This is a genomic window from Rhodospirillales bacterium, assembly GCA_014323865.1.
Classification (GTDB): Bacteria; Pseudomonadota; Alphaproteobacteria; order SP197; family SP197; genus SP197.
In genome coordinates this window covers 302269-414566 of record JACONG010000016.1, presented here as the reverse complement: position 1 = coordinate 414566, position 112298 = coordinate 302269, and the positions used below count along the sequence as shown (strand labels likewise).

Annotated in this window: 116 protein-coding genes, 1 tRNA gene and 5 pseudogenes (2 of these 122 only partly in view); 58 read left to right on the top strand and 64 right to left on the bottom strand. The window is 63.2% G+C overall.

Annotated elements, in window-relative coordinates:
* The 7 genes from GDA49_10965 to GDA49_10935 all read left to right on the top strand — a co-directional run.
* Positions 1 to 136: the end of a DUF1285 domain-containing protein gene (locus tag GDA49_10965; protein MBC6440903.1), read on the top strand. The gene continues 413 nt to the left of window position 1, outside the view; the window shows 136 of its 549 coding nt (coding positions 414-549); its start codon lies off the left edge, out of view; it ends in the stop codon at positions 134 to 136.
* Positions 137 to 161: 25 nt separating this feature from the next.
* Complete coding sequence (locus tag GDA49_10960) at positions 162 to 710, top strand: CoA pyrophosphatase (GenBank protein ID MBC6440902.1); 549 nt, start codon at positions 162 to 164, stop codon at positions 708 to 710.
* A complete protein-coding gene (locus GDA49_10955; protein ID MBC6440901.1) occupies positions 710 to 985 on the top strand; it encodes a hypothetical protein in 276 nt (91 codons plus the stop codon). Before GDA49_10960 ends, GDA49_10955 begins: the two co-directional genes overlap by 1 nt.
* Positions 972 to 2201: a CCA tRNA nucleotidyltransferase gene (locus tag GDA49_10950; GenBank protein MBC6440900.1), complete on the top strand. Its 1230-nt coding sequence runs from the start codon at positions 972 to 974 to the stop codon at positions 2199 to 2201. The genes GDA49_10955 and GDA49_10950 overlap by 14 nt, the downstream gene beginning before the upstream one ends.
* 45 nt (positions 2202 to 2246) lie before the next feature.
* Positions 2247 to 2612: a hypothetical protein gene (locus GDA49_10945; GenBank protein MBC6440899.1), complete on the top strand. Its 366-nt coding sequence runs from the start codon at positions 2247 to 2249 to the stop codon at positions 2610 to 2612.
* 73 nt (positions 2613 to 2685) lie between these two features.
* Positions 2686 to 3183, top strand: coding sequence for a copper chaperone PCu(A)C (locus tag GDA49_10940; protein ID MBC6440898.1), 498 nt, complete (start codon positions 2686 to 2688; stop codon positions 3181 to 3183).
* 50 nt (positions 3184 to 3233) lie between these two features.
* A complete protein-coding gene (locus GDA49_10935) occupies positions 3234 to 3836 on the top strand; it encodes an SCO family protein (GenBank protein MBC6440897.1) in 603 nt (200 codons plus the stop codon).
* Here the strand turns inward: GDA49_10935 and GDA49_10930 are convergent.
* The 5 genes and pseudogenes from GDA49_10930 to GDA49_10910 form a co-directional block, all read right to left on the bottom strand.
* Positions 3820 to 4122: a hypothetical protein gene (locus GDA49_10930; GenBank protein ID MBC6440896.1), complete on the bottom strand. Its 303-nt coding sequence runs from the start codon at positions 4120 to 4122 to the stop codon at positions 3820 to 3822. The genes GDA49_10935 and GDA49_10930 overlap by 17 nt on opposite strands.
* Positions 4123 to 4360: 238 nt before the next feature.
* Positions 4361 to 4594, bottom strand: a complete 234-nt coding sequence (locus tag GDA49_10925; GenBank protein MBC6440895.1) for a hypothetical protein — start codon at positions 4592 to 4594, stop codon at positions 4361 to 4363.
* 24 nt (positions 4595 to 4618) lie between these two features.
* A complete protein-coding gene (locus GDA49_10920; GenBank protein MBC6440894.1) occupies positions 4619 to 4882 on the bottom strand; it encodes a hypothetical protein in 264 nt (87 codons plus the stop codon).
* Positions 4883 to 5085: 203 nt separating this feature from the next.
* The gene (gene hemF, locus GDA49_10915) at positions 5086 to 5946 is read right to left on the bottom strand and encodes an oxygen-dependent coproporphyrinogen oxidase (GenBank protein MBC6440893.1); all 861 of its coding nucleotides are present in this window, start codon (positions 5944 to 5946) and stop codon (positions 5086 to 5088) included.
* A 7-nt stretch (positions 5947 to 5953) separates the two neighbouring features.
* Positions 5954 to 6428: pseudogene (locus tag GDA49_10910) on the bottom strand (hypothetical protein).
* Between the two features lie 164 nt (positions 6429 to 6592).
* Between GDA49_10910 and petA the strand changes: the two are divergent.
* The 7 genes from petA to GDA49_10875 all read left to right on the top strand — a co-directional run bounded on the left by petA (position 6593) and on the right by GDA49_10875 (position 12942).
* Positions 6593 to 7117, top strand: coding sequence for a ubiquinol-cytochrome c reductase iron-sulfur subunit (petA, locus tag GDA49_10905; protein ID MBC6440892.1), 525 nt, complete (start codon positions 6593 to 6595; stop codon positions 7115 to 7117).
* A gap of 17 nt (positions 7118 to 7134) precedes the next feature.
* Entirely contained in the window at positions 7135 to 8400 is a 1266-nt protein-coding gene (locus GDA49_10900) for a cytochrome b N-terminal domain-containing protein (GenBank protein ID MBC6440891.1), read from the top strand.
* An 11-nt stretch (positions 8401 to 8411) separates the two neighbouring features.
* Entirely contained in the window at positions 8412 to 9158 is a 747-nt protein-coding gene (locus tag GDA49_10895; GenBank protein ID MBC6440890.1) for a cytochrome c1, read from the top strand.
* 36 nt (positions 9159 to 9194) lie between these two features.
* A complete protein-coding gene (locus GDA49_10890; protein MBC6440889.1) occupies positions 9195 to 10067 on the top strand; it encodes an S-methyl-5'-thioadenosine phosphorylase in 873 nt (290 codons plus the stop codon).
* Between the two features lie 3 nt (positions 10068 to 10070).
* Entirely contained in the window at positions 10071 to 10598 is a 528-nt protein-coding gene (locus GDA49_10885) for an adenine phosphoribosyltransferase (GenBank protein MBC6440888.1), read from the top strand.
* A gap of 1 nt (position 10599) precedes the next feature.
* The gene (locus GDA49_10880) at positions 10600 to 11448 is read left to right on the top strand and encodes a VOC family protein (GenBank protein MBC6440887.1); all 849 of its coding nucleotides are present in this window, start codon (positions 10600 to 10602) and stop codon (positions 11446 to 11448) included.
* 918 nt (positions 11449 to 12366) lie between these two features.
* Complete coding sequence (locus tag GDA49_10875; GenBank protein MBC6440886.1) at positions 12367 to 12942, top strand: septation protein IspZ; 576 nt, start codon at positions 12367 to 12369, stop codon at positions 12940 to 12942.
* 5 nt (positions 12943 to 12947) lie between these two features.
* Here GDA49_10875 and GDA49_10870 read toward each other — a convergent pair whose 3' ends face one another.
* From GDA49_10870 to GDA49_10815, 12 genes are all read right to left on the bottom strand, one after another.
* Positions 12948 to 14012 carry a M48 family metallopeptidase gene (locus tag GDA49_10870; GenBank protein ID MBC6440885.1) on the bottom strand — a complete coding sequence of 355 codons (1065 nt, stop codon included), beginning with the start codon at positions 14010 to 14012 and terminating at the stop codon, positions 12948 to 12950.
* Between the two features lie 28 nt (positions 14013 to 14040).
* Positions 14041 to 15315 carry a TerB family tellurite resistance protein gene (locus tag GDA49_10865; protein MBC6440884.1) on the bottom strand — a complete coding sequence of 425 codons (1275 nt, stop codon included), beginning with the start codon at positions 15313 to 15315 and terminating at the stop codon, positions 14041 to 14043.
* A gap of 3 nt (positions 15316 to 15318) precedes the next feature.
* Positions 15319 to 16833 carry an Hsp70 family protein gene (locus GDA49_10860; protein MBC6440883.1) on the bottom strand — a complete coding sequence of 505 codons (1515 nt, stop codon included), beginning with the start codon at positions 16831 to 16833 and terminating at the stop codon, positions 15319 to 15321.
* Between the two features lie 2 nt (positions 16834 to 16835).
* Positions 16836 to 17636: a hypothetical protein gene (locus GDA49_10855; protein MBC6440882.1), complete on the bottom strand. Its 801-nt coding sequence runs from the start codon at positions 17634 to 17636 to the stop codon at positions 16836 to 16838.
* A gap of 94 nt (positions 17637 to 17730) precedes the next feature.
* The gene (locus GDA49_10850) at positions 17731 to 17970 is read right to left on the bottom strand and encodes a dienelactone hydrolase family protein (GenBank protein MBC6440881.1); all 240 of its coding nucleotides are present in this window, start codon (positions 17968 to 17970) and stop codon (positions 17731 to 17733) included.
* Between the two features lie 183 nt (positions 17971 to 18153).
* Positions 18154 to 19254 (bottom strand): redox-regulated ATPase YchF, encoded by a 1101-nt coding sequence (ychF, locus tag GDA49_10845; GenBank protein ID MBC6440880.1) that lies wholly within the window; start codon positions 19252 to 19254, stop codon positions 18154 to 18156.
* Between the two features lie 4 nt (positions 19255 to 19258).
* The gene (locus tag GDA49_10840) at positions 19259 to 19858 is read right to left on the bottom strand and encodes an aminoacyl-tRNA hydrolase (GenBank protein ID MBC6440879.1); all 600 of its coding nucleotides are present in this window, start codon (positions 19856 to 19858) and stop codon (positions 19259 to 19261) included.
* A gap of 30 nt (positions 19859 to 19888) precedes the next feature.
* On the bottom strand, positions 19889 to 20542 hold the full coding sequence (locus GDA49_10835; protein MBC6440878.1) for a 50S ribosomal protein L25/general stress protein Ctc: 654 nt from the start codon (positions 20540 to 20542) through the stop codon (positions 19889 to 19891).
* A 31-nt stretch (positions 20543 to 20573) separates the two neighbouring features.
* On the bottom strand, positions 20574 to 21506 hold the full coding sequence (locus GDA49_10830) for a ribose-phosphate pyrophosphokinase (protein MBC6440877.1): 933 nt from the start codon (positions 21504 to 21506) through the stop codon (positions 20574 to 20576).
* A gap of 640 nt (positions 21507 to 22146) precedes the next feature.
* The gene (locus GDA49_10825; protein ID MBC6440876.1) at positions 22147 to 22722 is read right to left on the bottom strand and encodes an MFS transporter; all 576 of its coding nucleotides are present in this window, start codon (positions 22720 to 22722) and stop codon (positions 22147 to 22149) included.
* Between the two features lie 144 nt (positions 22723 to 22866).
* The gene (locus GDA49_10820) at positions 22867 to 24018 is read right to left on the bottom strand and encodes an aminopeptidase P family protein (protein MBC6440875.1); all 1152 of its coding nucleotides are present in this window, start codon (positions 24016 to 24018) and stop codon (positions 22867 to 22869) included.
* Positions 24019 to 24085: 67 nt separating this feature from the next.
* Positions 24086 to 25009 (bottom strand): sodium:calcium antiporter, encoded by a 924-nt coding sequence (locus GDA49_10815; GenBank protein ID MBC6440874.1) that lies wholly within the window; start codon positions 25007 to 25009, stop codon positions 24086 to 24088.
* A gap of 104 nt (positions 25010 to 25113) precedes the next feature.
* Between GDA49_10815 and GDA49_10810 the strand changes: the two are divergent.
* A pseudogene (locus tag GDA49_10810) lies at positions 25114 to 25359 on the top strand (Na+/H+ antiporter NhaA).
* A 31-nt stretch (positions 25360 to 25390) separates the two neighbouring features.
* Here GDA49_10810 and pgeF read toward each other — a convergent pair.
* The 3 genes from pgeF to GDA49_10795 all read right to left on the bottom strand — a co-directional run bounded on the left by pgeF (position 25391) and on the right by GDA49_10795 (position 28067).
* A complete protein-coding gene (pgeF, locus tag GDA49_10805) occupies positions 25391 to 26161 on the bottom strand; it encodes a peptidoglycan editing factor PgeF (GenBank protein MBC6440873.1) in 771 nt (256 codons plus the stop codon).
* Positions 26158 to 27174: an SAM-dependent methyltransferase gene (locus GDA49_10800; protein MBC6440872.1), complete on the bottom strand. Its 1017-nt coding sequence runs from the start codon at positions 27172 to 27174 to the stop codon at positions 26158 to 26160. The genes pgeF and GDA49_10800 overlap by 4 nt, the downstream gene beginning before the upstream one ends.
* Positions 27175 to 27239: 65 nt before the next feature.
* Positions 27240 to 28067, bottom strand: a complete 828-nt coding sequence (locus tag GDA49_10795) for a prolipoprotein diacylglyceryl transferase (protein MBC6440871.1) — start codon at positions 28065 to 28067, stop codon at positions 27240 to 27242.
* A gap of 128 nt (positions 28068 to 28195) precedes the next feature.
* On the opposite strand from GDA49_10795, the gene GDA49_10790 reads away from it, so the two are divergent.
* From GDA49_10790 to GDA49_10760, 7 genes are all read left to right on the top strand, one after another.
* Positions 28196 to 28612, top strand: coding sequence for an accessory factor UbiK family protein (locus tag GDA49_10790; GenBank protein ID MBC6440870.1), 417 nt, complete (start codon positions 28196 to 28198; stop codon positions 28610 to 28612).
* Between the two features lie 139 nt (positions 28613 to 28751).
* Complete coding sequence (locus GDA49_10785) at positions 28752 to 29252, top strand: YbjN domain-containing protein (GenBank protein ID MBC6440869.1); 501 nt, start codon at positions 28752 to 28754, stop codon at positions 29250 to 29252.
* A 3-nt stretch (positions 29253 to 29255) separates the two neighbouring features.
* Positions 29256 to 30077 carry a pyrroline-5-carboxylate reductase gene (locus GDA49_10780; GenBank protein MBC6440868.1) on the top strand — a complete coding sequence of 274 codons (822 nt, stop codon included), beginning with the start codon at positions 29256 to 29258 and terminating at the stop codon, positions 30075 to 30077.
* Between the two features lie 73 nt (positions 30078 to 30150).
* Complete coding sequence (locus GDA49_10775) at positions 30151 to 30762, top strand: TetR family transcriptional regulator (GenBank protein ID MBC6440867.1); 612 nt, start codon at positions 30151 to 30153, stop codon at positions 30760 to 30762.
* Entirely contained in the window at positions 30759 to 31112 is a 354-nt protein-coding gene (locus GDA49_10770; protein MBC6440866.1) for a tRNA-binding protein, read from the top strand. The genes GDA49_10775 and GDA49_10770 overlap by 4 nt, the downstream gene beginning before the upstream one ends.
* A 191-nt stretch (positions 31113 to 31303) precedes the next feature.
* Complete coding sequence (locus GDA49_10765) at positions 31304 to 31543, top strand: hypothetical protein (GenBank protein MBC6440865.1); 240 nt, start codon at positions 31304 to 31306, stop codon at positions 31541 to 31543.
* A gap of 276 nt (positions 31544 to 31819) precedes the next feature.
* A complete protein-coding gene (locus tag GDA49_10760) occupies positions 31820 to 32074 on the top strand; it encodes a hypothetical protein (protein MBC6440864.1) in 255 nt (84 codons plus the stop codon).
* Between the two features lie 82 nt (positions 32075 to 32156).
* Here the strand turns inward: GDA49_10760 and GDA49_10755 are convergent, their stop codons facing one another.
* From GDA49_10755 to GDA49_10740, 4 genes and pseudogenes are all read right to left on the bottom strand, one after another.
* Complete coding sequence (locus tag GDA49_10755; protein MBC6440863.1) at positions 32157 to 33461, bottom strand: HAMP domain-containing protein; 1305 nt, start codon at positions 33459 to 33461, stop codon at positions 32157 to 32159.
* An 8-nt stretch (positions 33462 to 33469) separates the two neighbouring features.
* Complete coding sequence (locus tag GDA49_10750) at positions 33470 to 34198, bottom strand: class I SAM-dependent methyltransferase (GenBank protein MBC6440862.1); 729 nt, start codon at positions 34196 to 34198, stop codon at positions 33470 to 33472.
* Positions 34198 to 34863 (bottom strand): annotated as a pseudogene (locus tag GDA49_10745) (response regulator). The gene GDA49_10750 and the pseudogene GDA49_10745 overlap by 1 nt, the downstream one beginning before the upstream one ends.
* A gap of 14 nt (positions 34864 to 34877) precedes the next feature.
* The gene (locus GDA49_10740) at positions 34878 to 35372 is read right to left on the bottom strand and encodes a MarR family transcriptional regulator (protein MBC6440861.1); all 495 of its coding nucleotides are present in this window, start codon (positions 35370 to 35372) and stop codon (positions 34878 to 34880) included.
* Positions 35373 to 35456: 84 nt separating this feature from the next.
* Between GDA49_10740 and GDA49_10735 the strand changes: the two genes are divergently transcribed.
* Complete coding sequence (locus GDA49_10735) at positions 35457 to 36335, top strand: branched-chain amino acid aminotransferase (protein MBC6440860.1); 879 nt, start codon at positions 35457 to 35459, stop codon at positions 36333 to 36335.
* Between the two features lie 130 nt (positions 36336 to 36465).
* On the opposite strand, the gene GDA49_10730 is transcribed toward GDA49_10735, so the two are convergent.
* The 12 genes from GDA49_10730 to GDA49_10675 form a co-directional block, all read right to left on the bottom strand.
* Complete coding sequence (locus GDA49_10730; GenBank protein MBC6440859.1) at positions 36466 to 36933, bottom strand: molybdenum cofactor biosynthesis protein MoaE; 468 nt, start codon at positions 36931 to 36933, stop codon at positions 36466 to 36468.
* Between the two features lie 5 nt (positions 36934 to 36938).
* Positions 36939 to 37190, bottom strand: coding sequence for a molybdopterin converting factor subunit 1 (gene moaD / locus GDA49_10725; protein MBC6440858.1), 252 nt, complete (start codon positions 37188 to 37190; stop codon positions 36939 to 36941).
* Positions 37187 to 38443 (bottom strand): molybdopterin molybdotransferase MoeA, encoded by a 1257-nt coding sequence (locus GDA49_10720; protein ID MBC6440857.1) that lies wholly within the window; start codon positions 38441 to 38443, stop codon positions 37187 to 37189. Before GDA49_10720 ends, moaD begins: the two co-directional genes overlap by 4 nt.
* A gap of 51 nt (positions 38444 to 38494) precedes the next feature.
* Complete coding sequence (locus GDA49_10715; protein MBC6440856.1) at positions 38495 to 39271, bottom strand: HAD-IIB family hydrolase; 777 nt, start codon at positions 39269 to 39271, stop codon at positions 38495 to 38497.
* 158 nt (positions 39272 to 39429) lie between these two features.
* Positions 39430 to 39837, bottom strand: a complete 408-nt coding sequence (locus tag GDA49_10710) for a hypothetical protein (protein ID MBC6440855.1) — start codon at positions 39835 to 39837, stop codon at positions 39430 to 39432.
* Positions 39746 to 40057 (bottom strand): hypothetical protein, encoded by a 312-nt coding sequence (locus GDA49_10705; protein ID MBC6440854.1) that lies wholly within the window; start codon positions 40055 to 40057, stop codon positions 39746 to 39748. The genes GDA49_10710 and GDA49_10705 overlap by 92 nt, the downstream gene beginning before the upstream one ends.
* On the bottom strand, positions 40047 to 40631 hold the full coding sequence (gene pgsA, locus GDA49_10700) for a CDP-diacylglycerol--glycerol-3-phosphate 3-phosphatidyltransferase (protein ID MBC6440853.1): 585 nt from the start codon (positions 40629 to 40631) through the stop codon (positions 40047 to 40049). Before pgsA ends, GDA49_10705 begins: the two co-directional genes overlap by 11 nt.
* 214 nt (positions 40632 to 40845) lie before the next feature.
* Complete coding sequence (uvrC, locus tag GDA49_10695; GenBank protein MBC6440852.1) at positions 40846 to 42780, bottom strand: excinuclease ABC subunit UvrC; 1935 nt, start codon at positions 42778 to 42780, stop codon at positions 40846 to 40848.
* 86 nt (positions 42781 to 42866) lie between these two features.
* Complete coding sequence (locus GDA49_10690) at positions 42867 to 43373, bottom strand: redoxin domain-containing protein (GenBank protein MBC6440851.1); 507 nt, start codon at positions 43371 to 43373, stop codon at positions 42867 to 42869.
* Positions 43374 to 43703: 330 nt separating this feature from the next.
* Complete coding sequence (locus GDA49_10685; GenBank protein MBC6440850.1) at positions 43704 to 45386, bottom strand: formate--tetrahydrofolate ligase; 1683 nt, start codon at positions 45384 to 45386, stop codon at positions 43704 to 43706.
* Between the two features lie 234 nt (positions 45387 to 45620).
* Positions 45621 to 45863: a hypothetical protein gene (locus GDA49_10680; GenBank protein ID MBC6440849.1), complete on the bottom strand. Its 243-nt coding sequence runs from the start codon at positions 45861 to 45863 to the stop codon at positions 45621 to 45623.
* 28 nt (positions 45864 to 45891) lie between these two features.
* Entirely contained in the window at positions 45892 to 47313 is a 1422-nt protein-coding gene (locus GDA49_10675; protein ID MBC6440848.1) for an ammonium transporter, read from the bottom strand.
* 175 nt (positions 47314 to 47488) lie between these two features.
* Between GDA49_10675 and GDA49_10670 the strand changes: the two genes are divergently transcribed.
* Complete coding sequence (locus tag GDA49_10670) at positions 47489 to 48061, top strand: hypothetical protein (GenBank protein ID MBC6440847.1); 573 nt, start codon at positions 47489 to 47491, stop codon at positions 48059 to 48061.
* Here GDA49_10670 and GDA49_10665 read toward each other — a convergent pair.
* Positions 48058 to 48947 (bottom strand): annotated as a pseudogene (locus tag GDA49_10665) (mandelate racemase). The gene GDA49_10670 and the pseudogene GDA49_10665 sit on opposite strands and share 4 nt — an antisense overlap.
* Here GDA49_10665 and GDA49_10660 point away from each other — a divergent pair.
* The 3 genes from GDA49_10660 to GDA49_10650 are packed head-to-tail and all read left to right on the top strand — an operon-like array spanning position 48918 to position 51869.
* The gene (locus GDA49_10660; protein ID MBC6440846.1) at positions 48918 to 49811 is read left to right on the top strand and encodes a DUF935 family protein; all 894 of its coding nucleotides are present in this window, start codon (positions 48918 to 48920) and stop codon (positions 49809 to 49811) included. The pseudogene GDA49_10665 and the gene GDA49_10660 sit on opposite strands and share 30 nt — an antisense overlap.
* Entirely contained in the window at positions 49808 to 51355 is a 1548-nt protein-coding gene (locus tag GDA49_10655; protein MBC6440845.1) for a minor capsid protein, read from the top strand. The genes GDA49_10660 and GDA49_10655 overlap by 4 nt, the downstream gene beginning before the upstream one ends.
* Before the next feature lies 1 nt (position 51356).
* Positions 51357 to 51869 carry a hypothetical protein gene (locus GDA49_10650; protein MBC6440844.1) on the top strand — a complete coding sequence of 171 codons (513 nt, stop codon included), beginning with the start codon at positions 51357 to 51359 and terminating at the stop codon, positions 51867 to 51869.
* 308 nt (positions 51870 to 52177) lie between these two features.
* On the opposite strand, the pseudogene GDA49_10645 reads toward GDA49_10650, so the two are convergent.
* The 7 genes and pseudogenes from GDA49_10645 to GDA49_10615 all read right to left on the bottom strand — a co-directional run bounded on the left by GDA49_10645 (position 52178) and on the right by GDA49_10615 (position 59185).
* Positions 52178 to 52402: pseudogene (locus tag GDA49_10645) on the bottom strand (mandelate racemase).
* Between the two features lie 71 nt (positions 52403 to 52473).
* Positions 52474 to 52992, bottom strand: coding sequence for a hypothetical protein (locus GDA49_10640; protein MBC6440843.1), 519 nt, complete (start codon positions 52990 to 52992; stop codon positions 52474 to 52476).
* A 14-nt stretch (positions 52993 to 53006) separates the two neighbouring features.
* The gene (locus GDA49_10635; GenBank protein MBC6440842.1) at positions 53007 to 54377 is read right to left on the bottom strand and encodes an FMN-binding glutamate synthase family protein; all 1371 of its coding nucleotides are present in this window, start codon (positions 54375 to 54377) and stop codon (positions 53007 to 53009) included.
* A 23-nt stretch (positions 54378 to 54400) separates the two neighbouring features.
* A complete protein-coding gene (locus tag GDA49_10630; protein ID MBC6440841.1) occupies positions 54401 to 55246 on the bottom strand; it encodes a GXGXG motif-containing protein in 846 nt (281 codons plus the stop codon).
* Positions 55234 to 56169, bottom strand: a complete 936-nt coding sequence (locus GDA49_10625; GenBank protein ID MBC6440840.1) for a class II glutamine amidotransferase — start codon at positions 56167 to 56169, stop codon at positions 55234 to 55236. The genes GDA49_10630 and GDA49_10625 overlap by 13 nt, the downstream gene beginning before the upstream one ends.
* 79 nt (positions 56170 to 56248) lie before the next feature.
* Positions 56249 to 57715 carry a glutamine synthetase gene (locus tag GDA49_10620; protein MBC6440839.1) on the bottom strand — a complete coding sequence of 489 codons (1467 nt, stop codon included), beginning with the start codon at positions 57713 to 57715 and terminating at the stop codon, positions 56249 to 56251.
* A gap of 132 nt (positions 57716 to 57847) precedes the next feature.
* Entirely contained in the window at positions 57848 to 59185 is a 1338-nt protein-coding gene (locus tag GDA49_10615) for an FAD-binding oxidoreductase (protein ID MBC6440838.1), read from the bottom strand.
* 212 nt (positions 59186 to 59397) lie between these two features.
* Here GDA49_10615 and GDA49_10610 point away from each other — a divergent pair, with 212 nt between their 5' ends.
* Positions 59398 to 60111, top strand: coding sequence for a FadR family transcriptional regulator (locus GDA49_10610; GenBank protein MBC6440837.1), 714 nt, complete (start codon positions 59398 to 59400; stop codon positions 60109 to 60111).
* Between the two features lie 354 nt (positions 60112 to 60465).
* Here the strand turns inward: GDA49_10610 and folB are convergent, their stop codons facing one another.
* From folB to uvrB, 3 genes are read right to left on the bottom strand one after another with little or no spacing between them, the layout of a single operon-like run.
* Entirely contained in the window at positions 60466 to 60828 is a 363-nt protein-coding gene (gene folB / locus GDA49_10605) for a dihydroneopterin aldolase (protein MBC6440836.1), read from the bottom strand.
* Positions 60825 to 61601 (bottom strand): SDR family oxidoreductase, encoded by a 777-nt coding sequence (locus tag GDA49_10600; protein ID MBC6440835.1) that lies wholly within the window; start codon positions 61599 to 61601, stop codon positions 60825 to 60827. Before GDA49_10600 ends, folB begins: the two co-directional genes overlap by 4 nt.
* Positions 61598 to 63703 carry an excinuclease ABC subunit UvrB gene (uvrB, locus tag GDA49_10595; protein ID MBC6440834.1) on the bottom strand — a complete coding sequence of 702 codons (2106 nt, stop codon included), beginning with the start codon at positions 63701 to 63703 and terminating at the stop codon, positions 61598 to 61600. The genes GDA49_10600 and uvrB overlap by 4 nt, the downstream gene beginning before the upstream one ends.
* A gap of 269 nt (positions 63704 to 63972) precedes the next feature.
* On the opposite strand from uvrB, the gene GDA49_10590 reads away from it, so the two are divergent.
* The 3 genes from GDA49_10590 to caiD all read left to right on the top strand — a co-directional run bounded on the left by GDA49_10590 (position 63973) and on the right by caiD (position 66553).
* Positions 63973 to 64446 (top strand): hypothetical protein, encoded by a 474-nt coding sequence (locus tag GDA49_10590; GenBank protein ID MBC6440833.1) that lies wholly within the window; start codon positions 63973 to 63975, stop codon positions 64444 to 64446.
* A gap of 80 nt (positions 64447 to 64526) precedes the next feature.
* Positions 64527 to 65687 (top strand): acyl-CoA/acyl-ACP dehydrogenase, encoded by a 1161-nt coding sequence (locus GDA49_10585; protein MBC6440832.1) that lies wholly within the window; start codon positions 64527 to 64529, stop codon positions 65685 to 65687.
* Positions 65688 to 65761: 74 nt separating this feature from the next.
* Positions 65762 to 66553 carry a crotonobetainyl-CoA hydratase gene (gene caiD, locus GDA49_10580; protein MBC6440831.1) on the top strand — a complete coding sequence of 264 codons (792 nt, stop codon included), beginning with the start codon at positions 65762 to 65764 and terminating at the stop codon, positions 66551 to 66553.
* Here the strand turns inward: caiD and GDA49_10575 are convergent.
* Complete coding sequence (locus tag GDA49_10575) at positions 66550 to 67098, bottom strand: GNAT family N-acetyltransferase (protein ID MBC6440830.1); 549 nt, start codon at positions 67096 to 67098, stop codon at positions 66550 to 66552. The genes caiD and GDA49_10575 overlap by 4 nt on opposite strands.
* A 137-nt stretch (positions 67099 to 67235) precedes the next feature.
* On the opposite strand from GDA49_10575, the gene GDA49_10570 reads away from it, so the two are divergent.
* Together GDA49_10570 and msrP are read left to right on the top strand one after the other, a co-directional pair.
* Complete coding sequence (locus GDA49_10570; protein MBC6440829.1) at positions 67236 to 68438, top strand: pyridoxal phosphate-dependent aminotransferase; 1203 nt, start codon at positions 67236 to 67238, stop codon at positions 68436 to 68438.
* Positions 68439 to 68525: 87 nt separating this feature from the next.
* Positions 68526 to 69530 (top strand): protein-methionine-sulfoxide reductase catalytic subunit MsrP, encoded by a 1005-nt coding sequence (msrP, locus tag GDA49_10565; protein MBC6440828.1) that lies wholly within the window; start codon positions 68526 to 68528, stop codon positions 69528 to 69530.
* Positions 69531 to 69823: 293 nt separating this feature from the next.
* Here the strand turns inward: msrP and GDA49_10560 are convergent, their stop codons facing one another.
* The 3 genes from GDA49_10560 to GDA49_10550 form a co-directional block, all read right to left on the bottom strand.
* A complete protein-coding gene (locus tag GDA49_10560) occupies positions 69824 to 70714 on the bottom strand; it encodes a LysR family transcriptional regulator (protein MBC6440827.1) in 891 nt (296 codons plus the stop codon).
* Positions 70715 to 70738: 24 nt separating this feature from the next.
* Positions 70739 to 71707 (bottom strand): thioredoxin-disulfide reductase, encoded by a 969-nt coding sequence (gene trxB, locus GDA49_10555; protein ID MBC6440826.1) that lies wholly within the window; start codon positions 71705 to 71707, stop codon positions 70739 to 70741.
* A 156-nt stretch (positions 71708 to 71863) separates the two neighbouring features.
* Positions 71864 to 72142, bottom strand: a complete 279-nt coding sequence (locus GDA49_10550) for a hypothetical protein (protein MBC6440825.1) — start codon at positions 72140 to 72142, stop codon at positions 71864 to 71866.
* Positions 72143 to 72775: 633 nt separating this feature from the next.
* On the opposite strand from GDA49_10550, the gene GDA49_10545 reads away from it, so the two are divergent.
* Positions 72776 to 73081 (top strand): hypothetical protein, encoded by a 306-nt coding sequence (locus GDA49_10545; GenBank protein MBC6440824.1) that lies wholly within the window; start codon positions 72776 to 72778, stop codon positions 73079 to 73081.
* Between the two features lie 509 nt (positions 73082 to 73590).
* On the top strand, positions 73591 to 73947 hold the full coding sequence (hspQ, locus tag GDA49_10540) for a heat shock protein HspQ (protein ID MBC6440823.1): 357 nt from the start codon (positions 73591 to 73593) through the stop codon (positions 73945 to 73947).
* Here the strand turns inward: hspQ and GDA49_10535 are convergent.
* From GDA49_10535 to carA, 3 genes are read right to left on the bottom strand one after another with little or no spacing between them, the layout of a single operon-like run.
* Entirely contained in the window at positions 73928 to 74902 is a 975-nt protein-coding gene (locus tag GDA49_10535; protein MBC6440822.1) for a mitochondrial fission ELM1 family protein, read from the bottom strand. The genes hspQ and GDA49_10535 overlap by 20 nt on opposite strands.
* 31 nt (positions 74903 to 74933) lie before the next feature.
* The gene (gene carB, locus GDA49_10530; GenBank protein MBC6440821.1) at positions 74934 to 78173 is read right to left on the bottom strand and encodes a carbamoyl-phosphate synthase large subunit; all 3240 of its coding nucleotides are present in this window, start codon (positions 78171 to 78173) and stop codon (positions 74934 to 74936) included.
* 2 nt (positions 78174 to 78175) lie between these two features.
* Entirely contained in the window at positions 78176 to 79327 is a 1152-nt protein-coding gene (gene carA / locus GDA49_10525; GenBank protein ID MBC6440820.1) for a glutamine-hydrolyzing carbamoyl-phosphate synthase small subunit, read from the bottom strand.
* A gap of 219 nt (positions 79328 to 79546) precedes the next feature.
* Between carA and GDA49_10520 the strand changes: the two genes are divergently transcribed.
* The 3 genes from GDA49_10520 (at position 79547) to rpoD (ending at position 83927) form a co-directional block, all read left to right on the top strand.
* On the top strand, positions 79547 to 80008 hold the full coding sequence (locus tag GDA49_10520; GenBank protein MBC6440819.1) for a GatB/YqeY domain-containing protein: 462 nt from the start codon (positions 79547 to 79549) through the stop codon (positions 80006 to 80008).
* 23 nt (positions 80009 to 80031) lie between these two features.
* Positions 80032 to 81876: a DNA primase gene (locus GDA49_10515; protein MBC6440818.1), complete on the top strand. Its 1845-nt coding sequence runs from the start codon at positions 80032 to 80034 to the stop codon at positions 81874 to 81876.
* 80 nt (positions 81877 to 81956) lie between these two features.
* Positions 81957 to 83927, top strand: coding sequence for an RNA polymerase sigma factor RpoD (rpoD, locus tag GDA49_10510; GenBank protein ID MBC6440817.1), 1971 nt, complete (start codon positions 81957 to 81959; stop codon positions 83925 to 83927).
* A 324-nt stretch (positions 83928 to 84251) separates the two neighbouring features.
* Here rpoD and GDA49_10505 read toward each other — a convergent pair whose 3' ends face one another.
* Entirely contained in the window at positions 84252 to 84455 is a 204-nt protein-coding gene (locus tag GDA49_10505) for a hypothetical protein (protein MBC6440816.1), read from the bottom strand.
* Between the two features lie 38 nt (positions 84456 to 84493).
* Between GDA49_10505 and GDA49_10500 the strand changes: the two genes are divergently transcribed.
* From GDA49_10500 to GDA49_10480, 5 genes are all read left to right on the top strand, one after another.
* Positions 84494 to 85477, top strand: a complete 984-nt coding sequence (locus GDA49_10500) for a PD-(D/E)XK nuclease family protein (GenBank protein MBC6440815.1) — start codon at positions 84494 to 84496, stop codon at positions 85475 to 85477.
* Positions 85478 to 85795: 318 nt separating this feature from the next.
* Positions 85796 to 85999, top strand: a complete 204-nt coding sequence (locus GDA49_10495; protein ID MBC6440814.1) for a hypothetical protein — start codon at positions 85796 to 85798, stop codon at positions 85997 to 85999.
* A 6-nt stretch (positions 86000 to 86005) separates the two neighbouring features.
* On the top strand, positions 86006 to 86365 hold the full coding sequence (locus GDA49_10490; protein ID MBC6440813.1) for a hypothetical protein: 360 nt from the start codon (positions 86006 to 86008) through the stop codon (positions 86363 to 86365).
* Positions 86352 to 86654, top strand: a complete 303-nt coding sequence (locus GDA49_10485; protein MBC6440812.1) for an SDR family oxidoreductase — start codon at positions 86352 to 86354, stop codon at positions 86652 to 86654. Before GDA49_10490 ends, GDA49_10485 begins: the two co-directional genes overlap by 14 nt.
* On the top strand, positions 86567 to 86863 hold the full coding sequence (locus GDA49_10480) for an SDR family oxidoreductase (GenBank protein ID MBC6440811.1): 297 nt from the start codon (positions 86567 to 86569) through the stop codon (positions 86861 to 86863). Before GDA49_10485 ends, GDA49_10480 begins: the two co-directional genes overlap by 88 nt.
* A gap of 41 nt (positions 86864 to 86904) precedes the next feature.
* Here GDA49_10480 and GDA49_10475 read toward each other — a convergent pair.
* Together GDA49_10475 and GDA49_10470 are read right to left on the bottom strand one after the other, a co-directional pair.
* Positions 86905 to 86980, bottom strand: a tRNA-Ala gene (locus tag GDA49_10475).
* A gap of 88 nt (positions 86981 to 87068) precedes the next feature.
* Positions 87069 to 87395: an FYDLN acid domain-containing protein gene (locus tag GDA49_10470; GenBank protein MBC6440810.1), complete on the bottom strand. Its 327-nt coding sequence runs from the start codon at positions 87393 to 87395 to the stop codon at positions 87069 to 87071.
* A gap of 146 nt (positions 87396 to 87541) precedes the next feature.
* On the opposite strand from GDA49_10470, the gene aroA reads away from it, so the two are divergent.
* The 13 genes from aroA (at position 87542) to GDA49_10405 (ending at position 99826) form a co-directional block, all read left to right on the top strand.
* On the top strand, positions 87542 to 88891 hold the full coding sequence (gene aroA / locus GDA49_10465; GenBank protein ID MBC6440809.1) for a 3-phosphoshikimate 1-carboxyvinyltransferase: 1350 nt from the start codon (positions 87542 to 87544) through the stop codon (positions 88889 to 88891).
* Entirely contained in the window at positions 88888 to 89544 is a 657-nt protein-coding gene (locus GDA49_10460) for a (d)CMP kinase (protein MBC6440808.1), read from the top strand. The genes aroA and GDA49_10460 overlap by 4 nt, the downstream gene beginning before the upstream one ends.
* Before the next feature lie 126 nt (positions 89545 to 89670).
* Positions 89671 to 91470, top strand: coding sequence for a 30S ribosomal protein S1 (gene rpsA, locus GDA49_10455; GenBank protein ID MBC6440807.1), 1800 nt, complete (start codon positions 89671 to 89673; stop codon positions 91468 to 91470).
* 30 nt (positions 91471 to 91500) lie between these two features.
* Entirely contained in the window at positions 91501 to 92412 is a 912-nt protein-coding gene (sppA, locus tag GDA49_10450; GenBank protein ID MBC6440806.1) for a signal peptide peptidase SppA, read from the top strand.
* A gap of 59 nt (positions 92413 to 92471) precedes the next feature.
* Entirely contained in the window at positions 92472 to 92765 is a 294-nt protein-coding gene (ihfB, locus tag GDA49_10445; protein ID MBC6440805.1) for an integration host factor subunit beta, read from the top strand.
* Positions 92766 to 92769: 4 nt separating this feature from the next.
* Entirely contained in the window at positions 92770 to 93102 is a 333-nt protein-coding gene (locus GDA49_10440) for a LapA family protein (protein MBC6440804.1), read from the top strand.
* Between the two features lie 37 nt (positions 93103 to 93139).
* Positions 93140 to 94105 (top strand): ornithine cyclodeaminase family protein, encoded by a 966-nt coding sequence (locus GDA49_10435; protein ID MBC6440803.1) that lies wholly within the window; start codon positions 93140 to 93142, stop codon positions 94103 to 94105.
* Positions 94106 to 94159: 54 nt separating this feature from the next.
* A complete protein-coding gene (gene pyrF, locus GDA49_10430) occupies positions 94160 to 94870 on the top strand; it encodes an orotidine-5'-phosphate decarboxylase (protein MBC6440802.1) in 711 nt (236 codons plus the stop codon).
* Position 94871: 1 nt separating this feature from the next.
* Entirely contained in the window at positions 94872 to 95513 is a 642-nt protein-coding gene (locus tag GDA49_10425) for a phosphoribosylanthranilate isomerase (protein ID MBC6440801.1), read from the top strand.
* Positions 95514 to 95587: 74 nt separating this feature from the next.
* Complete coding sequence (trpB, locus tag GDA49_10420; GenBank protein ID MBC6440800.1) at positions 95588 to 96799, top strand: tryptophan synthase subunit beta; 1212 nt, start codon at positions 95588 to 95590, stop codon at positions 96797 to 96799.
* On the top strand, positions 96796 to 97626 hold the full coding sequence (locus tag GDA49_10415) for a tryptophan synthase subunit alpha (protein ID MBC6440799.1): 831 nt from the start codon (positions 96796 to 96798) through the stop codon (positions 97624 to 97626). The genes trpB and GDA49_10415 overlap by 4 nt, the downstream gene beginning before the upstream one ends.
* Entirely contained in the window at positions 97623 to 98534 is a 912-nt protein-coding gene (locus GDA49_10410; GenBank protein MBC6440798.1) for an acetyl-CoA carboxylase carboxyltransferase subunit beta, read from the top strand. The genes GDA49_10415 and GDA49_10410 overlap by 4 nt, the downstream gene beginning before the upstream one ends.
* Positions 98531 to 99826, top strand: coding sequence for a bifunctional folylpolyglutamate synthase/dihydrofolate synthase (locus GDA49_10405; protein MBC6440797.1), 1296 nt, complete (start codon positions 98531 to 98533; stop codon positions 99824 to 99826). Before GDA49_10410 ends, GDA49_10405 begins: the two co-directional genes overlap by 4 nt.
* On the opposite strand, the gene GDA49_10400 is transcribed toward GDA49_10405, so the two are convergent.
* From GDA49_10400 to GDA49_10375, 6 genes are all read right to left on the bottom strand, one after another.
* On the bottom strand, positions 99823 to 101208 hold the full coding sequence (locus tag GDA49_10400) for a glutamine synthetase (protein MBC6440796.1): 1386 nt from the start codon (positions 101206 to 101208) through the stop codon (positions 99823 to 99825). The two genes, GDA49_10405 and GDA49_10400, sit on opposite strands and share 4 nt — an antisense overlap.
* Positions 101209 to 101263: 55 nt before the next feature.
* Entirely contained in the window at positions 101264 to 101437 is a 174-nt protein-coding gene (locus GDA49_10395) for a helix-turn-helix transcriptional regulator (GenBank protein MBC6440795.1), read from the bottom strand.
* A gap of 109 nt (positions 101438 to 101546) precedes the next feature.
* A complete protein-coding gene (gene trxA / locus GDA49_10390) occupies positions 101547 to 101867 on the bottom strand; it encodes a thioredoxin TrxA (GenBank protein ID MBC6440794.1) in 321 nt (106 codons plus the stop codon).
* Positions 101868 to 101963: 96 nt separating this feature from the next.
* On the bottom strand, positions 101964 to 108407 hold the full coding sequence (gene addA, locus GDA49_10385; protein ID MBC6440793.1) for a double-strand break repair helicase AddA: 6444 nt from the start codon (positions 108405 to 108407) through the stop codon (positions 101964 to 101966).
* Positions 108404 to 109111 carry a nucleotidyltransferase family protein gene (locus GDA49_10380; GenBank protein MBC6440792.1) on the bottom strand — a complete coding sequence of 236 codons (708 nt, stop codon included), beginning with the start codon at positions 109109 to 109111 and terminating at the stop codon, positions 108404 to 108406. The genes addA and GDA49_10380 overlap by 4 nt, the downstream gene beginning before the upstream one ends.
* A complete protein-coding gene (locus GDA49_10375; protein ID MBC6440791.1) occupies positions 109108 to 110109 on the bottom strand; it encodes a phosphotransferase in 1002 nt (333 codons plus the stop codon). Before GDA49_10375 ends, GDA49_10380 begins: the two co-directional genes overlap by 4 nt.
* Before the next feature lie 77 nt (positions 110110 to 110186).
* Between GDA49_10375 and GDA49_10370 the strand changes: the two genes are divergently transcribed.
* Together GDA49_10370 and GDA49_10365 are read left to right on the top strand one after the other, a co-directional pair.
* Complete coding sequence (locus GDA49_10370; protein MBC6440790.1) at positions 110187 to 111203, top strand: NAD(P)/FAD-dependent oxidoreductase; 1017 nt, start codon at positions 110187 to 110189, stop codon at positions 111201 to 111203.
* 141 nt (positions 111204 to 111344) lie between these two features.
* Complete coding sequence (locus tag GDA49_10365; protein MBC6440789.1) at positions 111345 to 111638, top strand: extensin family protein; 294 nt, start codon at positions 111345 to 111347, stop codon at positions 111636 to 111638.
* A 57-nt stretch (positions 111639 to 111695) separates the two neighbouring features.
* On the opposite strand, the gene GDA49_10360 is transcribed toward GDA49_10365, so the two are convergent.
* On the bottom strand, positions 111696 to 112298 hold the end of the coding sequence (locus GDA49_10360) for an adenosylhomocysteinase (protein ID MBC6440788.1). It continues 702 nt past the right edge of the window; 603 of the gene's 1305 nt are visible here — the last part of the coding sequence; its start codon lies beyond the right edge, outside the window; its stop codon occupies positions 111696 to 111698.

The following is a 112298-nucleotide window of genomic DNA, read 5'->3' as shown; positions in this document are numbered from 1 at the left end:
GGCGCTGATCGCACGATCGGTCTACTATGAACTCGTCAATGCGGGACGCCTCGCCGAATGCGACGGGAGCAAGGTCCTGGGCATCGACTCCCGCGGCGTGTTCTTTGTTCTGGGCGAGACCGGCGATGAATTGTGACGACGTGCTGGCGGCGCTGAGCGCGATGCCGGCACCCAGGCTCGAAGCACCCCGGTCCGACTGGGAGGACGGCCCGGCCGAACGCCGCGCTGCGGTGCTCGTTCCGCTCGTGATGCATGATGACGGGCTGACCGTGCTTTTCGGCCAGCGGTCCAAGGCCCTAAAACGCCATGCGGGCGAGGTGGCCTTCCCCGGTGGCCGGATCGAGTCCGGGGAGGGCGAGGTCCAGGCGGCCTTGCGCGAAGCCGAGGAGGAGGTCGGGCTCGTGCCGGCCCAGGTCGAGGTCGTGGCGCGGCTCGATACCCATCGCGCCGGTTCGGGCTATGTCATTGCGCCTCACGTCGGGTTTGTCGCGCCGCCGTTGGCCCTGGTGCCCGACGGGACGGAGATCGAGGATGTCTTCGAGGTACCGTTGGGGTTCCTGCTGGATCCCGCGAATCACCGTCGCGAGAGCATCTACTGGCGCGGCGCCGATCGGTGGTACAGCGTGTTTGAGTATGGCCCGCGCTATATCTGGGGGGCCACCGCGACGGTCCTGGTCAATTTGCTCGAAGTCCTCAGGGGTGAACGTTGATGCGCTTTTTGCTGCCCGTCCTTCTGATTGCCCTGCCGCTGATCAGCTATGTCGTTTGGTACGGCTACGCCTGTCGCGCCGCCATTCGGACGGGCCAGCGTAGTCCGGGCTGGCGCGAGGTGCCGTGGACCTGGATTGCGATCGGCACGCTGGCATCGGCCGTTCTCGCGCTGATTGCGATCGGCTTTCTCGAAGGAGCCCACGACACGGCGATTCTCGAGCGGCCCGCGGTTCAGGAGGAGGTCGAGGTGATGCCTGACGATGCCGCCGACTGAAACAGCCCTCGAACGCATCGCTTTGCCGCCACGTCTGTCCGACAGCGCGGCGCGCAAGGTCGTGGCAGCGCTGACAGCGGACGGGTCGGAGGTGCGCTTCGTCGGCGGATGCGTGCGTGACGCGATCCTGGGCCGCGAGCTGGACGATGTGGATTTTGCCACACCCGACCGGCCCGAAACGGTGATGGCCCTGCTCGAAGCAGCAGGGATCAAGGCTGTCTCCACGGGGCTCAAGCACGGCACGGTCACGGCGGTAGCGTCGGGGATGCCGTTCGAGATCACCACGCTCAGGCTCGACGTGGAGACCGACGGACGTCATGCCGAAGTTACGTTCACCGACAGCTTCGAGGCGGATGCGGCGCGGCGCGACTTCACCTTCAATGCCATGAGCATGAACGCCGACGGTGATCTCTTCGACTATTTCGGCGGTCGGGCCGATCTCGATGCCGGCCTGGTGCGTTTCGTCGGCGTGGCGTCCGAGCGTGTTGCCGAGGACTATCTGCGTGTGTTGCGTTACTTCCGGTTCCTCGCCCGCTATGGCCGCGGCGCGCCCGACGAGACGGCGGTCGCGGCCTGCCGAGACAGTGCCGACCGGCTCGGGCGTCTTTCTGCTGAACGGGTACAGGCCGAACTTCTGAAGATCCTCGTTGCGCCCAACCCTGTTCCGGCCCTCGGCCTGATGGCGGAAACCGGCGTTCTCGCTGCCGTCCTGCCCGAGGCCGAATCGACCGAGAGCCTTCTTGCTCTGACCGGCGTGGACGATCGTGATCCGCTCCGTCGTCTTGCCGCGCTGGCACCCCATGGCGGCAGCGGGATCGCCCGGCGGCTGAGACTCTCCAACGCGCAGGCCGAGCGGCTCGCCGCAATGTCGCCGCCGGTCCGCGCCATGATGCCGACCATGACCGACGTCGAACAACGTCAGGCGCTCTACGATCTGGGCGTGGATCTGGTCCGCGACCTCATCTTGCTTGCCTGGGCCGGCGATCGCGGGGGGCATGCAGACCGCTGGCGGGCCATGCTTGATCATGCCGGAACTTGGCAGCGACCGGTCTTTCCGATACGGGGCAGCGACGCCATCGCTGCCGGGATTCCTGCCGGTCCGGCCGTCGGCGAGCTTCTTGGCATGGTGGAGGGCTGGTGGCGCGAGCAGGACTTTGCACCCGGACGTCAGGACTGCCTCGATCGGCTGCAGGTGCTGGCGGCAGAGCAGGTTTGACGCAGCGCAATGGACGGTGGCGATGGACCTGATATGGAAACGTCCATGACCTGTTCGCATCGCCTTCGCCTGACCTTTGCGCTGTGGTTCGCGCTCGCGACATTCGCCGCGCCGGTGATCCACCTTGCGGCCGATCAGGTGAACACCGACAGCCCGCTTGCGGCGTTGCTCGTCACCTGTCTTTCCGACAACGAGGCAACGGACGACGACGAACCGCTCCAGCACGGCATGGCTTGCCACGCCTGTGCCGCCGGCTGCGCGGGCGGATGCGGTCTTGCCTGTACGCCATCGATGCCATCGATAGAGACGGTCTTGCCTACCAGCAGCGCGACGCTGGAGCCCGGTGCCGCTGAGATCATCCCGAACGCCATCGCCGGAACAGCGCGGGCGCGTTCGCCGCCCTTGGCCTGACGACCCTACCGATCGTGTCTTGAGCCGTCATCGGCGGCTCTCCAAATCTCTGTCGATTCGAAAGGACCGTCCGATGCGCTACACACAGGTCGTTGCTCTTTGTCTTCTTTTCCTGGCGGGTCTGCCCGCCGCTGCCCACGATCTGACGGTCGGGAATCTCCTTTTTGACCATCCGTGGATCGCCGAAACGCCGCCGGGCTCGCCGGCTGCAGCGGGTTACGTCGTGATTTCCAACAATGGTGACGAGGCCGACCGGCTGCTGTCGGTGACCTCGGATGTCACCGACCGGACCGAGGTGCACAGCATGACGATCAATGATGCCGGCGTCATGGAGATGCGCGCGGTCACGGACGGACTCGCGGTCGAGCCGGGCACCGACCTGAAGCTGGAGCCGGGCGGTTATCACCTGATGTTCATGGGCCTGACCGATCGCCTGACCGCAGGAGAGCACTACACTGTGATCTTCACATTCGAGCGAGCCGGCGATGTGGCGCTTGAGTTTGTCGTCGAAAAGCGGCCGTCGGCGATGGACCATAGAGAGAGGGATCACGATGCGCACGACGACCATTGAGGGTGTGGCGACGTCGTGATGACGACGGATGCCACGGAGGACGAGATCTGATGAAGATTCGCTACATCATCGTCGGCTTGGCTGCGGCCGCAACGGTCGCCATCACGGCGCTGGGTGTCATGGAATGGCAGCGCCATGCCCTGACAGAGACGGCGCAACAGACGCCAGTCGATATCGGTGGGCCGTTCACCATGACCGCGCATGACGGGAAGACCGTGACCGAACAGGATCTGGTTGGCCGCCGGGCCGTGATCTTCTTCGGCTTCACGCACTGCCCGGATGTCTGCCCGACCACGCTCAACGAGGTTGCGGGATGGCTCGATGCATTGGGCGAGGACGGCGAACTGATCGATCCCTACTTCGTCAGTGTCGACCCCGCGCGCGATACGCCCGAAAGGATGGGTGAATACTCCGGCTACTTCTCGCCGCGTATCACGGGGCTGGTCGGCACCGACGAACAGCTCGCCGAAATGGCCGAGGGCTACAGGCTCTACTATGACCGGATCGACCTCGACGACGGCGACTACGTGATGGACCACAGCGCTGCCGTTTATCTGATGGACGGCGAAGGCCGGTTCTTCGACGCCATCACCTATACGGCGACCTTCGACGAGGCCGTCGCCAAACTGCGGCGGCTCATCGCGAAGGGCTGACCGGGGTTCGTCCGCGTTCGATCCGCTCCAAGGAATGAGCGTGATTGATGCGATGTCCCAGGACCCGGCGCAACAGGCTGCCCGCATCCGGCGAGGCAATCTCCATGGCGCCGGCCATGCGGTTGCGGCCACGATCGGCTTCACCGTCACCTCGATCCTGATCAAGCAGCTTGGCCAGCTCGGCATTGATGTTTTCCAGACCGTCGCGGTCCGGCCGGTCGTAGGCCTGCTGATCCTGTGGCCGCTCCTGGTGCGGGCGAGGCTGGTGCCGTGGCGCAGCCAGCATCTGAAGATCCACTTCGCCAGGGCCCGTTCTGGGCGGCACGGCGGTTCTGGCCGGCGACTACGCCTTCATGAAGCTGCCTCTGGCCGAGGTCACGGCGATCAGCTTCACCGTGCCGCTGTTCGTTACGGTCACCGCGGTCGTCTTTCTGGGCGAGGCCGTCGGCTTGCGGCGCTGATCGGCGACAGCCGCCGGATTTCTCGGGGGTCATCTTCTTCGCCGAGATTCCGGACACTTGGACCTACGCCGGCTCCGCACTGATCATCATCTCGACGCTCTGCATCGCACGGTGCGAAGCGAAGCTGGCACGCGCCCAGTCCTGATTGACGCGGCTCTCGACGTTGAGCCTCGACCAGATCTCCTCGATCCAGTCCTTGATGGTGAGGTCCTCCTGCCAGCGGTCGGAGAGCTCCCAGCCGTCCTTGTCGGTCATGGTATAGGCTGGCGGGCCCGGTTCGATCAGGAAGTTGAGCATGGCGTCGGGCCCTTCGCGGTAACGCTACTTGTGAATGCCGTCCTCCCACCACTGGCGGAACTTCGTCACCCAGCCCTGCTGCTGGGGAAAGTCGAGCTGGATCTGGACCTGTTCACGGCTCGCCCCCCGTCCTTGTAAGGCGACCGAACGATCGAGGATCTGCTTGATCCAGTGTTTGTCGTGGGTCGGAACCAGCCAGATGAACTCCCGTCCGACCACGAAATGCGAGAGGTCCGAGCAAAGCCTCATCTCGGGCACAGCATCCATGACCTGGAGCGTGTAGAGCATGTCGGTGGTGATACAGTCGCGATGGGTCTCGATGATGCAGGGTATGCTGGCGCAGGCGTGATCAGGCCCATCCCGGCGTAACCGGCGTCCTTGATCATTTCGACCTGCTCCTCCAGCGGTCACTCGTTGCCGTCGGGCCGGCACCGCTCCATGTCCCAGATAGGCTGGAAGACTTGAGCGTCTGGGTCGTGGCGTACTCCTCCTCAGGGCCACTTCGCTTCGGGCGGCAGCGACATCAGGATGGCATCGGTGTTGCCCCCGGTCATCATGCCGAAGCGGGTGCCACGATCGTAGACCAGATTGAACTCGGCGTAGCGGCCTCGATAGACAAGCTGTTGCTCGCGCTGCTCCTCGGTCCAGGTCTCCGCCATGTGGCGGCGCACCAGTTCCGGATAGATCGCCCGGAAGGTCTCGCCCACGTCGCGGGTGAAGGCGAAGCTTGCGTCGTCGGCATCAATGTAGTCGTAGAAGATGCCGCCCACGCCGCGCGCCACGCCGCGGTGCTTGATGAAGAAGTATTCGTCGGCCCATTCCTTGAAGCGCGGGTAGTCGCCGCAGGCGTGCCGGTTGCAGCAGGCCTCGAAGGCCGCGTGGAACGCCGCGGTGTCGTCGTCGTCGGGAAGGGGCGGGTTGAGATCGGCGCCGCCGCCGTACCAGGCCTTGCCGGCGGTGACGATGTGCCGCGTGTTCATATGGACCGCGGGCACCAGCGGCGAATGCATGTGTGCGACCAAAGATAAACCTGAGGCCCAGAAGCGCCCGTCCTCGGCCGTGGTCCCGGGAATTTCGCCACGGAACTGCTCGGAAAACTCGCCCCAGACCGACGAGACATTCACCCCGACCTTCTCGAACACCCGGCCTTTCATGACGGCCATGATGCCGCCGCCACCGTCCGGACGGTCCCAGGCCGTGCGCTCGAAGCGACCCGCCGGACGGTCAGACAGGGGGCCGGTGTGCTCGTTCTCGATCGCCTCGAAGGCCTCGCAGATTCTGGTACGCAGTTCCTCGAACCAAGCGGAGGCCGAGGCGCGGCGCGCGGGATCGCCGGGAAGGTCGTCGGTCATCGGGCGCTCACTGTTGGGCTGCGGCAATCTGGCTGAAGCCCGAGGTCTGGCGCAAGGCTTCGCCCGGGGCCATCGCGCCTGTGACCACAATGTTGAGCGAGCGCGGGGCCGCGGCCATCGGGAGCGCCAGCAGAAGATCGGCGCGGTCGTGGACCGCATATGGAACACCCGACGTCTCACGCCCGCGGATCAGGATGTCATCCGACCCGATCGCAGCCTCGTAGAGATTGTTTCGGGCGCGGGGCGTGAGAAAAATGAGCCGACGCGACGGTGCAATTGCAAGAAAATCGTTCCAGCTTCTGTGTCGGGTCATGTCCAGATGATCGGCATAGTCAATCAACGCTCGTCGACAGCATCGGTCGCCGAGCTGGAAAGCTGGCGGTTTCGATCATCTCCACGCCAATCCCGAGACACGCCGCCATGCGCAGAATCGTGCCTGCATTCCGGGGAATATCGGGTTGGTAGAGCGCCAATCGGATCATTGACTGAGTTGCGGCCTCTGCCGCCCTTGCACCGTGCTTTGGGGCAGTATATTCATGGCTCGCCTTCGGGTCTGCGGAGGCGTCAGAAAGGGCGACGGGATGACGCCCGGAGGGGCGGTCAGTCCCGTCTGTGTAACTGTCAACAACGCAGAGGTCTCCCTCACATGACGGAGCACGCAAGCTGCGCGCAAGAAGAAACTCGGCGCGACTTCCTCCATGTGGCAACGGCGGCCGTCGCCGTGGTCGGCGCAGCGCACGTGGCATGGCCGTTCATCGATCAGATGAACCCGTCGGCGGACGTTCTGGCACTGTCGTCGGTCGAGGTCGACCTGTCGCCGGTCCCGGTGGGCCAGCAGCTTACGGTCAACTGGCGCGGCAAACCGGTGTTCATCCGTCACCGGACGGAGGAAGACATCGTCGAGGCGCGGGCCGTTTCCCTTGAGGATCTGCCCGACCCACAGTCGGACGAGGAGCGCGTCGAGCGCGCGGAGTGGTTGATCATGGTGGGTGTTTGCACCCATCTGGGCTGCATTCCGCTCGCCGACCAGGGTGACTACGGCGGCTGGTTCTGCCCCTGTCATGGTTCGCACTACGACACCTCAGGCCGCATTCGCCTGGGCCCGGCACCTGAGAACCTTCCCGTTCCGGGCTATGCCTTCACCGACGACACCACCGTCGTCATCGGCTGAGTGGGAGGCACCATCTGATGGATAACCTTCTGAACAATGGCCTGGTCCGCTGGTTCGACAACCGGCTTCCGGTCTTCAGCTACGTCAACGAGCATCTCGTCGTCTATCCGGCGCCGCGCAATCTGAACTACGCGTGGAACTTCGGTTCGCTCGCCGGTCTCGCCCTGATGATTCAGATCGTCACCGGCATCGTGCTCGCCATGCATTACACGCCGCATGCGGATTACGCCTTCGACAGCGTCGAGCGCATCATGCGCGACGTGAACTACGGCTGGCTGATTCGCTATATGCACGCCAACGGCGCGTCGTTCTTCTTCATCGTGGTTTACCTCCACATCTTCCGCGGCCTCTACTACGGCTCCTACAAGGCGCCTCGCGAGGTCTTGTGGTGGATCGGCCTCGTCATCCTGCTGCTGATGATGGGCACGGCGTTCATGGGCTACGTGCTTCCCTGGGGTCAGATGAGCTTCTGGGGCGCCACCGTCATCACCAACCTGTTCAGCGCCATTCCCTTCGTCGGCCCGCCGATTGTCGAGTGGCTGTGGGGTGGCTTCGCGGTCGACAATCCCACGCTGAACCGGTTCTACGCCCTGCATTACTTGCTGCCGTTCGTGATCGCCGGCGTGGTCGTGCTGCATCTGTGGGCGCTGCACCGCAACAAGTCGAATAATCCGCTGGGCATCGACTACAAGGGGCCGCAGGACTTCATCCCGTTCCATCCGTACTACACCATCAAGGACGCGGTCGGCGCGGGCATCTTCCTGATCGTCTTCTCGATCTTCCTGTTCTATGCGCCCAACTACCTCGGCCATCCGGACAACTACATTCCGGCTGATCCGCTGAAGACCCCGGCGCATATCGTGCCCGAATGGTACTTCCTGCCGTTCTACGCAATCCTGCGTGCGGTGCCCGACATCTGGTTCATCGATGCCAAGCTCGCCGGCGTGATAGCCATGGGTGCGTCCATCGGTATCCTGTTCCTGCTGCCTTGGCTCGACACCTCGCGGATTCGTTCGGCGACGTTCCGGCCCGTGTTCAAGTTGTTCTACTGGATCATGATCCTGAACTTCTTCGTGCTCGGCTACGTCGGATCACAGCCGGCCGAGGGTATCTGGATCGTGATCGGCCGGATCGCCACGGTCTACTACTTCGCGCACTTCATTGTGCTGTTGCCCCTGATCGGCTGGTTCGAGAGGCCGAGGCCTCTGCCGGACAGCATTGCCAAACCTGTGCTGTCCGGCGGTCCGGTTCCGGCGGCGGCTCCCGCCCAAGACAAGGCCTGAGGAGAGAGACGATGAAACGCTTCGTCCCCGCCATTCTGGCACTTGCACTCATGGTCCCGGGCGCCGCACAGGCGGCCGGTGATGCTGCAACGCCAGGGCAGCGTTCCTGGTCCTGGGACGGTCTGTTCGGCACCTATGATCGCGCGCAGCTTCAGAAGGGTCTCGAGATTCACATGATGCAGTGCATGAACTGCCACAGCCTGAAGTACGTGCACTTCCGCGATCTCGTGCAGCTCGGCTACTCCGAGGACGAGATCAAGGCGCTGGCGTCGCAATACGATGTGGCGGGCGAACCCGACGAGTGGGGCGACCCCACGGTCCGGCCCGCGGAGCTCTTCGATCCCTTCCCGTCGCCCTATCGCAACGAGAAAGAGGCCCGCGCGCTCAACAACGGTGCGGTGCCGCCCGATCTCTCGCTGATGGCCAAGGCTCGCAAGGACGGCTCGAACTATCTCGCGTCGCTGCTCAGTGACGACGAGTATAACGAGGGCAATCCGGACGACGGTGGCCTCTATCCGAACCACTACTTCGCCGGTGGCAAGATCGCCATGGCACCGCCGCTCTGGCCCGACATGCTCGGTGATGGTGCAACGCTCGACGAGGAGGCCGAGGCCATCGCCGCCTTTCTGACCTGGGCGGCCGAGCCTAAGCTCGAGGAGCGCAAGGGCATGGGCATGAAGGTCCTGCTCTTCCTTCTGATTCTTACCGGGCTGTTCTACGTATCGAAGCGCAAGATCTGGGCGAACGTCCACCATTAAGGTCGTAATCAGAACTGACCGGAGGGGCGCCGGGCGATGACCGAAAACGTTCTTGGCATCCTTGGCGGCAGTGGTGTCTATGACATCGATGGCCTGACCGATGCACGCTGGGTGACCGTGGAGACGCCGTGGGGCTCACCATCGGACCAGTTGCTCGACGGTACGCTTGATGGCCAGCGCATTGTCTTCCTGCCGCGTCACGGACGTGGTCATGCGATCTCGCCAACCGGGATCAACGCCCGCGCCAACATCGACGCACTCAAGCGGCTGGGCGTGACTGATGTCATCTCGATCGCCGCGGTCGGATCGTTCCGCGAGGAGCTCAGCCCCGGCACGTTCGTTTTGTGCGACCAGTACGTCGACCGCACGAACAGCCGCGAGCGCAGCTTCTTCGGCAACGGTTGTGTGGCACATGTCTCGCTGGCGCACCCGACCTGCGCCCGCCTCAGCGACCATATCGCGGCGGCGGGCGACGAGGCCGGTATCACCATGGTGCGCGGCGGTGCCTATCTCTGCATCGAGGGACCGCAGTTCTCGACGCTTGCCGAATCGAGCCTCTATCGCTCGTGGAACATGGACGTCATCGGCATGACAGCGATGCCCGAGGCACGGCTCGCCCGTGAGGCGGAATTCTGCTACGCCACTGTCGCCATGGTCACGGACTATGACTGCTGGCACGAGGACCACGGTGCAGTCACGGTCGAGCAGATCATCGAGGTGTTGCACGCCAATGCCGACAACGCCCGCAAGCTAGTCAAGGCGCTCGCCTTACGCGTGGGCCAGCGTGACCATCCCTGCAGCGAAGGTTGCGACCGGGCCCTTGATTTTGCCATCATCACTGATCCCAACCACCGGGATCACGCGCTGCTCGACAAGCTTGATGCGGTCGCCGGTCGTGTTCTGGGCTGATTCATGGACCTGAAGAGTCTGATCCGTTCGATCCCGGACTATCCCCACGAGGGGATCATGTTCCGCGACATCACGACGCTGTTCGCCGACGCGCGCGGATTTCGCCGGACCGTGGACGAGCTAATCCAGCCCTATACCGGCCGGGAAATCGACGCGGTCGCGGGTATCGAGGCGCGTGGCTTCATCCTGGGTGGGGCGATGGCGCATCAGCTCTCGGTCGGCTTCATCCCGATCCGCAAGAAGGGCAAGCTGCCGTGGAAAACGATCGGCATGAATTATGCTCTGGAGTACGGCACTGACCGGGTCGAAATCCATGAGGATGCTGTCGAACAGGGCGCACGCGTGCTCGTCGTTGACGATCTGATTGCGACCGGCGGAACCACGGCGGCGGGCATCGAGCTGTTACGTCGGGCCGGTGCAGAGGTCGTTTCCTGCGGCTTCGTCATCGAACTGCCCGACCTCGGCGGTGCCGCAGTGCTCGACAAGCTCAATGTACCCTATCACGCGCTGATCCAGTTCGAGGGCACCTGAGATGACCGGTGCCGTCTCGGGGATCGACCATCTTGTGGTCGATACCGACGATCTTGATGGTGCGCGCGACGTCTGGGCGCGCCTCGGCTTCACCATGACGCCCCGTGGCCGCCATCCGCAGTGGGGCACGGGCAACTACTGCACCATGTTCGAGAACGACTATCTTGAACTGATCGGTGTCGTCGATCCTTCGGAGTTGGCTGCCAATGCCGCGCATCGCGGTGAACGAAAGCAGGGTAGGGGGCTTTCCGCTGTCGCCTTTGCCTCGAAAGATGCCGAGGCGTCGGCCGCCACACTTCGCGAGGCCGGGATCGAGCCGGACGATCCGAAGGATCTTTCACGCCTGCTGGAAGGTGACGAGGGTACCAGCGAGCCGCGCTTCCACATTCTCCATCTTCCGGCTGACGCGACACCGCTGATCCCGATGTTCCTGTGCCGGCACCTCACGCCCGAACTCGTGCGCCGACCTGACTGGTTGCGCCATCCCAACGGCGCCCGCCGGATCGCGAGTGTCGTCATTCCGGCAGCGGAGCCACTGTCCAGTGTTGCCGCCCTGGAGCGGCTGTTCGGTGGCGCAGCCGTCGCCATGACCGATAACACCGTCACGGTTCGTGCTGGCGGTCAGACGGTTGTCTTCGCAAGCCACGACGATCTCAATGCGCTTTACCCCGATCTCCTGCCGGTGCCCGGCGAAGCACGGTGCCCGGCCGTGGTCACGCTTGCCGTAAATGACCTGGGCAATACCGCCGGGCACCTTGCCAAAAGCGGCGTGCCCATTCTGCGGGATGCGGCATCGGTGATGGTCGCGGCCGAAGACGCCTGCGGCATCGCCCTAGTGTTCGAGAGCTGACCGAGACCCAGAGCCGGACGGGGGACGAGCCCGCCAAAGGCGAACATGTGCGTATGGGTCTCGTCGGCGATGAAGCTGTCCTGTGGCAAGATGAGATTCACGTTGGTCAGCGCGGGTTCGATCATCACGCAGGCGGTTTCACCTTTCGCCAGCACCATCTCGGACGCCGCGAGTTCGTTGAACGGCACCACAGTGGTGTGCCGGCCGTGGTCGCGTGCCATGTCCAGCGAGGTCGACTGCGGCTCCTCATGGCAGCAGTTGACCAAGGTCTTGCCGATGTGACCGTGATAGCTGCCGTCGAACATCAGGACGCCGTCCCGGCTGGTGGCCATGCGCGACAGCCGGATCGCCTCCGTGTTGGCTGCCGATGCCGAAAGTGTGTGTTGCCAGTGACTCGGCCCAAAACGACAGCCGAGTTCCTCGGAAACCCAGATCGAATCCTCGACGGGAAGCAGGAACTGTGCGCCGTCGGCCATGCGTGGCGCGATGGCATCGGTCACGACCTTGATGCCGTAGCCAACGGTCGACGACAGATCGGCATGGTTGAAGTCGATGTAGCTATGACCGTCGACGTCGGTGAACACGGCGCTGCTGCCCGACACGACATGGACCGGATCGTGGTGCATGAGCCCGCGCATCCAGGACATGGGTACACCCGACAGCATTGATGCTGTCGCCTTTCCAGCAGGTCGGCCGAACGAGGACGGGATTGGCTAAAACGCGTGTTCTCGCGCGCGATCAGTTCGGAAACCTCCTCGGGGTTCATCGTGGTTGCTCCTTCACGAACATGAACATGGTCGATGAAGGGCGCTGCTGGAGCATGGCGCTGAACACGATGACGATCATCGATCGGCTCTGGCGACGACGGCCACAGTCCTGATAAGGATGACAACTGTGACATGGTCAACCGGAAAACTCGTGAGCTTCCACGAACGTTATCTCAACCGCCATATGGGGTTGGAACTTGGACCTGTCGCGGTGTTCTTCGTCGCCAACTGGTTCGGCGGCCTGATGGTGGCGACCGCAGCCGTGATGGTGGCAACTGCGCTGTGCGTGACGGTCGGCTGGATCACCGAGCGCAAGATCCCGGCTCTGGGGTTGGTGATCTTGGCGCTCGTCCTGATCCTCGGCGGTCTGAGCCTGGTCTTTCAGGACGAAACCTTCATCAAGGTGAAGCCAACCGTTGCCAATCTTCTTTTCGCGCTTGCGCTGTTCATCGGCCTGCGCCTTGATCCCTCGATCCTGGAACGTGCCCTGGGCAGTTTCGTCTTTCTCACAAAGAAGGGCTGGCGTGTCTTGACTTGGCGGTGGATCGGCCTTGCCTTCGCCGGGGCTGTCGCCAATGAGATCGCATGGCGGGTGCTGTCGTCAGACGACTGGGTCACCTTCAAGACGGCGAGCTCGGTCGGCTCGATCCTGCTCTACATTGTCGCTACCCGTCTGACCGCACCGCATTACTGGAATCGAGAAGAGGAGGATTACAGTGCGCAGTGACCAATTCAGCGAACCACGCTCTTCATTCCCTCCGGCAGAAATTCAATCTCGCTGGCATTTATCTCATCGTCGACGAAGGTCTTTGAAGTGCTCGGCGCCATTGTGAGAAGTTCGCCGATCTCTGCTCTTGCCCGCTCGCAAACGAACAACCGTACGTCATCGCTACTCAGTCCGGTGAAGTTCCTTCGCGCCTTGTTCACGAAGTCAGCGCCGAACTTCTCCGTCAAGGTATCCTGCTCCCGACGGGACAGCTTTCCGTCGCTGACAGCTGCGGCGAGCCAGATCCAACTTGAAACGCGCCTTCTTGTGGTTTCAATCATGGATGTTACCGGCTTCTCAACGTAGCGAGTGACATCACTACGAACCCGATGATCAAGAACTTCAAAGTCAGTTTGGGCTTCCTTGCTGTCAAATCTGGGATAGTGAGTCTCCGCAAACTGAGAAAACCACAAAAGGCAGCGTGTGCGAACAGGCATGCTTGGGTGTGTGGCAAAAGCTATGTTGCATTCAGTATATGCCTTGACTGTGCGCATTGTATCACGAAGATAGGCAGCAATATCGAATCGTAGATAGTCTGCCGACAATCCGGAGGTCATCTTCATGATCGACCGCAACGCAGCATCCGGATTGCGGGCCGATACAAGTCCGATGCGATCACACGACAGTTCCTGCGCTCGAGAGAGGGCAAAATACTCAACAGTACCGCGTTCGGGCTCATCGGCTAGGCCATGACCCAGAAGAAAATGCCCCAACTCATGACCGATGATGAAGGCGAGTTCCTGGTCATCAAACTTTTCCACGAGGCTCGAGGAAAGCCTGATGACGCAGGATTGATCATCAATCGGCATGCACGATGCTTGAATCTCGGGCGCGGCATACACGAACCCGCGAACGCCGTCCGGAGGCAACAAGAGACGATCGCAGCAATCGTCAAGGACACTGGCGACGGTCGGTAATACGTCGTGCGAAATCTCCAGACCGGTACTGCTCAGATGCGACCACACCGATGACCGTGCGATGTTCACGCTTTGGCTGGCGAGATCAACTTCACCGCCGTAGCGGATCGCCATAGCGAACCGTCTTGCGACCTCAAATCTGTCACACATGTTTTTTGCGCTGTTCTGCAATCAGATTGAGCATTTCTTGGGCTCGTTGTCGTTCGTCCGGATCGGAGAGAGAGTTAAGTCGTCCGTTCCATTTGGCAAACTCGCCTCGCAGGTACTTTCGCACACGCTCTTTTGACCAAGTGGGGTCAATGCCGAGTATCGCCTCCGCACTTTCGGCGCCCGTTGGAGGGGAGAGTTTGACCATTCTCTGGTCTTTCATCTTCTGCAACTCGTCGTAATTGATGTCCAACGCAGACGCGATTCTGCAGATGGTCTCAATCTCGTCCGGATCGGCATGCCCATCGGCCGCCATGACGTCAAAGCAGAGTTCAACAGCCTGATACTTGTATGGTTCATCAGCAAGCACGTTGAGGTCGGCTGTTATCTGAGACAACGAAAGTTCGGATCGCTGCGCCAATTTGTAGGCTTCCTTGAAGGCTTTATTGCTCACCTCCTTGACACGTTTCCGGCGAGCTCCCTGAAGTTCGGAGAGCGACTTTGTGATCCAGGCAGAGATGGTTTGGGCCTCGGTTTCGTCCATAGAGCCATCGGCCATGGCGACGGCCACGGCGAGTTTGACGGTCAAGGCTCTACTTTCGTTTTCCGCTTCGGCCTGTTCCTCGTAGCCTTTAGTCTTGAAGGTTTGCGTGATGTGGAGGACGTGCTGACCCACAACGGCAGCATCGTTCTTTTCACCGAAGCCCTTGTTGATATTCGCCTTTTGATCAAGATCAACCAAGCGCAGGACGACAAGGAGCTTGCGTTCGCCGCCGACGGGCGGAACCAGCATAGCGGGAACGACGACTCCGGCCCGGACCCACGAAATGAAACCGCTACCCGGGTCGACCTCCCCGACCTCAACGCGGTGCTGGTAGCAAATGGTCTCAGGTTCCTGAAACGCATCGACAACCGAGTGAACCGGCTTCAACTGATCGGTTGTCTCGTCAAGGACAGAAATGATGAAGGCGAGCCTGCGACGTCTGGAAACAGGGAACACGCCCTTGGCCTTGATTTCGATGACTTCAAAGGACACATCGCTGTTGGCGGGGACCCGCTTGCATTTGATCTCGAAAGGCCTGAGTCCGCGAAACTCGGCCTGAAGGTTCTCGGTAAACGAACCCCGCCCCGTCGCTGTTCGAAAGGCAGCGCCGACAGTTCCGAACAGGCCCAGTACCGCCTTGCACAATATAGAGAGCGCACCAAGCAAGCCACAGACGATAATAAAGATGATAAAGAGCGCAACCCAAACGTCGAGAAATACTTCCATGGTTTATTCCACCGTGAACTTCTCAATATCAAACTCTTGGACCGCTTCGCTTTGCGCCATCGAAAGGTCAATCTCCTTTGATGTGCCTGTTGCGACGTCGGTGAAGGTACATCGCATCGTCTGATTGTCGGTGTAGCTGAACGTGACGCTGATCTCCTGACCGGCAGGTCGTCCAGCTGGCAGCGTCAGATCGCCTTCCCAGATGATCTTGACGAATTTCGGATCGCTCTCCGGCGCATTGGCTTCCGTGATTCGGCACGTAACCTGAGTCTGGCCGTCCGCGCGCGTGTAATAGGATTTGGAGACCGAACACGGGATTTTCGTGTTCTTTGCAATCACGATCGAGTTCTCAAGCTCTTTGCTTTGACGTTCCTCGTTGAACCTGATCGCCAGCGTGCCAAAGTACTTATGTGTCCTCTCTTGAAGATTGATGCTTTCGATCTTGTTCCGTTGAATCGCGTTGAGATTGGCGCTGTCAGTCCGGACCGCCGCATAGAGTGCGGCACCTAGTGCGACAACTTCGTCTGGGTTGCCGAAGGTGACAGGGTTTTTGCCGAAGACCTCAGAAACACATCTCTGTACCGCAGGCGTTCGGGTGCTACCGCCGGCAAGGATCACAGCGTCGATCCGGGAAGCACTGACCTTGGCTTCATCAAGAGCCGACTCGCAGAGCATTTCCATCTGAGCGATGTAAGACGAGATCGCCTCTTCGTATTCAGCCCGCGTCACGTTGATGTTGATCCGGCCCTGATCACCGACTGTATTGACGATGACCTTCTCGCGCCGACTGAGCGACTTCTTGTCTTCCTCGCGATCGCTTGGAGGGTAGTCGTCCTTGGTCAGCTGGCCACCCGTCATCTCCGCGTATCTTGCTGCGACGAGATCAAACATCTTTCCGTCAAAGTCGTCACCGCCAAGTCTGCTGACACCTTCGGAACCCAGGACCTCGACGTCGTTCCCCGACACGCGCACGATCGTGACATCAAAGGTGCCACCGCCAAGGTCGAACACGGCATAGATGCCTCTGAGATCCTCACCCGATTGCTGGGCGAAGTAGAGTGCCGCAGCGGTCGGCTCGTTGATGATGTATTTGACGTCGATCCCGGCGATTTTTGCAGCGGCGAGTGTTGCCTCGCGGGCCTCGTTGGCGAAGTTGGCCGGAACGGTTACAACCGCCTCGCGGATTGGTCCGATGGCCTTCTCCGTTTCCGACTTCAGGTGTTGCAGGACCAGCGCACTAAGGTCCGTCGGCGTCATATCCCCGGCGACCATCCGATACATCGTATCGGTTCCCATGTCGCGTTTGAACCGGCCCTGCGTTCGGGTGTTATCCCGACCCCACATTTTTCGCGCGTCTTCGCCGACGATCGCGGGTGAACCCGGCTCTTCAAAGTGAACAACCGACGGCGTGATGTTCTGACCGTCCGAGTTGTGAACGATGACAGGGCGTCCTGCATCATCCAGTCTTGCGACCGCCGAGAATGTGGTGCCAAGGTCAATGCCAACGATTGCAGACATGCTCAATCCTCGCGAGCCTGATGAACGAACATACTAACCTCCGCCTTCTGTACATACTCAGGCCCTGCGGCCGTGTGCATGACGAAGCCTTCGCACAGAATCTCTGCGATGTGGAGATGTTTGGCGGGATCGTCTGTCGGGATCTCCTTCGGTCGATCCGCAACACCGGGCGCATCCTGATATTTGGAATCGATGTCGGGTCGGTATCGTTTCAGACCGCATTCAAAGAGGGCGTCCTCCAGCAGCTCCGCGAACTGCTTCAGCATCGTGGCGTCCTGTCCGTTCCGCTCCATGTCCTCGGCCTGGTCCTCCATCTTCCGCAGAACTCTCAGGAACCTTCCAAGGTACCTTTTGAACACAATGGCGTCGCCACCCTCTTTCAGACGCTTAATGTCGGTGTCCTTCTTCGTGAGTTCCTGATGAAAGATCCCCAGAGATTCAAGTACATCATCCAATTTCGAAGTGACGGTTTCGTGCTGGTGGTTCGTATGCTTCTGTTGTTCCAGCGCGAGCGACCGAATCAGTCCGTCGAACCACCACTGCGGTGAGTCCTGTTGCTGGCGCAGGTATTCCCGGTCTCCCGGAATCACGTTCGGTACACCTGCAAACTGGCCGACGTTGCGCCAACGAATCACAAAAACAACCGTCAGCCCGGCAACGGCCAACACGCAGAGCGATATCAGTGTGATCGCCACAGTGATCGCCACAAGCCAGGGAGAAACGCCTAATGTACCCGCGCCGGCGACAAGCATTGTGTCTTCATCTGGCCGAGCGGTCGCTTGGGTCTCGTCTTCGTCTGCCACCGACACCTGATCGGGATCAGGATGCGGGCTGTTATTCTGTGTCTGTTCTCCGTGGCTTGCATCCGAACTCTGGACCTCATGTCCTGATGCGACATCAGGTCCAGAGATTGGGTAACAAAGCACTATCAAGCTCACGACCAAAACCGCGAGAATAGAGCGACGGCGCAATCGTATCGTAGCCGTCGGCCGCGAAGCCGTCGACCAAGCGATCGGATCGGATGTGGCCGTTGACGCCGAAGATCTCCTGCAGGACGATGATCGCCCTGCGCGGCGCCTCCGGTGTTGCACGCCAAGCCTTGAAGCCATGGCCGTCACCAGCGTGAGATCGATCCATGCACCCATTGCTCGGGCCCTCTGTTCGTCCCAGACAGTCGGCATTACACCAAACAGTGTCATCCCGGACAAGTCGCAAAGCGACGATGATCCCGGCTCTCGGTCCGCACCACCCGGGCGTGACGGGATCCCGGCTCTCGCCTTACTCGGCCGGGATGACATAGAGTGATAGGGTCTGGGCGGTTCAGACGTTGAAGCGGAAGAGGAAGACGTCGCCGTCCCTGACCTGATAGTCGCGGCCTTCCTGGCGCATGAGCCCGGCCTGCTTGGCACCCTGCTCGCCCTGGTGCGAGACATAGTCGTCGAAGCCGATGGTCTCGGCGCAGATGAACCCGCGCTCGAAATCAGTGTGAATCTCGCCAGCGGCTTGGGGTGCCGTCGAGCCGTCGGTCACAGTCCAAGCGCGAGCTTCCTTCGGGCCTGCCGTAAAGAAGGTGATCAGGCCCAGCAGGCGATAGGCGGCGCGGATCACACGGTTGAGGCCGGGCTCGTTGAGCCCGAAACCCTCCAGGAACACCGCCTTGTCGTCAGCGTCGTCGATCTCGGCCAGCTCCGATTCGATGCGCGCCGAGACCAACACAACCTGTGCGCCTTCGGCGTCGGCATGGGCGGCCACGGTGCTCGTATGGTCATTGCCCTCAGCAGCATCACCTTCGTCAACGTTGCAGACATACATCACGGGCTTGGCGGTCAGCAGCTGCAGCATGGCGAAGCGCTTGGCCTCGTCCGGGCTGACCTCAATGCTGCGTGCGGGTTTGCCGTCCCTCAAGGCGGCCAGGGCGCGCTCCATGATCGGCAGGTCGGTGTTGGCCTGGCGGTCGCCGCCCTTCGCCCGCTTCGATGTGGCATCGGTGCGCTTCTCGAGACTCTCGAGGTCGGCCAGCATCAGTTCGGTGTCGATTGTCCCGATATCGCGCAGCGGGTCGACCGAACCGTCGACGTGGCTGACGTCGCCGCCATCGAAGCAGCGCACGAGATGGAGCACCGCGTCAACCTCGCGAATGTTGCCGAGGAACTGGTTGCCCAGGCCCTCGCCCTGGCTGGCACCACGCACGAGTCCGGCGATATCGACGAACTCGATGTGGTTCCACACCACCTTCTGCGGCGCGACAATTCCGGCTATGGTCTCAAGGCGCGGGTCGGGCACGTTCACACGACCGATGTTGGGATCGACGGTGCAGAACGGGAAGTTGCCGATCCGGGCCGCGCCGGTGGCGGTCAGGGCGTTGAAGAGCGTCGACTTGCCGACATTGGGCAGGCCCACGATGCCGCATCGAATTCCCATGCGATCAACTCTCGTTCTTCGTCGTTTTTTCGGTCAGCGGTTTCGTCAGAAGCGCCACACGGGTCTGGAAATTATTGTCGGCCCCCTCGGCCAGCATCGGGGCTGCGTCCGCGATGGCATCAAGCAGCTCGGCGACCCAGCCTTTGTCGCTGATACCAAAGTTCCCGAGCACATGGCCGATGACCTTGTCCTTCTGGCCGGGATGACCGACACCGATACGGACGCGTCGGTAGTTCGCGCCGAAATGGGCATGGATGCTGCGGATGCCATTGTGGCCGGCATGACCGCCACCGGCCTTGGTCCGCACCTTGCCCGGCGCCAGGTCGATCTCGTCGTAGAGCACCACGATGTCATGGGGCTCCAGCTTGAAGAACCGGGCGGCCTCGGCGACCGACCAACCGGAGTTGTTCATGAAGGTCAGCGGCTTGAGCAGCAGGCACTTGTTGTTGCCGAGCCGGCCCTCCGCCGCTTCGCCCTGGAACCTGCGCCGCCAGGCGCCGAACCCATGGACCTTGGCAATGCGTTCGACCGCCATGAAACCGATGTTGTGGCGCTGGCGTACATGATCGGGGCCGGGATTGCCGAGACCGACGAGTAAAAACATGAGCCAAATCCCCGATGTCCGGGGCCGTGATCAGGCCTCGCCTTCGTCCTCGCCGGCACCGTCGCCCTCGTCCTCGCCGTCGACCTCGCGTTCTTCGCCTTCGCCGACGTCGGAGACGACGGTCGGCGCGGCGATGGTCGCGACGGTGAAGTCACGATCGTCGATGGTCGGCGCCACGCCCTCGGGCAGGGCGACGGCGCTGATGTGGATGCTGTCACCGATGTTGGCACCCGTGAGATCGACCTCAATCGACTCAGGAATGGCGTTGGCCGGGCAAGTCACCTCAATCTCGTAGCGCACCACGTTGAGCACGCCACCGCGCTTCAGGCCCTCGCACTCCTCCTCGTTGAGGAAGGTGACGGGGATGTTGACCGTCAGCGTCGCGTCGGCCTTCACCGCCAGGAAGTCGACGTGAAGGATCGTGTCGGTGACGGGGTGCAGCTGCAGATCGCGCGCCAGCACATCCATGGTCTTGCTTCCCACCTTCAGCTTGTAGAGCTGGGCGAAAAAACCGGCCTGATGGGCTTCGCGGTCGAGCACGTCGCGCGAGACCGAGATCATGATGTTGTCGCGATCGGCACCGTAGACGATGCCGGGGATCATGCCGTCGCGGCGCGTGGCGCGGGCCGCGCCCGTTCCGGAGGTTTCGCGTAGTTCAGCCGTGATGATGGCTTGGTCAGCCATGACCTATTGCTCCTTCAGCTTTCCGCTGGTGTCAGTCGAACAAGCTCGAAACCGAGCTTTCCTCGCTGATGCGCCTCACGGCGTCCGCCATCAACGAAGCAACCGACAACACGCGAATCTTGTCCGCGACCCGGACGGCTTCCGTGGGACGAAGCGAATCGGTGATCGACAGCGTGGCCATCACCGAGGCCTCGATCCGGCCGACGGCTCCGCCGGACAGGACGCCATGAACAATATGAGCGTCGACTCTCGTCGCGCCGCTGTCCTTGAGCGCCTTGGCCGCATTGCACAGGGTGCCGCCTGAGTCGACGATGTCGTCGACCAAAATACAGCGTCGGCCCTCGACATCACCAATGACATTCATGACTTCCGAGACGCCGACGCGTTCGCGACGCTTATCCACAATCGCAAGGTCCGCGTCAAGACGCTTGGCGATCTGGCGCGCCCGGAAAACGCCGCCCACATCAGGTGAGACGATGGTCAGTCCGTCGCCGTTCAGATTGTCCTGGATGTCCTGCACCATGTTCGGTGCGGCGTAGAGATTATCGACCGGGATATCGAAGAAACCCTGAATCTGCCCGGCGTGGAGATCGAGCGTCAAGACCCTGTTCGCACCGGCCTCCGTGATCAGGTTGGCGACCAGCTTGGCCGAAATCGGCGTGCGCGAACCGACCTTGCGGTCCTGCCGGGCATAACCGAAGTAGGGAATCACCGCCGTGATGCGCCGTGCAGACGCGCGCCTGAGCGCATCGATCGTGATCAGCAGCTCCATCAGATGGTCGTTGGCGGGGTAGGAGGTCGATTGGATCACGAAGACGTCCTCGCCGCGGACGTTCTCGTGAATCTCGACGAACACTTCCATGTCGCTGAATCGGCGGACGCTGGCGTTCGCCAACTCAATACCCATAACCGCCGCCATCGCCTCGGCGAGCGGCCGATTGCTGTTGCCTGAAACCAGCTTCATTTGATGTCCCGCGCCGTCCCTTGCCACAGGGAGCGGCAGACTTTTAACAAGGAGGTCATGGCCTGTAAACGACGTGATCTGTGGAAGCCCGAAAACGTCGTGATTGTCGTCACGCCAGCCACGAATCAGGCAGCCGATCGGTGCCCCGATGTCGGGATCGGGCCCAGACCCGAAACCCCAACGGGACAACCGACGCCGACAGCAGGATCATGAACCCGACAAGACCCGCTGGTCCGAGGAGATCCATCGCATAACCCGATATCATCGGACCCGTGGCAGCGGTCATGTTCCACAGCAGCGTGAAGATGGCCGTTGCCGAGGCGAGCGCGGCACCCCCGGAACTGCTGGCCCACCAGCACCATGGCATAGATCGACGCGACCAGGACGCTCAGAACGAAGGCATAGGCGTATAGTCGATGCTGCTGGGGCGGGCCAGGGCCCATCCCGTCACAACGAAGAGTCCCGCGATCACGATCATGATGACGGTCAGCTAGCCAGACGATCGCGTAGGGCACGATGATGCCGCCTATGTTGAACATCACGAGGAAGTTCACCGAGTGCTTGAGCGAGACCTCCATTTCCGGCCCGTACCGGGTCATGAAGGGATGCATGCTGACAAGGAGAGCGGCAAAGGTCGCGTTCAAGAGGATCGAGAAGGGTGCCAGACGGAACGAGCGAACGAAGGCCGAGAGCCCCAGCTTGTGATCGTCGATCTCCAGGCGGGGCGCGCGTCCGGGGACCAGCGCCAAGGGATGGCCGAGGTCGCGACGATCACCGCCAGAGTGGCGAAGGGCAGCCGGCCCTCAAATCCTGCGACGGCGATGATCTTGTTGCCGACTACGGTACCCAGGCCGAGCACCGCGCCATAGATCGCAAGCTCTTGCCCGCGGCTCTTTTTGGCCGCGATCTCGTTGATCCAGGTCTCGCCGTCGATCCAGAGGATGCCGGTCGACACACCCTTCAGCAGCCGCAGGATCAGCCAGTACCAAGCGTTTTCATAGAGCGGACAGATCAGGACGAAGGCAACCGTGGCGGCGAAGCCCCAGATTATCGGCCAAGCGGGGCTGAAGCGTCGCAGAATGCGTGGCGTGAACGAAGCGACCGCGAGCAGCGCTATCGACTGTGCTACCGTGTTGATGCCGATGACGAGTTCCGAATAGCCGCCCTCGTCGAGCGGGGTCGCGAACAGCGGCAGGCTATAGATGGCCGCCGTCATGCCCATCGCCAGGCTCGTCGCGGTCAGGCTGCGGAATCGCTCGGCCGGAAGGGGGATAGCGCTGGCCCCGGCGTCAGATCATCAGGGCACAGCTCGCCAGAAGGCCGAGGATCATCATCATGAAAAAGATGATCATGTAGGGCATCAGCGCACCACCAGGTCGAGCGGCGCACGATGGAGCGGCTCGCAGCCCGTGCTTGTCACCGCGACCGACCGGCCGAGCGCCATGCCGTGATCGTTTTCGCTGTTGGTCAAAATCATGTGCAGGAAGAACACCATGTTGGGTTCGATCTCCACGGGATTGCCGTGGAAGAACATGGGCCAGTCCATCCAGTTGGGCGGATAGGTCGCGCCCATCGAGTAACCGCAGGCATTGAGCCTGTGGTCGCGGAAGCGGTGATCGTCCATGACGCGAGCGTGGGCGTCGAACACCGCGCCCATCGTCGCACCCGGCCTGATCGTGTCTTCGCAGGCCGCCAGCGCCTCACGGCAGGCGTTGTACATGGCCTTGTGATCGTCATCGGGATCGCCGACCAGGATCGTGAACATCTGGGCCGTATGGTAGTGCCGGTACGACGCCGCGTACTCCAGCATGAGCTGGTCCCGGCTCTCGAGATGATGGCGTCCGGTGTGATAGCGAACCAGCAGGGCCGACGGACCCGACCCCACGATCCAGTGGGATGCAGGATAGTCGCCGTCGCACGAGAACACCGCACCCTGCATGGCGGCGAGCACGTCGCCCGTGAAGACACCTGCGGCCACCCTGTCCCGCGCTGCCTTATGGGCTTCATCGCCCAGTTCCGACGCGTTTTTCATGAAGGCCAGCTCAGTCGGGCTCTTCACAATACGCAGACGACTCACCAAGTAGGAGGCATCGGTTGTGTCGCAGAAACCATCGAGTTTCGCGCGCAGCTTCTCCCAGTGCGCCGCCGTCAGGCCGTAGGCCTCCATCTCGACACCGACACGCTTGCCGGCAAGGCCGAGCTCGGCGGCGAGATCGTTGAGTTCGCCGTAGGGGTCAACCGTGTCGCTGTCGACCCATATGCGGACGTCCTCTATGATTGAGGTATAGGCCGCTTGGCGCAGGTCGGGCGAGCGCGTCAGCAGTGCGATGCGGCCGTCGGCGGTCAGCACCAGGCACTGGAACATTACAAAACCGGTCGTGTCGTAGCCAGTCAGGTAATACATGCTCTCCTGGCGGAACATGAGGAGCCCGTCGAGCCCGGCGTCCGCCATGGCCTGCTGTGTACGGGTGATGCGTTCGTCGTATTCGCTGCGGGCGAAATGCAGAATCATGGCTGCCTCCGTCATATGGCCGCGTATCCTGCCAACTCGCGGCCGAGGGCTCAATCGGCGAACCGAGTCAGGTCAGAGCGTACTGCATGATGATGAAGCCGGTGTAAGCCGCCAGGAACACCGCGCCGATCAGACGGCTGATGTGGCGGGTCGCGACAAGGGCGGCGAAACACCCGGTCAGCGCCAGCATGGCGAACATCGCAAACTGGACGCCGAGACCGCTGGTATCGACCGGCATGACGACCGCGACGATGCCGAGCGCGCCCAGAAGATTGAAGAGATTGCTGCCCAGGACGTTGCCAATGGCGACCGAGGGCCGGCCGCGGATCGCGGCGACGACCGAGGCCGCGAGCTCCGGCAGCGATGAGCCGATGGCGACGATGGTGAGGCCGATGACCGCCTCGGAGACGCCCAGACCGATCGCGATCTCGACCGCCCCCTCGACCAGAAGGTCGGCGCCGAGAACCAGAAGTCCCAGGCCGCCGATGCCGTAGAGCAGGGCCATGCCGTTGCTCAGCATGTTGTCGTCGATGTCGTCATCGGGCAGTTCGGTGCCGCCATGGTGCCAGGCGGTCGCGAGATAGATCATCAGGCCGACGAGCATGATGATGCCCTGCCAGAGCCCTAGGTCGCCCAGAGACGCTATGCCGACGACGACGGCGGTTACGATCAGCACGATCGCTGACTCTCGTCGTCCGGCACCGCGCGCCAGGGTGATCGGCATGATCAGGGCCGCCGTCCCGACGATCAGCAGGATGTTGGCGATGTTGCTGCCGACGACGTTGCCCAGGGCAAGATCGGAGTAGCCGAGCAGAGCGGACTCGACGCTGACGAGGAGTTCAGGCGCCGATGTTCCGAAGCCGACCAGAACGACGCCCACGGCGATTTCGGACACGCCTATGCGTCGCGCAAGAGCGACACTGCCCCTGACCAGAGCTTCGCCGCCGAGAAATAGCAGAACAAATCCAGAAATCGTCAAGACAATGGGCATGAATACACTGGCGGCAGGGCTTGGCGATCTCACCTAACTGGCGAGAGACCGCTCGATTGTGAAGGGGCATAACGTCATGCCGCACGAGATTTTGCGACTTGAAAATGCAGCCGGTCATCATCCTGATGGAAGCGACTGAGCTGGTGCTGATTGCCAGCACGTCACCGCTGGCTCCGACCTACGATCTCCTCCTCAGTACGCCAGTCGAGGTGTCCGTCGGTGAGTTTGAAATCGCCAAGCCGCTGTTGTCGTAGATCAACGACGGTCTGATGGCAGTCTTCTTCCTGATGGGCCTCGAACGCAAGCGCGAAATCGTGATTGGCACCCTGACGGGATCGCTCGTGTCGTGACTTGCCGGATATGTCGTGCGGCGCAACGCGCTCAACAGGCGTTCGACAGCGTGATCGCTGCCACCATGCGCCCGTAGTCTGGTTCGCCCTGAAGCACACTGCGGCGGTAGCTGAAGAACCGGGTTTCGTCGGCGCAGGTGTCATGACCTGTCCAGCCGTACTGCCCGACGCCGGCTTCATCTAGGCGCATCAGCACGTAGGCCGGAAGATCGAACCGATGATGGCCGTCACGATCGGACGGAACGAAAAAGCGGGCATTGGACGCATTGTCGTCGACGAAGCGGGCGTGGTACTCTGATCCGACCTCGTAGGATGCTTGGGCGATGCAGGGTCCGATTTCGGCGACGATACTGCTGCGTCCAGCCCCGAGTGTCTCCATGGCGTCGATCGTCGCTTCGACGATGCCGCGAAACGCGCCCCCCCAGCCTGCATGCGCCGCGCCGATTACCCCGTTTTGGGCATCGGCGAACAGCACAGGCGCACAGTCGGCGGTCAACACGCCGAGCGCTAGGTCGGCGCGGCGTGTCACCATCGCGTCGGCTTCGCGGCCGGCGGCATCGTCCGGGTGTTCGACCGTCACCACCTGATCGCTATGGATCTGGTAGAGCGTGAGAAGGTTCTGTGGCGCGACACCTTGGGCTTCGGCGACTCGGCGTCTGTTCTCCGCCACATCCTCGGGCCGGTCGTCCGATCCGCGACCGACGTTGAGCGAGGCGAACAAACCGCTGCTCACGCCGCCGGTGCGATCGAAGAAGCCGTGGCGGACTCCCCGGCAGGTCCTGAGCAGATTGCCTTCGATCACACGATGGTCCCTTCGAAGCCGGGCGGGGGCGCCACGCCGGACTGCGTGACGGCCATGACGCGAAAATCGTCACCCATGGCGGTGAGCGAGACAAGCCGTTCGTGGCCGCGGGCGATCGCGTCCGCCTGCTCGGCGGATGCCGACTCCAGAAGCATGCGGGCGCGATGATCAATGCCGAGGGCGCGCAGGAAGGGTCCTTGTCCGACGGGGCCATGAACGCCGGCACCGTTCGCCGTTGCGATACCGGCGAGATCGGCGAAGTCGACAGCCGTGGCAAGGTCGGCCCCGCCGGGTGCATCGAAGCGGTCGGTCTGTTCGTGGCCACGGACCGCCTGCAGCGTGTCGGCGAGAGGCAGACGGGGATCGCCGAAGTCGATGATCAGCGCCGCGCCGCCGTTGCGCACGATATGTCGGGCAAGTTGCGTCATCATGTCCTGACGCACCTGCGCGACCTCAGCAATCCGCCCGTTCGGCGCGTCGGGCAACGCCTTGACGAGTGCGTCGTCGGCCGCGGTCTCGGCCACCATGGGGACGAAGCGGCCATCCTGCCGTGCGATCAGGCGCTCGCGCCATCCCGCCGGGCTCGCGACGAACTGGCGGATCGGCAGGGCGTCGAAGAATTCGTTGGCGATCGCGACGTACGGGATGTCCCGGGGGAGCGTCTCAACGCCGTCGTGCCAGGTCACATCACGGCCCGCGAGCCTGTCCCGCTGGAGATCGCGCAGGACCGGGCTGGTTTCGACGAGGTCGACGGGTGGAACCTGCCCGTCCGGGCCTGTCTGGGCCATGGCGCGCAGGGTATCGGCCATGAGTGTTCCGCGTCCTGGCCCCAGTTCGAGCAGCCGCCAACCGCGCGCGAGCTCGATTTGCCATGCCAGTGCCAGGCACCAGAGACCGACAAGTTCGCCGAACATCTGGCTGATTTCGGGCGCGGTGGTGAAGTCTCCCGCCGCACCAAGGGGGTCGCGGCTGGTGTAGTAGCCGTGCTCCGGGTCGGTCAGGCAGGCCGCCATGTAAGTCTCGACGGTGATCGGCCCGGTCTCTTCGATCCGTCGGGCGAGCTTCGCGGCCAGCGCGTTCACGTCTTGCTCGCGGCCTTTCGCGGCTTCCTGGGCGGATCGATCGGCTTGGCGCGTTTGATCAGCCAGATGCCGATCGCGATCATCGGCAAACACAGGAGCTGGCCCATGGTCGCGCCGCCGATGATGAAACCCAGATGCGCGTCGGGTTCACGGAAAAACTCGGCAGTCGAGCGAGCGACGCCGTAACCAACAAGGAACACGCCCGAAATGGCGCCCGGACGGTCGCGCAGCGGGGTCTTCGACCAGACGTACCAGAGCACGACGAACAGAACAAAACCCTCGAGGAAGGCCTGGTAGAGCTGGCTGGGGTGGCGCGCGATCCCGGGATCGTGCGGGAAGTACATCGCCCAGGGCACGTCGCTGGGACGGCCGAAGAGTTCGCCGTTGATGAAGTTGGCGATCCGGCCGAAGAACAGGCCGATGGGCGCGACACAGGCGATGAGGTCGCCGAAGGCCGGAATCGAGTTCTTGTTCTTGCGGGCGAAGAGGTAGACCACCAATGCGACGCCCAGCATGCCGCCGTGGAACGACATGCCGCCCTGCCAGAGGTAGGCAATCTCGACCGGGTGATAGATGAAGTAACCGATCTTGTAGAACAGGACGTAGCCGATCCGGCCGCCGAGCACGATCCCGAGCGTGGCCCAGACCAGAAAGTCGTCGAGCATCTTGCGGGTCAGCCCCGAGGGCGAGGCCTCGAGCAGCCGGATTGCATATCGCCAGCCCAGAAGGATGCCGGCGATGTAGGCCAAGGCATACCAACGAACCGCAAAGGGGCCGATCTCGACGAGTGTCGGATCGATGGCGGGAAAGGCAAGAGCGTACATGCCGCAGGCCCAAAAGATGCGGCGCGACCATATGGTCTGGCCCGCCCAGCGTCCACCGTTGCACTTGCTCGCACGTAACGCCATAATCTTCTGCCATCGGGTGCGCCGACCAGTACGGGATATCCGCCATGCAGACCAACAACCGCTTCTTCGACGACATGGCCAAGATGATGATCGGCGCCATGAGCGCTGCCGGAGGCATGAAGGAGGAGATGGAGGCTCGTATGCATCATCAGACGGAGGCCTTCTTCGCGCGCATGCATTTCGTGCGGCGCGAGGAGTTTGAGGTCGTGCGCGACATGGCTGCACTCGCACGCCAGGAAAACGATTGCTTGGAGGCGCGCGTCGCCGAACTGGAAGCGGCGCTTGCCAAGGTCGAGAAGGCGGCGAAACCCACCCGCAAGGTGACCGCCACGGTCAAGGCCACAACAAAGAAGGCCGCGCCGAAGACCGTGGCTCCGAAGAAGGCTGCGGCCAAGAAAATGTCCACCGGTGCAGCCAAGCGGTCGCCGGCGGTGAAGAAAACAGACACATCCGCCAAATAGTCTCGTCCCGGGGCACGCAACGCCGCCGATTCCTTGCCGTCCCGCGGGCGCTTTGGCAGGCTTATCGGCGGGTGACGGGTTTCCGCTCATTCGCGTAGCCTAGGCCACGTCCCGCCTTGCTTCGGGGAGTCTCCCCTTGATTGATCTTCAGGAACACGACAACGTACCGGACCAGCATCCGCTGGATCCCGTCCAACGGTTCATCGCGTTCAACGGCTGGAACCACGAACGCGTCAACGACAACGAACTGACGCTCGAAATCGACGGCCGCTGGTGCGTCTACCGCATCTGGTTCGGCTGGGAGGGCGAGCTGCAATCGGTCATGATGTCCTGTGCCTTCGACATGCGGGTGCCCGACCAGCGTCTGACGGCTGTCCATTCCCTGCTGGCGTACGTCAATGAACGCCTCTGGGTCGGCCATTTCGATGTCTTTACCGAGGAAGCCGTGCCGACTTACCGGCACGCCATGCTGCTGAGCGGACAGGACTTCATCCATGACGAACAACTGGCGGATCTGTTCGATATCACGATCTCCGAATGCGAGCGCTTCTACCCCGCGTTCCAGTATGTGATATGGGGCGGCAAGACCGCCGCCGAAGCGGTGCAGGCAGCGATCATCGATCCTGTCGGCGAAGCCTGATCCATGGCTGAGATAGGGCCGGTTCTGCTTGTCGGTTGCGGCAAGATGGGCGGTGCCATGCTGTCCGGTTGGCTCGCGCAGGGCCTGGCGTCCGGTGATGTCGTCGCCGTTGAACCAGCCGATGCCCTGGCCTCGACCGTCCGGGAGCGGCACGGCGTCACCGTGATTGCAGATGCGTCGGGGATCGAACTGGACTTCAAGCCGGACGTTCTGGTCCTGGCGGTCAAACCGCAGATGATGGATGAGGCGGCGACCGCCTATGTGCCTTATGCCCGGGACGGCGCCCTCGTGCTCTCGATCGCCGCGGGACCGACTATCGGCTATTTTGAAGGGATCTTCGGAGCCGATTGCGCCGTGGTCCGCACGATGCCCAACACGCCGGCGGCGGTCGGTCGCGGCATCACGGCCCTGACGGCGAATGCCCATGTGAATCAGAACCAGCGTGAGACCGCAGAGGCGCTCATGGCCGCCGTGGGCGAAACGGTCTGGCTTGACGATGAAGCGTTGATGGATGCGGTTACAGCGGTCTCGGGCGGCGGCCCGGCCTATGTCTTCCTGCTGATCGAAACGCTGGCCAGAGCGGGTGTAGAATCGGGCCTGCCCGTCGACGTCGCGCAGCGGCTGGCGCACGCCACGGTCTGTGGCGCGGGCGAACTGGCGCGGCTATCGGATGAAACGCCGGAGCAACTGCGCAAGAACGTGACCAGTCCCGGCGGCACTACGCTCGAGGCGCTCAAGGTTCTCATGGCTAACGATGGCATCCAGCCCCTGTTCGATCGCGCCGTGGCCGCGGCGACGCGCCGTTCCAAGGAACTGGCGGCCTGACTCCACCGTCGTTCTGGGCCGGGTCGACGGCCTGCGCTACAATGCTGCCGACACCTCGAACCGGAGCGTGGTGATGGTCAAGAAAGCCGATATTCCCAAAGTTTCGCTCGCTGCGGCGCTGCGCCTCGCTGCAACGGTCGGCTGGAAAGATCTCGCCATGCGCGACATCGCTGATGAGGCCGGTGTTTCCCTCGCCGAACTGCGAAGTGTCTACGGGTCGAAGGGCGCGATTCTGGATGCCTTTGTCACCGAGATCGACGCGGCCGTGCTGGTCGGCGATACCGCGGAACTGGCGGCTGAACCCGCCAAAGACAGGCTGTTCGATGTCCTGATGCGGCGTTTCGATGCGCTGCAGCCCCATCGCGATGCTGTTGGTTCGATCGTCGCTGCGTGCGCCTCCGACCCCTGTGCCGCGTTGGGCGGCGCGTGCCGCTTGGTGAGATCAATGAGTTGGATGCTCGAAGCCGCCGGGATCGACGGCACCGGCATGGGCGGGCGTCTGCGTGCCAGGGGGTTGGCCGCCATCCACGTCGACGTGCTGCGCACCTGGCTGAAAGACGATAGCGAGGACATGGCGACCACCATGGCCGCGCTCGACAAACGGCTCGGCCAGGCCGATGAAGCCATCGTGCGACTCTGCCGCCTGACGCGCTCCGGCGGGGCGGGCGAGACGGAGGCGGCGTGAGCGACGCAGCGCCTGCTTCGATCACGTTTGATGATTTCCTGAAGGTCGATATCCGCGTCGGCACCATCGTGCGTGCGGAGCCCTTTCCCGAAGCCCGCAAGCCGGCGATTAAGCTCTGGATCGACTTCGGACCCGGGCTCTGCACGAAGAAGACCTCGGCACAGATCACGCGGCACTACGATGCCGAACACGTGGTTGGTCGCCAGGTTGTAGCGGTGGTCAACTTCCCGCCGCGCCAGATCGGCAAGTTCATGTCCGAGGTGCTGACGCTCGGCTTTCCGGGCGAGGACGGCGAAGTCGTGCTGGTCTGTCCCGAACAGCCGGTTCCGAACGGCGGCCGGCTCTACTGACGCTGAGAGTACAGGGTTCGGCTGCGTGCTGCGTGCCAGAGAGTATCTGGGGCAACATTGCGCGTAGCGGATGCTGGTTTTGTCCTGCGTTCGTACCGACGCGATTTCAGGAACATGAGCGAATACAGGGTCACGCACGCGACTGGCTGAGTGAACCCTTCGCTGTACTCGCATGAAATCGAGACACGCCGTTGAACATCTCAAGGCAGGAGCTCGCCCTTGGTGGATCCATTCATCACAAGCGGGGCCCGAACGGCAAGGTACGCGACGTCACCTGTTTGACGCGCGAAGGGCATGTGCTGACCGATTGCACACTCGTCCTCTTCCAGCGGTTTCTCAAGCGGCGGCTTGTCCGTTCACGAAACGGCAGTCCCTATCGGGTATTGCCGCTCAGGATCAAGTTCGTCCGCGCGCGACTCAATCAACGATAGGACCCACCATGAACCACGCAGAGACTGAAGCCATCGCAGCCGTTCATCGGCTGACCTTTGGCGACGACGAGGGTTCTGAGATCGCCGAACTCGCAAGACGGCTTCTTGCCCTGCGGGAGACCATATCGATCAGCGCAGAGCGCGACGGCAGGATTGTCGGAAATATACTGGTCACATCCTTTCTCTTTCAGGGCCACTCCCGACACAACCTGTTACCTGCTCGCGCCTCTTGGAATCGTGCCCGGGTACCAGCGGTCCGGTATCGGGGCGTAACTGATGAAATGCAGCACCGACCATCTCAAGTCCCTTGGGGTGGATGCGGTGTTCGTACTGGGTGTGCCGGCCTACTACCCGAAGTTCGGGTACGTGCCGACCGACAAACAAACACCCTACCCAGATCTTCTGACGATACCTGAAGCGTGGATGGTTCTGGAGTTGACGGCGGGATCGGTGAAGCCGCCGGACGGCACGACAATCGCAGTGGAGTCGCTCATGAATCCCGATCTTTGGGACACACCAGGGCACGGCTGACGCCTGAGTGCGTGAACACACCCGGCATCAAACGCCTGGAGCACGGCCCGATCAGATTGCCTCAATCTGATCGGGCCGTGCTCTAGACCGGAAGTGTCACGCGCGCCCTGAGACCACCCGAAGGAGCCTCCATGAGCACAACGTCGCCGCCATGGCTGCGGGCCGCATCGCGTGCGATCGTCAGGCCGAGTCCGCCGCCGCCACGGTTGGGGTCCCTCGATGTGTCCAGGCGCACGAACGGCTGGAACACCTCGTCCCACTGGTCATCCGAAATGCCGGGACCGTCGTCATCGACTGTGATCGTTATCATGTGTGGCTTACGTTCGGCGAGAACGCTGACGGCCTTGCCGTAACGGCAGGCGTTGTCAAGCAGATTGGTCAGGCAGCGCTTCAGTGAGTTGGGCCGCCCTTCGATCACGATCTCCCCGGCCACCGTCACGTTGATCGCCCGCCCGGCAGCGTCGACCGCGTCCTCGACGATAGCGGCGAGATCGACGGTCTGTGCCTGCTCTTCACCCTCACCGCGGGCAAAGGCAAGGTAGACCTCGATCATGTGTTCCATGTCCTCGATGTCGCGTTTCAGGCTGCGTGCCTCTTCGTTGTCCTCGATCAGAGCGAGCTCAAGCTTCATGCGGGTCAACGGGGTACGGAGGTCGTGGCTGACGCCCGCCAGCATCAGCGTGCGCTGTTCGATCTGGCGCTGGATGCGTTCGCGCATGGAGAGGAAGGCCTGGGCTGCCTGGCGAACCTCGCGTGCGCCCGATGGCTTGAACTCGACACCGGCCACGCCCTTGCCGAATCGATCGGCAGCATCGGCCAGCTTGCGGATCGGCCTGATCTGCTGGCGTACGAAGTAGGCCGCGATCAGCGCCAGGACCACCGACGTGCCGACCATCCAGAAGACGAACAGGTCGGTCGTGCGACTTTCCATGCGCCGGTCCGGAACGAAGACATCAAGTACACCGTCGGTCAGTTCCACGCTGATCTGGGTGGTTTCGTCGGGCGCGTCCGGTGTGATCAGGTAGGGTCGGCGTACGCGCTGGTCGAGCGCCTTGCCTAGAAGTCGTTCGACCCTCGTGTCGCCGGGCTCGGAAAGCGGATCGGGCAGGCGTTCATTCGGGTGGAAGCGGGCTTCGACACCCATGTGTGTCCGGCCGATACGGAAAACGAGGCTGCCCTCGTCCCGATCGGCATAGGTGCTCATCATCCAGATCAGGGTCGAGACATCGCCCGCCACAGCATTGGTCAGATAGCGCGTGACCGTCTCCCAGTGGCGCTCGTAGAAGACGATGGCGAGCACGATCTGCAGGATCACCATCGGCGTCAGCACGATCAGCAGTGAGCGCCCGAAGATCGAGCGTGGCAGGAACTGCTTGAAGCGCACCATACGTGGCCTCAGGCGCGCCGCGCCAGCAGTTTGAGGCCGCGTCCGAAGTTGAACCGAATGCGGATCGCCTCGAAGCCGTGCTTGGCGCGCATCTGGCGAATGTTGCCCGGCGAGAAGTAGAGCTTGTGGTCGGGTACGCCGAAATCGCGCCAGCGGGACGGGTCGGAGCCCTTGGCGTACTCGCGGAGCGCAGGCGTCGTCAGGAACAGTGTCGCCTTCGGGTTCATCGCGCCGGCGATCGTCTCCAGGAAGCGGTTGGTGTCGACGACGTGTTCGATCACCTCGGAACAATAGACGCCGTCAAACCGTTCGCCGGAGAGTTCGGTTTCCTCAAAGGCGCCCACCACGAAGCGGCCCGCACGATACCGACGTTGCGCCTCTTCGACCAGCACCGGGTTGATCTCGATGCCCGTCGCCTCAAGGCCCAGCTCGGCGGCGGCTGCAACGAGGAAGCCCATGCTCGAACCGACATCCAGCAGCTTCGGCCCCGGCATGTGGCGCTTCAGGGTGCGCACCCAGCGGCGCGAGCGGCGCATCTTGCTGTCGAGCTTCTTGAGATAGCCGTCGATGCAGGACTGGCCGACCGTCTCGTCCTGGATCTCGATGGCCTCGTCCATCGACAGCATCGGCGAGATCCATGCGGAGCCGCAGGACCGGCACTTCACCCAACGGTAGGATGGCTGGTCGACCAGAAGCCGTGCGTCGGTTGTGCCGCAGACCTGGCATGGCTCCGCCATCACGCTGCCTCCGCACGCAGGACGTAACCCTCGCCCCAGACCGTCTGCAGATAGCGCGGTGCCCGGGGATTGTCCTCGATCTTGCGCCGCAGCCGGGTGACCTGCACGTCGATCGTGCGTTCGCCGGAACCGCTCTGCTGCGACAGGCGCATGCGCGAGAGTGTGGCACCGGGGTTGCGAGCGAAGACACGCAGAAGGGCGGCCTCCCGCGAGGTGAGCGAGACCGGCTCGCCGTCGCGTGTCAGCTCCATCCGAGCGGCGTCGAAAGCGAAAGGGCCGAAGCGGGCGACGACCTCGACTGGCACCTGAACCTCGCTGCGTCGCAACACGCTACGGATGCGCAGGACCAGTTCGCGTGGCTCGAAGGGTTTGGGCATGTAGTCGTCGGCGCCGCTTTCCAGGCCGGCGATGCGGTCGTCGCCCTCGCCGCGGGCGGTCAGCATGATGATGGGGACTCCCACCTTGGTTCGGATGCGGCTCGTGAAACTGATACCGTCTTCGCCGGGCATCATGACGTCGACGATCATCAGGTCGAAGGCGAGACTCTGCAGCTTGGCCTCGGCATCGGCGGCATTCTCGGCGGTGCTGACGAGAAAGCCGTTCTCCATCAGATATTTCTGCAGGAGCTGGCGCAGGCGGCGGTCGTCGTCGATGACAAGGATATGGGTATCGCCCGGATTCACCGGTTGCCTCGCGGCTTGGCGATGTGGGCACGGTCTTCCTCGTCGACCATGCCGGTAAGTACGCGACGGTAGCCGGCCACGGCATCGGCACCGGCCTCCCGGTAGGCGCGGGCGATGCGGGCGCGCTGGTCGGCCGTCAGCTTGGCTTCCAGCTCCGCACCGGCATCGGTGAGATAGAGCCGACGATGGCGCCGGTCCGAGACACCCTGCTGTTGTTCGATGAACCCCTTGGTGACGAGCTGGCGCAGCACGCGGGCCAGGCTCTGCTTGGTGATCTTGAGAATTACCAGGAGTTCCTTGACTGTGATGCCGGGGTGGCGGCCGACAAAGTAGATCACCCGGTGGTGGGCCCGGCCGAAGCCGTATTCGGCCAGGATCGCGTCCGGCCGCGCGGTGAAGTCGCGATAGGCGAAGAACAGCATTTCGATCCCCTCGCGCAACTCTTCGTCGCGCAGGAAAAGGGGGTTGGTCCCGCGATTTATGTCAGCCATATTGACATATATGCCCGCTGCTGATACTCAAGGCAAGTCTTTTGAACCGGGCGAGTCGCCCTGCCCCAGCACGAGGATTCTAACATGGCCGACCTTATTCCGTTCGACGATCGCGATGGCAAGATCTGGTTCGATGGTGAACTCATCGATTGGCGCGACGCGAAGGTCCATGTCCTGACTCACGGTCTGCACTATGCCAGCAGCGTTTTCGAGGGTGAGCGCAGCTACGGTGGCACGATCTACATGCTGCGTGAGCATAACGAGCGGCTCTACAATTCGGCACGCATCATGGGTTTCGACATCCCGTTCGCGCCCGAGGTGCTTGAGAAGGCACGCTACGACGTGCTCAAGGCCAATGGCATCGTCGACGGTTACGTCCGTCCGGTGGCCTGGCGCGGCAGCGAGATGATGGGTGTGTCGGCCCAGATGAACACGATCCATGTCGCGATCGCCGCTTGGGACTGGCCGAGCTACTTCTCGCCCGAAGCGCGCATGCACGGCATTCGCCTGGCCATTTCGGAGTGGAAGCGGCCGTCACCGGAATCCGCGCCCGTGCACGCCAAGGCAGCGGGTCTCTACATGATCTGCACGCTGTCGAAACACAAGGCCGAGCAGGAAGGCTTCGAGGACGCCATGATGTGCGACCATCGCGGCTTTCTGGCCGAGACCACCGGCGCCAACATGTTCCTGTCGATCGACAGCAAGCTCCACACCCCGCTGGCCGACTGCTTTCTCAACGGCCTGACCCGGCAGACCGTCATGGATATCGCCGGACGCCGAGGCATCGAGGTGGTCGAGCGCCACATGACCGAGGAAGACCTCGGCAAGGCGAACGAGGTCTTCATCACCGGCACCGCGGCGGAGGTGACGCCGGTGAGCCAAATCGGCGGCTACCATTTCCAGCCCGGCCAGCTCTGCAAGCAGATGATGGACAACTACGCGGCAGAAGTCGGCGACAGCTGACCCCCACTACACCGTGTCATTCTGGCGGACCATCGGGAGAGCCGGGACCTCAGGAGGCCGTTGCATCACGGTCGAAGTCCCGGATCGGCGCGGCTGCGCCGCTTGTCCGGGATGACTCACTGAGGCGAGCTTACCGCTCCGCCGCGTCCTTCTCAGCCCACTTCGCAGCGGCCGCGTTATCGGAGGCGCGGGCTTCAACCCAGGTGCTGCCGTCGGGCGTTTCTTCCAACTTCCAAAACGGCGCCTGGATCTTGAGCCAGTCGATCAGGAAGGCGCACGCGTTGAGCGCGGCCTGGCGGTGGGCTGACGCCGTCAACACCAGCACGATCTGTTCGCCCGGTTCCAGGCGCCCGTAGCGGTGGATGACCATGCTGGCCTCGAGCGGCCAGCGCCGGTGCGCCTCATCGTCGATCTCGCGTAGCAGCTTTTCGGTCATGCCGGGGTAATGCTCCAGCGTCATCGCACTGTCGCCAGTGCCGCCGGTCATGTCGCGCACCAGACCGACAAAGCTCGCGACACCGCCGATGCCTGTGTTGCCGGCGGTCAGGACACGCATCTCCGCGCCAGCATCGAAGTCTTCGGCCTGAACACGGATCATCGTCGTCAGCCGCCGGTCACCGGCGGAAACAGCGCGACCTCGTCACCGTCGGTCACCGCCGTGTTTGGTTTGGCGTAAGCCTGGTTGACCGCGACACGGATGAGGCCTTCGTCCTTCAACGCGTCGGCACAGGCGTCGCCGCGACCCTTGAGCCAGGAAACCAGCCCCGCGACATCGGTCACGTCGGCGGGCAGCGCGATCTCCTCGCCGTCCTTGCCGATCTTCTGCTTGAGCCACGCGAAATAGAGAAGCTTCACCCGATCACCTCGCTGAAAGGCAGAACCTCGATCATGCCGCCCTTTTCCAGCTGTGTCATGTCTTCGGGCAGTTCGGCGAGCCCGGAGGTTTCGACCAACGATGACAGCAGGCCAGCGCCTTCACGGCCGAAGGCATGGGCCTCCAGAACATCGTCGCCGGCGCGTGACAGATGCACGCGGACATACTCGCGCCGGCCGCCCTTCTTCTTGCGGTTGAAGGCGGCGCGAACGGTGAAGACATGGGGATCGACATCTTTTGCGCCGGCGAGCCGCAGCAGGAGCGGTCGGGCGAAGCGCAGAAAGGTGACCATGGCGGCGGCGGGATTGCCCGGAAGGCCGATGAAGGCCGCACCGCCGATCTTGCCCAGCATCAGGGGACGGCCCGGCTTGATTGCCATGTACCAGGCATGCAGCGTGCCACCCTCCATGATGGTCTGGCGCACGTGGTCCTCGTCACCGACGGAGACCCCGCCCGAGGTCATGAGCGCGTGGTGGTCTTTTGCGGCCTCGGCGATCGCGGCGCGTGTCTCTGGCCCCTCATCCGGCAGGATGCCGAGATCGGTTACCCGGCAGCCCAGGCCTTCGAGAAGGCTCTTCACCGCATAGCGGTTGGCGTCGTAGATGGCGCCGGGGCGCAGCTTATCACCCGGTTCGGTCACCTCGTCGCCGGTCGAGAACAGCGCCACGCGCAGCGGTTTGCGGCAGGGCAGCGTGGTCAGACCGACCGATACCGCAAGACCGAGGTCCTGCGGCTTCAACCGTCGCCCGGCCTTAAGGATCGTACTGCCGGCACGAACGTCCTCACCCGCATCGCGCCGGTTGGCACCGCGCTTGATGCCGGCCGGCATGGCGACCTTATCGCCCTCCTCGCGCGTGTCCTCCTGCATGATCACGGTGTCGAGCCCTTCGGGCATCGGCGCGCCGGTGAAGATGCGGATCGCCTCGCCGCGCACGGCGGGCCGGTCGAGTGCGTGGCCTGCCGGCACGCGCGCCGTCACCGGCAGAACGGTTTCGCCATCGGCTGCGAGATCGTTGTAAAAGAAGGCATAGCCGTCGACCGCCGCGTTTGGGTGGGGCGGCACGTTCATCGCCGAGACGGCATCCTCGGCCAAGATGCGACCCCGAGCCTCCGCGACCGCCACGGACTCGAGACCGGTCACGGGCACTGCGATACGCGCGATCAGATCGATCGCCTCCGCGGCGGTCATCAGCCGGTCGCCATGGGCGAAACAGTCGTCGGTCATCTGGGTCACGGCACGATGCGTAGCAACACCGAACGGGGATGCCAAGCGCCGTTTCACGTTCTAGCCATGACCGGCCAAGAGCCTGTCGACCAGTTCGACGAAACCGTCACCCTCCGCCTGGCTGCACACGAATCTCGGCAGGTGTTCGAAACGGTCGAGGAACGCTGCGATGTTGGCGACGCCGACCGACCAGGGGAAGGCGCGGAAGAGCGGCTCGTCGTTGGGGGAGTCGCCGACATAGATCGCGCTTGCCTTGGTCGCCTCGGTATCGAGACCGAAGGCCTCATCCAGAAGAGTGAACAGCATGCCCGCCTTGTCGTAGTCGCCGAACCAGACGTTGACGTGGATCGAGCTGACCTTGGCCGTCGCGCCGTACTCGGCGCAGATCGCGAGGATGGCGTCGATCGCAGCCTGATCGAGCGGTCCGACATCTTCCGCGAAGTCGATCGCGATGTCGGCCAGGCGGTAGGCCTGATCGGAGGCGAGGCGCGTCCCGGGCACGCTCGAAAGCACGGCTTCGCCGAGAGCGTCGAGGCGGGCGCGGTTGGCCGCAAAGGTCTCCGGCGGTTCGGCATAGCGCCGGACGACACGGCGAGCGTCCCGGTCCATGCGGAAGAAGAACGCGCCGTTCTCACCGACGACACCGTCGACCGGCCACATCCGCACGATGTGGTCGCACCAGCCTGCCGGGCGCCCCGTCACCGGAATGCAGGCGATACCGGCGGCTTGCAGGCGCTCCATGGCCGACAGCGCCGCACCCCTGATCCGGCCGTTGGTGGTCAAGGTGTCGTCGATGTCGGTCAGCACGAAGCGTGGCGTCGCACCGGCGGTGGCCATGGCATCGGGAAGGTCCTTGATCGGCCTCGGTGTGGTCATCTTCGGAACCGGACGTTGACGACCACAGTCATAGTCCAATTCATGCGCCGACAGAATGGTCGGCCGAGAGGCCCGTGACTGTCTCGAAGGTGTCGTGGATGTAACCGGCGACCGCCCCCCTAGACCTGCGCGAAGGCCATGACGGCCGGCTTGTAGAGCCGGGAGAGGAGGAGCCGCTTGCAGGAAGCACGCACGGCCTGGGCCCCGACCGCTGTCAGGCGATAGCCGAGGATGGGGCGATAGGGTGCGGGGTTCAGCAGACTCCTCTTACAGGCGAACTCCGTGTGGATGCTGATCGGGACCTCGGGATCGCTCTTGTGGACTTCGTGCAGCAGGCGATGGCTGAAGCTGTCGATCCAGAAGCGTCCGGCGAAGCGCTCCTTCAGGATGGCGAGGAAGACCGGAACAGCCTCCCCGGGCGCGGCATCACCCAGCTTAAGCTCGAAGACACCTTGGGTTTTTGGTGGCGAAGGACGCCATATTGTCGAGCAGGAGCAGCTTGCCGTCGTCGCGCATGCGGCGCGCACGGTCTGCGTCTGGGAAGTCGAATCCTCCGTAGGGATGGAAGAAGTAGAACAGCAGCCTCCCGCCGTCCCGGGTCCAGCAGATGTCATCTTCCAAGACGTGGATCCTGTTGCGATGGCGTTCGGCGGCCGCGAATGCCTCGCGATAGAGCGCCAGCGTGTTGAGTGCCAGATGGCGAACACAGGCAAATCCACCGAACTGCTCGAAATAGTCAGCCGGCATTCTGTGTCTTGGCTACCACGCCGCGCACCGTGCCGATGAGGTAGTCGAAGGCAGAGTAGGCGGTGACGAGCACGGCAATCATCAGAAGCCAATGGCCGACCGATCTCGCCACGGCGGGATCGACAATGGACGGCACATCGAGCATGGCGACCAGCCCGACCTGGGCGATGCCCTGTACCACCGCCTTGACCTTGCCGCTGGTGCGTGCGGCAAGCACGATGCCGTTGCTCGCTGCGAAGGCGCGGACGTAGGCGACCAAGATATCGCGGCCGAAGATCACGACGATCATCCAGGCCGTCATCAGGTCCTCGCTGAAAAACGCGAGGAAGATGCAGAAGCGGTACATGCTGTCGGACAGAGGATCGAGCAGCTTGCCGAGGTTGGTGACCTGGCCGAAGCGGCGCGCGACCCAGCCATCAAGCACGTCGGTCGCCTCGGCGATCAGCATCAGGATGAGCGCCAGAATGACGGTGCTGTCATCGGAGACGTCGAAGGTCAGCAGCACCGTGGGCCCGACGGCGTAGCGCGTCAGGCTGAGCAGGTTCGGCGGGAGCAGAAGCTGCCGTGCGTTCATCGTGTTGTGGTTCCGATCCGCGCTGCGACCGCGCTTTATAGTACCATCGGCACCAAAGACGAACCCATGGTCTCGTCTTTGGTGCGTCCTCGGGCGCCGGGCGGGATGCATACGCATCCCTTGGCTCACGCCACATACGTAACGAAGGCGCGGTCTCCAACGGACTATGAGCCGGGCTCATCGACCATTGGCATACCATCGGGTCCGGCCACACTCACCCGTTAGAGTGGAAATGATCCCAGATCCGCTGGGCAACCGTGCGGTCGATACCGTCGACCTTTTCGAGATCGGTGAACGCCGCATCGCCCACGGCCTTGGCAGAGCCGAAATGATGCAGCAGCGCCTTCTTGCGACGGGGGCCGATGCCGCTGATGTCGTCCAGTACGGATTTGCCAATCTGATTGGCGCGTTTGGTGCGATGGGCACCGATGGCGAAACGGTGGGCCTCGTCGCGGAGGCGCTGCACGAAGTAGAGAACGGGATCGCGCTGAGGCAGCATGAAGGGGCTTTTGCCGGGCAGGAAGAACTTCTCGCGACCGGCATCGCGGTCCGGTCCCTTGGCGACACCCGCCAGCGCGACGTCGATGACACCGAGATCTTCAAAAACTTCCGTGGCGATCCTAAGCTGGCCCTGGCCGCCGTCGACGATCACAAGATCCGGCCAGGCACCCTGTCCGCGCTCGGGGTCTTCCTTGATCAGGCGCGAGAAACGGCGGGTCAGCACCTCACGCATCATGCCGTAGTCATCGCCCCCGATCGCATCCTGCTGTGCGGCTTCCCCCTTGATCGTAAACTTGCGGTACTGGTTCTTCATAAAGCCGTCGGGGCCCGCCACGATCATGCCGCCGACCGGTTGGGCACCTTGAATGTGGCTGTTGTCGTAGACCTCGATACGCTGCGGCGGGCCGTCGAGACCGAGGCGGTCGGCGAGACTCTCGAGCAGTTCGCGTTGGGTCGCGCTTTCGGCCATGCGACGGGCCAGCGCGTCCTTGGCGTTGTGCAAGGCGTGACGCATCAGCGTACGCCTGTCGCCGCGCTGGGGCACGGATATCTCCACCTTGCGGCCGGCGCGACCGGTCAGGGCCTCGGTCATGAGCGCGGCGTTGTCGGGCATCGCCGAGACGAGGATCAGGCGCGGCACTTCCTTGTCCTCATAGAACTGACCCAGAAAGGCGGCGAGCACCTCGCCCTCGGATTGGTCTTTCGTGCGGCTGGGATAGTAGGCGCGGTTGCCGTAGTTGCGGCCCTGGCGGACGAAGAAGACCTGGACGCAAGCCTGGCCGCCGGCCTGGTGCAGCGCCACGACGTCGGCTTCCTCGATCGGGGCGACGTTGATGCTCTGATGCGCCTGGATGTGGTTCAGCGCGCGGATGCGGTCGCGCAACCCGGCGGCGCGTTCGAAGTCGAGCGCATCGGCTGCCTCCTGCATACGGTCGGCCAGCTTGTCCTGCACCTCGCGGGTGCGGCCTTTCAGGAAGGCGCGGGTCTCGTCGACCAGCCGGGCATAGTCCTTGTCGGCGGCCAGCCCGACGCAAGGCGCCACGCAACGCTTGATCTGGTGCTGCAGGCAAGGCCGGGTGCGGTTGGCGAAGACATGGTCGGTACAGCTTCTGAGCGGGAAGGCGCGCTGCAGGGCCGTCACTGTCTGGTTGACCGATCCGGTGCTGGCGAAGGGCCCGAAGTACTCACCCTTGCGGCGGCGTGCGCCACGGTGCTTCACCACCTGGGGCCAGTGGTGGTCGAGCCGCAGGAGTATGTAGGGGAACGACTTGTCGTCGCGAAGCACCACGTTGTAGCGCGGCTTCAGCTTCTTGATCAGGTTGGCTTCGAGCAGCAGGGCCTCGGCCTCGGTCGCCGTGGTGACGATCTCCATCGACGCCGTGCCAGCGACCATGCGGTGGAGTCGGGGGTCGAGACGGCCGGGCTGGGTGTAGGCCTTGACCCGTTTCTTCAGGCTGCGCGCCTTGCCGACGTAGAGCACCTCGCCCTTGTCCGACAACATACGGTAGACACCCGGAGTCTGCGGCATTGTCTTCAAGGCCGTCTGGATCGCCTTGACGCCACGCTCGCTCGACTCCCTTTCGACCTGCTCGGTCGCGGGGCCCGAAATCTCCCGCGCCGGCCGTTCGTCCCTGTCTGCTTTTGCCATGATTGTGAATGTAGCGCAGCAGACGGAAGCAAACAGGGCCCGGCTGTGGAGAGCCGGGCCCTGATGACATTGCTCTGACTGCGCGATCAGTTCTGCGGCGGCGGGACGATGCGGAGGTAGGGCTTCGGTGCGTCCCAGCCGTTGGGGAACCGCTCCTTGGCTTCGTCGTCCTTCACCGCCGGGACGATGATGACATTTTCACCGTTCTGCCAGTTGGCCGGGGTGGCGACCTTGTGCTTGGCAGTGAGCTGGCACGAATCGAGCAGGCGCAGGACCTCGTTGAAGTTCCGGCCGGTCGACATCGGATAGCTGATCATCGCCTTGATATGCTTGTCGGGTCCGATGACGTAGACGTAGACATTGCGCACCGTGGCGTTGTCGACCGGGGTGCGGCCTTCCGAGCTCGCGCCGGCGTCAGCGGGAAGCATGTTGTAGGTCTTGGCGACAGAGAGGTCGGGGTCCGCCAGCAGCGGATAGTTGAGCCCGTTGCCGGTGATGTCCTCAATGTCCTGGCACCAGCGTTCATGGTCGGCCACACCGTCGATATTGAGGCCGATCAGCTTCGTCTTGCGCTTGTCGAACTCGGGCTTCATGCCCTCCACCGTGCCGAGCGCAGACCGGCGTGAAGTCGTGCGCGGTTCTACCGATGGAGAGTGTCATTGGTGTATTCCCCTGTTGTGTCTGAGCTGCGTTATACACCACACGATCACGACAGGTGTACGGCGGCCCAAGTTCGTCGTGGTCACATGCAGGAGAGCACACGGGTGTCAAACGGCACCAGCACAACAGAAAGGGCTCGGTCCGATGATGACCTGGCCCACAACAAACCCTGCGCCAATCGAATGGTGCGATGACCATCACCGGCGGATATGCGGCGCCTTCCTGGCACGTGACGTCGGTCATGCGCCGGAACGGGACAGGACCTAGAACAGGCCGGAGATGACGCCGTTGCCGTCGACGTCGATCTTGTCAGCGGCAGGTATCCGCGGCAGTCCCGGCATGGTCATGATCGCGCCGGTGATAACGACTAGGAACTCGGCACCGGCCGAGAGCTTGACCTCGCGAACCGGGATGTCGAACCCGGTCGGCGCGGCCTTGAGCGTTGGGTCGGTCGAGAAGCTGTACTGGGTCTTCGCCATGCAGATCGGGAACTTGCCGGCCTCGGTCTGGTCGAGATCGGCGAGCTGCTTGGAGATCGCGGGCGGGACCTGGATGTCGTCGGCCTGGTAGATCTCGCGCGCGACAGTGCGGATCTTCTCCTCAAGCGGCATGTCGTCGGGATAGAGCGGCTTGAAATTGGCCTGGCCGTCGTCGACGATCTCGACCACGGCGCACGCTAGGTCTTCCGCACCCGCGCCGCCCTCGGCCCAGTGATTGGCCTCGACGCACTTCACGTCGTTGGCTTCGCAGAGCTCGAGCAGCTTGGCCATCTCGGCGTCGGTATCCGCGATGAAGCGGTTGACCGAGACCACCGCCGGAACGCCGAACTTGGCGACGTTCTCGACGTGGCGCTGGAGATTGGCGAAGCCTGCCTCGACAGCAGCGACATTCTCCTCCTTGAGGTCGCCCTTGGCGACACCGCCGTGCATCTTGAGCGCGCGGACGGTGGCGACAATGACCACGGCCTCGGGAGCGATGCCGGCCTTGCGGCACTTGATGTCGAAGAACTTCTCCGCGCCGAGATCAGCGCCGAAGCCCGCCTCGGTGACGACGTAGTCGGCCATCTTGAGCGCGGTCGAGGTCGCCAGCACCGAATTGCAGCCGTGCGCGATGTTGGCGAACGGACCACCGTGCACGAAGGCTGGGTTGTTCTCGAGCGTCTGCACCAGATTGGGCTTGATCGCATCCTTCAGGAGCGCGGCCATCGAACCCTGCGCGTTAAGCTCGTGGGCCCGAACCGGCCTCCGATCACGCGTGTAGCCGACGACGATGTTGCCGAGGCGGCGCTTGAGGTCCTCAAGATCGGTGGCGAGGCAGAAGATCGCCATAACTTCCGAGGCCACGGTAATGTCGAAGCCGTCCTCGCGCGGGAAGCCGTTGGCGACGCCGCCGAGCGAGCCGACGATCGAACGCAGGGCGCGGTCGTTCATGTCGACTACGCGCCGCCAGGTGATGCGGCGCTCGTCGATGCCCAGGCTGTTGCCCCAGTAGATGTGGTTGTCGACCATGGCGGCGAGCAGATTGTTGGCGACGCCGATAGCGTGGAAGTCGCCAGTGAAGTGAAGGTTGATGTCCTCCATTGGTACGATCTGGGCGTAGCCGCCGCCGGCCGCACCGCCCTTCACGCCGAAGCTCGGGCCAAGCGAGGGCTCGCGCAGGCAGATCAGCGTGTTCTTGCCGATGCGGTTCAGTGCATCGCCCAGGCCGACTGTGGTCGTGGTCTTGCCCTCGCCCGCGGGCGTCGGCGTGATGGCGGTGACCAGCACGAGCTTGCCGTTGGGCCGGTCCTGGATGCCGTTGATGTAGTCGAACGAAAGCTTGGCCTTGTCATGGCCATAGGGCTCGAGATGACCCGGGTCGATATCGAGCCGGTCCTTGGCCAGCTCGATGATTGGCCGCAGCGTTGCGGCCTGGGCAATCTCAATGTCGGATTTGGGCGTCGCCATCGGTGCTCCCCCGGGAGATGAAATGCGTCTCATATGTCGCTGGACAGGCGGACTTTAGAGGCGGCTGCCGCCGTGTCACGCACGGATTCGACGTGGGGTGTCGCACATGGTCCTGATTGAGCGAGGCGGTCTGGAATTGGTCCCCATCGGCGTCACAAGAACATGCGCTTCGGGCAAAGATAAAGGGGCGACGTTGCCGCCGCCCCATGGAGGTGTTCGTGGTCGTGCGGACCCTCAGTGCCCGTCCATCATGGCGTCGTGTCGCCCTCGATGGTCGAGCGCCTTGTCAAGGCCGACCTCGTTGTAGTGGCGCAGGGCCACGTCATACTCGGCATTCTCCGACTTGATCTGCCAGATATGCCACGCGACCCAGATGACCACGCCGGCCAGAACCAGCGGAACCTCGATCCCCCCGGCGAACGGGTAGATGGCGCCGAGATCGGCGGCACCCGTCCAACTGTCTACACCCGTGCTCATTATCTTGATTCCTCCAGTGTTGGCGCGATCAGCCCTTGGCCAGATCGCGGTCGACGTCTTCCATCGTGGTATCGCGATAGGCGTGATACGGGAAGGCGTCGCCGTAGTCGTGGGTGTCGAGACCGGCAAGTTCGACCTCGCGCGGAACGCGGAGCCAGCCCATGCCGTCCAGGATCTTCGAGAGAATCCAGCATGGCAGGAACCCAAGCCCCCAGAAGAACAGCATGGCCCCGAGGAAGTTGCCGAGCGGATTCACAACGGCAATGCCTGCGGAATCGCTGCCGAACCAGGCGATAGACATCTCTGCCGATTCCGGCGCCAGGATGTGGGCCGGATAACCCCACAGCATGAAGCCCGCGATCACGGTACCGGCGAACCCTGCGTAGCCATGCACGGCTACGGCGCCGACGGCGTCGTCGATCTTGAACTTCCGTTCGACCCAGTGGTGCATCTTGTAGGCGATCCAGACACCGACCATGGCGATAATCATCGCCTCGATCGGATGGTAGAGATCATTGCCCGACGATGCAGTGATGACACCGGCAAGACCGCCCGAGTAGCTCCAGAACGGATCGCCCCTGGAGAGAATGTAACCCGCCAGCAGACCGCCCGAGAGCGACATCAGGAAGTTGAACGTGATGCCCGAGAGCGTTGTTGGCGTCAGATAGATCGTGGTCGCCGTGAAGAACGTTCCTTCCTGCCCGGTCATGTCGTCGCTGTAGAAGTCGATGATCGGAACGTTGCAGGCCGCGTAGAAACCCCAAAAGCCGGTGAAGATCAGGAAGAGTCCGACCGTGACGAACCAGGGATTGTTCTGCGGGATAGCCTGTGGTGTACCGTCTGCGGCAAACTTGCCAAGCCGCGGTCCGAGGACCACAAGGACACCGAGTGCCGAACCGCCCGCGATACCGTGCACCACCGAGGAGGCATAGGCGTCATGGAAACCCCAGAGCTGGACCATCCAGCCGTTGTAGCTCCAGCCCCAGGCGGCATCGAGAATCCATGTCACCGAGCCGACCAGGACGACGATGATCAGGAACGCCTGCGTCTTGATGCGCTCGATCACCGCCCCCGAGACGATCGAGGCTGTGGTCCACGAGAACAACAGGAACGCTGCCCAGAAGACACCGGTCAGGCGGTTCTGCAGATTGACGCCCATGGCGTCGGCCCAAGGAACCGATGCGTTGGCGAAATCATTCGACAGCGACAACCCGATGAGCGGGAACTCGGGAAAGGCGAAATAGATCCACCATCCGAAGTAGAAGAACGTGATGGTGACCAGCGGGATCAGCATCGTGTTCTTCATCAGCGTGTGTTGAATGTTCTTGCGGCGTGAGGCGCCGACTTCATAGACACAGAAGCCTACGTGGATCAGGAACATCAAGACGACTGTGACCCAGTAGTAGAATTCCGTGAAGATCACCATTAAGGAGTCGAGTCCGTCAGACATCTCCTTGGTTCCCCCCGTGTTGAAATAACCTTGTAACCCTCCCGCCGCGCAGGAGGTTTCCCTGTCTTGGCGAAGGAAGAAGTGTAGGGGGGATTCGTACTTTCTGCAAACAGAAGTGTGCCTGCAGAAATGTCAGTTTTGTAACGCTAAGAGCGGCCATTGGCCTTGGAGTTCCATGTCAGCGACCACGACCGGCGACACGCTTTGTGACAGTTTCATGTCATGGCAGTGTCTGATTCGGCAGCACGCCATGCGGCGCGACGGCGGTCGTCCGTCCGACGGCATGGAGCCTTTGATCGTGACGGCTGGCGGCGACGAACTGGGCCATATCCGGACTGTCATCGCCAAACGCGAGCCCGAGGAAACAACGGCGCTGTTCCGTCATACGGTCAAGCGCACGAACGATCCACGCGAGCGTTTCGAAAAGGGCCTGCAGTACCTGTCGTCTTCCTACTTCCAGTCGTCGAACGGTTTCGAGCCGCGCCTGTTCGCCTTGTTCGCTCCGGACTCGCTCGGTTCCAGCCAGCTCACGCGCGACGGCCGCTGCACGCTGGTCTTCCGGCAATTCAGCCAAAGCTACCGGCTGCCTTGCCGCGTGAGCCGGTTGCCCGACGACGATCCCTTCGCCGAAGCACTCTTCTGGCACAACGCCATGTTCAATCCGGCCCTGCCGCCCGACAGTCAGCGTCTCGCCTTCGATCCCGTCTGGGACGAGGGCACCGCTTTCCCGCCGGTGGATCGGGGTTAGGTTTCTATCACCCTGCGCATGAGCGCAATCAGGTCGGCCTTGGTTTCGAAGCCGATGCCCTGTATGTCGTGCACGGTGACGTGACCGTCCTCGACCGCGATGTCGTCGGCGAAGTCGTCGAAGGGCTTGAAGACGTCGGGGTAGGATTCGTTGCCGCCCAGGCCCAGGACGGCAGCGATGTTGAACGACATCTGATGGCCGCCGTGGGGGATGATATTCTCGCTTGAGAAGCCGTGCTCAGGCAGGAGCGCGAGCGTGCGGCAGTACTCGATCAGGCCGTAGCTCAGCGCACAGTCGACTGCAGGATGTCGCAGTCCGGGCGCATGCCGCCACAGCGCAGCAGGTTGCGGGCATCCTGGTGCGAGAAGAGGTTCTCGCCGGCCGCCATCGGCCCGTCGTAGTGGGTCGCGAGTTCGGCCTGGAGGGCATAGTCGAGCGGGTCGCCCGGCTCCTCATACCAGCGCAGGCCGTAGGGTGCGATCGCCTCGCGGAAGCGGATCGCGGTTTCGAGATCGAGGCGGCCGTTGTCGTCGACCGCGAGACCGCTACCGTCACCGCCCAGCACGTCGAACACGGCCTCGATGCACCGTATGTCCTCGTCGAGGGGGACGGCACCGACCTTCATCTTCACGACGTTGTAGCCGCGCTTGAGATAGCCGCACATCTCGTCCTGCAGGGCGTCGGTGCCCTTGCCGGGGCAGTAGTAGCCGCCGGCGGCATAGACGAAGATGTGATCTGCGACCGCGCCGCCGTTGTAGCGGTCGGCAAGGAGACGCCAGAGCGGCACGCCTTCGATCTTCCCTGCGGCATCCCACAGCGCCATGCCGAGCACGCCGACGGCGACAGAGTGTTCACCGTGCCCGTCCGGCTTCTCATTCGCCATCATCAGCACCCACTGCGCTCATGGGCGGTTGCGCTCGAACGCTTCGGCACACCGGTCGCCGCCGCCCGCGTCCGGCGCGACGCGGCACCCGAGGAGGTCGACCGCGCCCTGAACGCCCTGGCCGGTCTGGCCGCCGGCACATCGCTCGCCATCCCCGAAGACATCGCCATCGAGATCCTTGAGGCCTCCCGCCGCTCCGGCGGCGACTATGAGGTCTTCGCCCGCGAGATGGACCGCATGATCGCCTCGGCCGTCGTCAGCCAGCACGGAACATCCGAGATCGGCCCTCACGTCGGCACAGGCGAGGTCCACATGAAGGTCCTGGAGCGCCTGGTCACGGCTGACGCACGGCGTGTCTGCGACGCCTTGCGCCGCACCGTCGCAACCTGGCTGACCGCATGGAACTATCCCGGTGCCGCCGTGCCGCGCCTGCACCGAGACACCGCGCCGCCCGAGGACCTGGAGTCACGCGCCCGGCGTGACGCCGCCCTGGCCGCAGCCTCCGGGCTGCGGCCCTCCCGCGCCTATATCGAAGCGGTCTATGGCGGCGAATGGGAGCCAGCCTCCGAGCCTGCGTCCACGACCGATCCGCCCGCCCGGCTGGCCGCACCCGGCACGGGCGAAGCCATCGACGATGCCGTCGACGAGATCGCCCGAGAATGGCAGCCGCTCATGGAACCGGTGCTCGCTCCGGTCTTCGAGGCCGTCGCCCGCGCTCAAACCCCGGACGATCTGCGCGCCGCGCTCGACGATCCCGCCCTGCTGGACGCCATGAACGGCGAGGCCTTCGCACGACGCCTGGGACGCGCCACGCTCGCGGTCCGCGTCGTCGCCGCCGGTGAGCCCGGCGAGGACAACGCGACGTGACCGTCGAAGCCCTCGACGTCCCCGACGCAGAGGCCATCGAGGGGTTCCGCCTCAAGGGGTACCGCATCGCCTTCGATTGGCGCGACACCGCAGCCGAGGAGCACGCACGCGCCTTCACCGTCGCCAAGGCCATGAACCGCGACATCCTCAAGGACATCCGCTCCGCCTTCGACCGCGCATGGGCAAACGGCGACACCGTCGAGAGCTTCATTGACGATCTCGAACCGGTCCTGCGCAAGAAGGGATGGTGGGGACGCCAGACCATGGTCGACCCCAAGACGGGCAAAACCCGCATGGTCCAGCTCGGATCGGTCCACCGTCTCCGCCTCATCTTCGACGCCAACATGCGCTCGGCCACGGCACGCGGCCACTGGGAGCGCATCGAACGCCTCAAGGATCGCATGCCCTTCCTGCGCTACGTCTCCGTGCTCGATCAGCGCACCCGGCCCGACCACATGACCTGGCATGGCACCATCCTGCCCGTCGATCATCCGTTCTGGACAACCCACTACCCGCCCAACGGCTGGCGGTGCCGCTGCATTGTCCAGCAGCTGTCCCAGGACGATCTCGACCGCTTCGGGTATCAGCCGAACAACGGCCCGCCACCCGGGTCCGGTCAGACTCGGCCATGGACCAACAAGAGGACTGGCGAGACCGTCCAGGTTCCCGTCGGCATCGACCCCGGCTGGCAGCACAACGCTGGCCTCGTCGATCCCCTGCGCGGCCCGATGCCCGATCTCGCAGACGCCGCCGCCAAGGGCGAGCCCATGTCCTTCGTTCTCGCCGGGCGCGACATCCGCCGCCGCCTGCTGCGCGCCTCGGGTTTCGACCCCGCCGATACGGCGTTCGACCCCATGGACCCCGGCCTCGCCGACGCGCTGCGCGGGGCCCTGCGCAAGGACCTCGCCGACCAGGGCATCGTCACCGGCAACACCGCACCCGCGCTCGCGACCGCGTCGAGAGCCAAAGCCGACATGAATGCCCGCAACGCCGTCGACGCCGCCGCTCGCGACCTGCCCGATACCTGGATCGTCGCCGCCACCGCGGCCGACAAGGTCAGGGTCGGCAGTACGCCGGCGGGGACACGCGTCCTGGGCATCTACAGGCCAAGGATCAAGGGCAAGGGCAAAACGCCAGAGATTGAGACGAACGCCACGCCGTCCAACGCGCTCCATGAGTACGTCCATCACATCCAGGCGGTCATGCCAGACCTCGACCGCCTGTTCCAGAACCTTCACAAGCGCCGCAACGACGGTGTCGCTCCCGCGTCTCTGGGCGGCTACGGAGGTCTCGGCCGCAAAGACGAATACATCGACGCCTACTTCGGCCGCGAGTACGACGCCACCAATCTCAAGAAACTGGGCTACGACACGGGCCGCCCCGCCCTTGAGGTCATCACCCGCGCGTTCCAGATCACATTCCACCAGATCACCAGGACGCGGCCTGATGGCACCACAGAGACCCTCGACATCGCCTCGCTCGCCCACGACGATCCCGAACTAATGGATCTGGTCCTCGGCGTCCTGTTCCACTATAATCCCTGACATGGCCATCCACACCATCATGCTGCCCGACCGGCGGTTCGGGCGCGCCATGCGGACCATCCTGTGGGACGATGTCGCCGGAACCTTCGACGGCGATCACGGCGATGTGCCTTGGCTCAACGAGCAGGTCGACGGACGCGAGCCGGGATGGCTCGCCAAGGATGAGCTCCAGGTCTGGCTCCAGGACCCGGCCCACAGCCCAGGTGACCTCATCTGGCTGCTGGGCTTCATATGGGGCGGCGTCCATACACCGAACGAGATCTTCCAGGGTATCGCCATTGAGCTGCCCCCGATCTTCGACGGCGGCGAGACCGAACCCGAACACCTCTCGCCCCTGTTCACCTTCCCCGACGGACACAAGGCCCGGGCACCCGCCTATCTGATCGACGAGAACGGCGACAAGATCGGCTTCCCGCCGCCCAACGCCGAATACACCCTCACCGACGAAAGCGGACCGGACGGAATCGGAGAACGTACCGTCGAAGGCCCGATCGTCATGTTCTGCCTCGCCTGAACCCGCTCCGATCGACCGCCGCCCGGCGCCCCCCGACGGCCTCTGTTTCCACGCCATCGTGCGGTCCCGAAAGCGCCCGGAAAATCCCGCCGTTCCAGACCCTAGAAAACGCCCGGAAAACGACCCTGCAAGGCCGTTTCAACGGACGATTCTGAAAGACTTTTCAGCAACCCCGAATCCACCCCTAACCCCTTGATCCATCACGCATAGTCACGCCTCATCACGCATAGTCACGATTCCCAAAGACTTCCCGCCCCCCACAACGTTGCCGCCTCGGGATTGAGCGATCCGCCGGGCGCATAGTCCTCCGGCTCGGCGTCCATCAGGCGCAGGATGAAACGCTCGTCTATCAGCCCCTTGGCATCGTAGCGGCCGTTCGAATTGAAGCCGTAGCCGATAACCGGCCTGCCGTCGCGCATAATGTCGGTGACCACGGCCACCACACTCACCATCATCTTCGAAAAGTCGATGTAGGCGTTGGCGATCTCCGACGCGATTGGTGCGGTGGCGTTGCGGATGTCGACGATCTTCATGTTCTCTTCCAAGGACAAGGGCCTGCCCCGTTGCCAGGGCAGGCCCTTGTCGTAACAAAAACGCAGGGCGGTCAGAACTTGCGATAAGCTCGGTAGAGGTCCCGCATGGGATGCCGGTCCGACATCTGGAACTTGACCAGAAGCTCACGCGCGATCATGTCGCGGTCCTGCTGGTTGTTCGGCAGCTTCACGGACTTCGGAATGCGAATCCAGCCGTTGGCGTTGCGATCGAACACCGCGGCGTTGCCTTCCTCGTAACCCATGTGGACGTCCTCAAGCCAGTTGAGGTCGTCCCAGCCCATCATCTCGATGTACTTCGCCAGAAACGGCGTCAGCCGATCGTAGTCGGGCACCAGGTTCACGTCGTAGCGGTAGCCGATGTGCTGGCCGATTTCCTTCTCGCGCGACGTGTCGAGGCCGTCGGACTTGAGGAAGTAATCGACGTCGCTGGCCTTGGCCTTCGACTTGCGCGCCGCCTTCTTCGGGGTAGCCTTCTTCTTGGCTGCCGCCTTGAGTGAGGTCACATTTTTTGAAGCCGGCTTCTTGGCTGCCGCCTTCTTCGTGGCGGCTTTCTTGGTTGCTCGTGCCATCTTGTCTCACCCGATCAGAGGTGGTGGTAGTCGTCGACGCCAACCGTATGGTTGGTGCCGGCGAGCGGAACGCCTGCCATGGCCGAAGCCTCCATGGTGAGAGCCGAAAGATCCTCGGGCTCCAGGCTGTGCACGTTGGTTTTGCCGCAGGCACGGGCCATCATCTGACACTCGATCGCGAGCGTGTGGAGGATGTTGTAGACGCGCTCGGCGGCATCGTCTGGATTGAGACGCTTCCTGAGCTCCGGATCCTGCGTCGCCACGCCAACGGGGCAACGGCCTGTGTGGCAGTGGTAGCAGTAACCGGCGGGCACCCCGATTGTGCCTTCGTAGTCGGCCTCGGGGATGTCCTTGTTGCAGTTCAGCGCCATCATCGCGGTGGTGCCGATGGCGACTGCGTCCGCACCCAGCGCGAGCGCCTTGGCGAGGTCGCCGCCGTTGCGCACCGCACCGGCGTAGATCAGCGTGATCTCGCCGCGCTTGCCCAGATCGTCGATCGCCCGGCGGGCCTGGCGGATCGCCGCAATGCCCGGAACACCCGTCTCCTCGGTGGCGAGATGCGGGCCAGCACCAGTCGAACCTTCCATGCCGTCGATGTAGATCGAGTCGGGATCGCACTTCACCGCCATGCGGACGTCGTCATAGACTCGCGCCGCACCCAGCTTGAGCTGGATCGGGATCTGGTAGTCGGTCGACTCCCGGATTTCCTGGATCTTGAGCGCCAGATCGTCCGGCCCCAGCCAGTCGGGGTGACGGGCCGGCGAACGCTGGTCGATGCCCGCGGGCAGCGAACGCATCTCGGCGACCTGGTCGGTGACCTTCTGGCCCATGAGATGACCGCCCAAACCAACCTTGCAGCCCTGACCGATGAAGAACTCACAGGCGTCAGCGAGACGCAGGTGGTGCGGGTTGAAGCCATAGCGCGACTGGATGCACTGGTAGAGCCACTTCTCCGAATAACGCCGCTCATCGGGGATCATGCCGCCTTCGCCCGAGCACGTTGCCGTGCCGGCCATGGTGGCGCCGCGCGCGAGCGCGGTCTTGGCCTCGAACGACAGCGCGCCGAAGCTCATGCCGGTGACATAGACCGGGATATCGAGCTCAAGCGGACGCTTGGCGCGGGGGCCGATCACCGTCTTGGTCTCGCATTTCTCGCGATAACCTTCGATGACGAAACGGGTCAGCGTGCCCGGCATGAAGGTCAGGTCGTCCCAGGTTGGGATCTTCTTGAACAGCGCCATGCCACGCATTCGGTAACGGCCGAGCTCGGCCTTGATGTGGATGTCGTCGATCACACGCGGTGAGAACATGAAGTTCTCGCCGAGAACCTCCTTATTCCGGCCGTCGGGCGCACGATCGAAGATGTCTTTTTTCTTGGTAGCCATTGTTCTGTCTTTCCTCCGTGGGCCTAGAGAACGATCTTCTTCTCGGAAGGCTCGAGGTTGTCGTAGTTCCAGAGCTGCTTGCCTGCGACGATCTTGGTCATGTTCTTGATGCTGTTGGGTGCCTTCAGCCCAAACTGCTTGAGCTTGCGCTCGAGCCAGGCGCAGTCGAGTTCGGTCATCTCCGAGGTTACCGCGTCGACGCCGAGGCTCTCGATCTTGCCGCCGATATAGATCGTGCCGTCGTACATCGAGTCGCCCAGGTTCTTGCCGGCGTCACCCAGCACGACCATGCGGCCGCGCTGCATCATGAAGCCCGAGAACGCACCCGTCCGGCCGCCGACGATGATCGTGCCGCCCTTCTGGTCGATGCCCGTGCGCGAACCGACGTCGCCCATGCAGACGAGGTCGCCGCCACGGATCGCCGCACCGAAGGTCGAGCCCGCGTTCTTTTCGACGATCACGGTGCCGGCCATCATGTTCTCGGCGCAGGACCAGCCTACGCGGCCGGTGATGCGGACGTTCGGGCCGTCGATCAGGCCAACGCCAAAGTAGCCCAGACTGCCCTCGAAGGTCAGGTTCAGCCGCTGCAGGATGCCGACGCCGAGCGAGTGGCGGGCGAGCGGATTCTTGATCACGATCGAGCCGTAACCCTTCGACATCAGGTCACGGATCTTGAGGTTGACATCGGTCGTGTCCATGTCCGCGGCGTTGAACGCCTTGCGCTTGTTGAAGTCGACATCGAAGGCTTCCGGATAGAGGAAGTTCTCCTCTTCGGTGATGTCGAAGAAGCGCTGCTGCGTGCGCCCGGTGAGCTGCTCGCTGTGCAGCCCCATATCGTGCGAACGATGCTCTTCCTTTAGCTGCGCCATACCCGAACCTCCCGGTCGTAGGGGTCAAACGTGTCGATTTCCTGAGGCAGGATCTCGCGGATTGCGACCTCTTCGGAGGCCATTGCCACGAGGTCGTCGCTCTCGTAGATCACCATCGGCTTGGCGGCCATGTCGTCCTTGGCCATCCCGAGGCTGTCCGACGTCGCCACAAGATAGGTGAAGACGCCGTCGAGCTCGTCGACCGACTGCTTCATCGCATCCTCAAGCTCCATGCCTTCCTGCAGCTTGTCAGCGATGTAGACCGCGATCAGCTCGGAGTCGCAGTTCGACATGAAGCGGAAGTCCTTGCGCTCCATCTCGCGCCGCATGATCCAGTAGTTGGTCAGCTGGCCGTTATGGACCACCGAGATGTCGTGATACGGGTAGGCCCAGTAGGGATGCGCCGAGCGGATGTCGACGTCGGACTCGGTCGCCATGCGGGTGTGGCCGATGGCGTGCGTACCCTTGAAGCCCTTGAGCGAATACTGGTCGGACACCGTGTTGGCGTCGCCCAGGTCCTTGATCAGCTCCAGACCCGTGCCGAGCGAGAGGATCTCCGTCGAGGCCACGTCCTCAATGTAGTCCGCCAGCTTGCGCATGTTGCCCTTGAACTTGATGCGATAGCGGTAGGCGTACTCCGTCGCGTCCTCGGCCTTGATCATCTTCACGCCCAGCTCCGCCAGACGGCGATCGACCTCGGCACGACGGTCCTTGACCTGCTTGTGAATGTCGTAGCCCTTGGCGACGTCTTCCTGCTCGGCGACCTTGAAGCGCAGAACGTACTCGTTCTTGCTCGGGACGCCGTAGATCGCGAAGCCGGTCGAGTCCGGTCCGCGGTGCTTGAGTGACTGCAGCATTGCGGTCATTTCCGACCCGACGTCCGCGGCCTTCTTGCGGTGGATGATACCTGCGATGCCACACATGGCGGTTGTCCTCCTCAGGTTTCAAAGACAGATACGGCGGCAGCCGTTACCGGCCACCGCCGCGTTCCTAACGTCCTGCTTAGGGCAGGCAATCCCAGTAGGTGTCCATGTCCCACTCGGTGACGGTGGCCATGAAGGTCTCCCACTCGTTCGACTTGTAGTGCTTGAAGACCTTGTACATGTCGCCGGGCATGGCGGCCTTGATGACCTCGTCGTTCTCGAGACGATCGAGCGCGTCGCCGAGCGACATCGGCAGCTTCTTGACCTTCTTTCCCTCTTCCATGGCCTGATAAATGTTGCGTTCTTCGGGTTCGCCCGGATCGAGCTTGTTGGCGATACCGTCGTCGAACGCCTGGATGATGGCGTTGGCCATCAGATAGGGGTTCACCATCGAGTCCACGGCGCGGTACTCGAAACGGCCCGGCGCGGAAACGCGCATGCCGGTGGTGCGGTTCTGGTAGCCCCAGTCGGCGAAGACAGGCGCCCAGAAGCCCGTGTCCCACAGACGACGGTACGAGTTGACGGTCGAGCAACCGATCGCGGTCAGCGCACCGAGATGCGCCATCACACCGCCGATCGCCTGCAGGCCGACCTTGCCCGGCTTCCGCGGATCCTTGCCGTCAGGCATGAACGTGTTCTTGCCGCCCTTCTTGTACATGAAGTTCTCTGGCATGCCGGCTGGGTTCTCTTGGCCGAGCGTGTTCATCTCGTCCTTGCCGCCCTTCCACAGCGAGACGTTGTGGTGGCAACCCGACGCGGAGACGCCCATGAATGGCTTCGACATGAAACAGGCGATCAGGTTGTTTTCGCGTGCGACCTGGGCGCAGATCTGGCGATAGGTCGTTAGCCGGTCGGCGGTGCGCAGGGCGTCGTCGAACTGGAAGTTGAGCTCAAGCTGGCCCGGTGCGTCCTCGTGGTCTCCCTGGATCATGTCGAGACCCATGGCACGGCTGTACTCGATCGCCTTCATGAAGACCGGGCGCAGGCTCTCGAACTGGTCGATGTGGTAGCAGTTGGGCTTCGAGAAGCCGCCATCGGGCAGGCCGTTCTCACCCTTCTTCAGCCACATCATCTCGGGCTCCGTGCCGTGTCGCATATGGAGGCCCTTGTGCTTCTTCTGGAAGGCGTCGTGGGCCCGGCGCAGGTTGCCGCGGCAGTCGCCGGTGAAGAAGCCGCCAGGGTTCTCCGGCTCCTCGCGATTGCGGAAGCAGGTGCAGTAGACGCGGGCGACGCGCTTGTCCCAGGGCAGCTGGACGAAGGTCTCGGGATCGGGGATGCCGACCAGTTCCGAAGACTCAGGGCCGTAACCGATGTAGTCGCCGTAGCGGTCGACGTAGAGGTTGGCGACCGAACCGTAGACCAGCTGGAAGCCCCGCTCAGCGATGGTCTCCCAGTGGTCGGCCGGGACGCCCTTGCCGACGATGCGGCCAGTGACTGAAATGAACTGATAGTAGATGTAGTCGATCTTCAGTTCGTTGATCTTCTTGCGAACGTCTTTGACGAGTTTTGCGCGGCCAGGTTGTTCAACGTAGCCTTCAATATCCATCGGCATGGATCGTGTCCCTCCTCGGAGCTTCCCAATTTGTTTCGGTCCTCCGGAGGAGGCCCCCGCCGCCTCCATCGACCTTGTACTGAGAGTGGCGCGCGCGTCGTGACAGAGTCAACGTGCGCCCGTGGCTCAGCTCCACGGAAACGGGCTATTCGAAACCGGATGCATCCTGCCTTCGGCGTAACGCGAGAAGCGGAACGGCTCGAGCAGCGCGCTGGTCTCGCCGACACACTCGCTGGCGACCAGCTTGCCGACGCCGATCATCTTGTAGCCGTGGTTCGAGTCGGCGATGAACTGGACGTTCTCGCAGAAGGTGTCGAACACAGGGAAGCTGTCGGGCGTGAAGCAACCCAGGCCGCCCGAAGGCTCCTTCTTCCACTTGCCAATCTTGCCGGAGAAGCGCTCCTGGCAGTGCGCCAGCGCCGAGCACCACATATGCGCGAAGTCGTCGCCGACGATGAAGTCGGGCGAGTTCGGGCCGTAGGGATCAAGCGCGACCCGGTCGACCGGCGTCTTGACCTCATAGGGCATGGCCCCGCCCTGGATGCCGGCAAAGTTGAAATCGGGTTTGTAGTAGATGCCCCACATCTCTTCGGTGATGACCGAGCCGTCGACGTCCGACATCAGCGGTGCGTTGGTGTCAACATGAATCACCGGCGGCATGCCGCCGTCGTTGAGTTTCTGCAGGTTCGGATCGACGCCGAGCGTGCCTTCCTCAAGGCACCAGTAGCGCCAGGTGTCGATGCCCTCGTGCATGGTGCCGTCGCTGCCCTTGATTGAGACCGTCTTGGGCAGGTCCAGCATGTTCCAGACCTGGCTGGCCCAAGGGCCGACCGCAACCACAACCATGTCGGTCCTGATGTCGCCCTTGTCGGTCAGGACCTTCGAGACGGCCTCGCCCGACTTCTCGAAGCCGGTGACGTGGCAACCGGTGATGATGCGGACACCCTCGTCCTCGGCCTTGCCGGCGAGGCCGTAGATCGAGGCGGTATTGTTGGCGAAGCCACCCTTCTTTTCGTGCAGCACCGAAGTGATGCCCTGGGCACGCCAGTCCGAGAACAACTCCTTCATGTAGGCGGTGCAGGCATCGGCCCCTTCGATGAAGTCCGACTTGTAGCCGATTGCCTTCTGCTGCTCGTAGATTGACGCGACGTCCTCATGCATCGATTCGCACGAGATCTGCATGTAGCCGACCGGGTGGTAGCTGTAGGCCTCGGGGTCGCTCTCCCAGACCTCGACGCATTGGGCCATCAGCTCGCGCATGGCGGGCTGGTAGTAGTTGTTACGCACCACGCCGCAGGCAATGCCGCTGGCACCGGCCGCGATGCCGGTCTTGTCGAGAACCAGGATGTCGTCGCCGGTGCCCTTGCCGCGCGCCTTGAGCTCCAGCGCAAGATGATAGGCGGTCGAAAGGCCGTGAATGCCGGCCCCGATGATCACGTACTTGGAATGGGTGGGGAAGGCCATGGCGGTGCGTCTCTCCTCCTTGAACGGCTTGGCCGAGTCGGGCGCGGTCTGGATTGGTCTAGGTGCCTGAAAGGCTGGAAATCCTTGCCGAGCTTGACTTGGCCCGTATTTGGTCCGACGATGTTCTGTGCCAATTGTGGCCCAATCGAACCAATTCGCGGGTAGCTAAGTCCCGTGTGACAACGATGTCAAGCAAAAGCGCGGAAGTGCCGATGGCCGGATCGCCTGAACACAGCGACACCTTGCGGAAGCTGCCTCTGCCGAACGCCAAGAGCGCAGCTGCGATCGCTGCCCAGCTGCGCCAGGCGATCCTCGACGGCGTGTATGTCGATGGCGAACGGCTGCCGGCCGAACGGCAGCTTGCGACCGCCTTGTCGAGCTCGCGCACGACGGTGCGCGAGGCGCTGCGCATCCTGGAGCACAACCATCTGGTCAGCCGCCGGGTCGGCAGCGGCACCTTCGTGACCTTCCGGCCCGAGGCCGGCGAGGATGACGTCGCCGAGGTCACCAGCCCGATCGAGCTGGTCGAAGTCCGGATCGCCGTCGAGCCCCACATGGTCCGGCTTGCCACACTGCACGCCACGCTGCGCGATCTTCACCGCATTGCCGAGGCGCTTAAGGCGCTGGAAGCCGACGGGCTCTGGGCGGAGGGGTTCACACGTCACGACCGCACCTTCCATCAGTCGATTGCGGATGCCACGCGCAACCCACTGATGGTCTCGCTTTATAGGCAGATCAATCACGTGCGTGGCCACCGCCAGTGGAACGCTATGAAGGACAAGGTCCTGACGCCCGAGAGCATGGAGGCCTATAACCGCGAGCATCGGGCGCTCTACGATGCGCTCCGGGCGCGTGACGCCGAGCTTGCGGTCGAGATCGTCTTGCGCCATCTCGACGCTGCCCGGCAGCAGCTTTCCGCCGCCTGAACGCCGGCGTCTAGCCTCGCCCGGAGGCTATAATAGAAGCTGTGGACAAGTCTGTCGAAAAGGTCGGCCAGCAACGGCCCAGAGCGCGGAAATCCGCCATGTCACACAGAACTGCCCTTTTTTTGCAGTTTCGTTAACCCTATGACTTTTCGAGTTTTCCGGTGACGGCGTGTGACATGACTGCGATGGTTTCGAGAACCGGATCTTGACAACCCCTCTGCCGGTCGACCCGGGAGCGGCTGTGCACAAATCAGGCTTCCGGAGGCGTGCTCGGGCGCGGATTCCGACGATTCCGGACTGTTTTTCGCGTCGATGGGCCGAAGTAGGGAAGGACTCCGCCCGCACCGCGATTCGTCAACGCTTTGCTTGCGTCCGAGCGATCTCGACGCCGGCCGCTTCGGCATCCTCGATGGCGTCGGGTTTGCGTGCACGGACCGTCACCTTGATGACCCGGGTATCCTTAAGGCAGGCCGAAGCCAGACGTTCGACGAATGTCTCGACGAGTTCTATATGGCCGCTCGCCACGAGACTGCGGGCATGGTCGGCGGCAACCCGGTAGTCGATTACGGAACAGAGGTCGTTCTCGTCGGGCGCACCGGTGTTGACCTCCATGGTGATATCGACGATGAGCGGTTGGCGACGGCCATGCTCGTGGTCAAGCACGCCGATCTCGGCCTCAAGCAGGAGTCCCTCCAGAAAGACCTTGCCCCAACTCATGACTTGCCCGTCTGAAGCGGATAGCCGCCCTCGGGATGGAGCCAGCCGAGATGCTGACCGCCGTCGAGGTGCAGGGTCTGGCCAGTGACGGCAGGCGCATTCAGCAGATACCGGACGGCATCGCAGATCTCTTCGGGCGAGGTGCCGCGACGCAGCGGATAACCGTCGGTCCAGCGTTTCATCTCGGTGCCGTCGTCGCCCGGGTCGGGCAGAGCCATGCCGGGGCCAATAGCGTTGACCCGGATAGCGGGCGCAAGCTCGAGCGCCCAAGTACGCGTCAGCACGGCGAGGGCGGCCTTCGAGGCCGTGTAGCTCATGTAGTTCGGCGTCGGGTTGGCGATGCGCTGGTCGAGGATGTTGATGACGTTGCCGTGGGAATCCCAGGGAAGCTGCGCCGCGAAGGCCTGGGTCAGCAACACCGGTGCCATAAGGTTGACGTCGAGGTTGGCGGCCATGCTGGTCGGCGTCGCGCTGCGTACGTGGTCGGGCACGAAGACGCCGGCGTTGTTGACCAGCAGGGTCAACGGTTCGAGCGCGTCCGATGCCGCATCGACGAGGTTCGAGGTGGCGGCCGGATCAGAGAGGTCGGCCGACAGGGCGACGGCCGTGCCGCCCGCATCGTTGATGGCCGCAACGGCCGTCTCTGCGACGCCCAGCGACGACCAAGCATGGAACGCCACGGCCCAACCGTCTGCGGCAAGCGCATTCGTGATCGCGAGACCCAGGCGCTTGCCCGCACCCGTGACCAGAGCAGCACCGGACAAGTTCCTCACGGCCCCTTCCGCTTCCTGATCTTACGTTTGGCATTGCGTTCCATCGCGGCGTCCTGGGGTTTCTCGCGGACGCCGATGTCGAGGACCTCAAGGCGGCGGATCTCGTCGCGCATGCGGGCTGCGTCTTCGAACTCGAGGTCGGCGGAGGCTTCGCGCATGCGCTTTTCGAGATCGGCGATGCGCTCCTCAAGGGTCATGTCGCCGGCGCTGTCTTCTCCTGCGATACCGAGGTCGACGGTCACATAGTCGGCATCGTAGACACTCTGCAGCACATCGGAGACGCCGCGGCGGATCGACTCCGGCGTGATGCCATGCTCGACGTTGTAGGCCTCCTGCTTGGCCCGGCGCCGGCTGGTCTCGGCAATCGCCTTCTCGAGCGATTCGGTCATGTGGTCGGCATAGAGCAGGACGCGGCCGTCGACGTTGCGCGCGGCCCGACCGATGGTCTGGACCAGCGAGGTCTCGCTCCTCAGAAAACCTTCCTTGTCTGCATCCAGGATCGCGACCAGCGCACACTCGGGGATGTCGAGGCCCTCGCGTAGCAGGTTGATGCCGACCAGCACGTCGAACACGCCGAGCCGGAGATCCCTGATGATTTCGATGCGCTCCAGCGTATCAATGTCGGAATGCAGGTAACGCACCCGCAGCCCGGCCTCAGTAAGGTATTCGGTGAGCGCTTCGGCCATGCGCTTGGTCAGCGTGGTGACGAGCACGCGCTGACCCTTGGCGGCGACTTCCCTGCACTCGCCGATCAGGTCGTCGACCTGGGTCGAGGCCGGCCGGATGATGCAGGGCGGATCGACCAGCCCGGTCGGCCGGATGATCTGTTCGGTGAAGACACCGCCAGTGCGCTGCAGCTCCCAGTCGCCCGGGGTTGCCGAGACGAAGATCGACTGGGGCCGCATGGCGTCCCACTCCTCGAACTTCAGCGGTCGGTTGTCGACACAGCTCGGCAGGCGGAAGCCGAACTCGGCCAGCGTGGACTTGCGATTGAAGTCGCCCTTGAACATGCCGCCCACTTGGGGAACCGCGACATGGCTCTCGTCGACAAAGATGATGGCGTTGTCGGGCAGATACTCCATCAGCGTCGGTGGCGGTTCGCCGGGCGACCGGCCGGTCAGGAAGCGCGAGTAGTTCTCGATGCCGGCGCACATGCCGGTCGCTTCCATCATCTCGATGTCGAAGGTGCAGCGCTGATCGAGACGCTCGGCCTCCAGATACTTGCCCTGGCCGCGGAAGTGATCGAGCCGCTCTTTGAGTTCAACCTTGATGTGCTTGATTGCCTGATGAAGCGTCGGCTTGGGCACGATGTAGTGGCTGTTGGCGTAGACCACGACCTGCTTCATCTCGCCCATGCGCTCGCCAGTCAGCGGGTCGAACTCGACAATCTCCTCGATCTCGTCGCCGAACATGGCGATGCGCCAGGCGCCGTCCTCCAGATGGCTCGGGAAGATCTCGACCGAGTCGCCGCGCACGCGGAAGGTGCCGCGCTGGAAGGCGGTGTCGTTGCGCCGGTACTGCAGGTCGACTAGCCAGCGCAGGATGTCGTCGCGTTCGATCATCATGCCGGACTCGAGCGCCAGCGTCATGGCCGAGTAGCTCTCGACGTCGCCTATGCCATAGATGCAGGAAACGCTGGCGATGATGATCGTGTCGTCGCGCTCCAGGATCGCGCGCGTCGCCGAATGGCGCATGCGGTCGATCTGCTCGTTCCGGGTCGACTCCTTCTCGATGTAGGTGTCGGTGCGCGGAACGTAGGCCTCGGGCTGGTAGTAGTCGTAGTAACTGACGAAGTATTCGACGGCGTTGTCCGGGAAGAAACTCTTGAATTCGCCGTAGAGCTGGGCGGCCAGCGTCTTGTTGGGTGCCAGCACCAGGGCCGGACGCCCAAGGCGCTGGATGACCTGAGCCATGGTGAAGGTCTTGCCCGAGCCGGTGACTCCGAGCAGCACCTGGTCACGATCGCCCTGGGTCAGCGCGTCGCACAGCTCCGCGATCGCGGCAGGCTGGTCGCCCTGCGGTTCGAACTCGGATGTTAGATTGAAAGGCGAGGGTTCGACCGGTGCGAAGGGATCGTTCCGAAGGGGGTGCGCAAGCGTCATGGTCGTCCCAATGTAAGGATTGTGGGAAGTGTTCGCCAGTTTGCGGAAGCGTTTGGTCGAACAGGTTCGGGGGGACGCGCAAAAGGCTCATGGCCTGAACGATGGAACGGACTGGGATTCGAAAGGTGGTCGGCAAAGCCAAGGGCTCGATCATCGCAGCGGGGCTGTTTCTCCGCCTCCCCCCGGCGCTTGCGACGTTGGGCGGTTCCTGGCTTCTCCAGACGGAGTCCTGAACCTGGGCCGATGATCTCGGGCGGTCGCCCTATGCCATGCAGGTCTTTGGCAGCAAGGGAAGCGAGCGAAACTTTTCCGACACCATCACCAACATCTTCGACTACGAGAGGCCGCAGGAGCGCGTGATCGCCATCTCCGGCAACCGCGACACCGCGTGGTTCCGAGACCAGCTCAGTCTCAAGGGTGAGCTGATGTTACGCCAACCACTTCGACCGCGAGAGCTATCACGAGTTCGGCCTCGCGTTTTACGGGCGCTGGCAGGATTTCCCTTGGAACGAGTATGTCGTCACCATGGCGGCGGGCCGCTTGGAGCCGAGCGACACGACGATCTCTCCGACCGTTCCCGTCTGCTGAACCGGTTCAACCTGGAGCTGACCGGCGCGATGCCGCACCATCCCGACACTTCTCTGATGGTACGGCTGCAGCATCGGTCCGGCATCTTCGGCCTGATCAACGGCGTGACTGATGCCTCCAACTTCCTGCCCTTCGGCGTGCGCCACGAGCTCTGAGTTCTGATTGAGGCTGCGACCCTGCTTGCGGGCGCAGGCCTGAGCCTCTATCTAGCGCGCGCCTGCCTGAGAGCCCTGCCATGCAGTTCTCCCTGACCGAAGAACAGACGCTGATCATCGACACTGTGCGCCGGTTCGTCGGCGAGGAACTTGTGCCCTACGAGGACGAGGTCGAACGCGACAACCATGTCCGGCCCGAGCTGATCGAGCATATCCACGCCCGTGCGATCGAGACCGGTCTCTACGCCGCCAACATGCCCGAGGAGTTGGGTGGCGGCGGGCTTGATGCGCTGACCATCGCGCTGATGGAGATCGAACTCGGTCGTACGTCGTTTGCCCTGCAGCACGCGGTGGCGCGGCCGTCGAACATCCTGCGCGCCTGCAGGGGCGACCAGATCGAGCAGTACCTGCTGCCCACCATTCGTGGCGAGCGGGTCGAGTGCCTGGCGATGACCGAGCCACAGGCCGGCTCCGACCTGCGCTCAATGAAGACCAAGGCGGTGCGTGACGGCGACCACCACGTCGTCAACGGCACCAAACACTTTATCAGCTATGCCGACGTGGCCGACTACGCGATCCTCTTCGCATCGTCGGGCGTGCAGGACACGCCGCGCGGTCCGCGCAGCCTGATCACCAGCTTCCTGGTCGATAAGGGCACGCCGGGTTTCGAGGTGGTGATGGGCCCGGAGAGCGTGTCGCATCGTGGCTTCCATCACTGCGAACTCGTTTTCACCGACTGCCGTCTGCACGAAAGCCAGATTCTGGGCGAGGAGCACAAGGGTTTCGAGGTCGCCAACACCTGGCTCGGCGCGACCCGGCTCACGGTCTCCGCCCAGTGCATCGGCCGCGCACGGCGGGTGATCGACATGGCCGCCGAATGGGCCGCCAGCCGCAAGCAGTTCGGCCAGACGATCGGCAAGTTCCAGGGCACATCCTTCAAGCTCGCCGACATGGCGACCGAGATTGAGGCGGCCGAACTCTTGGTGCTGCGCGCAGCCGACAAGGAAGCCCGCGGCGAAGCCCAGGACCAGGACTTCGCTATGGCCAAGCTCTTCGCGACCGAAATGCTCGCGCGGGTGACCGACAACGCGCTGCAGATCTACGGCGGTATGGGCCTGATGAAGGAACTTCCCATCGAGCGCTTCTGGCGCGATGCCCGTGTTGAGCGCATCTGGGACGGCACCAGCGAAGTCCAGCGCCACATCATTTCACGGTCGGTTTTGCGGCCGTACGAAAACTAGAAAGAGGCCCTTACTCTCCCATGGCGCAAGCTATGGGAGGGTGGCCATCCGACGATAACAGGAAGGAGCATGACATGAGCGACATGGTGAAGATCACGAAGGACGGGTTTGTCTGGGAGATCGTGTTCCACCGGCCCAAGGCCAATGCGATCAGCGTGGCCGCGAGCAAGGCGCTCGGCGATGCCTTCTGCGCTTTCCGTGACGATCCGACCGCCTCGGTCGCGATCGTCACCGGCGGCGGCGAGAAGTTCTTCTCGGCGGGCTGGGACCTCAAGGCGGCTGCGGCCGGTGAAGAGGAGACCGACAGCGCGGCCGCGACCGAGGGCGGTTTCGCCGGCCTGACCGAACTCTGGAGCATGGACAAGCCCGTCATTGCCGCGGTCAACGGCTATGCCGCGGGCGGCGGGTTCGAGCTGGTGCTGGCGTCCGACATCATCATTGCCGCCGAGAACGCCCAGTTCTGGCTGCCCGAGGCGCAGCTCGGTATCCTGCCCGACGGCGGTGGCGTGATCCGCTTGCAGCGCCGCATCCCCAAGGCCGTTGCCGTCGAGATGATGATGACAGGCCGCCGCATGAGCCCGGAAGAGGGCGTGCGCTGGGGCCTGATCAGTCGGGTGGTTCCCCAGGCCGAACTGATGGCGACCGCGCGTGAGGTGGCCCATGCCATGGCGAAGTCGGCGCCGCTCTCGCTCAGGGCCGTGAAGGCTGTGGTCAACGAGACCGAGGGCATGTCGGTCAAGCAGGCCTATGCCCACATGCGCTCGGGCGCGATCCCGCAGTACCGCGCCTGCCTCGATTCCGAGGACGCCAAGGAAGGTCCCGCGAGCTTCGCCGAAGGCCGCGAGCCGGTCTGGAAGGGCCGTTAGAGCATATCCCTATCAGATTGAATCAATCTGATAGAGTGAAGATGCTTTAACTTGTCGAAGTAGATCGGACCGCCGGCGGGCGGACCAATATTGGCCCGACCCTGCAGCATGAATCCGATCACCAGGCTGGACTGGCACTTCAGCTTCATGCCGTCGTGGCTGGTAACGAACCCGACGCGTTCGTAGAATACCCAGGTTCGGTCGCGGTTCTTGTTCATCGTGATCTGGACCATGCCGCAGCCACATTCACGGCAGTGCTCGATCGCCCAGTTCAGCAGGACACCGCCGAGACCCTCGCTACGCCGGTTGCTGGCGATGTGCATACCCTCGATCTGATCGCGCCGCATGCCGCCCAGACTGAACCCGGGCAGAAAGGACAGCTGCAGGCAGCCGGTGACCACGCCGTCGCAATCCGGAATGATCATCATGTGGTTCAGGTCCGCTGCGGTATCGTCGAACGCCTCCCTGTAGCCGGCTTCACAGGAGCCTTCCGTGCTCTCGCTGGTGGCGCCGATGACGCCGCAGATCGTCGGGCCAGGCTTCACGGACGTGAACAGCGTCGTGTTGGGACATGGTCGTCCTTCGGTTCGAAATTCGATGTCGGGGACAAGTTCTTCCTCCACCTCGGGGCATGAAGGAAGTAGGGTATAGTGTCGATTCTCCAGACCATGAGGGTAGCACCATGTCGATCCTTGCCAGCCGTCTCGATCGTATCAAGCCGTCGCCGACCATTGCGGTGAGCCAGAAGGCGCGCGACTTGAAAGCCGAGGGCATGGACGTCATCGGTCTCGGTGCCGGCGAGCCCGATTTCGACACGCCCGAACACATCATCGAGGCCGCCTACAAGGCCATGAAGGACGGCAAGACCCGCTACACGCCGGTGCCGGGCGTGCCGGAGCTGCGCGAGGCGATCAGCGCGAAGATGAAGCGCGACAACGACCTCGACTACACGCCCGATCAGATCCAGGTTGGCTGCGGCGGCAAGCAGGTGCTCTACAACGCGATGACCGCGACGCTGGAAGACGGCGACGAGGTCATCATCCCCGCACCCTACTGGGTGAGCTACACAGACATTGTGCTGCTGTGCGGCGGTACGCCGGTTGTCGTGCCGTGTGCGGCCGAGAACGGTTTCAAGATGACTGCCGCTGATCTCGAGGCCGCGATCACGCCGAAGACCAAGTGGCTGATGCTGAACTCACCGTCGAACCCGACCGGAGCGGGTTATTCGTGGGACGACATGAAAGCGCTGACCGATGTGCTTGTGCGCCACCCGCATGTCTGGATCATGCCCGACGATATGTACGAGCACATCACCTACGACGACTTCACCTTCTGCACGCCAGCCCAAGTCGAGCCCTCGCTACGGGATCGCACGCTGACCACCAATGGCGTCTCCAAGACCTACTGCATGACGGGCTGGCGCGTCGGCTTCGCCTGCGGGCCGGACGTTCTGATCAAGGCCATGAACAAGGTGCAGTCGCAGTCGACCACGCACACGAGTTCGGTCAGCCAGTACGCCGCCGTCGCTGCGCTCAACGGTCCCCAGGACTTCATTGCCGAGCACAACAAGGTCTTCAAGGATCGCCGCGACCTCGTGGTCGCGATGCTGAACCAGTCCAACGGCTTGACCTGCGGCACACCTGAAGGCGCGTTCTACGTCTATCCGTCCTGCGAGGGGTTGATCGGCAAGACGACGCCCGACGGCAACACGCTCGGGTCCGACGAGGATGTTGTGACCTATCTGCTGGAATCCGAAGGCGTTGCGGTGGTGCAGGGTTCGGCGTTCGGCCATTCGCCATTCTTCCGCATCTCCTACGCGACCTCGACCGAGGCACTGGAGGATGCCTGCCAGCGCATCCAACGGGCCTGCGCTTCTGTCTCCTGACGCGGGTCTCACGCCCGTTTGACTTGTGATCTCGCGGCAAACCGCCAATTGTCGCCAGAGAGGACATCTGTTGGACGGGAGTGCCACATGCTGATCAGGTCACCGCGCGGCTGGGAGCTCAAGGAGAGCCTGGCGACGCCTGAGTCTGTTTATCTGAACCGCCGCCAGCTCGCCAAGGCGATCGCAGCAGGACCGATCGTGGCTGCTGCGGGGACAATGCTGTTCGGCTGCGCTGAGGCGTCCGATGGCGTCGTCGAGATCGCCAATGCCCAGGCCGCCGCCGATCCGACCAACGACCTCTATCCCGCCCCGCTCAACAACGCCTATGCCGACGCCGGCCGCATGGTGACGCCCGAGGCGGACAATCTGACTTACAACAACTTCTATGAGTTCGGCAGCCACAAGCAGATCTGGCAGCGTGCCGAGGACCTGCAGCGCCGCCCCTGGGCGATCACCTTCGACGGGCTGGTCGAGGAGGAGAAGACGGTCGACATCGACACGCTGATCCGCGCCATGGCACTGGAGGAGCGGGTCATCCGACATCGCTGCGTCGAGGCCTGGTCGATGGTGGTGCCCTGGACCGGTTTCCCGATGCGCGATCTCGTTGCCTACGCCAAACCGCTGGGTTCGGCGAAGTATGTTGTCATGCAGACCTTCGAGGACGTCGACTGGGCGCCGGGCCTGGGCCAGTTCTGGTATCCTTGGCCCTACACCGAGGGCGTGACGATCGAAGAAGCCGACAACGAACTTGCCTTCATGGTCACCGGTGCCTACGGCAAGCCGATGGCCAACCAGTTCGGTGCCCCACTCCGGCTTCACCTGCCGTGGAAGTACGGCTTCAAGTCGGTCAAGTCGATTGTCCGCGTGACCCTCACCGAGGAACGTCCGACCACCTTCTGGGAAGAGCTCGTACCGTCGGAGTACGGCTTCTGGGCGAATGTGAACCCCGAGGTCGACCATCCCCGCTGGAGCCAGGCCGACGAGCGTGTGCTCGGCAGCAACGAGCGCGTCCCGACGCTGCTCTACAACGGCTACGGCGAGCAGGTCGCCCATCTCTATGCCCACATGGAGGGTGAGCGTCTCTTCATGTAGAGCGCGGAGATACAGGCGGCAAAAAGAAAAGAAGAGGCCGGGTCTTGCGACCCGGCCTCAAGTCTATAGGGGAGGCTTCACGTCTGGGAGACGTTGGGACCCTGAGGTCCCGTTCCAGGTCGAAACCTGGTTGACACGTATCGATCGGGGGGCATCCGTCGAGGGAGGCCGCGATATGTTGCAGCTTCCGTGTCAGAGGGGGAAATAGGGCTTTCCCTTCGTTCTCACCATGGGCGCTTTCACAACCCAGCCATGCATGGGGCGCATAACTCGTAATGTGTTATGACAAATTCTTAAAATCGGGTCGCGGCGACCTTTTCCAGAAGAAAATCGCGGAACGCGGTAATTCGCGCGGAGTTACGCTGCTCCTCAGGATAGACGAAGTATGACTCGGCTGTCGGGAGCGGAGCATCAATGTCGAGCTTCACCTTCCTGTCTGACCCTTCGATGACATAGTCCGGCAGGATAGCTATCCCCAGGCCGCTCTCGACAGCCCGCCGCATGCCCAGCATGGAGTTGACCGTCAACGCCGGGCGGCGCTGCGGACGGTCGTCGCCGAACGCACGCGGCAGCCACTCCGGGCTAACGACGTTCTTGAGCGGACCGTGGTCGTACATGATCATCCGATGTTTCTCGAGGTCTTCCAGCGTCTTCGGCGTGCCCCAGGCCTTGAGGTAGTGGGGCGAGGCGAAGAAGTGGAAGTGAATCCTCATCAGGTGGCGCTGTATCAGGTCCGGCTGGGTCGGCCGGCTCAGCCGGATGCCGACGTCGGCCTCGCGCATTGAAAGGTCGAGCTCGCCGTCCTCGATGCGCAGGCTCATCGAGATCTCGGGATAACGATCCATGAAGTCGACCATGCGCGGCATCAGCCAGATGATCGAGAAACCGGTTGTCGCGGTGACCGTGAGGTGGCCGTCGGGCCGCTGCTTGCTGTCGGTCAACTTGGCCTCGGCCATGGCGATCTTGCCGTAGACCTCGCGTGCCGTGCGATAGAGCAGGTCGCCCTGTTCGGTGACAAGAAGTCCGCGCGCGTGGCGATGGAAGAGACTGGCACCGAGGTTTTCCTCAAGGGCGCTGATCTGGCGGCTGACCGCCGACTGGCTGAGGTTCAGCAGGTCGCCCGCCTTGGTGAAGCTTCCTGCCTCGGCGACGTGATAGAAGACGCGCAGGCGGTCCCAATCCATGTTCTCTCTTGGTGCGCTCCCGGCCTACTCGGCTGCAACGCGCTCCTCACTCTCCAGCGCAGCGATGAACTTCTCGGCCTCGAGCGCGGCCATGCAGCCGGTGCCAGCCGCCGTGACAGCCTGGCGGTAGATCTTGTCCTGCACATCGCCCGCGGCGAAGACGCCGGGTATGTTGGTGGCCGTGCTGTCGTGGGCGGTGATGAGGTAGCCCTCGTCGCCCATCTCCAGCACACCCTTGAAGATCTCCGTGTTGGGCCGATGGCCGATCGCGATGAAGACGCCGTCGACAGCGAACTCCGACTCGGCACCAGTCTTGACGTTGCGCACGCGCACCCCGTTCACCGAGGGCGGCTCCTTCGAACCCACGACTTCGTCGAGCACGGTGTCCCAGAGGATATCGATCTTGGGGTGCTTGAACAGCCGGTCCTGCAGTATCTTCTCGGCACGCAGCTCGTCGCGCCGGTGGATCAGCGTCACCTTGGCGGCGTGATTGGTAAGATAGAGCGCTTCCTCGACGGCAGTATTGCCGCCGCCGACGACACAAACCTCCTTATCACGGAAGAAGAAGCCATCGCAGGTCGCGCAGGCCGAGACGCCGAAGCCCTGGAAGGCCTGCTCGCTGTCCAGCCCGAGCCACCTGGCTTGGGCGCCGGTTGAAATGATGATGGCGTCGGCCGTGTAGACGGCGCCCGAATCGCCGATGGCGCGGAACGGGCGGACGGAGAAATTGACCTCGGTAACGATGTCGTAGAGCATCGTGGTGCCGACCTTTTCGGCCTGCTCGGTCATCTGCTCCATCAGCCAAGGGCCCTGGATGACGTCGGCGAAGCCGGGGTAGTTCTCGACATCGGTCGTGATCGTCATCTGGCCGCCGGGCTGAATGCCGTGCACCAGCGTCGGCTTGAGGCTCGCACGCGCCGTGTAGACGGCGGCCGTCAGACCCGCCGGTCCCGAACCCAGAATGAGAACCTGGCTGTGACGGGTTTCGGCCATGGCGTTCGCGCTCCTGCAATCTTGTGGCTGGGACGGTCACACCACCCCCTGAACAACGAAGAGCACCTTGGGTGCCCTACTCTTATAGCAGATAGGTGGATGGAGGAAGAGGAAGAATAGGCTGGGGGCCAACCATCATCGAAAAATGATGAGGATTCACGGACCTCCTGTGATCAGCAATTCCTGCGCAGGCCGCCGCACGCGATAGTTGAAAGTATAAGCACTGCGAACAACCTCTATCTCTGCCCAAGCAAACAGCCGCCGCACCTCAGGGTGCTCATTGATCGAGAGGATGAACCGCCCCTTGATGCTGTGCAGCACCTCTGCCAGCCAGCCGCGCGCAAAGAGATCGCGTCCATAGTCTGCCTCGTGCCCCCAATAGGGCGGGTCGATGTAGAACAGCGTGAAAGGGCGGTCATAGCGCGGGATGAACACCGCCCATGCCGGCGCAGGGTTCCGGCCGGCGCAGTCGGGGTGATTTGTGGTGCAATTGGGTGTGCGAGGGGTTGACAAAGGGGGTGTCTTCCACGAACATGACCTCACCACGAGCGCGGGAGCGAGACGGTACCGAATCGGGCGAATGGAGGATTTGATCTTGGATCATATCGTTTGGCCGGAAGACGTTCTCACATACCATCTTGGGTTCAGCCCGGAGGAGTTAGGATTTGACCTTGGGTCGGAGTGTCATTCCGACCACGTACATATCGAGGTGCGCGGTCTGTCTGACGACGCGAGGGAGTGCCTTCGTGCTCTACATCATTCGTGGGTGGGTTGAACAATGGCTCTGGTGAACATAGCTTTAGGCATCCTCATCGTCTCGATGGGGTTGACGTTCCTCGGCCTTGGTGACTACGCTTTCGTCAGTCCCATAGTCGTGTGGGTCTTCTGGTACATTTTGGAAGGGGTGAAAATCGCCGAACGATGGAGAGAAATAGAACGACACGAGGGCTGGCGGTGATGCTTGCTCGGTTGTTTCGAAGGCACAGGGATGACCAAACTTAGGCATGAAACAGTTGCTCCAGTGGTGGGGAACCAGCGCAAAGTGAACTGACAAACGTGGAGGTCAAAATGGCCATAAGAGTTACCATTGCCAAAAACCCTGTCGTGGTATTGTGTTCTGCGGCTTTGTGCCTGCTCGCCTCCGCATTTCATGCAGAGGCTCAGCACATAACTGTAAATAGTACTGCATTTTGTAAGGAAATCGTTGCAAACAACTGCGAAGGCCTTATCCCCTCTGGCGAGGTGGTTGAGATGTCCCACCTGGCTATGAAAGATGGAAAAAGAGTTATTTATTTTTGGGGGAGCATTAAAGTTCCGCCAAGCAACGGCCCTGAAGACATCCCTATTGCGTTCAACTTCGCAAGGGAAGGGTAGTGCTATAAAGAATCAGATTCTGTTAAATTGAGTGATGATAAGGCACTTGTAAATAAGCTGCTCAATATATCGTTGTCAGCATTCAATTTTCTTAAGTCGCTTGGCATCGCAGAATTGAAGTTCGGCAACATCAAACTCAACCTTGTTTTGACACAACCCTCCAAGGCGTTTAGAGTTAGTGATTATCGGGATGTACTTGATTGCGGAGGAACATTCACAGCAAGGCTCATTAATAGCGATGGAAATCCGATCCTTGGCAATAATGAAGTCAAGACCATTTCCATTGTTAAGTAATTAGGAGAGAGTCGGAGTTTCAGCAGCCATAGGTACTGCTTTCCCGTTATTTATCAATTCTCCTCACAGATTGCTTGCCAGGTAGTGAGGAATCTTGCGCCCTCTTCTTTGGAGTGACAGCGGTCATTGGAGGAAAGAGCCAGACCGAGAAAGGGGTGGAAAGGGACCTGCCACGGCTTGGTCTCGGCCATGGCCTCTGCTAAACTGAATTGATGATGGAATCGCTGCACACATCCGAAGCTGCGCCAGTCCGTACGGCCAAATTCCGTATCGGGGACGTCGTGCACCACAGGCACTATCCCTTCCGGGGCGTGATCTTCGACGTCGATCCGGTCTTCGCGAATACCGAAGAATGGTGGCTTTCGATCCCCGAGGACGTCCGTCCGACCAAGGATCAGCCCTATTACCATTTGCTGGCGGAGAACGAGCAGACGACCTACATCGCCTATGTCTCGGAGCAGAACCTGCTGCTCGATGAGACCGGCGATTCGGTCTCGCACCCCGAGATGGCGACACTGTTCGCCGGTGTCGAGGACGGCCGCTACGTGCCGATCACGATCCAGTGCAACTGAGTTTCGCTTCAAGCAATTCTCTGACGCGGTCCGCGACGACGCCTGTGTCGTCGAGCGGTTCGGGTATCCAGTCGAGGTCGACGCCGGTCCCAAACCGTCGCGTGTGACCGCTGCGTTCCATAAGCGCGTGAAAGGCTTCGAACTTGCGCGACGATCCCTTCAAGTGGGCGACATGCACAGGGTGTCCGGTGGCGCAGGCCTCGGTCGTCATGTTGACGGAATCGGAGGTCACCACCACGGCGTCGGCGAGGCCGAGCCAGCCGCAATAGGGGTTGTCGCCGCTGCCATCCCAGATGCGCGTTCGCGCAGGATCGAGTTCTGCCGTCAGTGCCTCTGCAACAGCGCCGGTTGTGCGGCGGGACATCGTCACAAGCAGGCTTCCGGGCAGGGCGCACAGCCGCCGCCCGAGATCGCGGGCGTCGTCCCGGGTGAAGTCGTAGACCTTGTTCGGTCCGCCGATGGTCGCAAAGACCAGCGGACGCTGCAGGTCGGTGCGCCAGCGGTCGGCCTCCCGATTGAGCACGTCGCGGGTCAGGCCGTGGACCGATCCCTTGGTTACGATCACGTTGGGGCCCGTGAGTTGGTCGTGGGCCGGCGCCACGACGAGATCGAACCGGTCGGTCCTGATGCCCGGTTTCTGGATCTGGACACAGATCGTTCGCTCGCCTGACAGCTGCCGGATGGCGGCCGCCGGTGCGACCGACTTACGGCCGCTGGCGATCAGAAGAGCGGGCCAGGGTTGCCGAAGCGGATCGCTGTCGGAGGTGAGTGCCCTGAGCGGCGCGAGCCAGAGACCCGGCGGCAGGCTCTGCCAAGGCTGGCGTATGCGGATCGTCTTGACGATCGGCTCGACGCCGAGGCGCGAGGCGAGCCCGGCGCACTGGTTGACGGTCCCGGCCGCGCCGTCGGTGACAACCCAGGTCGTCAGGTCAGTGAGGTCTCGGGGGCTTGCCATGGGCCGCTCCTGCGCCCCGCGGGGCGGGACGTCAAGAAGCGGCGGTCGCGTAGGATTGCAGCGGGGCGACGTCAAGGCCGCCGTTGCGCATGGCCGCGATCGCCTCGATGGTTGCGCGCGCACCTGCGATCGTCGTGGCGTAGGGCACCTTCTTGACCAGCGCCGTGCGGCGCAGGCTGAAGCTGTCGGTGATCGATTTCGCGCCTTCGGTCGTGTTGATCACGAGGTCGATGCGGTCGTCCGACAGGGCATCGACGATGTGGGGCGAACCTTCCAGAACCTTGTTGATCGACTCGACCTCAAGGCCGGCCGCACGCATGTCGCGCGCCGTGCCGCGGGTGGCGACGAGCGAGAAACCGAGCTCGACCAGCCGGTGGCCGAGCTCAATGGCGGGCACCTTGTCGCGGTCGCGCACAGAGATGAAGACCCGGCCCGACTGCGGCAGCGTGCCGCCGGTGGCCAGCTGCGCCTTGGCAAAAGCGTGGCCGAAATCGCGGTCGAGGCCAATGACCTCGCCAGTCGACTTCATTTCTGGACCCAGGATGATGTCGACATTGGGGAAGCGGGCAAAGGGAAAGACCGCTTCCTTGACTGCGATGTGGTCATAGACGGGTTCCTTCAGGCCGAAGCTCGCCAGCGTCTCGCCGGCCATGATGCGGGCGGCGATCTTGGCGATCGGGATACCGATGGTCTTGGCGACAAAGGGCACCGTGCGGCTGGCGCGCGGATTCACCTCCAGCACGTAGATGTCGTCATCCTTCACCGCGAACTGCACGTTCATCAGCCCGACCACACCGAGCTCCAGTGCCATGGCCTCGGTCTGGCGGCGCAGCTCCGCAATAACCCTGGGCGAGAGCGAGTAGGGAGGCAGCGAACAGGCGGAGTCGCCAGAGTGAATGCCGGCTTCCTCAATGTGCTCCATGATGCCGGCAACAAAGACGTCAGTGCCGTCGCACAGCGCATCGACATCGACCTCGACCGCGTCCTGCAGGAAATAGTCGATCAGGATCGGGTTGCCTTCCGAGGCCTCGACCGACTTCTCGAGATAGGTCTCGAGACCGTCGTCCGAGTGGACGATCTCCATCGCACGGCCGCCGAGCACATAGCTCGGCCGCACGACGACGGGATAACCGATGCGGTCGGTGATGGCGCGCGCCTCGTCGAGCGAGTGGCAGGTGCCGTTCTCGGGCTGGCGAAGGCCAAGCTGGTGTAGCAGCTCCTGGAAGCGCTTGCGGTCCTCGGCGCGGTCGATGGCGTCGGGCGAGGTGCCGATGATCGGAATGCCGTCGGCCTCCAGTGCACGGGCCAGCTTGAGCGGCGTCTGGCCGCCGAACTGCACGATGATGCCAACGAGCGTGCCCTTCGTCATCTCCGCACGCGCGATGGCGATGACGTCCTCGGCCGTGAGCGGCTCGAAGTAGAGCCGGTCGGAGGTGTCGTAGTCGGTCGAGACAGTCTCGGGATTGCAGTTGACCATGATGGTCTCGATCCCGGCGTCCTGCAGGCCGAAGCAGGCGTGCACACAGCAGTAGTCGAACTCGATACCCTGGCCGATCCGGTTGGGACCGCCGCCTAGGATCATGACCTTCCTGGCGTCGGAGACCTCGGCTTCGTCCTCCGGTTCGTTGACGCCGTCGCCCTCGTAGCAGCCGTACATGTAGGACGTGCTCGACGGGTACTCGGCCGCGCAGGTGTCGATGCGCTTGTAGACCGGCGTGACGCCTAGCGCCTGGCGCTTCTGGCGCACCGTGTCCTCGTTGATGCCGACAAGTTCGCTCAGGCGGCGGTCGGAGAAGCCAAGCTTCTTGAGCCGCAGCAAGGTGTGGCGCTCGGTCGGCAGGCCGTTCTCGCGGACCTCGTTCTCGGCATCGACGATGGCGCGGATCTGTTCGAGGAACCACGGGTCGAACTTCGTGATGTCGTGAACTTCCTCGTCGCTGAGCCCGTGGCGTATGGCTTGGGCAATGGCGAGGATGCGGTCGGGTGCTTGCTTGACCAGGCGTGCGGTGATGCCGTCCTCGCTGGTGTCGTCGAACTTCACCGGGTTGAGCCCGGTGAGCCCGGTCTCCATCGAGCGCATGGCTTTCTGAAGCGATTCGGCGAAAGTGCGGCCGATCGACATCGCCTCGCCGACCGACTTCATCGAGGTTGTGAGCGACGGTTCGGTGCCGGGGAACTTCTCGAAGGTGAAGCGCGGCATCTTGGTGACCACGTAGTCGATCGACGGCTCGAAGCTCGCCGGTATCATCTTGGTGATGTCGTTCTGGATCTCGTCGAGCGTGTAGCCGACGGCGAGCTTAGCCGCAACCCTGGCTATCGGGAAGCCGGTCGCCTTCGACGCCAGGGCCGAGGAACGCGAGACGCGCGGGTTCATCTCGATCACGATCATGCGCCCGTCTTCGGGATTGATGGCGAACTGCACGTTCGAGCCGCCCGTGTCGACGCCGATCTCGCGCAGCACCGCCAGCGAGGCGTTGCGCATGATCTGGTATTCCCTGTCGGTCAGCGTCAGCGCCGGTGCGACGGTGACCGAATCGCCCGTGTGGACACCCATAGGGTCGATATTCTCAATCGAGCAGACGATAATGCAGTTGTCGGCGCGGTCGCGCACGACCTCCATCTCGTATTCCTTCCAGCCGAGCACCGATTCCTCTACCAGAACCTCAGTGGTCGGGCTGGCATCGAGCCCGCGTCGGACGATGTCCTTGTATTGCTGCTTGTTGAAAGCGATTCCGCCGCCGGTGCCGCCCAGGGTGAAGCTCGGCCGTATGATGGCCGGCAGGCCGATCACCTCGAGTGCTGCCTGGGCGTCGGTCATGGTGTGCGCGAGTTCGCTGCAGGCGCACTTGAGGCCGATCTTCTCCATGGCGTCGCGGAAGAGCTCGCGGTCCTCGGCCTTGTCGATTGCCTCGCGGCTCGCACCGATCAGTTCGGTGCCGCAGGCCTCCAGGACGCCCATCTTGGCGAGCGAGAGCGCAGTGTTGAGGCCGGTCTGCCCGCCCATGGTGGGCAGCAGCGCATCGGGCCGCTCCTTCTCAATCACCTTGGCGACCATCTCCGGCGTGATCGGCTCGACATAGGTCGCATCCGCCGTCTCCGGATCGGTCATGATCGTCGCAGGGTTCGAGTTTACCAGGATAACCCGGTAACCCTCTTCCTTCAGCGCCTTCAGCGCCTGGGTGCCGGAGTAATCGAACTCGCAGGCCTGGCCGATGATGATCGGCCCGGCACCGATGATCATGATCGATTCGAGGTCGGTGCGTTTCGGCATGGTCAGGCCGCTTCCATCGCCTTGACAAAATCCTCGAAGAGGTAGCGACTATCCTGGGGACCGGGGCTGGCTTCGGGATGGTACTGCACGGAGAAGATCGGTTTGCCGTCGACCCGGATGCCTGCGAGCGTGCCATCGAACAGGCTGACATGGGTGGCGCTGACACCTGCGGGCAGGCTGTCGGCATCGACCACGAAGCCGTGGTTCTGGCTGGTGATCTCGACACGGCCGGTGTCGAGGTTCTTGATCGGGTGGTTCGCGCCGCGGTGGCCATTGGCCATCTTTGTGGTGTCGGCACACAGCGCCAAGGCGAGCATCTGGTGGCCCAGGCAGATGCCAAAGACGGGCTTGCCGCTTGCGACGAGATCGCGGATCACCGGCACGGCGTATTCGCCCGTGGCGGCGGGATCGCCTGGGCCGTTCGACAGGAAGATGCCGTCGGGTTCGTGGCGCATGATCTCGTCGGTCGTGGCGTTGGCCGGGACCACGGTGACGGCACAGCCAAGTGAGGCCAGGCAGCGCAGGATGTTCTTCTTCACGCCATAGTCGATCGCAACGACACGGTGTTTCGCGCCGCTCAGGGTGCCGTAGCCGGTGCCGAGCTCCCAGTCGGTCTGGTTCCAAGTGTAGGTCTGGCGGCAGGTCACGTCCTTGGCGAGATCCATGCCCTCAAGGCCCGGCCAGGCGCCGACCTCGGTGCCGAGGCCTTCGGGATCGATCAGGCCGTGATCGATGCCGGCGGTCTGGAACCCCTCGTCGCGAATGCGCCGGGTCAGGCGGCGGGTGTCAATACCCGCAATGCCAACCAGATTGTTCGATTTCAGCCAGATATCGAGGTGCTGAATGGCGCGGAAGTTCGAGGGCTCGGTGACATCGGCGCGCAACACCAGGCCGCGCACGGCGGGCACGTCCGATTCGATATCCTCGGCATTGGTGCCGACATTGCCGATGTGCGGGAAGGTGAAAGTTATAATCTGGCCTGCATAGGAGGGATCGGTGAGGATCTCCTGGTAGCCGGTCATCGATGTGTTGAAGCAGATTTCGCCGATGGCGCGGCCTTGGGCGCCCAATCCACGACCCCAAAATGCCGTTCCGTCCGCGAGAACGAGACTCGCCGAGGCCCAAGGCACCGGCGCGGGAACGGATGAAGCCATACGGAATCACATGTAAGATTGATCCCGCGGAGCATAGGAAATCGGGCATGCCCGGTCAAGCGACTGAAGTGCACTGTAAAGCCAAGGAATTTCACGTGGTTGGATTCTATCCACCGATGGGCTGTTGGTGCGTTGTTGATAAGGGCTGTTCTGATTGGACTCGTCATCCCGGCCGATCTGGTATAGTCCGCGCCACGTCCGAGCAAACAGGTACGCAGCATGTCAATCCGTCAGCAAATCCAAGACACGCTCAAAGAAGCGCTCAAAGCCCAGGATAGGTGCACCACCTCGACCCTGAGGCTGGTGTGCGCGGCTTTGAAAGACCGGGATATTGCCTTGCGCAGCAACGGTGCGGGCCAGCCGCCGGCGGGCGACGATCAGACTCTCGATTTGCTCGCCAAGATGGTCTGCCAGCGCGAAGAAGCCGCCGAACAGTACCGTGCCGGCGACCGACCGGAACTGGCTGAGAAGGAAGAGGCCGAGATCGAGGTGATCCGCCGCTTCATGCCGCGCCGCATGTCAGCCGATGAGGTCGAGGCCGTGGTCGACCACGTGATCTCCGAGATTGAAGCCACGGGCCTCAAGGACATGGGCCGGGTCATGGCCGCTCTGAAGCAGGGTTATCCCGGCCAGATCGACGGTGCGGCGGCGAGCGCGCTGGTCAAACAGCGCTTGGGCTGACAGGGGTGGAGTGCACCTGACGCATGGCGTTCTCTCCCGCCTTTCTGGACGAGATCCGGACGCGGGTTCCGCTTTCCGATATTGTGGGCAAACAGGTCCGGCTGCAGCGCAACGGTCCTGAGTTCAAGGGGCTGTGCCCCTTCCACCGCGAGAAGACCCCGTCCTTCACGGTCTCCGAGCAGAAGGGTTTCTATCACTGCTTCGGCTGCGGCGCACATGGCGACGTCATTGGCTTCGTTATGCGGACCGAGAACCTCAGTTTCCCCGAGGCAGTTGAGCGGCTGGCTGGTCTCGCCGGCGTTGAGATGCCGCGCCAGACACCGGACGAGCGGGAGCGCGAGCGGCGGGCGGCTACCCTGCACGATGTGCTGGACGAAGCCTGCCGCTGGTTCGAGGAACAGCTCATGGGGCCGGACGGTGCAAAGACCCGCGCCTATCTCGACCGTCGCGGCGTCACCCGCGAGACCGGTGAGCGGTTTCGGCTGGGTTTCGCGCCAGACGGCCGCAACCGGCTGATCCGGCACCTTCGCGGCAAGGGTGTCCCGCCGCAGCTGATCGCCGGCGCGGGGCTCTCGGCAGGCGGCGACGGCCGCGAGCCGATCGACTGCTTCCGTCACCGCCTTATCTTCCCGATCGCCGACCGCGGCGGGCGCATCATCGCCTTCGGCGGCCGCACCATGGGCGACCATCCGGCCAAGTACATTAACTCGCCCGAAACCGACCTCTTCCACAAGGGAATGGTGCTCTACGGCTATGCCCAGGCACGCAAGCCAGCACATGAGGCCGGCACGGTCATTGTCGCCGAGGGCTACATGGACGTCATCGCCCTGGCACAGGCCGGTTTCTGCAATGCCGTCGCACCGCTCGGCACGGCGCTCACCGAAGGCCAGCTCGCCCTGCTCTGGCGCATCGCCGACGAACCGGTGCTTTGCTTCGATGGCGATGCGGCGGGGCAGCGTGCTGCCGTGCGCGCCCTCGAGCGCGCCCTTCTTGGCTTGGAGCCGGGCCGGTCGCTCAACTTCGCCATGCTGCCCGACGGGCTTGATCCCGATGGCCTGATCAAGGCGCGCGGACTGTCGGGCATGAAGCAGGTGCTCGACCGCGCCATCCCGCTGCTCGACATGCTGTGGCGCAGCCGGGTCGAGGGTGGGCGGTTCGACACCCCGGAACGGCGTGCGGCGCTCGACAAGGAACTGCATGACTGTGTTGCGCGGATCGGGAACCCGAACGTGCGGCACCACTACAAGCAGGCGGTGCGCGATCGGCTGCGCGAGAGCTTCGGTCCCGCTCGGTTCGGCCGGCCGACCGACCGCCGCGACACCCACAACCGCCCAGGTCGGCGGACCAGCGCCTACCGGATGGAAATGGAGCGCAAACCCAGCCGTTTGCCCGATCCCGTCGGCGATCACGATCGTTCGCTGCGGCTTCTGCTAGGCCTTCCACTGGTCGCGCCGGGCCTGCTGGAACGCATCGCCGAGCGCCTCGTTGAGGTCACCTTCAACGATCCGCGCCACGACCGCCTGCGCGACAGCATGCTTGATGCGCTCTCGGCCGAGGAAATTCTTGACTCCGAGAGCCTCCATCGCCACCTCACAGCGCACGGATTGACCGAATTGCTGGGGGACCTCACCGGAGGGGCCGTTGGTGGTTCGGCCGATCCTTCATTGTGTGTGGCAACGGTCGATGAGGCCGAGTTGCTCTGGCACCACGCCTTCGAACTCCTGCAGCAGCATCGTCTGAAGGAGGAGATTGAGGCCGATGCCGTGGCTTGGGCCGAGGATGCAAGCAACCGGGACTGGCGGCGCCTGCAGGCAAAGCAGGAGATGCACCAGGCCTCGGAGAAGAGGGTGGTGTCGCTGAACGACTGAAACGACGGCGGCGAATGAGATTTCTGAACCGGAACCCGGGAGCACCGGGCGTGGTTCAGGGGATCGAGGAGTAGAACTGCATGGCAACCAAACCCGCTGAGGTCAAGACCACCGACGACGACGGCATCGACGATCCCCTTCTCGATACTGCCAATGCCGCCATCAAGAAGATGCTGGCCCGTGGCAAGGAGCGCGGCTACGTCACGGTCGACGAGATCAGCGATGCCATGCCCCAGGACGAGGTGACCTCCGAGCAGATCGAGGACACCATGGCGATGCTCTCTGAAATGGGCATCAACGTCATCGAGAGCGAGGAATCCGAAGAGCCGGTCGATGAGAAGACCAAGGCCGCGCCCGCCGAGAAGCCAGCAGCGACGACCACCACCTCGACCACCGAGATGGGCTACACCGACGACCCCGTGCGCATGTACCTGCGCGAGATGGGCCGTGTCGAGCTACTATCCCGTGAAGGCGAGATCGCCATCGCCAAGCGCATTGAGGCCGGCCGTGACCGCATGATCCGCGGCATCTGCGAGAGCCCGCTGACCCTGCGCGCGATTGTCGCCTGGCGCGACATGCTGCAGGAGAACCGCGTTCTGCTGCGCGACATCATCGACCTTGAGGGTACCTATGGCGGTGGCCCTGACCCGTCGAACAATAACAACGGCAACGGCGCGGCCAAGCCCGCCTCCGAGAAGGTGCGCAAGGGCAATGGTTCGGATGCTGAAGCCTCGGGCGAGAACGGCGAAACAGGCAGAAACGACGATGCCGACGATGAGGCGAACCTCTCGCTCTCGGCCATGGAACAGGCGCTTCTGCCGGAGGTCATGGGGACCTTCGACAAGATCGCGCGCGCCTACAATCGCCTGCTGAAGGTTCAGGACGACTACCTCGGCGCCAAGCTGGAGGGCCAGGAGCCCGCGCCGGCCACACGCCGCCGTTACGACAAGATCAACCGTGAGAGCTACGCGCTCGTCAGCACGGTCAAGCTCCACAACAATCGCATCGAGGCGATGGTCGACGAGCTCTACGGGCTCAACAGACGGATCATCGGGCTGGAGAGTGCGCTGCTGAAGCTGGCCAGCCGCCGCGGCGTGAAGCGTAACGAGTTTCTCGAGGAGCACGTCGGCAACGAACTTGACCCCGATTGGCTCGAGCGTATAGCCGGTCTTTCCGGCCGTGGCTGGAAGGCCTTCGCGGATCGCGACGCCTGCAAGATCATTGAGGTGCGTGCCGAGATCGCGAAGATTTCGGTCAATTCCGGTCTCGACATCGCCGAGTTCAAGCGCATCGTGCACGTCGTCCAGAAGGGCGAGAAGGAAGCCGGCCAGGCGAAGAAGGAGATGGTCGAGGCAAACCTGCGTCTCGTGATCTCGATCGCCAAGAAATACACGAACCGCGGCCTGCAGTTCCTGGACCTGATCCAGGAGGGCAACATCGGCCTGATGAAGGCGGTCGACAAGTTCGAGTACCGCCGCGGCTACAAGTTCTCGACTTATGCCACGTGGTGGATCCGCCAGGCGATCACCCGCTCGATCGCCGATCAGGCTCGTACCATCCGTATTCCGGTGCACATGATCGAGACCATCAACAAGCTGGTGCGCACATCCCGCCAGATGCTGCACGAGATCGGCCGCGAGCCGACGCCCGAGGAGCTTGCCGAGAAGCTCGGCATGCCGCTCGAGAAGGTGCGCAAGGTGCTGAAGATCGCCAAGGAGCCGATCAGCTTGGAGACGCCGATCGGCGACGACGAGGACAGCCACCTGGGTGACTTCATCGAGGACAAGAACGCAGTCCTGCCCGTGGATGCTGCGATTCACGGCAACCTGCGGGAATCGACCACGAAGGTTCTGGCGACGCTCACGCCGCGCGAGGAACGCGTGCTGCGCATGCGCTTCGGCATCGGCATGAACACTGACCACACCCTCGAAGAGGTTGGCCAGCAGTTCTCGGTCACCCGCGAACGTATCCGCCAGATCGAGGCCAAGGCGCTCAGGAAGCTCAAGCACCCGAATCGCAGCCGCAAGCTTCGCAGCTTCCTCGATAACTAGTTCGTCCGTGGAGCCAACCGGGTTCTCCAACCTCCAGAGACCGATTCACGGTTCAGGTCAAAGCGACCTGAGCCGATCGGGCAATAGCGGCAGATGATCCTGATGGGGTCAGCTGCCCGGGATCGATGCGGGAATGGACATCGAATCTCTCCGCTCACGCCCGAGTAGCCCTCCGCTCCCTCGATGACGGCGAGTGCCAGTTCGTGAGGACGGTGATCAGAGTTGTGATAGATTTGATCGGGTATTTCCTGGGCATACCTGGTGAAGATCGTCCTGTCGTCTGTCACGGCACTGTCTGCGCGATCAGTACGGTCATGTCGGCATTCATGAGGCCTGCACCGGTCCACGTCTCCTGGAAGCGGCCGATGGCCGGATTGATGTCGTCGCCATCGGCATGCCTCCAGTGTCGATCTCAGCGAGACTGCGATATTCCATGGTCTTGCCGTCGTAGCTGATGCGGGCGACGCCGCTCAAGCGGGACGCCGGCAGCGCCTCGCGGCGGGACTTGACATCGTCACTTGCCGGCATCACCTCGCACCCGGGAAACTGAGGACGGAACCTGAATCATGAACACCCGCGGAGGACTCGAAAGTCTGAGGCAGCGCCAGTCGCCGGGAAAGCTCAGCGAGCGAGATATCGATTTGCTGTTGTGCGCTGAGCTTCATGCAGCAAGCCCACTTCGTACTAGAATGGCGGCCATATGGAAGGACCGGCGTCCGACCTTCGAGAAGGCGTGGATTAACCATACGGAGTTCGACGGCGAGTCAGACCTCGTTATATGGTTCCGCGGCGATCAGGGCGACTTGGTCCTTCTCGTCGAAAACAAGATCACGGCAGAATTCCAGCCCGACCAAGCCGAGAGGTACCGGGCCCGGGCCGAGCGTTCGAGCAAAGACAACGATGCCGATGTTCGGACCGTGCTCGTGTGTCCGAAAAAATATCTGTCCCGACACTTGACCGAGGCCGAGCGCTTCGATGAGTTGCTGACATACGAGGACATTATCGACGACCTGGCGAGCTCGACCGACGCCCGGTCCCGGTTCCTCGCCGAGGTGCTCAAGGACGGCATCGAGGCCAATCGACAAGGTTACACTCCGGTTCCCAACAAACTGGTCACCAAAATCTGGGACACCATCTGGAAAATCGCAGTCTCCGAGACCCCCAATCTGAACATGAGGGAACCCGGAGAGAAGCCGGGGAATGCTACCTGGATCGATTTTCCTGACGCAGAAGGTTTCAGCGCTGCGGATCGAAAAGGCTTGAAATTATCTCTTATTCTGAAGGCAGAGCACGGACAGGCGGACCTGCAATTCGGGGAAATGTGCCCTGAAAAACTCAAAAGCATCCTTAACGAACTTCTTGAGCCTGGCATGAGTGTGGAAAAGGCTAAGAAATCTGCGAGTGTGCGGATCTCTGTTGAAAAAATTGACTTTGGGCGCACCCCAGAGGAGCAGGAGAAGGCAATTCGAAAGGACCTTCGCCAAGTGGAACGCCTCCGAGCCTTTTATGTGGAGAACCGGATTGGTGACAGGGTACGTGAACGCCTGTGACGTCACCGTGGTGGACACCTGCGCACAGACCTGACGCTACGAGGGTGGTTATGAATCCCACCGCATCGACCTTACCGTCGATCAGGACGGCACCGTGCAGCAGTCGGCATCGTCGACGAACATTCCGATCCCATAAGCCGCCGCCGACGGTGCGACCGACGTCAAGGTGGAGGGCTGGACGATCTACCAGAACCTTCGTGCCGTGGTTCAGGTTAAGGCCCGAAATGGCGCCTGTCGTGGTTGCCCGTACCGGCGGCCGGGCCGAGGTGGAGGGCTACATCCTCACACTCTTCTCCAGTCTATCCGTTCCCTCGGTGGTTGAGAGCAAGCAGGCCGACGATCCCGACCGGTGAGTTCACCGACGACGGCTGCGAAATCCTTCGCAGCATCAAGGTGCTCAACGTCACCGAGCAGCGCGAGTTCCTTGAGGACCTCGTGGAAGCCCAGATCGTGGTCCAGGGCCGTAAGGTCGGCATCGACATCACGGAGGTCCGTTTCGGCAATCTGGACATTTTACCTTAGCTCCTGGTGGCCCGCAAGCGCGAACAGCTCGCCGAGCAGATGCGCGCCGTCTTCGAGGAAGAACAGCGGGCGCCGCTTACCCGCGTGAAGGTCGAGCGAACCAGCACGACGGCCGACCAGCATCGCGGTTACACACTTGCCCGCAGAACACAGGTCGATCGCACCGCCGCGGGTGATTGGGCGCGCCTGAAACTTCTTGGTATCGAAGGCTTCGATGGTGTCCGCGACCTCTTGAAGCCGGTCCGAATGGATCCCGGCGTCCGCCTCGTTTTGTTACTGTCGCGTTCCCTAAGGCGTCTGGAGACACCCAGAGCCAGTGTCCTGGACTGCCACATCTTCAGGGAAGCTGGATATGAGCCGCTATGACCTGATCAACAACGCCGGCATTCTGACCTTCAATCACATCGTTGATCTCTCGTTGGATGATTGGAACCACGTTCTGGGTGTCAACCTGACCGGGTTCTTTACTCGTGTCGCGCGTCGTGGCCCGCCGCATGATCACGCAGGGCACGTCCGCTTCGATCGGGTCGACCGCTTCGATCTCCGGCAAGTAGGGCAACGCCAGGTCTGGCCCAGTATACCGCCTCGAAGTTCGGTGTCGTCGGCTTCACCCAAGCCCTGGCCCACAGGCTTGCATCTCACAGCATTCTCGTGAACGCGGTGTGCCTCGGCATCGTAGACACGCCCATGATCCACGCGTTGGCCGACACGGCCGGCATCGCAGTCACCGAACATGTCGATGACCAGCTCATCAAGGAGCCCCAGATTCCCGAGCAGATCGCCTATGCCCAAGCCTATATCCACACCTCGTGTGCCATGACCGGCCAGGCGATCAACATCAATGGCGGCACGCTGTTACACTGAAGAAACGAAAAGGGCCCCGCCGGTGTGGCGGAGCCCTGATCTGGTGGAGCCGAGGGGAGTCGAACCCCTGACCTCTTGAATGCCATTCAAGCGCTCTCCCAACTGAGCTACGGCCCCGAATCCCTTTGCTGCGCCGGTTGGGCGGTGCGGGTAGCGAAGCTATGCGCGGCCTGGTTCGCGTTCAAGCCTCAATCGCGGAATGCGATCAGGTCTCTTGTTCGTCCTCGTCCGAGGGTTTGCCGCGGCCGACATCGCCAATGCCGTCATCGTCTTCTTCCTCGTCATCGGGCAGGAGATCCTCATCGGGATCGTCATCGATCTCCTCGACCTCATCCTCGTCTGCGATCTCGTCGTTCTTGGCCTTCTTCCTTTCAGCCTTTTTCTCTTCGGCAACCGGACGCGTCTTGCGCTTGGTTTCGATCTCGATCACGGCACCACAGGACGGACATGTCGGCGGGCACTGCAGCATGTCGTAGAACTTTGCGCCACAGCTCTTGCAGATGTGCTTGGCGCCCCATTCGGCCTTGGGCAAGGTCATGTCCTCCGGTCGAGGTCTCGTTTCGGGTGGGCCGCGCGAATATCGTTTCACCGCGTCAGTGTCAAAAGGATTTCGCACCGCAGCGAACATGCATGGCGATACCGTCGCGCCGTCTGGAATCGCATGATAGAAGGCGCGCCATGAATAGCCCCCACGCCTCCGGTTCCGACCGTTCGCTCAGTGCGATGCCTTGCGAGACCCTTGCGGGAACCCTGCGCGTTCCCGGTGACAAGTCGGTGTCGCACCGGTCGCTCATCTTCGGTGCGCTGGCTGTGGGCGAGACGGTTGTCGATGGTCTTCTCGAAGGAGAGGACGTGCTCGCCACCACCTCGGCGATGCGCGCCTATGGTGCCGAAATCGTGAAGGACCAGGACGGGCTCTGGCGCATTCACGGGTGTGGTGTTGGTGGACTGGGTGAACCGGATCGGATGCTCGACATGGGCAACGCGGGAACGGGCGTGCGTCTCGTGATGGGTGTTGCCGCCGGTCATGCCTTCACATCGTTCTTCTGTGGCGATGCCTCCTTGAGCAAGCGCCCGATGGGTCGTGTGATGGACCCACTTCGGAAGATGGGTGCGGCGTTTCATGCGCGCGGCGACGGACGGCTGCCGCTCGCTGTCTCCGGCTCGGCCGGTCTGATCCCGGTCGAGTACCGATTGCCGATGCCGTCAGCCCAGGTGAAATCGGCGGTGCTTCTTGCCGGGCTCCATGCACCGGGTGTGACGACGGTGATCGAGACCGAGGCCACGCGCGACCACACCGAGAGGATGCTGCGGGGCTTTGGCGCCACCGTCGATGTCGTGGAAGCCGGGAACGGCGAGCGCGCAATCTCCCTCGCCGGTCATCAGGAGCTGCGGCCCGCGACGATTCGTGTACCCGGTGATCCGTCCTCTGCGGCATTTCCGGTCGTAGCGGCGGCGTGTCTTCCGAGTGCGGCGATCCGCGTCGAAGGTGTCGGAACAAATCCGCTGCGCACGGGCCTGTTCCAGACCCTGCGCGAGATGGGGGCCGAACTGCGGTTCGAGAACGAACGCGAAGAGGGCGGTGAACCCGTTGCCGACCTGGTCGTCGAAGGCCGTGACCTGCGTGGTGTGGAGGTGCCCCCCGAACGGGCGCCGACCATGATCGACGAGTATCCGGTGCTGGCCGTTGCGGCAGCCTGCGCGGAGGGACAGACAATTATGCGCGGTCTGGCCGAACTCCGGGTCAAGGAGAGCGATCGCCTTGCTGCGGTCGCCTCGGGCCTTGCCGACAACGGTGTGGCCGTCGAAGAGCTTGACGACGGACTGATCGTCAACGGTTGCGCCGGACGCCCTGCCGGCGGCGGTACCGTGGCCGCGCGCCTTGATCACCGGATCGCCATGGCCTTTCTGGTCATGGGTCTGCTCAGCGCAAAGGGGGTCATGATCGACGACGTCTCGCCGATCGAGACCAGCTTCCCCGGCTTCACCGACCTCATGGCGGGCCTTGGCGCGGAGTTTGCGCAGTGAGTGAAGCCGTTGTCATCGCCATCGACGGACCCGTCGCCGCCGGCAAGGGAACGCTGGCGCGCCGGCTGGCAGCGCATCTCGGCCTCGCGCATCTCGACAGCGGCATGATCTATCGGGCCACCGCGGCGCGATTGCTCGACCGTGACGGTGATCCCGACAACGAGGACGACGCGGCTGACGCAGCACGGAAGCTGGTGTCGGCTGATCTCGAACGCGGCGATCTGCGAGCACAGGAAACCAGCCAGGCCGCGTCACGTCTGGCGTCCCATCCCAAGGTACGGCAGGCCCTCTTCGACTTCCAGCGACGTTTCGCCGAGACGCCGTCGGGAGCGGTGATCGACGGGCGTGATATCGGGACCGTGGTCTGCCCCGATGCCAACGTAAAGCTCTATGTCACCGCCACTCTCAAGGCCCGAGCCCGACGTCGCCATGACGAGCTGTTCGCGCGTGGCATACCGGCTGACCTCGCGGCGATATCCGATGAGATTGCCGAGCGTGACCGCCGCGACATGGAGCGGCCCGTCGCACCCTTGCGCCAGGCTGAGGATGCGGTACTGCTTGATACGTCCGAGATGGACGCTGAGCAGGCCTTCGAGGCCGCTGTCGAAATCGTCCGACAGCGGTTGAACCGGTCCGTCAACGCGACTATATGAGCGCACGCTCCGGTCAAAAGAGGCCGGAAGGTTCCCGTCTCGCCCGGGCTGTCGCCGGACGAAATCCCAAACGGGACCACCGAGGAAGCGGCAGAACCGCATCCTTATGAAGAATCTGGAGACAGCATGACCGACACCAGCGTGGTGCAGGACACACCTGCGTCCGACGAGAGTTTTGAAGACCTTTTCAACGAGTTTCTGGAGCGCGTCGACATTGTCGAAGGCGCCGTCGTCGAGGGCACGATCGTGTCCATGCAGGGCGATTCCGTCCTGATCGACGTGGGCCTGAAGGCTGAGGGCCATGTTCCCCTTCGCGAGTTCACGCCACCGGGCGGTACGCCCATGGTCGGCGTCGGCGACAAGGTCGAGGTCTTCGTCGAGCGTCTCGAGAACCGCAACGGCGAGACGGTCCTGTCGCGCGAAAAGGCGCAGCGCGAGGAGGTCTGGAACCAGCTTGAGGCCGCGTTCGAGAACTCGGACCGGGTCAAGGGTTACATCTTCCAGCGCGTGAAAGGCGGTTTCACCGTCAATCTCGGCGGCGCGTTTGCGTTCCTGCCGGGTAGCCAGGTTGACATCCGGCCCGTGCGCGACGTCACCCCGCTGATGGGCGACGAGCACGAGTTCCGCATCCTCAAGATGGATCGTCGCCGCGGCAACATCGTCGTTTCGCGCCGTTCGGTGCTCGAGGACGAGCGTGCCGATCAGCGTGCCGAGTTGATCTCGGGCCTTGCCGAGGGCCAGGTGCTCGACGGTGTGGTCAAGAACATCACCGACTATGGTGCCTTCGTCGATCTGGGCGGGCTGGACGGCCTGCTCCACGTGACCGACATCTCCTGGCGCCGCATCAACCATCCCAGCGAGGCGCTGAACATCGGCCAGACCGTGCGTGTGCAGGTCATCCGCTTCAATCCGGAGACCCAGCGTATCTCGCTCGGCATGAAGCAGCTTGAGGCCGACCCCTGGGAGGGCGTCGGCGCCAAGTACCCGGTCGGCGCACGTTTCTCGGGCCGTGTTACCAACATCACCGACTACGGCGCCTTCGTGGAGCTGGAGCCCGGCATCGAAGGCTTGGTGCACGTCTCTGAGATGAGCTGGACGCGCAAGAACGTGCATCCCGGCAAGATCGTCTCGACCAGCCAAGAGGTCGATGTCGAGGTCTTGGATGTCGACTCGGACAAGCGTCGCATCAGCCTCGGCATCAAGCAGACCCAGAGCAATCCGTGGGATCACTTCCTGGCGCAGCATCCGATCGACAGCGAGGTCGAGGGCGAGGTCAAGAACATCACCGAGTTCGGTCTCTTCATCGATATCGGGGACGAACTCGACGGCATGGTCCACATGTCGGACCTCAGCTGGAGCAAGCCCGGCGAGGAGGTGATCGCCGAGTTCAAGAAGGGCGACCGCGTCAAGGCCAAGGTGCTTGATGTCGATGTCGACAAGGAGCGCATCAGCCTGGGCGTCAAGCAGCTCGAGGATGATCCGCTTGCAGATGCGCTCGACGGTATCTCGCGCGGTTCGATTGCGACCTGTTCGGTCTCGCGCATCATGGACAACGGTGTCGAGGTTCTGATCGACGGCACGGTACCCGGCTTCATCCGCAAGGCCGAACTGGCGCGCGAGCGTGGTGATCAGCGTCCCGACCGGTTCGCCGAGGGTGATCGTCTCGACGCCAAGGTGACGGCCATCGACAAAGCGACGCGCAAGCTGAGCCTCTCGGTCAAGGCGCTTGAGATCGACGAGGAGAAGAAGGCCATGCAGACCTACGGGTCGGCCGACTCCGGCGCGACGCTTGGCGATATTCTCGGCGCGGCACTCTCCGCCAAGGGCGCGGAAGCGTCCGAGGACGAGGCATCGCAGGCCAAGGAGCCGGCTGTCGAGGAGGCTGCCGCCGCTGACGGTGAGACCGAAGAGACGAGGCCCTCGTAATCGCATAGGATACGGTGGGAGAAATCGCTGATGGCCCAGGATGCGGAAGCCCTGATCGAACGTCAGCGGCTTTGCCGCCGTCTCATGCTCTGGCGATTGCTGTTTGTCGGTGCTCTGGCGCTGGCCGCGATTGTCGCCTTCGCCAAGATCGGCGATGACGAACCGACAGGGGCCTACGTCGCGGTGCTCGACGTCAACGGCGTCATCGAAACCGACCGCGACCGTGACGATGCGCTCGACCGCATCGCACGTGACGACAATGCCAAGGCGCTGCTGCTGCGCATCAACAGCTCCGGTGGCACCTTTGTCGGTGGCGAGAATCTCTATCTGAACCTTGTCCGCGTCGCCGATGCCAAGCCGGTCGTCGTGGTGATGGAGGATGTCGCGACATCGGCCGGCTATATGATCGCCATGGCCAGCGAGCGGATCTTTGTACGTCAGGGCACCATCACCGGCTCGATCGGTGTGATCTTCCCGACGACAGAGGTAGTCGACTTCTTCGACATCCTCGGCATAAGCTTCGAAAACATCAAAAGCGACCCGCTCAAGGCCAATCCGTCGCCGCTCGAGCGCACGCTGCCCGAGGCGCGCGAGTGGACACAGATCATGGTCGACGAGATGCAGGCCGTCTTCGTCTCGATCGTCGACGAAGGGCGGCCCGATCTCGATCATGCGGCCGTGGTGGCGCTGGCCGATGGTCGGGTCTTCTCCGGCGTGCGGGCTGTCGAGAACGGACTTGTCGACGAATTCGGCGGCGATCGCGAAGCACGTGACTGGCTTGCGGCTGAGCACGACATCGCCACAGATCTTCCCTTGCGCGATGTCGAGATTGAGGATGATCTCCCCTGGTATGCCGAAGTCCTGTGGGAAACCGGGAAAAGCGTTCTACCAGAACCACTTATACTTGACGGCATGCTGGCCCTCTGGCACCCTGAACTTTAGTTTTGCCGATGCGGCCGAGGGCGAAGAGGCTGCTTGGATCGACTGTCAGGATTGCCGATATGACCAAATCGGAACTGATCACGCGCCTTTCGGAGCGTTATCCTCATCTCTACCAACGCGATGTCGAACGCATCGTCAACACCGTGTTCGACGAGATCAGCGGTGCCTTGGCGACCGGTGATCGCGTCGAACTGCGTGGCTTCGGCTCGTTTTCGGTCCGCCGGCGCAATGCGCGTGTCGGGCGCAATCCACGCACCGGGGCCACCGTCAAGGTGGAAGAGAAGTTTCTGCCCTTTTTCAAGACCGGCAAGGAGCTGCGCGAGCGCCTCAACGTGAAGGATTGCGAGGACTGATCGCATGCGCGATCCGTTGAATCTCCTGAAGTGGTTCATCGGCGGACTTATCGCCCTCGCTCTTGCCGTGTTTGCGGCATCCAATAGCCAGTTCGTCGAGATGTCGTTCGCCCCCATGCCCTACAGTCGGTCCATCCCGCTGTCGGGTGTGTTTGTCGCGTTCTTTCTCCTTGGCACGCTCTTCGGTGGCCTCTTTGTCTGGATCTCTGAACGCAAGCACCGCAAGGCGTCATCACAGCGTCGGCGCCGTGCGAAGAAGCTGGAGAAGGAGCTCGAAGCGCTCAAGGCCGAGAAATCGGCTCTGCAGGCCGACTCCGCCAAACAGAGCGCCGCCTGAAATGCTCTTGCAACATCCGTTTCCAAGGAGGTGAGCCATGGCGCGCTTGGTGACAGGCGACGAGGTTCATCGTCTTCTGGACTATCCCTCCCTGGTCGAAGGCCTGAAGGCGTTTCACCTTCAGGACGTTGACGAAGCCTTTGATGTGCATCTCGCCCAGCCGGCGCCGAGCGGAACCGAGAACGTGTTCCTAGCGTTGCCGGCCTGGCAGCGGGATGAAGCCGTCGGCATCAAGCTCGTTACCGTCTTTCCTGACAACGAGTACACTGGCACCGGCCTGCCTTCGGTCCAGGGCGTCTACGCGCTGTTCGACGGCAAGAACGGTCGTCCGCTTGCGCTGATGGACGGGACGGCACTGACACTACGCAAGACCGCGGGCGATTCCGCGACCGGTGCAAGTTTCCTTGCCCGCGAGGATGCCGAGGTCCTTCTGATGGTCGGCGCTGGTGCCATGGCGCCGCACCTGATCATGGCACACACCGCAATCCGCCCCTCGATCCACCGCGTTCTCGTCTGGAACCGGAGTGGGGCGCGTGCGGCGGCGCTGGCCGATGATCTCGCTCTCGAAGGAGTCGCCATTGAGGCGATCGATGACCTTGAGAGCGCGGCGCGTCAGGCCGATGTCATCTCTTGTGCTACCATGGCGACCGAACCACTGATTCTTGGAGATTGGCTCAAGCCCGGTGCCCATCTCGACCTTGTCGGCGGCTACCAGAAACACATGCGGGAAAGCGATGACACCTGCGTTCGCCGGGCCCGGCTGTTCGCGGATTCCCGCATGTTCACGCTCGGCCGGGTCGGCGACATTTCGCAGCCGACCGAGGCGGGAATCATCAGCGATGCCGACATGTTAGGCGATCTCTTCGATCTTGCCCGCGGTACCTGTACGGGGCGGGAATCAGCCGACGAGATCACACTCTACAAGAACTCCGGCGGAGGTCATCTCGATCTCGGAACCGCGAAGTTCCTGATGTCGCGGCTCGAGGCCGAAGACGAACGCTGACGAAGGCGCAGTTCCTCTGTTATAAAGCCGCCGTCCCTGTAAGGAACATCGATCATGGATCGCAGCGATGCCGCGGCCCGCCTGCTCTGCGCCCTCGACACGACCGACCTCGACGCAGCCCGATCGCTGGCGGACCGGCTCGACGGCCATGTTGGCGCGCTGAAGCTCGGCCTGGAGTTTTTCTGTGCCCACGGACCTGCGGGCGTCGAAGCGGTGACCGGCGACAAGCACGGCCTCTTCCTTGATCTCAAGCTGCACGACATTCCCAACACCGTAGAGGGCAGTCTGCGAGGCATGGCACCTGTCGCCCCGTTCCTCACGACAATCCATGCCGCGGGCGGTTCTGCCATGATGCGAGCTGCGATGGACACGGTCGCGGAGATGGGCGGGGCGCGTCCGCGTGTCGTTGCTGTCACGGTGCTCACGAGCCTCAACGACGTCGATCTTGCTGCCGTCGGGGTGTCGAGCGGTGCCTCTGACCAGGTCTTGCGCCTGGCCGATCTCGTGCAGGAGTGCGGGGTCGACGGGGTCGTCTGTTCGGCCCTTGAGGTCGAACGGCTTCGGGGCCACTGCGGTGATGATTTCCTCCTCGTGGTGCCCGGTATCCGGCCCGCGTCGGCCACAACCGACGATCAGAAGCGTGTCATGACGCCCGGTGAGGCGATTGCGGCGGGCGCCAGCTATCTGGTTGTCGGCCGGCCGATCACCCGATCGGACGATCCGGCTGCTGCTGCGGACGCCATTGTTGACGAGATGGCGGTCTGATATGGCGATCGGCGTCAAGATCTGCGGGCTGAACGACAACGAAGGCCTGGATGCGGCGCGGCGCTACGGCGCACGTATGGTCGGCTTCAACTTCTTTCTGAAGAGCCCGCGCTTCGTGGACACCGAACAGGTTCGCCCCCTTGCCGAGCGGGTCGGACCCGATGTCGAGCGGGTCGGCGTGACGGTCGATCCCGATGACGACCTGCTGAGCCGGATTGTTCCCGCAGCGAAGCTCTCGATCGTGCAGTTCCACGGAAACGAGAGCCCGGAACGGGTTGCCGATGTGCGCGAGCGCTACAGGGTCAGGGCCCTGAAGGTCATCCGCATCTCGGAGGCTGCCGACCTGGAGCCGGTCGCCTACTACGAACACGTCGCCGATTTCATCATGTTCGACACCAAACCGCCCAAGGGCGCCACGCGGCCCGGCGGCAATGCCGTTGCCTTCGATTGGCGGTTGCTGTCAGGCCGTTCGTGGCGGCGACCGTGGCTGCTTTCGGGCGGCCTCAATCCGGACAATCTCAGGCAGGCCGTCGAACTGACGGGGGCCACGTTCGCCGATGTGGCGTCCGGTGTGGAGTCCGCACCGGGCAAGAAGGATCCCGCAATGATCCGGGCCTTCATGGACGAAGCCGCAGCGCTTTAGCGGCTGCCGCAAAGGATCGTTGCAGATACCCGGGGAACGGGGCATGTTCCGGCCGTCTGAACGCACGGAACACCATGGATTCGGTCAACACCTATCGCTCCGGCCCTGACGAACAGGGTCACTTCGGGATGTTCGGTGGCCGCTATGTCGCCGAGACCCTCATGCCGCTCATTCTGGCTCTCGAAAAGGCCTGGAACGAAGCCAAGACCGACCCTGCGTTTCAGGCCGAATTCGACCACTGGGCGAAGCACTACATCGGCCGTCCGAGTCCGATGTACTTCGCCGAACGGCTGACCGAGCACCTTGGCGGCGCGAAGATCTACTTCAAGCGCGACGAGCTCAACCACACCGGCGCCCACAAGATCAACAACACCGTCGGCCAGATCCTGCTTGCCCAGCGTATGGGCAAGCAGCGCATCATTGCCGAGACCGGTGCCGGCCAGCACGGTGTCGCCACGGCGACCGTCTGCGCCAAGGTCGGCCTACCCTGTGTCGTTTACATGGGCGCCAAGGATATTGAGCGGCAGAAACCCAATGTCTTCCGCATGCGGCTCCTGGGTGCCGAGGTTGTTCCCGTAACGTCGGGCTCCCACACGCTGAAAGATGCGCTCAACGAGGCCCTGCGCGACTGGGTCACCAACGTCGAGACGACCTTCTACATCATCGGCACTGTCGCCGGTCCACACCCCTATCCGGAGCTCGTGCGCGAATTCCAGTCGGTGATCGGGCGTGAGGCGAAGGAGCAGATGATCGAGGCCGAAGGCCGACGACCTGATACGCTCGTTGCCTGTATAGGCGGCGGTTCTAATGCCATGGGCCTGTTCCATCCCTTCCTCGACGACAAGGATGTCGCTATCTATGGCGTCGAAGCGGCCGGCCACGGCATTGGAACAGGAGAGCACGCCGCCTCGATCACCGGCGGTCGCCCCGGCGTTCTGCACGGTAACCGCACCTACCTGCTGCAGGACGACGACGGGCAGATCATCGAGCCCTATTCGATCTCGGCGGGTCTCGACTATCCGGGCATCGGGCCCGAACACGCTTGGCTCGCCGACGTCGGCCGCGTCAACTATGTCTCGGCGACCGATCAGGAGGCGCTCGACGCCTTCCAGCTCTGCACCCGGCTCGAGGGCATCACCCCGGCGCTGGAGCCCGCCCATGCGCTGGCCCATGTCATGAAGATCGCGCCGGATCTGCCGAGGGATCACATCATCTGCATGAACATGTGCGGACGGGGCGACAAGGACGTCTTCCTGGTCTCTGAAACGCTGGGAGTGGAGATTTGAGCGAGACCCGCATCGACAGGCGCTTTGCCGCACTAAAGGACGAAGGCCGCGCGGCGCTCGTCGCCTACATCATGGCGGGCGATCCCGATTTCGATCTCTCGCTCGACATCGTCAAGGGTCTCCCTGCCGCCGGTGCCGACATTATCGAGCTCGGCATGCCCTTCACCGATCCGATGGCCGACGGGCCGACCATTCAGGTCGCCGCCCAGCGCGCGCTCCGGACCGGCATGACCCTGCGCCGCACGATCGAGATGGTGCGGGAGTTCCGAAAGGACGATCAGGACACGCCGATCGTGCTGATGGGTTACTACAATCCGATCTACTCCTACGGCAACGAAGCCTTCCTGGCCGATGCCAAGGAGGCGGGCATCGACGGCCTGATCCTCGTCGACATGCCGAGCGAGGAGGACAACGAACTCTGTCTTCCGGCGATCGAAGCAGGCTTCAACTGGATCCGGCTCGCAACGCCGACGACCGATGCCAGGCGCCTGCCGGCCGTGCTCTTGAACGCTTCGGGTTTCGTCTACTATGTCTCGATCACCGGGATTACCGGCACCCGATCGGCCGATCCCGCCGTCGTGGGCGATGCAGTTGCACGCATCAAGGCGGCGACCGACCTGCCGGTGGCCGTCGGTTTCGGCATCAAGACCGCCGAGCACGCCGAGGCGATCGCACGGGTGGCGGATGGCATCGCCGTCGGGACCGTCTTCTGTCAGGCGGTCGCCCACGGGCTTGACGCCGACGGCAAGGGCACGCGCGCATGTGTCGAGAATGTCTTGAACATCGCCCGCGATCTTTCCTCGGGAATCAAGAGTGCGATGGCATGAGCTGGCTCTCCGATCTGGCGCTTCCCAAGATCCGGGATCTGGTTCGCAAGACCCAGACGGCGGAGACGCTCTGGGACAAATGCCCGAACTGCGAGCAGATGATCTTTCACCGCGATCTCGAAGCCGCGATGAACGTCTGCCCGCATTGCGGCTTCCATATGCGTATCGCGCCTGATGTCAGACTACGGTCCCTGTTCGACGACGGCAAGTTCGATCGCATCGAACTTCCCAAGGTCGCCGCCGACCCGCTGCGCTTCCGCGACCGCAAGCGTTACTCCGATCGCGTGAAGGAAGCCCAGACGAAGACCGGCGAGAAAGACGCCATGGTCGTGGCCCATGGCGAAGTCGGGGAACGCCCTGTTGTCTGCGCCATCTTTAACTTCGATTTCATGGGCGGTTCGATGGGCACCGCTGTCGGCGAGGCAATCGTCACGGCGGCGCGGCTGGCCAGGCTTCAGGATGCCGCATTGATCATCTTTTCGGCGTCGGGCGGCGCGCGCATGCAAGAGGGCATCCTATCGCTGATGCAGATGGCCCGCACGACGGTCGCCATCACCGAGCTGAAGGAGGCCAGTCTGCCCTACATCAGCGTGATGACAAATCCGACCACGGGCGGTGTGACAGCTTCATTTGCAATGCTGGGTGACGTCTCGATCGCCGAACCCGGTGCCATCATCGGTTTCGCCGGCGCGCGCGTGATCGAAGAGACGATCCGCGAGAAGCTGCCCGAAGGTTTCCAGCGTGCCGAGTATCTGCTCGATCACGGCATGCTGGACATGGTGGTGCGTCGGCCCGAGCTGCGTGACCGGCTGGTCATCCTGCTCGATCACCTGATGTCGGGCCGCCCGCAGGAAGACGAGCTTCTGCAGATCCCGGCGAACGATGCCGAAGAAGCGGCGCCTGCGTGAGCAAACTGTCAAGTGATGTTCTGCTCGAACGTTTGATGGGGCTTCATCCGAAGCTGATCGACCTGTCGCTCGACCGCATGTACGCGATCCTTGAGCGGCTCGGACAGCCATACACGAAGCTCCCGCCCGTGGTCCACATTGCAGGCACCAACGGCAAGGGTTCGATCGTCGCCTACATGCGCGCCGTTCTGCGCGCTGCCGGCTACCGCGTCCACAGCTACACCTCGCCGCACCTGGTCCGGTTTCACGAACGCATCGAGATCGACGGTGCGGCGATCGACGAAGATGCCCTGGCCGACCTGCTCGACGAATGCGAACGAGCGAACGGCGGCGAAGCCATCACGTTCTTTGAAGTCACGACCGCAGCCGCATTCCTAGCGTTTTCGCGCGAGCCGGCCGATATTCTCTTGATGGAAACCGGTCTGGGCGGTCGTCTTGATGCGACCAATGTTGTCGACCGGCCGCTGATCTCGATCATAACGCCGATCTCCTACGACCACCAACAATTTCTCGGCGACACATTGTCCAAGATCGCCGGTGAGAAGGCCGGGATCATCAAGACCGGTGTGCCGGTCGTGATCGGTCCGCAGGAGATCGACGCGCGCGACGTCCTGCTTGAGAAGGCCGATGCGCTGGGGGCGCCGGCTTGGCTCGCGGGGCGTGACTTCGAAGCGACCGAGATCGGCGCCGATGGCTTTGTCCTGCGCGATGGCGACGAACGTCTGGCGCTTCCGACGCCGGTTCTGCTCGGACCGCATCAGCCCTTTAACGCGGCGACATCGGTGGCCGCCCTACGTCGTCTCAAGGGTTTCTCGATCAACGACGACCACATGGCAGAGGGGCTTCGAACCGCACGATGGCCTGCACGTCTCCAGAAGCTGGAGGGTGGTGCGCTCAACCGCCTCGTCGGCGATGATGTCGAGCTCTGGCTCGACGGCGGCCACAATCCCGCTGCAGGCGAGGTGCTCGCCGGCATGGCCTCGAACTGGGCCGAACGTCCGCTCGATCTTGTCGTAGGCATGATGAACACCAAGGATCCCCGCGGCTTCATCGCGCCGCTTGCACGGCATGTCAGGCGCGCTGTTGCCGTCAGTATCCCCGGCGAAAAGAACACCCTGCCTGCCGAAGACACGGAAGCCCTGTTACGGGAAACCGGGATCAATGCCTCCCGGGCCGACAGCTTCGAGAACGCCTTGGTCGATCTCGCGGGCCGCTCCGGGGAAGCCAGCCGGATCCTGATGTGTGGATCGCTCTATCTCGCCGGCCGGGTCCTGGCGGCGCAGGACGGTTAGATCAGCGTCAACAGACGCTCGTACTCAAGATTCGAGATGTGGTCGTTGAACTCGTGGAACTCGGCCCACTTGAGCTTGCTGTGGATGTCCCACCACGTCGCACCGAAGTAGTCGGGCAGAACCTTCGCATTATCCGACGCACGCAGAGCGTCAACCCAGATCGCGGGCAGCGTCGGGGCGACCTTTTCGGCTGCGTTGCCCGTTATCGGAGCGCCGGGATCGATCGCATTCGTGATGCCGTGGTGCACACCCGCCAGGATCGCGGCCGCGACCAGATAGGGATTGGCGTCGGCGCCGGCCGGTCGGTGCTCGATGCGCCGCGCCGCTGAAGGCCCGCCCGGCACCCTGAGCGAGACCGTTCGGTTGTTGTAGCCCCAGGTCGGCGCCATCGGTACCCAGCCCGTCGGTGTGATCCTGCGGAACGAGTTGGCGTTGGGCGCCCAGATCGGCATGGCCTCGGCCATGGTCGCCACCAAGCCCCCGATCGCATGACGGAAGAGCTCGCTGCCCTGAGGTCCACCGTCGTCGAACACGTTCCGTCCCTGGTCATCGAGCAACGAAATATGGATATGCGTGCCGCTTGTGGAGAACTGGCGGAAAGGCCGGGCCATGAAGGTTGCTGTCAGGTCCTTGGCTGCGGCAACACCCTTGATGGCGCGCTTCTGCAGCATGGCGTGATCGCAGGCCGCGACGGGATCGTCCGTGTGGTGCAGGTTGATCTCGAACTGACCCGGCGCGTACTCGATGGTTGCGACGTCGGTGGGGATACCCTGGGACCGACAGGTCGCGACGATGTCGTTGAGCACCGGCGCATAGGCATCGAGCTCGTCCATCAGATAAACTTGGGTTTCCGACGGCTTGCGGCCCGTCACCGGCGAGCGGGCCGGCATCGGCCTGCCGTCCTCGTCGGCGTCGTTCTCGAGCAGATAGAACTCCAGCTCGATCGCCACGACCGGCGTGAAGCCGAGCGCACCCACCTGATCGGCGATCCGACGCACGATATGACGCGGGTCGAGCCACCAGGGTTTGCCGTTCTGATCGCTCATGCTCATCAGGACCTGGGCGTGCTCAGGCCCCTGCCACGGCACAGCCGTCAGCGTTCCGGGAACGGCATGACAGGGATAGTCGGGATCGCCATCGGCCGGCCCCATGCCGGTGCTGTCGACATTGTTGCCCAGCATGTCGAGCGCATAGGTCGATCCCGGCAGAACGAGGCCCGTGGTGTAGAGCTTCCCGAGAGCCGAAACGTCGAGTCGCTTCCCCCGGGGAATGCCGCAGATATCGGGTATCATCGCGTCGACCCAGCGCACCTCAGGGTGCTGCGCCAGGAACGCTCCAGCCTCGTCGGTCGCCGAGTCGTGGTTTGTTGAGGGACCGGTCACGACAGGACCGTCCCGGCCGGATCGTGGCGCGGCCACGTGTGCACGCTCAAAGAAGTCATTGGGCTTGAACTTCGCCTTCGGTCGCCTCGACGATGCGCTGCATGATCTCGGCGCGGGGCAGAAGCTTGCCCGAGACATACCGACTCATCGCCGCTTCGGTGAAGTTTACCGTTCTGGCAAGGTCCCGTACGGAGAATCCCGAGGTGGTCAGATAGTCGCCCAGCTTCACCGGGCGATTATGATGCCAAGCGGTAGCGGCACCAAGGTTGCGGCGCTCGCAGAACCTTCACATTGTCGCGAGAAGCGCGGCGCCGGCGGTCACCCGCTGGCGCAAGATCTCACATCGCGCCGTCGACCCACTCGTAGAGTTTGCTCTTGGGCAGGGCGCCGACCTTCACGGCGGCGACTTCGCCGCCCTTGAACATCATCATCGTCGGGACGCCGCGCACGCCGTACTTCGACGGGGTGCCGGGATTCTCGTCGATGTTGACCTTCACGACCTGGACCTTGTCGCCGTAGTCCTGGGACAGGCCCTCGAGCGCGGGCGCAATCTGCTTGCAGGGTCCGCACCACTCGGCCCAGAAATCGACCAGCACGGGGCCATCTGCGTTGAGGACATCCTGTTCGAACGAATCATCGGTCGTATGCTGGATGCTCATGGTCCTCGTCTCTCCTGATTTGTTGCTCCCGGTCTCGCTGGCAGGCAGGCCATGATCCCGAGTGGACGACGTATTTAGGAAGGCCCCGCCAAGGCGTCAAGCGGTGCAAGCCTGCCATGACGGCAGTCTGTGGGTATCCAGAAGAGAACTCGGGATCTCCACCAGTGAAGGTATATCAGTCCAAAGTAAAGAACAGGATATTGATCGATCCTTGTAGATCAGGCGCACAAGTTCGCGATAGCCAGCAAGTTGTTTGAGATAGGCGACTGGAGTCTTGTCCGCGACGTCAGGAGCATTCCGTCCGGTCTTGAAGTCGATGATCGCGACCTTCTCATGCGACACGGCCAGACGGTCGATCTGGCCTGCTACAACCATCTCGCCCAGCACACCCGACACCGCCACTTCGGCACGACTTCCCGGCCCGAACACGAAGGCGTAGGCAGGGTCGTCCAAAAGAGCGAGCACGCGGTCCGCGATGTCCCGTTGTTCCGTGTCGGAAAGTTCGGGAGCGTGTGACGTAATGAGTCGTCCGGCTGCCGCTGTTCGCCTGTCGAGCGGAACCGGTGGCAACAACTCCAGCAGGCGATGCACCAGGCGGCCGCGTTTCAGTGCGGCGCCGTCATCCCGTTCGCCGAGCGGTGAGCGCGGTAACGCCTCGGCCCCGGTCAGACGTGACGGACTGATCGGCCGGTCGATGGCTCTTTCGGCGGGCAGGTCCATCGTTGCTTCGGACGGTAGATTCACGATCGCGACGTCACGGTCCGGACCGACCGGCTGCAGGTCGACCGGCCGGACCTGCGGGCACGTCAGACGCCAGGCCTCGCCGTCGAACGGCACCGCGACCGATGCACGGCCATCGAGTCCGGAGAGCGCCTTGGCAATCATGTCGTGCCATGTTCCGAGTTTCTCGTTGCTGCCCTTCTGCGCCGCACAGACATAGAGACGGTCCCTGGGCCGTGTCAGGGCGACGTAAAGCAGGCGGCGTTCCTCTTCGGCGGCCTTGCGGCTGCGTGCGTCGGAGAGACTGTCGCCCCACGTCGTTCGGACCGCCGCAGCGCCGACCCACAACGGCAGCAAGACCCGGGGATCCCAGTGGATCGACGGACCCGATCGGTCACGTCCCATGTCGTCGACGAGAAAGACGACGGGTGCCTGAAGGCCCTTGCAGCCATGCACGGTCATGATGCGCACTGTGTCGCCCGCTGTCTCAGCCTCGCGCTTGACCTCGGCGGTGCCGCTGGAGATCCACCACACGAATCCCTGCAGCGAGGGGGCATGATCGCGCTCGTAAGCCAGTGCGAGGTTGAGGAATTCGTCGAGCGGGTCCTGGGCTTCCAGCCCGAGGCGATGGATCAGCGCCTTGCGGCCGTTGAATCCCTCGGCGCTGGCACACGGCAGAGTCAGTAACCGGTCGAAAAAATCGAACGGTGCGGCAAGATCCGTCATGCTGAGGAGGCTTTCGATCCATGATGCGGCACGATCGAAGGCCGGCGCCTCGTTGCGGCGCTGGCGCAGCGTTTGCCAGAGCGTTGTGTCGTCCTGCCGGTTCGTTGCGAGCTGGAAGAGCAGATCGTCGTCGAAACCCACGAAGGGGCCCTTGAGCACGCTGGCGAGGGACAGGTCGTCTTCGGGAAGCAGGCAGAGTCGTCCCAGAGCGAGGAGATCGCGCACGACGATTTCGCCCGTCAGATCCATGCGGTCGACGCCGGCCACGGCCACCCCAGCGCGACGCAGTTCGCGCACCAGGGCGGTCACAAAGTCGCTCCGGCGACGCACCAGAACCAGAACATCGCCGGCCCTCACGGTGTCACCGCGCGACGCGAGAATCTCTCCGGGCCCGCCGTCGGCGCCTGTCAGTTCGGCGATGCGCTGCGCCATGGCGGCGGCGAGTCGTGTGTTGTGGTCGCGCGGTTGGGAGCTGTCGAGACAGCGTGTCCAGGGATCGCCGAGCTCCGGCGTCTCAGCATGCAGTACGGGCCAGACCTCGACCATGCCGCCGTCCTCCTTGCGAAAGGACTCGTGGCGAATGGTCTCGCCGCGGAAAACGACGCCCGATGAGGCCTCGGGACTGTCGAACACAGCGTCGACCAGATTGAGGATGGCGGGCACCGAGCGGAACGAAAGGTCCAGGCTGTCGGCCAGCCAGGTACCGGGGGCAGCGCGCTCCTCCAGAGTCCGGCGCACCGCCTGGAAGGCGTCCAGATCGGCGCCCTGAAAGCTGAAGATCGACTGCTTCTCGTCACCGACAACGAAGATCGTGCGCGGCCGCTCCCGGTCGCCCGCTCCGTCAAAGAACTCCTCGGTCAGCTTCAGGATCACGTCCCACTGGGCGGAATTGGTGTCCTGGGCTTCGTCGACGAGAACATGGTCGATACCGCCGTCGAGCTTGAACAGAACCCAGGGCGCGATATCGGGCTTCGACAGCAGTGCACGCGCGTGTTCGATCATGTCATCATAGTCGAGCATGGCCATGGCTGCCTTCATCCGCCGGAAATCGGTCAGGATATCCGCACCCAGCACAAGCACGGCCCGCGTTCGCTCGAAGGTCTCGAACGCCTTCAGCCGCTCGAAGACCAGGGCAAGGCGCTCGCGTTCCCCATCGAGTGCCTCGGCGAGATCGGGATGGCTTTCGCGTACGGCCTTGCTGCCGACCGGTCGCGAGCCGGGGGTCCAATCCCTCTTGAGGAAGGCACTGGCGTAGGTGTGGAAGAAATCCGGGCGATCGGCTTCGGCTGCTGCCAGGAACGGAGCGATTGCATCGGCCGCCTCGATGTCTGTCTTGCCGCCACCCGACAGGGCTTCGGCGGCACGCCGCAGAGCGTCGCCGTCCATCTCCCGGTCGCGGCAGGCCTTGGCGACGACATCCCGGTCGGTCTGGTCGGGATCGATCTGGAGGCCCATCGCCAAGGCGCGCAAAGCCTCGTCGAGGGTACCGTAGCGCCGCAGCATGTGGTCGAACGCGGCGGCGCTGTCGCAGATCTCCTGCAGCAGCGCGCTGGCCCGACCTTCTCCGGCCTCCAGCAAGAGCCTGTCGAGCGCGGAGCGAAGCGCCGGCGCACGCCCTGCCGCGATGCGGCCGATGACGCTGTCGCGTGCCGCCTGCAGGAGCTCGGAACGGGCGCGATCCTCGATCAGCCCGAAATGGGGGGCGATACCAGCCTCGAGTGGAAAGCGTCCCAGGAGTGACTGGCAGAAGCTGTGGATCGTGGCAATCTGCAGGCCGCCCGGCGCGTCGAGCGTGGCCGCGAACAGGATGCGCGCGCGTGCCATCACGTCGTCATCGGGCTCCGATCCGGTCAGCGCGGTGAGATCGGTACGGAGGTCGGTGTTGTCCATGGCCGACCAGCCGGCCAGCTCCTGGCGGATGCGGTTGGCCATCTCTGCCGCGGCGGCGCGTGTGAACGTCAGGCAGAGGATGCGTGAGGGTGGGTTGCCGTCGAGCAGAAGACGCAGCACGCGGTCGGTCAGCACCTTGGTCTTTCCGGTGCCGGCCGAGGCCGCCACCCAGACCGACATGTTCGGGTCCGACATGGCCTGTTGCCGCGGGTCGGATGCCCGAGGGCGAGGCGTCCCGCTCTCCGGCACGTCGACGAACGCAACATCGTCCAGCGGTTGGCCCCAGCCCAGGCGCCATTCGTTGGTGCGAGCGACATCGAGGTAGGGGTCGAACCGATGAACGGGCTCGCCCGCAGGATGGTCCAGATAAGCCGTCTCCGGTCGGGCGAAGATCGACACGAGGCGTTGCAGGCCGTCCCGTGCGTCCCGTGCGATCTGGTCGGTCTCATCCGCGATCGTAGTGATCTTGCCACCGATATGACCGCCGGTCAGCTTCCAGTGCTCGAGGCTCGCGACCGATGCCTGCTCCAGATCCTCGAATCCGCCAGCCTCGACCATGGCAGCCTCGAGCGGCAGCTGCGGGGCCATCCCGCTGATTACATCCTTCCTGGTCGGCGGTGCGCCAGTCTTGTAGTCGACCACGGCGATGCGGCCGTCATCGCCTATTTCAAGCCTGTCCGCCTTCGCCGTCAGCCGGAACCGTCCGCCCGAACCGTCGTCGATCTCGAGCGATCCGCTTGTCTCAGCCACGATTCTGGTGATGCGGTCGCGTCGCCGTCGTTCCTCCTCCACGAACCAGCCCGCGATATGCTCGAAGCGCTGCCACCAGAAGGCTGCGACCACCGGGCGCTCCAGCATCGGACCGAGGATGTTGCGCCCATGATCCAGCAGGCGATCCAGCGCATCGGATGGCAGGTTGTCGGGAAACTCCGTGACGAAACGTTCCAGGGCCTCGTGGATGAAGCTGCCGCGCATGGCGGCGTCGGCGTCTTCGTCGATCTCGTCGAGCGGCCTGAGACCAAGGACATGGCGCGCGTAGATCGCATAGGGGTTACGTTGCCAGAGCGCAATCTGGGTGACGGACAGATTTCGGGGACGGTCCTCGATCGGGGGGCGCGGCTGCGGCTGCTCGACAGGTTCGACCAGCGGCGGACGGTCCAGGACCGTCTGCCAGCGCCGCCAGAGCGTGGCACCGGCCAATGTCTCGCGTGCGAGACCGCAGGCATCAAGCCGGGCGCGCAGGCGTACGAGCCAACGCGCCGGAACCGTCGGTGCGCCGTCCGCGCGTTCGGAGTAAAGCAGCAGCACGTTGGCGGCCGAAGCGGCCTGAACAAAATCGTGCGCGGCGAGGCCGATGCGTTGCTCCGGGGTGTCCAGGCCGAAGCGCCTGCGCATCGGTCGGCTGAGCCAGGGGTCGTGGGGCGGTTCAGGTGGCCAGTTGCCTTCGACCAGGCCGGACAGGATGACGCAGTCGGCGTGCTGCATGCGGGCCTCGAGCGGCCCCCAGATGAAGGCACGGGGGTGTTTGCCGAAGCGCGGCCTGACGACGCGCTGCGCCATCAGGGTGTCGAGCAGGGCGGGGTAGGCTTCGGTCTGGATCAATCCGAAGGCGCCCGCATGGTCGCGCATCTCCGCGACAAAGCTGTGCAGCGCTTCTCCGTCATCGTGCTGCCAGATCGATCCGGTTGACGCGTCCGCCGGACGTGCCAATGCCTCGAACGCCCGGCCATGGGCCTCGATCAGAAGCGCGAGCGGCGCAGCCTGTGTGGCCAGTTGCTCGGCAAATCCCCCGATAGCGCTGCTGATCTCGTCAAGAAAGCCTTGGAGATCGGCATTTTCGTCGACGGCATCCCGCAGACCGTCGATCCCGGGCGCCGGGCGCGGGCCGCGCAGCGCCCTGCGTTCGAGGCGGCGAACCAGCGGACGGATCTCGGCAGGGTCGCGGCCGAGACGCAGAAACGGGTGCTTCAGCAGCGCGAGCACGGGGACGGGTGCCCAGTTCGCGGCGAGGGCGCGGGCCAGCAAGCGGAAGAACACGCCCGCCGGGGCCGCGCCAAGCGCCATACCGGCCGAGTCGTCGACATCGATGTTCCAGCGCCGCAGTTCCGATGCCACGCGACGGGCGATCGACCGGTCGCGCGTGACCAGCGCAACCGTGCGTTCCGGTTCCTCCAGCGCAATGCGCATCCGCAGCGCAGCCACCTGAGCCTCTTCCCGCGGGTTGGCGCAGGCGGCGAGTTCGAGACCGCTGATGGCGTCGGCAGTGTTCGCCACAGCCGGTCCTTCGGCCAACGGGGGGCGAAGGGCGTCGGAAAGCAGCCGGCGGCGCGCCGGACTGCCGAGCACCAGGCCGGAGTCCGGGAGCGGCCCCCAGTCCGTCACCATCTTCCGTTCGATCCCGATGTGATCGAGCAGGGTCTTGAGGCCATGCTGGGGGTGACTGGCCTCGATCGCGTCCCAAGCCGCCTCGTCGAGCTCGCGATCGAGCCCGGGAAGAACGACCGCGCCATGGGGCAGGGCGGCGATGCGTGCGAGAAGCCTGGCCGTCGATGGGATCGAGCCCGTGGAACCCGCAGCGATAACAGGGTGATGGGGAGGACGGAGGCGCCAGCGTTCGTTCAGCGTGTCCAGCAACATGCGGCGGCGACGGGCCGGATCCAGCCGCTCCTCACGGGTGCACTGCTGGTGCCAGCCATCGACAACTCGTCGCAGGAACACCAGCGTCGTTTGCCAGTGTTCGGCGAGATCGCCCTCGACCAAGGTGTCGAGCCGATCCATCGAAACCTCGGCCGTGTCGACTTCGTCGATGAAGGACGCCAGGGCCTCGGCAAGTTTGGCAGCCTGCTCGTCGCTCGTGACGCCGAATTCAGGATCGTTCCGGATCTGCCGGGCCAGGAGGAGCTGTCGGCGCAGCGGCGTGATCGCAGGAAGGATGTCGAGGCCGGTTTCATGTTCGCCGGCGAGCGAGACCGTGAGTTCGTCCTCGTCCACATCGCCGATCGGACGGATCGCGGGCAGAATCAGCGCATGCCCGTCCGACTGGCGCAGGAACGCCTCGCGCAGGCTGCGAGAGGCGCGCCGCGTGGGAACCAGGATTAACGTATCATCCAGGGCGGCGGGCTCGCCCCTGGTGTCGTGTAACACCCCTGCAGCCAGCGCATCGACGAAGGATACCCCGCTCGGAATGTTGTAGACGCCCTTCATGTCATGTCCTTCAGCCAACGCTCGGCTGCCTCGAGGTTCTCGGGCGTATCAACCGTGAAGCAGCCACCGTCGTGCTGCACACCGAACAGGCGACCGGCGGCGAGCGCCTTGTCCCAGAGCAGGTTGAAGGAGAACGGCGGTTCCGGCGCATCGCGCAGCAGCCGTGGATGAACGATCTGGAGGCTGGCATAGACGAAGGGGGCATGCGGGGCTTCGCCCCGGCGCACCGGGCGATGATCCTCATCAAGGAAGAAGTCCCCCGCACCGCGAAACCCTCCAGCCTCGGCTGTCGGCACGAGCAGCAGCAACGCGTCCATCCGGCGCTCATCCCAGGCTGCCGCCAGGATCTCCAGGGCCGGCGTGCCGCGTTCCGCAATCAGGACGTCACCGTTGGCGACGACGAAGGGATCGGCACCCAGCATGTCGAGTGCATTCAGCACGCCACCGCCGGTGTCGAGCAGGTCCGATTCCCGGCTCAGAACGACAGCGGGGTCGCCGCGTTGTTCGAGTGCGTCAGCGATCCGGCCTGCAAGATGCCAGGCATTGACCACAACGGTGCCAAAGCCGTGAAAGCGGTCCAGCATGCGGTCCAGCATCGACCGTCCGCCGATCTCGATCAGGGGTTTGGGCGTGTGATCGGAGATCGGCCGCATGCGCATGCCCCGGCCGGCAGCGAGGATCATCGCACGCGACGGCGCCATCATGCGGCCCGTGTCCGCTTCTCCGAAGGGATCCAGCGGTCGAGCCAGTCCGTTAGCGGTGCGAGCGCCGGATGCCGCAGCTCATGGGCGAGATGGCCCCAGACCCTGGGCATGTAGTCCTGGTAGCCGGGTTTGCCGTCGCGCGTGAGCAGGCGACAGAAGATGCCGGCGATCTTCAAATTCCGGTGCGCGCCCATGACCGCACAGGAGGTTTCGAAGTCGGCGCGGTCGAGCGACGGGAACGCCGCGAGATAACTCTCGATGGCCGCCTCGACCGTCTCCGGCGCGACGTCACGGCGTGCATCCTTGAGCAGGGAGACGATGTCGTAGCTGGCCGGCCCGATCACGGCGTCCTGGAAATCGAGCTGGCCGACGCGTTTGACTCCGTCCCGCTCGGGAAGCCAGAGCAGATTGTCGGCGTGGTAGTCGCGCAGGACGACGACATCGGGCAGCCGCCGCGCGAGCGGGAACAGATCGTCCCACAGCGCGACGAACTCGTCGCGCCCCTCGGCGGTCAGTTCCAGGCCTGCGAGCGGCATAAACCAGTCGGTCAGAAGCGAGAGCTCGAAGTGGAGCAGATCGTCGTCGTAGGGCGGCAGATCGTGCAGCAATGCGGCACGATGAAGGACGGCAAGCGCCTCAATGGCGGCGACGTAGAGCGTGATTTCGTTGTCGCTCCCGATCAGGACACGGGTGTAGATGCTGTCTCCGAGATCCTCAAGCAGAAGGAAGCCAGCCTCGGCATCCTCGTCCAGGATTGCCGGCGCGGCGAGACCTGTCGCAGAGAGATGGCGTGCCACCGTCACGAATGGACGAATATCCTCTTCCGGCGGCGGCGCATCCATCAGAACGGCGCGCCCGCGTGGCCCCCTGATGCGATCGTAGCGCCGGAACGAGGCATCGCCCGCCAGTGGGTGTCGTTCGGCATCGCCCCAACCACATCGGTTCAAAAACCTCCCGATGGCTTCGTCACGCGACAGGTTGTTCAGATGAGCCTCCATCGGGTAAGTCCTAGCCCCGCGGCGGTCGCGAGGAAAGCCTGGCCCTGCGGCAGGTGGTGGTTACACGGGGATAACGCATGGCACAGCGGCACGAGACCGACATCGTGGTCATCGGCGCGGGACCGGTCGGTCTCTTCCAGGTTTTCGAGGCGGGCATGCTCGACATGCGCTGCCATGTGGTCGACACGCTCGATGCGGTCGGCGGCCAATGCACGGCGCTCTACCCCGAGAAGCCGATCTACGACATTCCGGGCTATCCCGAGATCGAGGCCTCTGAATTGATCCGTCAACTCGACCAGCAGGCCGCGCCGTTCGATCCCGTCTGCCATCTCGACCAGCAGGTGGTTGCCTTGGAAGGCGAGGCCGGCGCCTTTGTCGTGCGGACGTCGGCCGACACGGAGATCGTCTGCAAGGCCATCGTCGTCGCCGCCGGTTGCGGTGCCTTCGGGCCCAACCGTCCGCCTCTGTCCGGTATCGAGACTTACGAGGAGACCGGTTCGGTCGCCTACCTCGTGACCCGCAAGGAGGACCATCGCGGCAAGAAGGTCGTGATCGCGGGCGGCGGCGATTCCGCGCTGGACTGGGCTCTCGGTCTCCACGGCATCGCCGACGAGATCATGGTTGTCCATCGTCGCGATCGATTCCGTGCTGCACCCGACAGCGTCAAGCGCATGCAGGCGCTGGTCGAGTCGGGTGAGGTCGAATTGGTCGTGCCGTACCATCTACACGGGCTCGACGGTGAAGGCGGACAACTCTCGGCCGTGATCGTGGCCGACCTTGACGGCAACGAGCGCCGCCTCGACGCCGATCTGCTCTTGCCCTTCTATGGTCTGCGTATGGAGCTCGGCCCGATCGCCGCCTGGGGTCTCAATCTGGAAAAGAACCTCATCACCACCGATCCCGCCACGGCGCAGACCAGCACGCCCGGCATCTATGGCGTCGGCGACATTGTGACCTATCCCGGCAAGCTGAAGCTCATTCTCTCCGGCTTCTCCGAAACGGCGATGGCAGCCCATGCCATCCATGATCTCGTCTATCCGGACAAACCGCTTCACTTCCAGTACTCGACCACCCGAGGTGTCCCGGGGGCCTGAAACGGCCGTGCGAGCGACCTGTTTCGGCCACGCTTCGTCGTTCTCCTGCACGCGGATGGGAGAACGCGATGCTTGGATTTCGACGTCTGTCGTGGCGTCTGCGGCTTGGTGTGACCGGAGCGGTCTTCGCCGCGCTTCTGGTTGACCGCTCTGCAGCAAGGAGGGCTGCGGATCCCTGAAAGCTGGTGGTTGTCGCCCATTGATCTTGCAGCGGAACCGCACAGGCTGACGCGCCTCCCGCTCAACAGCCTGGCCGCCGATCCCGAGGCCTGCCACGCCGCGCTCGACCGCGCGCCGCTTTCCTGCCTGAGGACTGTCGAGCGACCCATCACCAACGGCTGCGGCCTGTTCAACGTCGTTCCGGGTCCCGCGTACAACGAGGCCCATGACGACCACGTCCATCTCGACATGGGCCACCTGCGATCCTGCCGCTGAACGAAAGAGGGCCGGAGTATTCGCTCCGGCCCCCGTCGATCACACTGTCGCGAGTAATCAGTAACGGTATTCGTGCGGCTTGAACGGACCGTTCCGGTCGACGCCGATGTAGTCGGCCTGATGATCGGTCAGCTTGGTGAGCGTCGCGCCGACCTTCTCCAGGTGCAGCATGGCGACCTGCTCATCAAGGTGCTTGGGCAGCACGTAGACCTCGTCACGCTTGTAGGTGCCCTTGTCCTTGTGGCTCCAGAGTTCGATCTGGGCCAGCACCTGGTTGGTGAAGCTGGCGCTCATCACGAAGCTCGGATGGCCCGTCGCGCAGCCCAGGTTCACCAGGCGACCCTCGGCCAGAAGGATGATCTTCTTGCCGTCGGGGAACTCGATCTCGTCGACCTGCGGCTTGATGTTTTTCCACTTGAAGTTCCTGGTCGCCTCGACCTGAATCTCGTTGTCGAAGTGGCCGATGTTGCAGACGATCGCACGGTCCTTCATGGCCCGCATGTGGTCGACCGTGATGACATCCGTGTTGCCGGTGGCGGTAACGAAGATGTCGGCCCTGGACGCGGCATCGTCCATGGTGACGACCTCATAGCCGTCCATGGCGGCCTGGAGCGCGCAGATCGGGTCGATTTCGGTCACCATCACACGGGCGCCCGCACC

Excerpts from the sequence above, each read along its gene's own strand:
- GDA49_10435 (MBC6440803.1), top strand. The coding sequence starts at position 93,140 with ATGGCGCGCTTGGTGACAGGCGACGAGGTTCATCGTCTTCTGGACTAT.
- GDA49_10370 (MBC6440790.1), top strand. The coding sequence starts at position 110,187 with ATGGCACAGCGGCACGAGACCGACATCGTGGTCATCGGCGCGGGACCG.
- GDA49_10650 (MBC6440844.1), top strand. The coding sequence starts at position 51,357 with ATGGCCATCCACACCATCATGCTGCCCGACCGGCGGTTCGGGCGCGCC.
- GDA49_10670 (MBC6440847.1), top strand. The coding sequence starts at position 47,489 with ATGTCAGCGACCACGACCGGCGACACGCTTTGTGACAGTTTCATGTCA.
- carA (MBC6440820.1), bottom strand. The coding sequence starts at position 79,327 with ATGGCTTCATCCGTTCCCGCGCCGGTGCCTTGGGCCTCGGCGAGTCTC.
- trxA (MBC6440794.1), bottom strand. The coding sequence starts at position 101,867 with ATGAGCATCCAGCATACGACCGATGATTCGTTCGAACAGGATGTCCTC.
- GDA49_10870 (MBC6440885.1), bottom strand. The coding sequence starts at position 14,012 with ATGGCGATCCGCTACGGCGGTGAAGTTGATCTCGCCAGCCAAAGCGTG.
- GDA49_10760 (MBC6440864.1), top strand. The coding sequence starts at position 31,820 with ATGAAATGCAGCACCGACCATCTCAAGTCCCTTGGGGTGGATGCGGTG.
- GDA49_10955 (MBC6440901.1), top strand. The coding sequence starts at position 710 with ATGCGCTTTTTGCTGCCCGTCCTTCTGATTGCCCTGCCGCTGATCAGC.
- GDA49_10410 (MBC6440798.1), top strand. The coding sequence starts at position 97,623 with ATGAGCTGGCTCTCCGATCTGGCGCTTCCCAAGATCCGGGATCTGGTT.
- aroA (MBC6440809.1), top strand. The coding sequence starts at position 87,542 with ATGAATAGCCCCCACGCCTCCGGTTCCGACCGTTCGCTCAGTGCGATG.
- GDA49_10960 (MBC6440902.1), top strand. The coding sequence starts at position 162 with ATGCCGGCACCCAGGCTCGAAGCACCCCGGTCCGACTGGGAGGACGGC.
- pyrF (MBC6440802.1), top strand. The coding sequence starts at position 94,160 with ATGGATCGCAGCGATGCCGCGGCCCGCCTGCTCTGCGCCCTCGACACG.
- GDA49_10900 (MBC6440891.1), top strand. The coding sequence starts at position 7,135 with ATGGATAACCTTCTGAACAATGGCCTGGTCCGCTGGTTCGACAACCGG.
- GDA49_10500 (MBC6440815.1), top strand. The coding sequence starts at position 84,494 with ATGAACACCCGCGGAGGACTCGAAAGTCTGAGGCAGCGCCAGTCGCCG.
- GDA49_10775 (MBC6440867.1), top strand. The coding sequence starts at position 30,151 with ATGGTCAAGAAAGCCGATATTCCCAAAGTTTCGCTCGCTGCGGCGCTG.
- hemF (MBC6440893.1), bottom strand. The coding sequence starts at position 5,946 with ATGACCGACGACCTTCCCGGCGATCCCGCGCGCCGCGCCTCGGCCTCC.
- ychF (MBC6440880.1), bottom strand. The coding sequence starts at position 19,254 with ATGGGAATTCGATGCGGCATCGTGGGCCTGCCCAATGTCGGCAAGTCG.
- GDA49_10895 (MBC6440890.1), top strand. The coding sequence starts at position 8,412 with ATGAAACGCTTCGTCCCCGCCATTCTGGCACTTGCACTCATGGTCCCG.
- GDA49_10440 (MBC6440804.1), top strand. The coding sequence starts at position 92,770 with ATGCGCGATCCGTTGAATCTCCTGAAGTGGTTCATCGGCGGACTTATC.
- GDA49_10620 (MBC6440839.1), bottom strand. The coding sequence starts at position 57,715 with ATGGATATTGAAGGCTACGTTGAACAACCTGGCCGCGCAAAACTCGTC.
- GDA49_10520 (MBC6440819.1), top strand. The coding sequence starts at position 79,547 with ATGTCAATCCGTCAGCAAATCCAAGACACGCTCAAAGAAGCGCTCAAA.
- petA (MBC6440892.1), top strand. The coding sequence starts at position 6,593 with ATGACGGAGCACGCAAGCTGCGCGCAAGAAGAAACTCGGCGCGACTTC.
- GDA49_10515 (MBC6440818.1), top strand. The coding sequence starts at position 80,032 with ATGGCGTTCTCTCCCGCCTTTCTGGACGAGATCCGGACGCGGGTTCCG.
- GDA49_10425 (MBC6440801.1), top strand. The coding sequence starts at position 94,872 with ATGGCGATCGGCGTCAAGATCTGCGGGCTGAACGACAACGAAGGCCTG.
- GDA49_10890 (MBC6440889.1), top strand. The coding sequence starts at position 9,195 with ATGACCGAAAACGTTCTTGGCATCCTTGGCGGCAGTGGTGTCTATGAC.
- ihfB (MBC6440805.1), top strand. The coding sequence starts at position 92,472 with ATGACCAAATCGGAACTGATCACGCGCCTTTCGGAGCGTTATCCTCAT.
- addA (MBC6440793.1), bottom strand. The coding sequence starts at position 108,407 with ATGAAGGGCGTCTACAACATTCCGAGCGGGGTATCCTTCGTCGATGCG.
- GDA49_10740 (MBC6440861.1), bottom strand. The coding sequence starts at position 35,372 with ATGGCTGACATAAATCGCGGGACCAACCCCCTTTTCCTGCGCGACGAA.
- GDA49_10820 (MBC6440875.1), bottom strand. The coding sequence starts at position 24,018 with ATGATTCTGCATTTCGCCCGCAGCGAATACGACGAACGCATCACCCGT.
- GDA49_10585 (MBC6440832.1), top strand. The coding sequence starts at position 64,527 with ATGCAGTTCTCCCTGACCGAAGAACAGACGCTGATCATCGACACTGTG.
- uvrB (MBC6440834.1), bottom strand. The coding sequence starts at position 63,703 with ATGACGCTTGCGCACCCCCTTCGGAACGATCCCTTCGCACCGGTCGAA.
- pgsA (MBC6440853.1), bottom strand. The coding sequence starts at position 40,631 with ATGAACGCACGGCAGCTTCTGCTCCCGCCGAACCTGCTCAGCCTGACG.
- GDA49_10860 (MBC6440883.1), bottom strand. The coding sequence starts at position 16,833 with ATGTCTGCAATCGTTGGCATTGACCTTGGCACCACATTCTCGGCGGTC.
- GDA49_10950 (MBC6440900.1), top strand. The coding sequence starts at position 972 with ATGCCGCCGACTGAAACAGCCCTCGAACGCATCGCTTTGCCGCCACGT.
- GDA49_10835 (MBC6440878.1), bottom strand. The coding sequence starts at position 20,542 with ATGGCTGACCAAGCCATCATCACGGCTGAACTACGCGAAACCTCCGGA.
- GDA49_10735 (MBC6440860.1), top strand. The coding sequence starts at position 35,457 with ATGGCCGACCTTATTCCGTTCGACGATCGCGATGGCAAGATCTGGTTC.
- GDA49_10885 (MBC6440888.1), top strand. The coding sequence starts at position 10,071 with ATGGACCTGAAGAGTCTGATCCGTTCGATCCCGGACTATCCCCACGAG.
- GDA49_10715 (MBC6440856.1), bottom strand. The coding sequence starts at position 39,271 with ATGGCCACCGCCGGTGCGACGCCACGCTTCGTGCTGACCGACATCGAC.
- carB (MBC6440821.1), bottom strand. The coding sequence starts at position 78,173 with ATGCCGAAACGCACCGACCTCGAATCGATCATGATCATCGGTGCCGGG.
- GDA49_10780 (MBC6440868.1), top strand. The coding sequence starts at position 29,256 with ATGGCTGAGATAGGGCCGGTTCTGCTTGTCGGTTGCGGCAAGATGGGC.
- GDA49_10625 (MBC6440840.1), bottom strand. The coding sequence starts at position 56,169 with ATGTGTGGCATCGCAGGTATCATCCACCGCAAGAAGGCCGCGGACGTC.
- msrP (MBC6440828.1), top strand. The coding sequence starts at position 68,526 with ATGCTGATCAGGTCACCGCGCGGCTGGGAGCTCAAGGAGAGCCTGGCG.
- hspQ (MBC6440823.1), top strand. The coding sequence starts at position 73,591 with ATGGAATCGCTGCACACATCCGAAGCTGCGCCAGTCCGTACGGCCAAA.
- GDA49_10375 (MBC6440791.1), bottom strand. The coding sequence starts at position 110,109 with ATGGAGGCTCATCTGAACAACCTGTCGCGTGACGAAGCCATCGGGAGG.
- GDA49_10680 (MBC6440849.1), bottom strand. The coding sequence starts at position 45,863 with ATGAGCACGGGTGTAGACAGTTGGACGGGTGCCGCCGATCTCGGCGCC.
- uvrC (MBC6440852.1), bottom strand. The coding sequence starts at position 42,780 with ATGGCAAAAGCAGACAGGGACGAACGGCCGGCGCGGGAGATTTCGGGC.
- sppA (MBC6440806.1), top strand. The coding sequence starts at position 91,501 with ATGGCCCAGGATGCGGAAGCCCTGATCGAACGTCAGCGGCTTTGCCGC.
- GDA49_10755 (MBC6440863.1), bottom strand. The coding sequence starts at position 33,461 with ATGGTGCGCTTCAAGCAGTTCCTGCCACGCTCGATCTTCGGGCGCTCA.
- GDA49_10640 (MBC6440843.1), bottom strand. The coding sequence starts at position 52,992 with ATGGCACGAGCAACCAAGAAAGCCGCCACGAAGAAGGCGGCAGCCAAG.
- GDA49_10635 (MBC6440842.1), bottom strand. The coding sequence starts at position 54,377 with ATGGCTACCAAGAAAAAAGACATCTTCGATCGTGCGCCCGACGGCCGG.
- GDA49_10795 (MBC6440871.1), bottom strand. The coding sequence starts at position 28,067 with ATGTACGCTCTTGCCTTTCCCGCCATCGATCCGACACTCGTCGAGATC.
- GDA49_10685 (MBC6440850.1), bottom strand. The coding sequence starts at position 45,386 with ATGGCGACGCCCAAATCCGACATTGAGATTGCCCAGGCCGCAACGCTG.
- GDA49_10935 (MBC6440897.1), top strand. The coding sequence starts at position 3,234 with ATGAAGATTCGCTACATCATCGTCGGCTTGGCTGCGGCCGCAACGGTC.
- GDA49_10920 (MBC6440894.1), bottom strand. The coding sequence starts at position 4,882 with ATGCTCTACACGCTCCAGGTCATGGATGCTGTGCCCGAGATGAGGCTT.
- GDA49_10485 (MBC6440812.1), top strand. The coding sequence starts at position 86,352 with ATGAGCCGCTATGACCTGATCAACAACGCCGGCATTCTGACCTTCAAT.
- caiD (MBC6440831.1), top strand. The coding sequence starts at position 65,762 with ATGAGCGACATGGTGAAGATCACGAAGGACGGGTTTGTCTGGGAGATC.
- trxB (MBC6440826.1), bottom strand. The coding sequence starts at position 71,707 with ATGGCCGAAACCCGTCACAGCCAGGTTCTCATTCTGGGTTCGGGACCG.
- GDA49_10945 (MBC6440899.1), top strand. The coding sequence starts at position 2,247 with ATGACCTGTTCGCATCGCCTTCGCCTGACCTTTGCGCTGTGGTTCGCG.
- GDA49_10850 (MBC6440881.1), bottom strand. The coding sequence starts at position 17,970 with ATGGATCGATCTCACGCTGGTGACGGCCATGGCTTCAAGGCTTGGCGT.
- GDA49_10880 (MBC6440887.1), top strand. The coding sequence starts at position 10,600 with ATGACCGGTGCCGTCTCGGGGATCGACCATCTTGTGGTCGATACCGAC.
- GDA49_10830 (MBC6440877.1), bottom strand. The coding sequence starts at position 21,506 with ATGAAGCTGGTTTCAGGCAACAGCAATCGGCCGCTCGCCGAGGCGATG.
- GDA49_10925 (MBC6440895.1), bottom strand. The coding sequence starts at position 4,594 with ATGCTCAACTTCCTGATCGAACCGGGCCCGCCAGCCTATACCATGACC.
- GDA49_10865 (MBC6440884.1), bottom strand. The coding sequence starts at position 15,315 with ATGGAAGTATTTCTCGACGTTTGGGTTGCGCTCTTTATCATCTTTATT.
- GDA49_10545 (MBC6440824.1), top strand. The coding sequence starts at position 72,776 with ATGGCCATAAGAGTTACCATTGCCAAAAACCCTGTCGTGGTATTGTGT.
- GDA49_10815 (MBC6440874.1), bottom strand. The coding sequence starts at position 25,009 with ATGCCCATTGTCTTGACGATTTCTGGATTTGTTCTGCTATTTCTCGGC.
- GDA49_10570 (MBC6440829.1), top strand. The coding sequence starts at position 67,236 with ATGTCGATCCTTGCCAGCCGTCTCGATCGTATCAAGCCGTCGCCGACC.
- GDA49_10930 (MBC6440896.1), bottom strand. The coding sequence starts at position 4,122 with ATGCTGGCTGCGCCACGGCACCAGCCTCGCCCGCACCAGGAGCGGCCA.
- rpsA (MBC6440807.1), top strand. The coding sequence starts at position 89,671 with ATGACCGACACCAGCGTGGTGCAGGACACACCTGCGTCCGACGAGAGT.
- GDA49_10675 (MBC6440848.1), bottom strand. The coding sequence starts at position 47,313 with ATGTCTGACGGACTCGACTCCTTAATGGTGATCTTCACGGAATTCTAC.
- GDA49_10825 (MBC6440876.1), bottom strand. The coding sequence starts at position 22,722 with ATGACGGCGGCCATCTATAGCCTGCCGCTGTTCGCGACCCCGCTCGAC.
- GDA49_10690 (MBC6440851.1), bottom strand. The coding sequence starts at position 43,373 with ATGAAGCCCGAGTTCGACAAGCGCAAGACGAAGCTGATCGGCCTCAAT.
- GDA49_10590 (MBC6440833.1), top strand. The coding sequence starts at position 63,973 with ATGCAGGTCTTTGGCAGCAAGGGAAGCGAGCGAAACTTTTCCGACACC.
- GDA49_10630 (MBC6440841.1), bottom strand. The coding sequence starts at position 55,246 with ATGGCGCAGCTAAAGGAAGAGCATCGTTCGCACGATATGGGGCTGCAC.
- rpoD (MBC6440817.1), top strand. The coding sequence starts at position 81,957 with ATGGCAACCAAACCCGCTGAGGTCAAGACCACCGACGACGACGGCATC.
- GDA49_10750 (MBC6440862.1), bottom strand. The coding sequence starts at position 34,198 with ATGGCGGAGCCATGCCAGGTCTGCGGCACAACCGACGCACGGCTTCTG.
- GDA49_10790 (MBC6440870.1), top strand. The coding sequence starts at position 28,196 with ATGCAGACCAACAACCGCTTCTTCGACGACATGGCCAAGATGATGATC.
- GDA49_10800 (MBC6440872.1), bottom strand. The coding sequence starts at position 27,174 with ATGGCGGCCTGCCTGACCGACCCGGAGCACGGCTACTACACCAGCCGC.
- GDA49_10730 (MBC6440859.1), bottom strand. The coding sequence starts at position 36,933 with ATGATCCGTGTTCAGGCCGAAGACTTCGATGCTGGCGCGGAGATGCGT.
- GDA49_10610 (MBC6440837.1), top strand. The coding sequence starts at position 59,398 with ATGGCCGGATCGCCTGAACACAGCGACACCTTGCGGAAGCTGCCTCTG.
- GDA49_10560 (MBC6440827.1), bottom strand. The coding sequence starts at position 70,714 with ATGGATTGGGACCGCCTGCGCGTCTTCTATCACGTCGCCGAGGCAGGA.
- trpB (MBC6440800.1), top strand. The coding sequence starts at position 95,588 with ATGGATTCGGTCAACACCTATCGCTCCGGCCCTGACGAACAGGGTCAC.
- GDA49_10705 (MBC6440854.1), bottom strand. The coding sequence starts at position 40,057 with ATGCCGGCTGACTATTTCGAGCAGTTCGGTGGATTTGCCTGTGTTCGC.
- GDA49_10380 (MBC6440792.1), bottom strand. The coding sequence starts at position 109,111 with ATGATGGCGCCGTCGCGTGCGATGATCCTCGCTGCCGGCCGGGGCATG.
- GDA49_10840 (MBC6440879.1), bottom strand. The coding sequence starts at position 19,858 with ATGTTTTTACTCGTCGGTCTCGGCAATCCCGGCCCCGATCATGTACGC.
- GDA49_10940 (MBC6440898.1), top strand. The coding sequence starts at position 2,686 with ATGCGCTACACACAGGTCGTTGCTCTTTGTCTTCTTTTCCTGGCGGGT.
- GDA49_10505 (MBC6440816.1), bottom strand. The coding sequence starts at position 84,455 with ATGCCGGCAAGTGACGATGTCAAGTCCCGCCGCGAGGCGCTGCCGGCG.
- GDA49_10535 (MBC6440822.1), bottom strand. The coding sequence starts at position 74,902 with ATGGCAAGCCCCCGAGACCTCACTGACCTGACGACCTGGGTTGTCACC.
- folB (MBC6440836.1), bottom strand. The coding sequence starts at position 60,828 with ATGAGTTGGGGCAAGGTCTTTCTGGAGGGACTCCTGCTTGAGGCCGAG.
- GDA49_10615 (MBC6440838.1), bottom strand. The coding sequence starts at position 59,185 with ATGGCCTTCCCCACCCATTCCAAGTACGTGATCATCGGGGCCGGCATT.